Consider the following 110,983-nt stretch of genomic DNA (forward strand, 5'->3'; position numbering starts at 1 on the left):
AACCACGAGGAGGCGGCAGAGTGGGTCGATCGTCTCCGCACCTGGACTTTAGACAATTTCACAATCGACGGCGGGTCTTTTGCCCGCGACGACGTGAAGTAGGCCAAATTTCAAGGACTCCTGCTCTAGCGAGTCTATGGTCAAAGCATGCCGCACGCACAGTCAAAGCGCACGCCAATTGACCCTGCTTGCCGCGCCGAAATTGCTATAAGCCTCCAGAAGTTGATAGAGGCAGCGCAGGAGGGTGATTGCCGCCTGGGTGGCGGGTCCTGCAGTCGATTCTCGCGCTGAAGCACATCGAAAAGCGCCCTTGGTCTCGCGTCGATTTGTCTATGGCGCTCAAGAATCAGTGTTCTATGGCCTCTTGGCTGGACTTGACCACGCGCGAGCTGCCGCGGACATTTTGGCGTCAGGGCGAAGCAATTTTGCACTTGCCACTCTGGTGCGTGGTTCGCTGGAATCTTATGCGCGCGCATGGTGGATCATTTCCGCCGACGACGCAAGAGATTTAGTGTCACGATGGCTTGCCGCCCATTCGCAGGAACTGCGAGATTCACTCAAGCGCAGTCCGGATAGCAAACTATCCGACCTGGACGGCAACGTCAGACCATTGCAAGAAGTCCTCAATGAGTACGAGATGGACCTGACTGAACTTTGGGGCTCCGTTCGAAAACGCCCTGGGTACACCGAGATGGCAGCGACGATGGCGGAAGTTTATGCCAGAACCTCGGGCGCGCTCGATACTCGGAACTCTCGGCAATTGCCCATGGCGAGGCTTTGGGTATTCACACGTTTATGTATGAGCGAGCGGGTAGAGCAGGAGTAATGCTTCCCGTTGACTTCGTACACGAACGAGCTTTCGAGATATATGCGCTAGTTTCTTTCACTACACTTACCTTTTACGAAAACTGGGGTTTCTCGCCCAATGCTCGGTGGGGGTCGAGCGTTGCTCGATGCCAATGAAGTTCAAGCTCGATTGAGCTAGTTCCGCATGCGCGTCCTATACAAGCGTGAGCTGCAGCGACCAGTCGGTCGGTTTGTCAACGGCTCGTCCGTCGTGGTCGGTGAAGACGTAGAAGTAGAAGGTGGAGAGCCGCTTGTCGTTGTTGCCCGACAGGGCGCCAGCTGCGTAGAGGCGGGTCGCCCATTGCTCCCCTACGACGGCTTGCGCCTGGAGCGGTGTACTCGTCGGGTTCGAGGATCTCCGAGTTGCCGACGAGGAGGTTGAGGCCCTTCACGGACACGCTGACCAGGGAGAGTGTCGGGTCGGCGCCGGAGTCCGGTTCGAGTTCCGCGGCGGGTCCGCGGTCCAAGAGGACGGAGACCTCGGCGCGCCGGTTGGTCAGGGATCGTCCCCTTAGGCGTGGGAGTTGTCGTGCGCGCGCGTGCGAGCTCGTGCAGCTGGGCGTCGGTGAGCCCGGGCCGTGAGGTGATCCGCTCGCCGGCGTCGGTGAAGAGGGTGCGTTGCATGAGGCGGATGTCGCGCTCGTGCTTGTTGACGATCTTGCGGACGAGTGGCGAGACCATGCCCGGAGTTTAGAGGGAGGAAGACAGCCCTCGGCCCGTCGTGGGACGCTGACGGTATGACCGCTCCCCGCACTCCTCTGGCGCGAACCGCTCTGATCGCGAACGGCATGGTGTGGTTCGGGGCGTCGGTGATGTTCTTCGCGATCGCCGGCGAGCAGACATACGCGGCGTTCACCGGCGAGTGGTTCAACGTCCTCGGCTGGGCACTGATCCTGGCCGTGGCGGTCGGTCTCGCGGTCGTGGGTGTGATCGAGAACCGGAGACATTCGAGCGGGGAAGACGTACAAGCGACGTCCTCGCCGCTGATCACCGCTCGAGCGCGGGTGGCCGTTTCACGCGCGTGACCGGGGGGTCGAGGGGCTTCCTCGTGCGGGCCGGCCCGTTCCGGGTCGACCCGCACACGCTTTCAGAGGGCGAGCGTGTGGAGCATGAGCACGGTGGAGCCGATGGGGGTTCCGAAGTCGGTGTAGTCCTGGGTCGCGCGGCGGTTGCTGATGAGGTCGAGGGCGACCAACTCCTCCTCGGATTCGTCGGTCATCGGGTCGGGGTCGTCGTCCCACGCTCGGAGCACGGTCCGGTCTGCGTCGAGGACTCGCCAGAGTCCCCAGACTCGGGCGATGGGGCCGGTCGTCCTCGTACTTGAAGACGAGAGCGGTCGCGGTGGCCAGCCGTGCGCGGCCGCGGCGACGATGAGCGCTCGCGCGGCGGCGGCGGTTGCGGCCTGGTCGCCGGAGGCGGTGGGCGGGGTCGACGGCGGCTTGCGCGTCGCGCAGCGCCGGGGTGTGTCCCCACACGTCGACGTCGACGGTGGGAGTCGTGGTGGTGGTCATGGTGGGCCTTTCTGCAAAGTCGAGGCGGGAGGGCGGGGACCGGCGGTTGCCGGTCCCGCGGAGCGGGCTAGCTGAGGCCCGCGGCGTCGGCTGCGGTGGTGTCGCCGGTGACGACCTGCTCGACCGGGGAGAGCGTGTAGCCCCAGGCCGCGAGCTGGCGGAAGTGAGCGGCGGCGCGCTCGTCGCCGCGGCGCCACGACTCCTTGCTCGTGTTCGCCTCCTCGCCTCCGAGAACGACGGCCAGCGCGACGAGGCGGGCCTTCGCGGGGTTCGCCTCGACCAGTGCGCCGAGAGCGTCGGCGTGGAAGCCGAGGGCTGCGTGATCCCGAGGAGGGTGTGCGCGAGCGTGTTGCCGTTGCTCATTCCGGAGGACACCGAGAAGCGGTGCACGGTGAGGCCCAGGGCGATCACCCGGTCCGCGTCCTTCGGGAGGTTCTTGCGGGAGAGGAACGAGGCGATCCACTCGCGGCGCACCGTCTCGGCCGCGTTCCACGCCTTGTTGCAGGAGATGAGGATGCGACGCTCGGCCTTCTGCTCGTCGAGTCCGGTCCGGCGGTGTTTCCGCCCTCCTTGCGGAAGCCCGCGGCGCGGGGGTCGGAGAGGTAGTAGCTGACATCGGCGCTCTTGCCGGTGAACACGACCCGGACGTAGGCGGCGCGTCCCTCGACGTTCTCGATGTCGGCGGCGTCCACGCGGGAGCCGTCCTCCTTGCGGAGGTCGCGGATGCTGGTGTGGCTGGTGTCGCCGTAGTAGACCTCGCTGTCGAGGATCGCGAACCCGCGGGCGGTCAGCTCGGCCTCCGCGGCGGCCTTGACCTGTGCGCGGGCTCGCTCGTCGCGGGCGCGCTGCGCGGTGTGGACGAACTGGGCGGGATCGGTGGTCGCGACCTTGATCAGCTGTCCGCGGGTCTGCTCGTCCTCCTCGAACTCCAACAGCACCGCGGCCTGATCCAGAGTCAGCTCGTGCTCATGGAGAACGGATGCGACCGTCGCGGACTCCGCGACGGCCAGGCCCTTCTTCACGGTCGCGGTCTTGGTACCCGTGCGCTTGGCGATCGACGCGGCGGACACGCCCTCGAAGGAGAGTTGCGCCCACGCGGCGGTGCGGTCCGCGGTCGAGAGTTCGGCGCGCTGGTCGTTCTCGATGATCTGCTGCACGATCCGGTCGGCGGTCGTCTCGTCGCCCTCCACGACGTACACGGGGATGCTGGCGACTCCGGCCTCACGGGCGGCGAGGGTGCGGCGCTGTCCGGCGCGGACGATGACGTTCCCGTGCTCGTCCCGGCGGGCGAGAACAGGGGGTGATGACGCCGTTCTCACGGATGTTCGCGATGAACTCGGGTGTGACCGGGGCGCTGGTGCGCACGTTCGCCTCAATAATGAGGTCCGCGGGTGCGACGTGCTGCATGGTCCCGGTTCCGGTGGTGATAGTCACGATGGTTTCTCCTCAATCGGTGTGCGACCATGAAGGTGACGAGTCCCGTGGTTCTAGTCCAACTACGGGGCTTTTGTCGTCTTCCTGATCGTTTTTCTTTGCCTCTCCGGCGGGATGAAACCAATTGAGTGGAGCCGGCGGAGTGACGGCTCTCTCGGGCGAAATAAGGGAGCGTGCGACCGCGTCCGAGAGGACGGCACGCAGCCGGCGGAGCGAGATAGGTTGGAAACCGCGAGAGGTGAAGAAAAACCTGGAATCGCGCCGCGCAGCGGCTCCCGCTGCGGCGCTCCGTCGCCGCTGCGCGAGCGGAAGCTCGCTGCCCCCGGAGGGGAACACCGGGGAGCGGGGGTCGCCCCACGCGGCCGGCCCGAAGGCCGGTCCCGCCCCGCTGGGTCAGAGCCAGCTCTCCGACCAGCCCTCGGGCGGGACGACGGCGTGCGCCTCGCCGGTCCAGTGGACGTAGTAGAGCGTGCTGCTGTAGTCGATCCCCGCGGTCACGTCCATCCGGCGGTTCTCGACGTCCGGCTCCGCACTGCTCCAACGGGTCGAGACATCCACGGCGCGAAGCTCTCCCCGTCGCTGACGAGCCGGGCGCAGACGGGGCAACGGAGTGCCTGGTAGGTCTCGCCGTCATCGGTCACGGTCTCGACCGTGAGGACCGGGGCCGCGGCCCATACCTGCTGGTGCAGGCTCTCGATCGTGGCAAGCATCGCGCTCCGCGTTCGCGGCGGGGCTGAGGAACGCGATCAGCGCGGCCGCGTGGTCGGTGCCGTCATCTATGACGGGGAACCCGCCTGGGGTGCCCTGCCCGGGCAGGGTGAGGGTGTTGCGGACGTGCGCGAGGATCTCGGCGTCCGTGGCGGCGGCGTCCTCGTCGGACTCGTCGCGGCGCGTAGTGAGGATGAGGTCGAGCTGGGCCGAGGTGGCGCGGCCGGTGTCGGTGCGGATCATGGTCTGTTCCTCTCAGCGGGTGACGGTCTAGGCGTGACGGCGGATCGCGGCGCGGCGGCGTACATGACGCACACGCGGAACGAGCCGCTGGTGAAGCCGTGCAGCTCGTCGGAGTGCCACGCCTCCCACGTCCCCGAGGGGCGGCGGGTGACGAGCACGGACGGCGTGGTCTTCGGGTCGGTGCCCTCGACGCGGACGCTGACCGCGCGAGTGTTCGCGAGGGTGAGGTAGGTCTCTGCCGTGGTCTGCGGAACGGTGCTGGTCTGCATGGTGTGGGTGCTCCCTCTGGCTGATCGTTTTTCTTTGCCTCTCCGGCGGGGAAAACCGTTTGAGTGGAGGCGGCGCAGTGACGCCGCTATCGGGCGAAATAAGCCCGCAGGGCGCGTCCGATAGCGGTGGCACGGAGCCGATGGAGCGAAATAGGTTGAAACCGCGGAGAGGTGAAGAAACGCGGAGAATGGGCCGCATCGCGGCCTCCGATTCGCGGTGCTCCGTCGCCGCTGCGCGTGCGGAGTCGCGCCCCGAACGGGATGCCGGGGAGTGTGAGGGGGTCGCCCCTCACGGGCCGGCGGCGCCGGCCCCCGCTCGAGCGGCCGGTGTCGGCGTCGGGTGCGACGAGGGAGCATGTGGGAGCTGGCACACCGGACGCGCGCGGAATCGGCATCGACGGTGGTGCGCAGCAGCGCGGCGACGAGCTCCGCGGCGATCGCGGAAGTGCGCGCGGCGATCCCGGAGGATCACGTCATTTTGTACGTGCTCCGGGTCGACGGCGGATCGGAGTAGGGACTACTCCGCTGCGGTGCGCGCGGCGCTCTCGCGCTCGGTCGCGACGCGGAGGATCCTGCGCTGCACCGGCACCTGGACCACCAGCAGTGCGACGTAGGCGACGGTCGCGAAGATGCGGCCGGGAAGCCAGTTGGTGCCGTCGACCCACATGGAGGCGATCAGGAAGCCGAGGCCGACCTCGAAGGTGACATAGACGCGCACGAAGTCGCGCGCGGACTTCCGGTTCTGGATCGGCAGGTGCCGGTTCGGGATGCGCGCCAGCAGCACGGCGCCGGTGATGAAGAGGGCAGGGGCCATCACAACGAGGACGTTGGGGAGGAGGGAGTCGTACACCATCGCTTCTCTCGATCTACTCGGCCGCGGGAGCGGCGCTGCGGCGCGGGGTGCGCTGCGCGGCCGTCGTGACGACGGCGGTCGCGCGGGTGAGGTTGGGGCCGATCGCGTCGGCCTCGATCACTCGGCCGGTGCGGCGGTTCTCTCCCTCACCCCAGGCGACAGTGTGCTCGTAACCTACGACAATCACGCCGTCGCCCTTGTGGGAGGAGGCGAGCACGTGCTCGCCCAGCTCGAACTTCGCTTCCACGAAGTGCGTCGTCGGGGCCTCGTCGCGGTCCACTCCTCCGCGGAACTCGCCGGTGTTCTCGATCACGCGCAGCTTCACGATCTGCACGCGGCCCGCCTGCACGGCCTCGGGGTCGGTGGCGAGGTTCCCGGTGATCGTCCTGGTGCTCATCTGTCGTCTCCTGCTCGTGCGGTTCGTGGGTCGTCCCGTCGACGTCGGCGGGATCTCGTTCGCGGCGTCGGCCGCGGGGGTGTCGGTGGGGGCGCCTCGATGCCCCAGGACGCGAGCGTCGCGTCGGGAGGCCTCGACGGGCGGCTCGGACAGCGCCCTGCGCTGTTCGAGCTCGGCGCGCGTGACGGCGACGCTCGGGAGACGCCGCCGTCGCCGTAGGCGAGGCGGTGGTACCGATCGGCCTCGTTCTCCAACCAGTCGACCTCGCCCTTGACGGTCTGCGCGCCCGGCGAGGTACCCGGCCCGGTAGTCGTCGCCGGTGACGTCCGGGCCGGTCACGCTGCGTGCTTCGACGAGGTCGGGGCGGAAGCCCGACCAGTGGTCCTCGTCGCTCGCGACGACCACCGGGGCGGCGGAGTAGCCCAGCTCCTCGGTGATGTACGCGAGCGCGGCGGGGTTCGTCGTGATGTCGACGGTCGTGTACTCGATGCCCTTCTTCTCGAGCACCCGGTAGGTCATGGTGCACTGCACGCACGACGGCTTCGAGTAGACGGTCAGAGCCACGGGCCCTCCTTCGTCCAGTAGTCCGCGTGGGCGTCCACCTCGTCGAGGTCACCCTGCGTGGAGTGAATCAAGAGCCACCAGTCGACGGCCGCATTATGACCGGCCTTCTCGAGCATCTGAGCGATTACGGTCACCTTCGCGCAGGAGAGGGTCGGCGCGATCGCCCTCGCGACGTCCACGCTTGCGAGCTGCGGCGTAAGCGTCAGCGGCGGCGAGGAACGTGGCGACCGCTTCGCTGTAGCCAGCATCGGCAGCGAGGTACGTCGTGACGGCTTCGGTGTTGTCCGGCTCGTTCATCGCTGGATTCCTTCCGGGGTGTGGGCGTCGCCCTCGTCGTCATCGGTCGCGTGCTCCGCGATCCACAGGTCCGCGGCCTCGTCTCGTCCGAATGCTCGCAGGAGTCCGGCCAGCGCGTCGACCTCCGCGCAGTTGAGGCGCGGGGCCACGTCGACGGCGGTGTCTCCGCTGAACACGGATGCGAACTCTGCCATCGCGTCGAGGAGGGTCGGCTCCTGGGGCGGGTGCGGTGCTGATCGTGTCGGTCATCGTGGGTTCCTTCTCGGTGGTGGTGGGCGGGTCAGTGCTGCTCGGAGCGGTAAGGGTGTCCACGAACATGACGCCCTCGGGGCCGGGAATCGTGGCGGTGTGAGCGAGCGCCCACCCGTTGCGTGCCATGCCCGAGAGGTCGACGTCGCGCTCCGCGATCCGGCGCAACTGGCTTTGCATCCCGTCTTCGTTCGCGGCCGGGACGAAGGTGCTGACGGTGGTGATCTGCTGCATGTTCCTTCTCTTCCTCATCGTTTTTTGCCGTGATTCTCAATCAGGTTTGTCAAGCCAGCGGGGGTGGTCTGGCTCGGTCGTTCTTCCTCTCTCCCAGCGTTTTTTGCCTGGAAGGCACGTGGAGTGCCGAGCAGGGTCGGAGGTGGGAGCGCAACCCGGAGGGCGGAGGAGGAGAGGTTGTCGGCGCGATGTGAGGGAGCGCAGCGACCGCGTGTCGAGAACCTCGGAGGAGCCGGCCGCGCAGCGGCCGCGCGACGCCGGAGGCCCGTATGCTGCCGAAGGCTTCCAGGCAAAATGCGCGCAGCGCACAGCACCGCGTCGACCGGAGGTCGGCGTCCATGTCAGTGCCCGCATCCGGAGATCGTCTGCGCACCAGGGACGTGCTGCTCGATCGGGGTGCACGTGCGCTGTCTCTGTATGCAGCGCGAACCGCTGAGAAGCCGCATATCTCCGCGGAGCAGGCCGGTTCCGCCGCGCCACCGGTGCGAGCATGACCGTAGGAGGCCGGGATGCGTGACGCGGTGATGGTCGTCGAAGACGACGTCGAGATGGGCGAGCTCATCGGCGGGGTCTCACCGGCGACGGCTACGACGTCGCCCTGTTCTCGAACGGGGTCGACGCGCTGAACGCGGCGCGCGACGCGGACTACGCCGCCGCGGTTCTCGACGTGATGCTCCCCGGAATGAGCGGCTTCGAAACGCCGGCACCTGCGCGGCCGGTGCCACTCTCCCGGTGATCATGCTCACCGCCCGAGACGCCCTGCAGGACCGCGCGTGCTCGACGCAGGCGCCGCCGACGACTACCTCGCCAAGCCGTTCCACTTCGAGGAGCTCTCCGCTGCCTACGAGCCATGATCCGCAGAGAGCACCTCACGAATCGCGCGCCGGTCATGATCGGGAACCTGCGCATGGACCTGCACGCCCACTCCGCGACGATCGACGGCGCCGTCCTGCCGCTGAGTCCAAAGGAGTTCGGAGTCCTCCGCGCGCTCGCGGCGCGTGCCGGGGACTTCGTGCCGCGGAGGAGATCCTGCTCGAGGTGTGGGGGTCGGCGGACTTCGTGGACCACAACATCGCGGAGCAGTACGTCAGCTACCTCCGCCGCAAGCTGGCCGCGGGCGGCGCGTCGGTCCAGATCCTCACCCGTCGGGGTGCGGGCTACCGGCTCGGGGTGAAGCCGTGAGCTGGCGGTCCCTGTCGATCCGGGTGCGGATCACGGTGTCGAGCCTGCTGGTCGCGATGCTGTTCTTCGGGATCGTCGCGATCGTCGTGCGTGAGCAGCTCGATCACATCCTCGATGCCTCCACCATCGAGCTGGTCCGCTCGGGTGCATCGCAGGCGCTGATCGAGGAGAGCCGCGACACCGCCGAGGCCGTCGTCGGCGGCGTCAGCACCACCCTGCTGATCGCCCTCGCGATCCTCTTCGTCGCGTTCGCCGCCACCTCCTGGCTCCCTGGTCGGCCTCGCCCTGCGCCCCGTCGGCCGCATGCGCGCCATCGCCGACCGGCTACGCCACGGCCGCTCCACCGAGCTGTTCCCCGTCGGACCGGCCCGCGACGGGCTCTCCGACCTCGCCGCGACCCTGAACGCGCTGATCGAGGATCTGCGGGAGTCCGCGGACCGGGAGCGACGGCTCGTCGCCGACGCGAGTCACGAGCTGCGCACCGCTCGCCGCCCTCCGCACCCGCCTCGAGCTCGCCGAGCGGGTCCGCGACGATCCAGCGGCGCTCTACGCCGACGTCGTCGACGCCCGCCGCTCGATCGACCGCCTCCAGTCCTTGACCGACGGGCTGCTGATCCTGTCGAGGATCGACGCCGGCACCGTCACCGGCGACGCCTCCTCGGCGGCCCTGCGCGAGGAGGTCGCCTACAGCGTCGACCGCGCCCGGATGCTCGCTCGCGACCGGGATCTCGCGATCGACTTCGTCGCCCCCGCCTCGATCGCCACAGCCCGCTACCTGGCCCCTGACCGACTTCGGCCGGATCCTGGACAACCTGCTCGCCAACGCCGTCACCGCCACCCCGGACGGCGGCAGCGTCACCGCGACCCTCGTCGAGCGCGCCGACGAGATCGTCCCTCTCCGTCGACGACGACGGCCCAGGCGTCCCCGACGCGTTCCTCGCCATCGCGACCGACCGCTTCACCCGCCCGGACGCCGCCCGCTCCCGCGAGGGCGGTGCCGGCCTGGGCCTCGCGATCGTCGCCGGGCTCAGCCGAGCCGCCGGCGGAACGTTCACGATCCGCAACCTCGTACCGAGCGGGCTCGGCGTGGAGGTCCGCCTCCCCGTGACGCCGCCCGACCAGACCTCTCGCAAGGAGAACCGATGATCGACCCCAATCCCTCCTCGACGGCGCCGGACCCTGGGCGATCGCCCTGGTCTGCCTGATCGCGTTCGTCGAGACGGGCCTGCTGATCGGGTTCTTCCTCCCCGGCGACACCCTCCTTTCCACCGGTGTCTTCGTCGCGACCGGTGTGGTCTCCCTCCCGGTGCCGGTCGTGATCCTGATGGTCGCCGGGTCCGCCTTCCTCGGCGATCAGCTGGGGTTCGTCATCGGCCGCGAGACCGGCCCGCGGATCTTCGAGCGCAAGGACAGCGGCCTGTTCAGCCGCTCGAGCGTCGCCCGCACCCAGTCGTTCTTCGACCGCTTCGGCGGATGGGCGGTCACCATCGCCCGCTTCGTCCCGGTCGTGCGCACCTTCGCCCCCGTCGCCGCCGGCGTCGGAAGGATGCACTACGCGCACTTCGTCGGCTTCAACGCCCTCGGGGCGGCCGTCTGGTCCACCGGCGTCATCCTGCTCGGCTTCTTCCTCGCCCGGATCCCCGGCGTCGCGGACTTCGTCGGGAAGTACATCGACATCGTCCTCGTCGGCATCGTCGTTCTCAGCCTCGCCGGCATCGCCCTCACCTACTGGCGGCAGAGGAACCGTGCCCGCCGCGACGCCGCCTGACCGCGGACGTCAGACGGTCGGCGCCGGGACGGCCGCGCGCGGTCGACGGCCGGCCGCGATCACGGCGACCAGCAGCAGGAACACCGCCAGGGCCGTCAGAGTGACGGGTCCCGTACCCAGCCCGAGCCTGCTGCGGCGCACCGGATCCGCGAGCCAGTCGCAGACCGACGCCCCGAGCGGCCGGGTGACGACGTAGGCGGACCAGAACGCGAGGACCGCGTTCCTCCCCGTGAACCGGTGCGCGAGGGCCGGCACCGCGATGATCGCCGCGAACAGGACGGCGGAGGGCAGGTAGCCGAACCCGAGGGTCGTCGCGGTCAGGTCACCGGCGGCCGTGCCGAGTGCGAACGTCCCGGAGACGGCGAGCCAGTAGAAAAGGGCCCGGCGCGGTGTCGTGATCGAGTGGATCGACAGCGTCCGCTCCACCCGCCACCACACGGCGAAGACCGCGGCGAGAGCCGCCGCGAACCCGAGAGTGGAGACGAGGTAGGGGACGTCGGCGACCACGTGCAGCACGTCGGCGGCCATCGTGCCGAAGACGCTCACCATCAGCACGGCCAGCCAGTAGACCCAGGGGATGTACCGGCGGACCGCGAACTGCAGGGCGAGGGCCGCGAGAAACGCGAGCTCGGTCAGGCCGACCACGATCACCGGGTCGAACGCGGTCGCGAGGAAGTCCGACGCCGTCTCGCCCATCCCGGTGGTCAGCACCTTGAGGATCCAGAACAGCGCCGTCGCCTCGGGCACCGTGGAGGCGCCGTAGCGGCCGGCGAGAACACTGCCGCGAGGTCGAAGGGCGGTGTTCGGCGCGGGGCGGCGAGGTGCGTCATCCCGTCATGCTCGAGGAGCCTGCGGTGCCGGATGCTGGGGTGTTCGCCGGGGTCGTTGAAGATGCACACAGCGGCCCGGTTTCCGGCCGAGCACGGCCGTCGCGATCCCTACTCTCGGAAGCGCTCGCGGGAACCCTCGCGACTCCTCCCCGACCAGAACGGACTCGATGGACATCTTCCAGGCGATCATCCTCGGCGTCATCGAGGGGCTGACCGAGTTCCTCCCGGTCTCCAGCACCGGGCACCTCACCATCGCCGAGAAGCTGATGGGCCTGAAGGTCGACGACGTCGGGGTGACCGCGTTCACCGCGATCATCCAGATCGGCGCGATCGCCGCCGTGCTCCTGTACTTCCGGAAGGACATCGCCGAGCTCGCTGTCGCGTGGTTCGTCGGGCTGCGGCACTCCCGCAGCGCAAGCGGACGAACTACCGGATCGCCTGGTACGTGATCCTCGGATCGATCCCGATCGGGATCATCGGGTTCCTCGGCAAGGACCTCATCAGCGGCGGCCTGCGCAATTTGTGGGTGGTCGTCGCCGCGTTGCTCGGCTGGAGCGTCGTGATGCTCGTCGCCGAACGCGTCGGCGCCCAGGCCAAGGATCGCCGCGCGATCACCCGGAAGGACGCGGTCATCATCGGCCTCGTGCAGTGCATCGCGCTGATCCCCGGCGTCTCTCGCTCCGGAGCGACCATCAGTGGAGGCCTGTTCCGCGGGCTCGATCGAGTGACCGCGACGAAGTTCGCGTTTTACCTCTCCATCCCCGCGCTCACCGCCGCCGGAGCCTACGAAGCGGCGACCGCCGCGTCCGAGGTCAGCGCGAGCGTCGGCTGGATCCCCACGCTCGTCGCCACCGTCGTCTCCTTCGTGGTCGCGTACGCGTCGATCGCGTGGCTGCTGCGCTTCGTCGCGGGCCACGGCTTCGGCGTCTTCGTCGCGTACCGCGTCGCCCTCGCCCTCGTCCTGTCCGGGCTGCTGCTAACCGGGACGATCGCGGCCAGCTGACCCGATTGCCCGGCGGGGGTCCTACCGGACACACTGGACGGCGACGCCCGCTACCTCGTCCGCCACCCTTGCGAAAGGCTGTCCTGTGCAGTGGAATCTCGAAGTCGTGCCCGTCAGCGTCGGGGACGTCGACCGGGCGAAAGCGTTCTACGCCGACCAGGTCGGGTTCCACCTCGACCTCGACGTGCGGATCAGCGACGAGATGCGCATCGTGCAGCTCACCCCGCCCGGCTCGCACAGCAGCATCCAGCTCAAGGCAGGCTCCACCCGCCTGGAAGGGCTGCAGCTCGTCGTCGACGACATCGACGCAGCCCGTGCCGAACTCGCCGAGCGCGGCGTGGACGTCAGCCCGGTGTCGTATCTCGAGGACGGGGTCCGGCTCGAGGGCCGCGGCGGGGAGTGGAACTCGTTCGTCTTCTTCACCGACCCCGACGGCAACACCTGGGTCATTCAGGAACGCCCATCGACCAGCTGACTCCGGCGGTCGTGGTCGCGGCGGTCGCGATCTGCGCGGCAGTCTCCGTGGCCGTACTCCGCGCGTTCGGGGTCGTCTCGTTCGCGCGGCCGGCGCTGGCGATCCTCCGTGGGGCTGTTCAGCTCGGGGTGCTCGCGGTGATCCTCTCGGGAGTCGTCGCGGACATCCGCTGGGTCCTGCTCTTCCTGGTCGTCATGTTCGGTGCCGCGGTGCTCACCGCGGCCGGCCGCCTCGGACGCTCCCGGCGCACGGTCCTCGCCGTCACCGCGGCGATGGCGGCCGGCGTCGCGCTCAGCGCCGGGATCGTCTTCGGTCTCGGGGCCGTCCTGTTCACTGGCCGCTACGTCCTCGCGGTCGGCGGGATCCTCCTCGGCGGCGCGATGACCGTCGCCACCGTCACCGGCCGAGCGCTGGCCGCGACGCTCGCCGACCGCTGGGACCAGGTCGAGGGCTGGCTGGCTCTCGGCGCCCGGCCGCGGCAGGCCACGATCGGCCTGGCGCGGGAAGCGGCCTGGACCGGGCTCGTCCCGCTGACCGACCAGACGAGGACCACCGGTCTCGTCGTCCTGCCCGGTGCGTTCATCGGCGCCGTCTTCGGCGGACTCTCGCCCGTCGCGGCGGGGATCTTCCAGATCGTCGTGCTCGCGGGCCTGATCGCCTCCGGGTCGATCGTGGCCGTCGTCCTCCTGACGATCCTCCGCGGCGAGGTGGTGAAGCCTCAGCCCTGACGGTTCGTCAGCCGAGGGCCCGCCGTCGGGCGCTCCGGCGCCAGAGGGGCGGCGGTGACGACACGCGCTCGATGTGCAGCTGGACCGCGAGCGGCGCCTAGACGATCAGCGCCACTCCCGCGCCCAGGAGCAGCCCGCCGACGGTGTCGGAGATCCAGTGCGCACCGAGATAGGTGCGGCTGAGCATCATCGCCACCGTGTACACGGCGCCGGCGATGCGGACCCACCACAGCGGGAACACGATCGCGAGGACCACCGCGGTCGTCGCGGCGTTCGCGCTGTGGCTGGAGGGGAACGAGCCGAAGTCGGCGTTCACGAGGATCTCCAGCGGCCGCGGACGCCCGACCGCGTTCTTGAGCACCTGCACCAGCAGCCCGCTCAGCGGCGCGGCGATCGCGAAGTACGCCGCCGCCCACCGACCCCGCCAGATCAGCAGCGCAGCGAACACGACGAGCGGGACCACGATCGTGCCGACGATCCCGCCGCCGAGGCTGTTCATCACCAGCGACGGCACCAGCCAGAACGTCGACCGGTGCTCGACGACCTCGTTCATCCACGCGGTGTCGAACCCGAACGGCTTGTCGTGCTCCCGATAGAAGACCAGCGCGGCCAGGAGTCCCGTGAGCAGCACCGCGAGGCCCGCCGAGATCAGGCGGCCAGCGCCGCGCCGCCCGATACGCGATCGCACCGTCTGTCGCGGGTTCCGGTTCGGCATCAGTGTCGTCCTCGTCTCTCGACGCGGGCGCGTCGAAGGACTCCACGCTACGAACGCCCGGCCTGTGGCGGCGGAGGATTTCCCCGCATCCGTTGTGAAACCACAGAGCCTCAGCTGCTCCGCTCGGTGCCGACCTGATCGCGGTCGGGGAGCTCCGGGGTCGTTGTGAGCAAACACAACACAGCAGGGCGCATCCCGAGCCGCCGCCCCCGTCCCGGCTGGGACTCTGCGGGCATGGACACTTCAACGACGACGACCCGCTTCCCGGTGCACCGGCTGCTCAGCAAGGTCCCCGAGGTCACCATCTGGTTCTGGATCATCAAGATCCTCTGCACCACCGTCGGGGAGAGCTTCGCCGACTGGATCAACATGGTCCTCGGCGTCGGCCTCATCGCGACCGCCGTGATCTTCATCATCGTCACCGCAGGCGTCCTCGCGATCCAGATGCGGCTGCGTCGCTACGTGCCCGCCGCGTACTGGCTGACCGTAGTCGTCATGAGCGTCACCGGCACCCTGCTCACCGACATCCTCACCGACCAGCTCGGCGTGCCCCTCTGGGCCAGCGCCCTCGTCTTCTCGGTCCTGCTCGCGATCGTGTTCGGCGTCTGGTTCTCGAAGGAGCGCACCCTCTCCATCCACAGCATCGACACCACCCCGCGCGAGGCGTTCTACTGGCTCACCGTCCTCGTCACCTTCGCGCTCGGCACCGCGCTCGGCGACTGGACCCTCGAGCTCACCGGCTGGGGTCCCGGCGTCTCGATCCTCCTGCCCCTCGCCCTGATCGCGATCGTCACCGGACTCTGGCGCTACGGAGCGAACCCCGTCCTCGCGTTCTGGATCGCCTACATCCTGACTCGCCCCCTCGGCGCCAACATCGGCGACTGGCTCGGCCTCTCCCCCGACGAGCAGGGCCTCGGCCTCGGCACCTTCGTCACCAGCATCGTCTTCCTTCTCGCGATCCTCGCCACCGTCGTGTACCTCTCCTCAGCAAGGCCGACGTCGACAAGGGCGCGCCGGAGCACCACAACCCACCCATCGCGCGAGAGCGCCGCTCGCTCGTGGCGCTGGCGATCCTCGCCGTCGCCGTCGTCGGACTGCTCGCCTTCACGAACAGCCAGCCGCACACCACTCCGGCACCGGAAGGCGCGGCCCCGGCCTGCGACACGTCGGGAACACCGTCCGCAGCCGACGCAGAGGCGTCGGTGCAGGCGGACTTCCCGGCCGCCGACGTGCAGAACTTCCAGACGATCTCCGCCGACACCCTCGCCCTCGTCACCAGCGGCGACCAGTCCGGCGCGAAAGCTCGCGCCGCCGACCTCGAGACCGCCTGGGACGACGCGGAGCCCGCACTCAGCGCCGCGAACTGCCAGACCTGGACCTACGTCGACCAGCAGATCGACCCCGTCCTCTCCTCCGTCCGCTCCGGCAGCCCCGACCCGGCCGCCGAGAAGACGAGCATCCAAGACCTGCTGACCACCCTCACCGGACGCTGACCCATGACCACCTGCAGCACCACAGCGCGACCCTTCTTCCGAAAGCGAGACGCGCAATGACCGACTGGCAGATCAACGGCCTCCCCTCCACCCCCTCCTCGTCCACTTCGTCGTCGTCCCACTTCCCCTCGCCGCCCTGATGCTCATCCTCGGCAGCGTCTGGCCGGCCGCCCGCCGACGCCTGGGCGTGATCACTCCGATCACCGCCCTCGTCGCCCTTCTCGGAGTCCCGCTCGCCACCCAGGCCGGCGAAGCGCTCGAACGGCAGGTCGACCCCTCCGCAGCACCCTCGAACGCCACGCCGAGCTCGGCGATCACCTGCTGCCCTGGGCCGCCGGACTGTTCGTCCTCTGCGTCGCGCACTGGCTCTGGTTCCGCGCCCGCGGGAAGAACTCCGCCGCCACGAGCGGACGGAGCGCTCGGTCAGTCCCTCGCTGATCCTCGCCGCTCTCGCGATCGTCGTCGCAGTGGGAGCGACTGCGAACGTCATCCAGATCGGCGACACCGGAGCTCACGCCGTCTGGTCTACGTCCGAGGACGGCTCGACAGCTCCCGCATCCGGGAAGTGAGCAGCGCGAGACGACGATGACGTCACTGCCGAGCGAAGACCAGTGCGCCATCAGTCCGAAGCTCTCCCGCTCAGCGGGTCGAGGAAGGCGCGCCAGTCCGTGCCGGTGCGAGACGCGGGACGAGGCGGACGGAAGGACGACCATGCCGACGAGCTCCACGAGGGTCTGGGTGACGACGACGACCGGTGCGAGCGCGAGCGACGCGGGCAGCGCGAGCGCGAGCGGCAGGACGACGAGGGAGTTGCGGGTCGCTCCGCTGAACACGAGCGCACGCGCCGCGGAGTACTTCGAGACGGAAGAGGCGGGCGACACCCAGACCGGCGGCGATCATGACGACGAGGAACCCCGCGTAGATCGGGACGAGGACGAGCAGCTGTCCCGAGGCCGCGCCGACGGCGCCGGCCTGGGAGGCGACGACGACGAACAGGGTCCCCATCATCAGCGGCACCATGAGGCCGAGCATCGTCAACTCGATGACCCGGCCCGCCCGGTGCCGGCGGCCGAGGGCCTGCACGAGAGCGGCCGCGGTGAGCGGCACGACGATCAGCAGCAGGAACGCGCGCGCGAACGGGCCTACCTCGACAACGGCGACGCCCTCCGGCCCGAGGAAGAGCAGCAGGTACAGCGGCAGGAGCAGGATCTGCGCGAGCATCAGCAGCGGCGCCGCGGCGAGCAGCCGATCGGACGCGCCTCCGGCGAGGCCGGCGAAGACGATCACGTAGTCGATGCACGGCGTCAGCAGCACCAACAGCACCCCGAACAGCAGCGAAGGAGTGTCCGCTACGAACCGGGACAGGCCGTAGGCGACGACGGGCACGACGACGAAGTTCACGACCCCGACCGCGGCGAGGAATCGGCCGTCGCGCAGTGACCGGCCGATCGCGGCGAACGGGACGCCGAGGAACGTGGCGAACAGCAGCAGCGCGAGCACCGGCTCGATCGCGACCTCCAGACGGTGCGCGGCGGGCAGCAGCAGCCCGAGCGCGGCGCCGGCAGCGATCGCGGCGAGGTAGAGGGCGATCTGGCGGTGCTCGAGCCAGGCGACGAGCGCGCTCACGACAGCAGACCGGGAAGAAGGAGGGGCACGGGGTGCAACGGTAAACGTTCGAGCCGCGCGAAGGTCAAGCGGGGCCGGGAGCCGTAGGGTCTGGGTGTGCGGATCTCGGACGTCAGCAAGCGCAGCGGCGTCTCCGCGACGGCGCTGCGGTACTACGAGTCCATCGGACTCATCACCCCCGGCCGCAGCAGCAACGGGTACCGCGACTACGACGCGGACGTGCTCGCACGCCTGGACCTCATCGAGTCCAGCAAGGAACTCGGCCTCCCGCTCGAGGACATCGGCCGGCACCTGCGTGCCCTCGAAACCACCTCCTGTACGGACGTCCGCGACGGCCTGCGCCCGCTGCTCGCGGAGCGGGTGCGGCAACTGGACGAGAAGCGGGCGAGGCTCGACGAGCTGCGCCGTCGCCTGAATCGCGCGGACCACGATCTCGCCGCGTGCCCTGACCGGGACGAGCGCTGTCCCGCCGAGTGCATCTTCCGCGCCCGCTAGCGACGCGCCTCATCCGCCGGATCCAGCCCGTAGCGTCAGCGACGCGGAATCGGCAGGGCCTGCTGGTGAGGGGATGTAGCTGGTCTGGTCGCGGAAGATCGCCCAGATGACGTTGATGCGGCGCCGGGCGAGGGCGATCAGCGCCTGCTTGTGCGACTTGCCCTCTCGTCGTTTCCGTTCGTAGAACGAGCGCGAGACCGGGCAGTTCCTCGAGGCGATGAACGCCGCTTGAAAGCAGGCGTTCAACAGCCGCCGGTCGTAGCGCCGTGGCCGGTGGTGGTTGCCGGAGATCTTCTCGGAATCACGCGGTACCGGAGCGAGGCCCGCGAGCTGGCGAGCCGGTCGGGCGTCTCGAACGCGGCGAGGTCAGTGCCGGTCGCGGCGAGGAAATCCGCGGCGAGCCTGCGCCCGAAGCCCGGAATCGACACCAGCAGATCCGCGGACCTGCTGTCCTGCAGAACGGCTTCGATCTCCGCATCGAGCTCCGCGACCTCGTCGCGGATGCGGAGCAGATCACGCGCGGAGCGGCTCACCAGCCGAGCCGCTGCCCCTCCCCACGACGACCGACGCCTGCTCGTGAGCAGCGTCGACCGCCGTCTTCGCCACGGCCGCGGACTTCCAGCAGCCCTGCCCCTTCAACCATGACGCTCAGCCGGCCGCCCATCCGCCTGATGGCGGAGGGTGTCGCGTATCGGGTGAGCAGCACCAGAGGTCCCCTGGTCGTCGCGTAGTTGAACGCTCCCTCGAGTGACGGGAAGTAGTGGGCCAGGATGGCGCGCAGCCGGTTCACTGCGCGGGTACGGTCGTGCACCAGATCCTCCCGACGCGCCGAGAGCAGGCGCAACTCCGTCGTGACCTCATCGGCCTGACGCATCAGCGTCACGTCTCGCCGGGTCCTGGCCTGGTCGGCGATGATCACCGCGTCCTTCGCGTCCGTCTTCGCCTCGCCACGGTAGGCACCCGAGGCGTGGTGCACGACGCGGCCCGAGATGTAGAACAGCGGCTGCGCGTGCGAGCTGAGGAGCGTTTGCAGCAGCCCCGTCCCGCCATGGTTGAGGTCCGTCGCCCAGGCGACATCGGTACCGCCCGGCAGGGACGCGACGTCGCCCATCAGGGTCAGGATCGACGCTTCGCGGTTCTTGAACCGTTGCGAGAGCAGCTTTGTTCCGTTGCCATCGATGACGACGCAGTGGTGTTCGGTCTTGCCGGCATCGATACCGGCCCAGAGTTGGGGCACGCAGGGTCCTTCCGTCGAGGGGTGCGGTGCGCCGTGAACGACCTTGCCGGCATGTCCTTACGGGGCGATCTGGTCGCGTTTCTCAATGAGCGGTCCTGCCGTTGCGTGGTCCCGGGCGGCTGATCACGGCGTGCCATCAGGGCGGCTGAAGGCGGTCAGCCATACCCGAGACCCCTGGCGCGTTCCGGAGCCTACAACTGCCCCGAATCCACGGAAATAACGGTAAGGAAGGCGGTTCTCCGCCTTAGCAACCGGAGGGCGCAGTGCAACCCGGAGGGCGGCGGGTGGAGAGAGTTTCGGCGCGAAATAGGGAGCGCAGCGACCGCGTGCCGAAAGTCTCGGAGGAGCCGGTGGCGCAGCCACTTGAACGGAGCCCGTAGGTAGCTACGACCGCAGCGAAGCGGAGGGAGCCGCCGAAGGCTTCACGGCAAAAAGCGTGGAGCCCACCGGGCGACACTAGGGCGGCCGGCGCAGCCGGGCGGGCCTGCGGCGGCGCTCCGTCGCCGCTGCGCGAGTGCAGCTCGCGCCCCGGAACGGGGACGCCGGGAAGTGTGAGGGGCGCCCCTCACGGCTACCTACCCAGGTAGGTAGGTAGCCCAATCCCGTCCAGCTCGCCGCGGCCGATTCCTGAGCTGCCTCCTCGGCTGCGGCCTGGCGGGCGGCGTCGACTTCGATAGCGGTGCGGTGCCCCTGGACGTCGGCGTAGGCGACTTTGTAGGGGCGGGTCCCGTCGTTCCAGTCGAGGGCGACGGTCACGCTCTTGGGGTTCACGCGGGTCACGACGTGCCAGCCGAACCGGTGCTTGATCGCGTCGCCCTTGGCGATCGTCTCGCGGCTGTGGATCGTGACCTGTCCCGCAGCGGCCTGCGCCTCGCGGACGTCCGACCAGTAGTCGCGCTGGTCTTCGAGCTGCGCGCGCTGGGTGAGCAGTCGCTCCCGGTAGGCGCCGGTCGCGGGGGCGGTCGTCTCGATGTAGCCACCGCCGAAGTTGTGGGAGCTGCCCTCGATCTTCCGCGTGTAACCGCGAATCTCGGTGTCGAGGCGGTCGATGCGGCGGGCGACCATTCCGGGGCGTAGCGGTGTTCGGTGGTGTGGGCGGCGACGTCGGCGCGGGCGCGGGCGCGGGTGGCCTCGCGGTCGGCCTCGACGCTGCGGCCCATCGCGTTGTGGGCCTTCTCGATCGCGTTGCCGGTGCCGCGTCTCGGAGTGGTGGCCGATCTTGATCGGCTCGCCACCCTCGGGGAGTCGGTCGAATGCGCGGCGCGCGGCCGCGTCGGCGGTGTCGGCGTCCGCGGCCCGCCGGTCGGCCTTCGCGTCGAGCGCGTCGACGCGGGCCGCCTGGCGCTCGAGGGTCGCCGCCTCCGCCTCCGCGGTCGGGCGGAATGCCCTTCGGCCTCGATGGTGACCTCGTGTCCGGCGTCGCGCAGGGCGGTCGCGGCGCGGTTGATGGTCCACCACTTCGGGAGGCGGTCGCGGGACTGCGGGACGTACCAGGCGCCGATGGAGCGGCCCCAGCGCCAGCCGGTCGCCTTGAGGATCTCGGCGGTGCCGTCGCCGCGGCTGGTGCCCTCGATGAGGGTTCCGGCTTCGGGGGTGTGGGTGATGGTGAGCATGTCGGTTCTCCTTCTCGGTTCGGGGGGAGTCAGTCGTTGTCGCGGTAGTCGGCGGGCGTCTCGCTGCGGTCGTGCAGCGCGTAGGCGGCCGGGTACAGGTCGAGCGCTCGCGCGACGTCGACCGGCACGACGACGTAGGCGCCGGAGGCCATGTAGCCGACGCGATCCGCGGGCAGGGCCTCGACGGGCTCGAAGTGCTGCAACGTCACCCCGGGAAGCCCCGCGCGGCCCTCGCGGGTGACCAGGTGCACGGCCGGGGTCTGCTCGGTCACCGGGTCACGGCCACCGGCGCCGACGATGACCACCTGACGGGCGGTCCGGCTGATCCCGTCCGCCTCGGGTCCGTGGTACTCGCTCGTGATGACTTCGGTACGGGTGCCGCGCTGCTCACTCATGGTGTCTCCCCTGGCTGATCGCTTTTCTTTGCCTCTCCGGCGGGGAAAACCGTTTGAGTGGAGGCGGCGGAGTGACGCCGATCACGAGCGATGTGAGGAGCGCAGCGACCGCGTTCGGGATCGGTGGCACGCAGCCGGTGGAGCGAAATAGGTTGAAACCGCGGAGAGGTGAAGAAAACGCAGGGGAATGGGCCGCGCAGCGGCCTCCTCCCCGGCATCGCCGGTGCCGCGTCTAGCGGCCCCCGGAACGGTAGAGGAAGAGGGCGATCTGCTGACGGGCGCCGCCGGCAGTGGGTCTAGCGGCTTCGGTCGCCGCGGTCCGGCGCCTGCGCCGGCGACGTGGGGAAGCTGCGGGTGACGGTCGCTCGTGCTTGCGCGAGGGTCGTGTCGATCAGGGTTCTCCGAACGCGGTGCGCGATTTGTCGACGTCGAGCGTGCGCGGTTGTCCTTCGGCGGGGAGTGCTGTAGCGGCGGTAGCGCATGACGGTCGGTCCGGTTTCGGCCAGCCGCTCGGCGGCGACCTCGGGGAGGGATCGGCCGTCAGGGCCGGCGTAGACGCCGCGGGCGTACTCGCTGGGCACCCATCGGCCGCCGAGCCCGTCGGCCCCGTCGAGGGCGCGTTCGTAGGACTGCTGCCAACGGCCGGCAATCCGCGACTCCGACAGCTCGAACGGGACCTCCACGTCGATGACCTCGACGCTGTAGCCGACGGACCCGAGTCGCTGCCCCAGCTCGACGGCCTTCTCGGGCGAGGAGAGCACGGTGTCGATCACGACGTTCAGCCCGTCCTGCACCGCTTCGTTGCGGACGCGGATCGCGAGCTGGGAGGACTCCTCGTGCACGAGGGAGGCCAGCTCGAGCGGGAAGAACCGCTCCCCCGCAGCCTCGGCGGCGCGGACCTCGGGCGGCACTGATCGCGCGGGCGTAGCCGCCGTCCTTGATCGCCTCGGTGAGCAGGGCCCGCTTGAACTCGTCCGCGTCGACGGTGATCCACGCGCCGCGGTCGGCGCCGAGCACATCCGCGAGGACGGTCGACTTCCCGGCCCCCGGCGGGCCAGCGAGGATGATCGCCTTCCGCTCTGCACGGACGTCAGGGAACTCATCGCGGTAGGAGGCGACCAGGCGGTCGCAGCTGCCGGCGCGCGGCGCGCGGGCGGTCCACGCCGTCAGGGTCGCGGACGAACCAGTCTCGGCTGTTGACCGTCGCCCGCTCGCTGGCAGGGCCCAGCGGGCCGCCGGCCTGAGCCCACTCACGCACCGTCTCGCGGTGCGCGGCGATCGCTGACGAGTCCTCGCCCGTCACCGACCTTGCTCGCTGTAGCGGGTGAGGATCTCGTCGTACATCTCCGCGTCGATCAGGTGCTCACCGAACGCGCGCCCGACGTCCTCGAACTCCCCCGCGTCCGCGGTCGTCCAGTCGAAGCCGTCGCTGGGCGAGCCGGGCCGGTAAGACCAGCGGCCGAGCTCATCGATGGTCTGGCTCGCGCGTCAGCTCGCCCGCGTCGTAGCGCTGGGCGATCTCGTACGTGGTGGCGCCGGAGAACCCGGGGCGCACGTCCGGCACGGCGGCCGCGGACTTCAAGGCGCTGTTGACGGAGGGCTGGGAGATACCGATCAGGCGCGCGAGCTGCGTCCTGTGTCGTGTCCTGCGCGGCGCGGCGCAGCTCCCGGAGGTACGACACTCTCGTCACGACCTGACGGCTGCGCAGCCGGCGAACGGTATCCCCATCGGGCGTCTGTGCGATCGACATGGCAACCACCTCCTATAGATCATTCTATCGAAGGGCCATCCTGGTCAGTAGAGATGCCCAAGCGGAGGACCTGCTCAAGGGTGGCTGCCATGGACGACTTCCCGCTGAGTCTCGTTGCTTACAGACCAACGGACTTCCGAATTTCCGCCTCCGACCCGCCCGCGATCTGATCGCTTTTCTCCGAGAAGAAGATCGATCGCTACTCGGATGAGAGTGTTCTCCGTTATTCGCTCGGTCCCGGCAGGCCTGGTTCGCGTGAGTCGACGCGCGTGCGCAGTCAGTGCGGTGTACTGATCGTCTCGAACTCGCCTCCTTCCTGGCGAAGGATCGGTAGCCAGCTTCCTCCACTGGATCCCGCCGAGCCGCCGGAGCGGCGTCCCCCGTCCGACTTGTCTTGGACGCTGGGGCGGGTTCCACCGCCTTCTGGCGCTGCCACGGGCAGGGTAGGAGACGAATTCGCCTGAGCTGGCGTGGACAGCATTGCGCTGAGGTCCTGACGGGCCATTAGGAGCTCCTCGGGGTCGAGTGCGCCCAGATGGAGGTGAGCTCCAGGGCGACCGCGTTGTAGTCGTAAATCGCGTTGGCGGTTTGTCTGGTGTCTGGGTACTGCGTCACAACGTCTCCGGTGAGCGGTGAATCGCTGATCGATTTGTACTGTCGTATGTGCTGCTTGAAGCGAGGGAGCTTGAGGCTTACGTCCACGAGATTGACCCAGTCTTCGAGGAGGTTCGGTACACGCATGTCCACCTTGCCGAGCAAGACTCGATAAGGAATGTCTCGCGGCTCGATGAGCTTGCTGATCGTGTTGCGCGTCGGATCGACAGCAAGCGCTTCTGGAACCATCGGCACGATCGCGAAGTCGGAGACGTCGAGAACGGCTCCGAGGATTGCCGTATCAGTCAGGTTCCCTGGCGTATCCACGAACACCACGTCATACGGCAGCTCCCGCAGCCGTACGAGCGTGTTGGGGTCGGTGTTCTCCGCGAAGTCGAAGGGCAGCCGCTCCCCGCCCGAGCCGCCCACATGGTCGTCGACTGTTGGGGGTCGACGTCGACCACGAGGACTCGCGCATTCTTAGCGGCGACAGCCGCAAGGTTCATCAAACTCGTCGTCTTTCCGACCCCGCCCTTCTGATCGGCCAGGGACACGATGCGCATAGATGCTCCTCATCACTTCCGTAGTTACAGACTACCAAAGTTCGGTTGAAGCTCACAAACATCGGAAGTCTGTCACTTACGAAGTGTGGTTGGCCGTTGCCCTCGACGACCCAAGCCGCTCCTGTTCGTCCTCCGAGCGGGGCTGGCGTATCGACGGATGCTTACGGAGCAGATCTCTTCTAGCGCTCGAGTTCGGCTCGTTCCACCAGGGCCAGGTGGTGCGCCGGAGTCCTCCGCCGCCATCGCCAGCAGCTTCGGCCCGTCGTCTACGTATACGATCTACAGAACTCCGAAGTCTGTAACTCTGTATATGTGCCCTCGTCGGTCTTCTTTGTTGCGCTGCGCCCCCGTCTCGCGACGTGACCCACGTAGTTCGTAACTCTGGTACTTACAGACATCGTGGTCCGACAAGCTACAAACTTGCACAGACTCCGTAGTTCTGAGCCTTCCAGAGTGTGGTTGGCCGTTGCCCTCGACGATCCAAGCCGCACCTGGTCGTCCTCCGAGCGGGGCTGGCGTATCGACGGATGCTTACGGAGCAGATCTCTTCTAGCGCTCGAGTTCGGCTCGTTCCACCAGGGCCAGGTGGTGCGCCGGAGTCCTCCGCCGCCATCGCCAGCAGCTTCGGCCCGTCGTCTACGTATACGATCTACAGAACTCCGAAGTCTGTAACTCTGTATATGTGCCCTCGTCGGTCCTTCTTGTCGCATTGCGCTCCCGTCTTGGGACGTGACCTACGAAGTTCGTGGCTCTGGTACATACAGATTTCGTGGTCCCGACGAGCTACAAACCTACAGACTCCGTAGTTCTGGACCTTCGAGAGTTCGGAACTCATACCGCAATCTGGTTGACGTCTCCGCATGCCTGCAGCTGCGGTCAGTGCGCGAATGCCGTCGCCAGTTCGCCCCAGTGGGTTGTGGAGCGTGGGAGAGTGCGCCGCGCTTCATCGTCCAGACGGGTCCCTTGCGGATCCCGGCGAGTCCGAGGCCGACGGCGGAGCGGCCGTGGCGCTTGGTCACGGCGTCGATGGTGGCGCCGAGGCCCTTGGTGTCGAAGGCGGCATCGAAGACGTCGAGGAAGGCGTGGGAGTTCTTGGGAGAGGTTGGTGAGGATGACGCCGGCCTCGGACGTACCGCGCTCTTCGCGCAACCGCGGCCGCAGCGTGCCGATCGCGGCCTTGAGCGGATCGTTACCGGGTCGTCGGTAGGGACAGGGAAGCCGGCGAGGCCGCCTGCGGACTCGTAGGGCGTCCGCGAACGGCGACGTCGACGCGAACACGCTCATCGTCTTCGTGACCGACTCCTGCGCACGGAGGCGGTGCGCGGCGCGCTGGGCGTAGACGGAGAGCACCTGCTCCATGTCTCGCGATCGTCGTCACGGGGGTGGCGAAGGAGCGGGAGAAGATCAGCTGGTCGCGTACGGTGCGGGCGGCTTCTAGGGGGATGCAGTCGATGCCGCGCAGCTCGTAGACGGAGCGCTGCAGGACGACGGAGAACTTCTTCCGGATGAGCGCGGGGTCCGCGCCGCGGAGGTCGCGGATCGTGTTGATGTTTAGTTCCGCGAGGCGCTTCCCGGTGCGGCCGGCGACGCCCCACAACTCGGTGACGTGCTGGGAGGCCATGAGCGCGTCGAGCTGCTCGGGGGTGTACCAGTCGGTGTCGCAGACCCCGCCGAGGCGCGGGTGCTTCTTCGCGCCGCCCTTGTTGACGAACTTCGCGAGGGTCTTGCTGGGTCCGAAGCCCACGCAGACGGGCAGGCCAACATTTCGAGCGACGGCAGCGGCGCATGGCGCGGCCGATCTTGGCTCGCTCGGCAACGTTGCCGTCCACGCCGAGGAAGGATTCGTCGATGGAGTACACCTCCTGCCAGGCGGAGTAGCGGCCGAGGAGTTCCATGATCGCGGGCGGAGAGCTCGCCGTAGAGCTCGTAGTTGCTGGAGCGGGCGATGACTTCGGGGAGGCGTCCGGAGCGGATGAGGGGTTCGATCTTGAACCAGGGGGTGCCGTTCTCGATGCCGAGTTGCTTGGCCTCGTCGGAGCGGGCGACCACGCAGCCGTCGTTGTTGGAGAGGACGACGACGGGCCGGCGCTGTAGCTTGGGGTCGAAGAGTCGCTCGCAGGAGACGTAGAACGAGTTCACGTCGACCAAGCCGATGCGCCGCTCAGAGCGCACGATGCAGGTGGTGCAGGCAGACGGTGACGACGCCCCACACCTGAAGGTTGCTGAGCTCCGGGACGTGGATCGGCGGGTATTCGGGGTTCTCGGCGCGCAAGGTCACGCCGCTGGGGGAGAGCTCGAGGCGTTTGACGGTCAGTTCGCCGTCGAGGATCGCGACGACGACGTTGCCGTGCTTGGGGGTGAGGGAGCGGTCGACGACGAAGCTCGTCGCCGTCGCTGATTCCGGCGCCGATCATGCTCTCGCCGGAAACGCGGACGATGAACGTGGAGGTCTTGTCGCGGATCAGGTGGTCGTTGAGGTCGAGGGAGCCGTCGAAGTAGTCCTTGCGCGGGGAGGGGAACCCGGCCGCGACTGCTTCGCCGGCGACGAGGAATGCAAGCGTCACGGTGTCCAGTGAGGGATCGATATCCGCTCCACGATCGTCACGCTCATCGAAACACCTCCGCACCATTCGAACATGTGTTCGATATCGGTCGAGTGTAGGTCGGAGGGTCCGACAATGCCCCCGTGCTCGGTGGTTCTGCGGACGGCGGGGAGTGGTCGGGCGCGTCGATGCCGATCGAGCTCCGTCGATTCCGCGGTTAGGCGGCGACGGAGGACCACCAGAGGGAGCCGGGGGCGAGCATGCCGGTGCGTCCCCAGTGAAGGGCTTCGCGGTATCGCCGCGGCCGGCGGCGTCGCGGGGTAGGAGCGGTCACACACGTTCCCCAGCGGAGGAGTCCTCGAAGAGGGGGCGGCTGGTGACGTGTGGGCGTCGAGGGCGTTCCCTTGGTGCGGAGGAGCGGTGGGCGAGTTCGGCTTGCCACCAGGCCCAGACTTCGCGTTCGATGCCGTAGCGGTAGGCGCGGTCCTCGAGCAGGCCGTCGATGCCGAGGGCTCGGGCTGCGGTGGTGCGCAAGTCGCGAAGGGATCGTCTCCACCCCGTCGATGTGCTTTAACGACGAGTCGGGTGGCTGCGCAGGCGAGAAAGGCTCGTGGCGGCGGTGCGGGCGGTCACCCCGAGCATGCGGGCGGTGCTGTCGACGGTGACGGATGCTTCGCGTCTCAGCAGCGCGTAGACCTTCCCGGCGAGGTGTCCAAGACCTGAGCGGGTGAAGAGATCGTGGCGTGCATCGGTGAGTTCCTTCTCAAGCAGGTCAAGGAAGACCGCGCGCTCGGAGCAAGACCTGGCCGGGGGCGGGGGTTATTAACTGGTTGTGTCCGGATTGTGCTCGGGCTTGTGGAAAAGGTGCCGGTCAAGCGCCATTCGCTCGCGTTGCTTCCTTCGGCACGTCGCGACGAGCTGGACGTAGCCGTCTTCGCGGAGCGTCCGGAGGGCGCTGGCGGCTGGTGTGGCCGAGGCCGGAGAAGCAGTGCGAGATCTCGACGGAGGCGGCGACGGTGCGCTTGCCGGTGTGGAGGGTGAGGTAGGCCAGGGCGGTGAGGATCGTCCGCTCGGACGCGGCGCGCTCGGTGCGACCCCACCGGCCCGGATGCACGCGGAATCGTTCGAGAAGGTCGCTGACGGCCGCGACGATGCCCTCGAGCTCCGTCAGATCGCGAGGCTCACGCGGGGAGGGCAGCACGGCGTGCAGAGCCGCAAACTGCTGCGCCTTCTCCCACTGTCGCTCGAGCCGCTCTGCCGCTTCTTCACGGGAGCGGGGTCGGCGCCCGCCACGGCCAGTGTTCTTGGTCCGGTAGTGCCCATGCCGGGCGCCGTGCGAGCTGCATGCTCGACTTCGGGCAGTGTCCAGCCAGCGTGTGCGGCGGAGAGCAGGCACATGAAGGCCGTCCATGACGGATTTGCTCCACCGCCGACAGCCGCCATGCGCGCGGCGCCCGCAGCGCTGAGACCGCGCTGGGGGCGCTGCTTCGCGTCCGCTGCAGTGGAAGCAAGCGCGAGTGAGCGGACAGGGGAGCTCATTGCTTCCAGAGCTTCCGTCACCTCAACGAGCGAGGCCGAAGACACGACGGCTTCCAGCAGATCCTCGGCGCGTCCGCGCAGCAGCGTCGATGCGCTGCCGTCGCGATGGGGGGAGAGGGGTGGCCGTGCAGCGCCGGTGCGTGGGTTGCGCAGCATGCCGTGGTCCAGTGTTCGGTAGTTCGCTCGAGCAGCAACGGCCAGTCGGGCGATGAGTTCAGCGGATGCGCCGCTTTGAAGGCCGACTCCAGATGTGGCGTCCTCCCGTTCCGGAGGACTGGCAGACGATGTGCGGGACGTTGTGGGCGTGCAGCACTGCGGAAAGCGCGTCGCAGTCGTCGACGGCCTGCTCCATGAGGTCGGGGTCGACGCCGTGCGAGTCCTTGCCGTCGAAGTCGAAGCAGAGCAGTCGGAAGATGCCAGCGTCGTCGGCGAGGTAGATCGCCCAGGGGGTGCTCGGACCGACGGCAGAGACGAGGTACGCCGACGGATACGCGTTCTCGTTCAGGCCTCGTAGGCGTCGCGGCGCATGACCCGGACGGTGTCGCGCGGGCTCAGCTGACGTGACAGCGACCAGGCGTCAACGGTGGTCGTCGACGAGCCGCGACGGCTCGCTGAAAGATTCATCGTTGAATCTCTCAGCCCGTCGTGTAATCTTTCGGGCATAGAGAAGCCTCCCGTGAGGGTGGTGACTTTGATTAGCTCTCGGACCCGTTGCTTTGGTCGGTGTCGGGGTACGAGCTACAGAAACTTGGCGAGGCCCGCTTCGGCGGGCCTCCTTCGTTTAAGCGGCGGGGATCGGCAGCTCCTCTGCTTGGGGTCGCGGTGCTGCGACGCGGGGAGCGCACCGTTCATCTGAACGAGCTCACGCAGGAAAGTGTCGAGGTAGTACGCCACTGAGACTCCACTTGCCTCGGCGGCCGCCTTGACTTCTTCGCGTACGTCTGGAGTGACGCGCGCCTGAAGCAGCACGGTGGGAGCATTGTCTGCTCGCTTTGCACGACCCTTGATTGCGCTCATGGGAGCAGTCTTCCGAGCGAATGCATGCATTGCCGGGACGTGTACCGGCGTGTCTGTGAACCGCCAGGCCGAAGCTCGGCGGCAGCAGGGCGGTTGGAAGGGCGCCCGAGCAGAGTCGGATGACAGTGCCGCGACACGCCGACAAACGAAGGCCGGCGTTGCTCGGCCTGGGGGCGTAGGTATGATGCTGGACATGGAGAAGCCTCCGTGAGGGCTGGTGACTTTGGATGGATCGAACCTCTAGGTCGGCAAACTGTGAGGGTTCGAACCACGTAACTTAGATCGGCCCGCCGCGTCACGCGGCGGGCCGCTTTCTATTAAGCAGCGGAAATATGCGCCTCCTGGTCAATGTCGAACGTGGGCGCCAAGGACGGGCAGGTGCCCAGTGGAGTCGCGGAGCTGCTGCAGCAAAAGCTCGAAGTACAGCGAGCGAGATACGCCCGAGGCCTTCGCAGCGCCGTCGACGTCGTCCTTGAGGACGGGTGGCATCTGAACCTCGACGGGCACGGTGACGGCGCCGTTGCGCGCGCGTCGCTTCTGCTTGATCGGTGCCATGCGGCCAGCGTGGTCGAGTTAATCCCGGATTGTGCGCGCCACGCCGTGTCGATCGTCGATCAATCCCGGGATTATGGCGAGCAAGGGTGCGCGGCCTCCGGTCGGGGTTCGAGCGATGGGGCAACGCGCGTTCTGGCATCATCCGGCAGCCGATGTCTCACTCCTCGAACGCCGGATACCAGCTCCAGCGCACTGTTGCGTTCACCGACTGGACCCTGGAGCAGTGCCGAGATCCCTCTGATCACCTGTTTACCGCTGTCCTCGTGGTTCGTCTCCAGGAGGTCGGGCCGCGAGGGTTCGTTAGGTGTCATCTCGACCACGCCCTCCTCATGCTCCACTTTTCCCGCCGGACTAACGTAGTCGATACTACCTGCGGTTCGTTAATAGCTTGGTTGGCCGGCTCGAACTCTTGCTGCAACCGCGTTGGAGACGGCTGCCATGTGACGCGCGCCGTTCGAGGCGACCAAGTTGGTGAGGTAGGCGACGACGAGTCGGCGGTCGGGTCGGCCATGCGACGCAGACGTTTGACCCGCTGTGGCCAAAGGCTCGCGGACTAACGACTGATCCGAGGGGCGGGAAGGGGCTGGGCGTGCGGCCGCCGAGCTGGAAGCCGTGCGCCGAGAGGATCGGGGTGCGGGCGAAGCCGTCCGACGTCAGCGACGGTCGAACTGGCAGCGGTGGCCTGAGACAGGATCTCCGGTGAGATGACCCGTGCTCGGTGCGGTTTCGGCCGCCGTTGAGCAGCATCTCGTAGAAGCGCGCAGCATCTCTCGCGGTCGTGGACATACCCGCGCTGGGAATCACGGCCGCACGGACGGCCCGGCTGTTCAATGCTGCCGTTGCCAGCGGAACAGTGCTGCGGATAGGAACGCAGCGGGAGAGGTCGCTCTCGCCGACGCCGAGCATCGTGTTCGTGGCGCCGAGCGGCTCGAGCAGCGTCTCGGTCATCACGCGCTTGAGCGGTTCCCCCGTGACGCGCTGGATCACCTCGCCCAAGATGTGGCCGTAGGTGAAGACCTGGTAAGCGGGCACGGCGCCCGGGGCCGTCTTGAGTCGGGCGTTCTCGATGTTGCGGATCGAGCGCCGCCAGTTCGTCATGGCGAGCGCGTCGCCGAGGAGGCCTCGCGACGTCGAGAAGCCGGCTCTGTGGTGGAGCACCTGCCGGAGGGTGATCGCGCCCTTCCCGTGTCGAGCGAATTCGGGCCGTAGTAGGACACCGCCGCGTCGATGTCGAGGATCCCGTCGGCGGCGAGCTGGTGCACGAGGATGCTCAGATACGGCTTGCTGACCGACCACGACCGAAGAGATGGTCCGGCCCGTGCCCCTGGGAGTGGTCGAGTAGCACTTCGCCGTCGCGAAGAACGACGAGCTGCGCGGAACCGCCGCGTTGTCCGAACGAGGTTCACGACAGCAGCTAGCGAGTCGTTCACGCGTCCTCCTCCGCCGGCTCCCGATGCCACGTTCCGGCCGGTACCCGTGGGAAGTGTTGAAACTAACAGTCGCTACCGACACAGGACTACCGTGGACGACATGGCAGCGAGAACTGGCAACGGCGCGTCCGAGTACTCAATGCGCGCGTCCACGCGGCGATCAAGGCCCTGATGGGCAAGGCAGGTCTGTCCAATGTGGACTTCGCCGCCCGGACTGAGATGACGCTGACCTACTTCTACGCGCGGATGCGCGGTGACGCGATGTTCGACACCAACGACCTCGAGCGCATCGCCCGAGTGCTCGGCGTCAAGGTCGCGGACATCTTCACGATCGCCGACGAGTTCGGCTCGCCAGCCGAGGACGTCGACGAGGTGGTCGTGCTCACCAACGGTGCCGAGTTCGCGAGACGCTTGAGCGTTCTCCTGCCGGCTGGCACGAGTTCAAGGATGACGTCGCGGGACCCTGCTGCGCGAGTCTCCGAGATGTTGGGCGCGAATTCGCGATTCGGCGTGACGCGCAGCGAGCTCGCCCTGCCTGGCGTCGCACTTCGAAGTCCCGGAAGCGTTTTTGACCGAGCTGACCACGTCTGAGGACACCGCCATGATCGAGGCCGATCTCGAACTGCGCCGAGCGCTCGCGTCCAAAGGAGTCGAGACGTTGGCCGCACGCTCGCTCGGAGGGAGCCTGTCGCCGGCCGCCATTCGCGGTATCGCCGCGTCGATTCGAGCGCTACGCGAGTAGCTACTGCGATCTGGGAGGAGAATTGTGCAAGACCCATGGCTCGTGACTAACGAGATCCGCCGTACCGCTGAGCGTGCCTTCGCTGAGATCTTCACCGGGGATGACGCAGGCGAGCTGTCAACCGAGGAAGCGGTCATCCGTCGCGCCGAGGAAGTCCTCGGCGCCGAGATCGAGGTGTACCAGGGCGGGGACGCGTCCTGGGAGAACTACCTCGCGCTGACGCTGACCGTCTCCGATGACCTGCTGCTTCCCAGTAAGTACAAGATCCTCATTCGCAGCGACAAGAAGGCGTATTACCGCACCTTCAATGTGTTCCACGAGCTCGCGCACATCTTGCTCGGTCACCCGCCCAGCGAGGTGCAACTGCCCGACACGTTCGACTTCGCAGCCATGGGTGTCACGAGTGGCGACAGCACGGTGCGTCACGCGAAGCAGTTCGTGTTCGACGGGGAAGATGCCGCGCCGACGCGGCGCATCATCGAGGGAGAGGCGGAGGAGTTCGCCCGCTTGATGGTGTCGCTGGTGATGCACCCGCGCTACCGGTCAGGAGAGCGGAGGTTCGGCTAAGTGAGCCCGATCGAAGCGCTTCTTCTTCACCGCGACCTTCCTCGCCGTCACCGCCTACTTCCTGGGCTGGTTCGTTGCGATCCTCGCCCGCCGCCGTCCGCCCACACGACCGTGGGCGGCTGCCGGCTTCGGCTCGGTCGGTCTACTCGCGCTCGGCGCTTTCCCTGCTTTCCCGCTCGAGGACGTCGATCGATTACCGGGAGGAACAAACGGGTATTACTGCGTGATGGTCATTGCCGCGGGTACCGCGATGTGGCTGCTGGTGGAAGCGATCACCGATGTCGGCCATGTCCGCTGGCGCTCCGTCGTACTCCTCGTCGCCTGGGTCCTCGCCTACGGGATCGCGTTCGCAGCGATCGACCGGGGGCCGACCTCGCCCAAGTTCTCGCACGAGGAAGTCGGGCAGCTTCCGATGATCCTCCGTGGCGGCATCTACCTGCTCGGGCTCGTCGCCCTCTTCGTGCGGCTGATCGTGGCGGTGTCGACATACCCGCGGCGCGCCTACTGGCCCTTCACCGTCGGCGCCGCGCTCATCATCATTGCTGCAGCCAGCGAGCTTGCCGGCATGCTCGTCGCGCGCTACGTACCCGACTCGTCCGCGGTGACGGACGTCCTCTACCTCGTCTTCACTCCTGGGTTCTTCGGCGGAATCCTGCTCCTCATCGCCGGCCTTTGCAGCTTCCCACTGCGGCGAACCGTGCGGGACATCGCGGTGGACCTCTGCTCCCGCAACCTCGTCGCGATGCTGACGACGCGGGAGATCTCCGCTCCTCCGATGTCCTTCGTTCGAGAGGGAACGGATAGCGATGGCGAAGCTCGTCCGGCTGATGACGCTGCAAGTGCGGGTCACTGATGCGGTCATGGTCGGCGCAATGAAATTGAACACCAGCGAGAACGGAGTCGTCCGTCGCGCCGAGCGACTGATTGACGGGGAACTACGAGCAGCAGGCATGGGATGGAACGAATGAACAAGTTGATCGTCGGAGCAGCAGCAGCCGGAGGCGTCGCCGTCGCAGGAGTCATCGGTTCGGTAATCGCCGCCCGCCAAGTCGTGCTTCCGGTCGACCCGCCTCAGATCCCGATCCTGCACCAGGACGGGGAGACGATGACGCTGGCCGTCGACGGCAAGACCATCGCTCCCGGCATCCTCGGCATCTTCCGCACCGACCGAACCGGTCACGCGACCCTCAGTCGCCCGATCCACACCGACTCGGTGACGGGAGCGATCACCCGACGCATTGAGTCGACCTGGGGTGCGAGCTTCGCCGGCGAGAAGGCCGTCATCTGCGAGGGCGACGTCTTCGCCGGACCCGAAGCTGTCGACCCCGACTACGTGGAGGTCCTGATCCCGGACCTCTCGGCGACCGCCCCGCGTGGCAGATGGGCCCGGATGAGAACCCGGAGGGCACGTGGGCGATCCACGTGCACGGCATCCGCACCAAGAGAATCCACGCGCTGCGCAGCGTGCCGGCGATGACCGCCCTCGGATACACCTCTCCCTGGTCGTCTCCTTCCGCGGCGACGGCGACGGGCCGGCAGTGCCTCGCAGCGCTTCAATGCTGGGTCAGCGCGAGTGGGCCGACGTGGCCGCGGCGATCGACTACGCGGCCGCCCACGGCGCGCGCAAGATCGTCCTCATCGGATGGTCCCTCGGCGGCGGCGGCACTGCTCGCAGCGGAGCGCACGAGCCGCCGTGACCTGCTCTCAGGCCTCGTACTCATTGGGCCGGCACTGAACTGGAAGACGGCGATCGAGCAGGGAGCCGTCGAAATCGGCCTGCCCCGTCAGGTCGCAATCCTCGGCCTCGTCGGCCTGCGCAGCAAGCTCGCGAGCCGTCTCGTCGGCCTACCCGAGCCGGTCGACTTCGACGCCCTGGACTGGGTGCGCGAGCCTCGGGCCGCAGCTCTGGGCTGCCCGATCCTCTTGTTCCACTCGCCGGGTGACACGACCCTCCCGATGGACGTCTCTCAGCGGTTCGCGACGCTCAACGCACCCGCTGTGGAAGTAGTCGAGACGGCCGCGACCGCTCACAACACCGAGTACAACGTCGACCCCGAAGTCTTCGGACGCAACGATCGCCTCGATGGATTTCGCAGCACCAGTAACGACGGCGCTAGTCCTGCCGTACCGTTAACGCTATGGCAGTTCTTCCGGGCACATCGCGGAGAGGGCGCTCACCCGTCGACGCCAGCCGGACCGGCGGGGCGCGTTGCGCGGAACGGTGGTCCTCTGCCGTGCGCTTTTCCACCTCGGCAACAGCCACCCCGTCGAGTGCGCGTGCCGGTGCTGCGTCCTCAAGCGCGAGCCCGTCGCGGCGGAGGGGGACTCTGGACGTGCGCACTGGCCTGGTGCGTCACTACCCGGTGTCCGAGCTCGAGGACTATGTCTGCGACGCGATCTTGCGGGCGGTGGTGCTGGAGACGTACTGGTTCGGCCGGGATGTGATCGCGGCCGGCAACATGCTCCACGCCGCGGAGCGATTCGAAGATGTGGCGGTGACTACGCCGGACGGGGATCAGTTCGCCCTTGAAGGCTGGCTTGCAGCCGATGGCTTCGAACGTGCAGTTCGCGACCGGGCTGCGTGCGGTCGCGGATGCGGACGAAGCGCTTGCGCACCGCTGCGTCACACTTCTCGAACCCATTCCGGCGGGGACTGGGAACGCGTTCTGTCTCAGATAGCGACCGGCGGGTGCGAGAGGTCGGTCTGGCCCTTCTGGTAGGCCCGGCTGATCTCGTGCAGGCGGTCGATCGCTTCCCAGTCCACCCGATACGTCACAGTCTTGCGATGCCGCGCGCCGGGCGCCGGCCATCCGATGATCGCGCCCGCTTCTTCCAGCGGGTTCAGATAGCCGAACAGCGTCACCTTGTTCCGAGCCTCCGGCACCGCCCCGAGGATCTCGGCCACCGTCGCTCCATGCGTGCGCGCGGACTCCTGGGACAGGAAATGCAGGACGCGATTGCCGATCTCACCGGTCATCGCGCGCATGTGCATCACCTCCCGAGACGGCGGAGGGAGCGAAGTCGACACGGCTCCATTGTGGCGCATGAGCCGTTTCCTCCCGTCAGAGCCACGGCCAAGCACCGCCGGAGCAGTTTCGGTCCCGCCAATCTGTACGCTTCAATCCTAACAGCAGTAAGTATCACCCTTATAGTTGTCGAAGCGCCGACCGGATCCGTCGGCAGGCGTGACGAACCGAGGGGGGACACCATGAGGATGCTGAGCAAGGCAGTCCCGGCTGTCGCACTCGCTCTCGCCACAGCTGGATGCACCAGCCCCGACTCGGCGGCGACCTCGACGCCTGCCAGCTCTCCGTCCGGCGCTACCACCTTCGCGAGCGGGCAGCTTCGCCCACGTGAACCCACCGACAGAGAGCAGCCCGCACCTGACGCCGGCCCGCTCGACGTCGAGCCGACGCCGGAGGTGACCGCCGAGAGCGACACGATCACGATCGCCGTCGACGCGGTGACTGCGTTCTGCCGCCCGGTTCTCGATTACGAGAGGTGGATCGGTGAGCTCTACCCGTTTCTGACTCAGCATGCCGCTGTGGCCTACGAGACGGTCGACCCGGCGAACGTGCCGTGCACGGCGGTCGCCGATGGTGCGCGCGTGCGCGATGGGGACGGCGTGTATACGGTGCGCGTTCTCGTTCCGACCGACGCGGGCGAGTACTCCGTTTTCGTCCACCGCTCTGCGCAGACCGCCCCGTGGGGTGTCGAGCAGATCACGCCTCGGACATCGGAGTAGCCCGGTGCAGAAGGGGGACTGGGGGTGCTGGCGGCGGTCATGGTGCCGGTCGTTGCGATCGCGATGCTGCTGTGGGTGCTGTTCTTCGGCGGTGCCGCTGCAGCCGCATGCCTGCCCGGCGGGGGACCGATCAGCGTGGGTGCAATCCCGGCTGATGCTCGAGTCGGCGGCTACGGGCGCGACCAGCTCGTCAACGCTGCGCTGATCGTCAACGCTGGCGCTGCGAAGGGCTCGGCGCGGACGGGCAGACGCTCGGCGTGCAGACGGCGATTGGGGAGTCCTCGCTCGTGAACATCTCTACGGGGACGGTGCGATCAACCCGGACGGGTCGGTCGCTGACTCGATCGGTCTGTTCCAGCAGCAGTCGAGCTGGGGCACAGTCGAGCAACGCATGGACCCCACGACCGCGGCCGGCTTCTTCTACGACCGTCTCATGGCAGTCGAGGCGTGGCAATCGATGGAGCCTTCGATCGCGATCAACAAGGTGCAGCGCAACGCCAATCCGAACCACTACACGAAGTACCGGTCCGACGCCGTGGCGATCATGACCTACCTGAACAGCCTCGGCAGCAGCACGACCGCACCCTCGGCGAGCACCGCCCCAGTCGGCGTCTCGTCAACGCCGACCGGCACCGCACCCGCGACTCCCGCGCCGTTCGGTGGATGCGTCACCGTCTCCGGTGACGCGCAATCCCTCGCGGCTGGGCTCGTTGCGGCAATGGAGGAGGGTCGGCTGCGCCTACTCGAAGACCGCTACGCCCAGCAGATCCGCGAGATGGCCGCGGGGACCGCGAAGGAGAACTGCGGCATCGACGTGCGGATCCTCCAGGTAATCACGATCGCTCTGAACACGTTCGGGAAGGTCGGCGTCTCCGATCTCAACCGCCAGTGCACAGGCTCGCTCCCCGGCGCCGGCACCGGCTCCTCGCACTGGATGAACGGTGGCGGGAAGGCGGTCGACTTCTTCTCCTTCGACGACACCGCCACGACCGGGTGCGATCCGAACGCCTCAAGCTCCTCGACGTCCTCGACCCCCAGGTGCCGGCGGGATCGCGCGCCGGGCAGATCCAGTGCCGCTCGACCAGCTACAAGCACATCACCCAGTTCACGGATACGCCGAACCACCTGCACTTCGACGTCGCCTACGCCGACGGCCCCCTCACCACCGGATAACCGGTCTACTTCGGAGCCCTACCCGGCGGCACCGAACACCCCGCACCACCACCACACGAAACGGAGCACTTCATGTCCGCACTCGCTCTCACCACCGAGCTGATCACCGCCGCCGGCAGCCTCGGCGCCGTCGTCCCCGACCCAGGCCCCGAGGCATGCCCCCCGGGTTCGAGGCCTTCACCACAACCATGGGCTGGGCCGAGTGGTTGGCCTCGGCGTCGCCGTCGTCGGCCTGATCATCCTCGGCGTCACCATGACCGTCTCCGCCCGCCGCGGCGAAGGCGGAGAGATCGGCGGCTGGCTTGGCCGCCTCCTCCTCGGCGTGATCATCGTCCGCATCCTTCACCCTCGTCAGCTTCCTGATGGGTGCCTAGCGTCTGAAGGACATCGACCGCACCACCAATGAAAGGCATGACGTCATGAGCGACACGGAGCAGCGCAACCCGTTCACCAGTCGAGGATTCATCTTCGGAGCGATCATCGTCGGGATCCTCGTACTGGCCGGGATCCTGGTCGCCGTCACGCTGCTGCGCGGAGGCGACGGGCAAACACTCCCGCCGCCTCCGCGACGCCTAACCCTTCCGCCACAACCGAGATTGGGGCAGACGCTGCAAGCGTCTGCGACCTGCCCGGATACGAGGACACGAGTTCGCTGACCTCGCCGCCCACGGCGGAGTGGAGTATCGCTGGAACCGTCGCAGTTGCTAGTTCGACACCGCGGGACCGGGCGTAGTGGATGAGGGTTTCCGGTCCTGCTTCGCCCACACCGCGGAAGGAGCGCTGTTCTCCGCGATCAGCTTCGTCGCCATGTCTTCAGACGCTCGGACTGCCTCCTCGCGTCAGCGAGATGGTCGCCCCTGGTATTGGCCGTGATGCCGCAATCGCGGAAACCGACCCAGATGCTCCGATCTCCTCCTCCCGACTCCAGCTCGCCCGGCTACAACATCACCGCCTACACCGCCGACGAAGCAGTCATCGACCTCGCCTGGACCGTGACGACCAGCGGTGGCTCCCTCGTCAGCTACCCGATCGCTCTTTCGTGGAGCGAGGGCGACTGGAAGGTGCAGGTCGCTGACAACGGACAGCCTCGATTCTCTGCCTCGCCGCTCGACTCGCTCGGCGGCTACATACCTTGGAGTGGCATCTAGTGGCCACAGCACCCAATGCGGGCTGCCCACCTCTCGACCTCTTCTGCACCATCGGTGAAGGTGTTGGCGACGTAGTCTCCGCCGCCACCAACGACGCACTGCAGCAGTTCGTGAACAACATCCTGGAGGGCTACGGCAAAGCGATCGTGTCGCTCGGCACCCTGTGGGTGAATGTGCCCTCCCCGGTGACCGTGGTCGACCGGGAGGCGGCGTCTAACGGCGGCGGAACACCGCCTGTACCGGAGGCGTTCGAGACAATCCTCGGCTACGTGACGTGGGTCACCGCCGGTCTCGCTGTCATGTCTCTGATCGTCGCCGGCGTCATGATGTCCGCTCGACGCCGCTACGGAGACGGCGAAGCGCACCTCGGACGCATCGGCGTCATCCTCCTGGCCGTGATCATCCTCTCCTCCCGCCTCCGCTCTCGTGACCGGATTCCTGCCGCTGGCAATGCATTTGAACGAGTCCTCGAGCGTCGTCGGCTGGGTACAGGGGCAGCTCGAGTGGTACGCCGGCGGTCTCGCGATCCTCTCGATCCTCGTCGCCGCAGGCCGCATGATCTGGACTCAGCGCGCGGCCGAGTTGCGCACCCTCGCCCGGTCCGTGCTGACTCTGATCGCTGTGGCCGGAGCCGGGCTCGTCGTGATCCGCCTTGCCACTCAGGCGGGTGATGAGTTCTCCGTCTGGATCCTCAACCGTTCCACCGACTGTGACGTCACCAACGGCGAGAGCAACTGCTTCGGCACGAACGTCTTCGCGATGATCTCGCTGACCGCCACCTCGGGCATCGGCCTCATTGGCCTGTTCCTCCTCGGGATCCTCGCGGTCCTGATGACCTACATCCAGGTCGCGCTGATGATCTTCCGCGGCGCGATGCTCGTCGTCCTCGCGGGGATCTTCCCGATCGCCGCGGCTGCGACGAACACCGAGCTCGGGCAGCAGTGGTTCAAGAAGACGATGGCCTGGACCCTCGCGTTCATTCTCTACAAGCCCGCTGCAGCGATCGTCTACGCGATCGCGTTCCGGATGACCGGTACCGACCTGTTCAAGTCGGACGGGACAGGGCTCTTCCAGATCGTCACCGGCCTCGCGCTCATGCTCATCGCGCTCGTGGCTCTGCCCGCGCTGATGCGCTTCCTCGTTCCCGCCGTTTCCTCGGTCGGCGGCAGCGGGGAGGGGCGGGTCTGCTCCTGAGCGCCGCCGCGGTGAGCGGCGCTGGCGACATCGCTACCGGTGCGATCCGCTCCCGCGCCGGTAGCGACAGCGGGGGAGGTGGGGGAGCTCCAGGCGGTAGCGGCGGATTCGGTTCGGCGCCGACCGGCAGCAACGCCTCCGCGGGCAGCACGGGATCGCCCGCTTCGGCTTCCGCTCCTGGCGGCGCGAGCTCCCGCCGCCGGCGGGGAGCTGCAGTCGGCGGATCGGCCGGTGGCGCAGCGACATCGGCAGGTGGCGCTGCAGCAGGCGGCGGAGCTGCCGCGGTAGCGGCTGGCGGTCCTATCGGGATCGGCGTCATGGCGGCGAGCAAGGCTGCTGAGGGAGCGAAGCAAGCAGCGGGAGCGGTCCAGGCCGCGACAGAGGACGCCACCGGCGGCAGCAGGAGCGGGAACTGATGACCACCACGACTCCCACCCGCAGCGCTGAGGCGCCGCGGACCTACGGCAATTGGCGCCGCCCGGCAGACTGCGGGACTTGGCGGCCTCGGGCAGCTCGCCACCGGGGTGCTGTTTCTCGGCATCCTCTCCTCGATCATCGCGTCGATGTTCTCGGGACTTGGGGCCGCGCTGATCGTCGCAGCGATCTTCGGCGGGATCTTGCTGACGGTTTCGGTGAAGGACAAGCACGGGCAGAGCGCCCTCGGAAGGACGGTGAATCGCGTGAACTGGATGCGGACGAAGGCCAAGGGAGCGAACGTCTACCGTTCCGGCCCCGTGGGTCGGGCGAAGTGGGGCACGTTCCAGCTTCCCGGCCTGGCTGCGGCGTCGCAGCTCTCCGAGCACGAGGACTCGCACGGGCGCAGGTTCGCTCTCGTGCACGTCCCCTCGACCAAGCACTACACCGTCGTGATCGCCACGGAGCCGGACGGCGCCGCTCTGGTGGATCAGGAGCAGGTCAACAACCAGGTCGCGGAGTACGGCATCTGGCTCTCCAACCTCGGAGACGAGCCCGGCATCGAGGCCGCCTCCGTCACCGTCGAGACGGCCCCCGACACCGGTACGCGCCTGCGGTCGGAGGTCGAGGGGTCGATGGACCCGGACGCTCCGGAGTTCGCTCGAGCGATGCTCTCGGAGGTCGTGAGCAGCTACCCGGTCGGGTCGGCCACGATCCGCGCCTACGTCGCGATCACGTTCTCGTCCCTGTCTCGCATCGGCGAGAAGCGCCGTAACGCGAAGGAGGTCGCCGCCGACCTCGCCGCCCGCCTCCCCGGGCTGACGACGGGCCTCGCCGCGACCGGTGCGGGCGCTGCGCGGCCGCTCGGTGCTCAGGAGCTGTGCGAGGTGATCCGGGTCGCCTACGACCCCGCCGCGGCCGTCCTGATCGATGAGGCCCGCGCATCCGGTGACGTGCCCGAGCTGTCGTGGACCGACGTCGGCCCCGCGGCCGCGGAGTCTCGGTGGGACTCGTACCGGCACGACGGCGCCGTGTCGACGTCGTGGACGATGACCTCCCCCACCTCGCGGAGTCGTGCAGTCCGGGATCCTCGCCCGGCTGCTGGCTCCGCACCGCGACGTCGCCCGCAAGCGCGTCACCCTGCTCTACCGCCCCATCGACCCGGCCCGCGCCGCGGCCATCGTGGAGGCGGACCTGAACGCGGCGCAGTTCAACAGCTCCGGCGTCCACCAAGCCCACCGCCCGTTCGACCCTTTCCACCCGCTCCGCCCAGGCGACCGCGGCGGAAGAGGCGTCCGGTGCCGGCCTGCTCAACTTCGGGCTGATCGTCACCGCGACCACCACCGATCCCGTGCACGAGGCCGACGCCCGCGCGGCGATCGACTCGCTGACCGCTGCCGCGCGGCTGCGGGGTGCGTCCGGCGTTCGGGTCGCAGGACACCATGTTCGCCGCGGGCCTGCCGCTGGGGCTCGTGCTCCCGCGCCACCTCCGCCTGCCCACCGAAGTGAGGGAGTCCCTGTGAGCATCATCACCCGCCTCTTTCAGTCCAACAATGGCAGCGAGCCCGAGCCCGGAGAGGACGTCCTACCGGACGGTGTAGTCACCGCCGCGCACGGGAGAGACGACGGGTGAGGACCTGCCCGTCGACGGTCTTCCCTCCGGTGCTGTCTCCTCGTCCTCGCAGGCCGCGGACGCTACTGCGCGCGCCCTCGCGGCGAGCTGTGGGTGCGCAGAGCGAGGGTCCGGTGATGGCGGTCGCGCAGCGCGCCGACGCTGGCTCGTGAGCGCACCCGCCCGCGCACCAGGCGCCGGGAGGGGAAGAAGGTCGAGATCCCGCACGGTGGGAAGAAGACGGCCCAGGGGACCGCGTTGCGCCGTCCTCTGCGGCCGACAATCCGCGGGTGGCTCGGCCGCGGCGGCGGCGAAGCCGTCAACGTCACGGCCGCCGATGAGTTCCGCGGGACGACCGTGCAGGTGTGCGGGCTGTACCCGTTCTCGGTCGGGACGGGTACGCCAATGATCGGGGTGCCGCTGGGGAAAACCTCTCCACCGGCGCCTCCGTCTGCTGCGACCCGATCAGCTGGTTCCAGCGCGCGAACCTCATCAGCAACCCGTCGATGTTCGTGCTCAGGAAGCCTGGCCTGGGGAAGTCCTCGCTGACCCGCCGCATGGCCGCCGGCCTCGCCGGGTACGGCACGATCCCGCTCGTGTTGGGTGACTTGAAGCCGGATTATGTGGATCTGATCGAAGCCCTCGACGGGCAGGTGGTCCCTCTCGGCCGTGGCCGCGGCTACCTGAACATCCTCGATCCCGGCGAGGCGTCGGAGGCGGCGCAGCGCCTCCGCGACGAGGCCGACCGCTCACTCGAGCGGGCCGACGAGCTCGCGCACCAGGTCGACGCGCTCGGCGTCTCCGACGACACCGCGGCGATGATCGCGGAGGTCGGCCGGCTGCGCAAGCACGCCGCGAAGGTGCAGCGCCTGGCTCACCAGGTCCTCGCGGACGCCCACGGCCGCCGGCACACGATGGTCGCCGCACTCCTGACGATCCTCCGCTCCCAGCCGCCGACCGACCGCGAAGAGACGATCATCGACCGGGCTCTGAAGTACCTGGACGAGCACCACCAGGGAGTGCCGGTCCTCGCGGACCTGCTGCGCGTGATCCAGGAGGCGCCGGACGAGATTCGCCTGGGTCGCGTTGGACCGCGGCGACATCGAAAAGTACAAGGACGTCACCGAGAACCTCGAAGCCTCCCTCATCGGCCTCACCACCGGTGGACGCCTGGGCGAGGTGTTCCTCGAAGCAGACCACCACGCCGATGCGCCGGGACCGGCCCGTCGTCTACGACGTGTCCTCAATCGATGACTCCGAAGGCGACCTCCAGGCCGCGATCCTCCTCGCCTGCTGGTCCGCCGGATTCGGGACCGTCAACGTCGCGGCCGCCCTCGCGGACGCGGAGCTCGAACCGCAGCGGCACTACTTCGTGATCCTGGACGAGCTGTGGCGGGCGCTACGCGCGGGCAAGGGCATGGTCGATCGCGTCGATGCCCTCACCCGCCTGAACCGCGCGCGCGGCGTCGGCCTGGCGATGATCAGCCACACGATGTCCGACCTCCTCGCTCTCGCCTCCCAGGAGGACCAGATGAAGGCAAAGGGCTTCGTGGAGCGCTCCGGCATGGTCATCTGCGGCGGCCTCCCCGGCGCGGAGATGCCGCTGCTGACCTCGGCGGTGCCGATGTCGATCGCTGAACAGGGGATGCTCACCTCCTGGCAGGACCCACCCGCCTGGGACCCCGTGTCCGGGCACGAGTCCGAGCCTCCCGGCCGCGGCCGCTTCCTGATCAAGGTCGGCGGACGTCCCGGGATCCCGGTGCGCGTCGAGCTGACCGCGGCGGAGAAGGAGGTCAACGACACCAACAAGCTCTGGCACGCGACCTCCCGCGCCGGACGTGCGGCGGAGCCGCTCGCCCACCGATCCCGTGAACGTCGAGATCCTGCCGTGAGCGCGAGGCGACCGGACGCTACGCGGCCGGGATGGTCGGCCTCGCTGTGGTCGCTGCCCCAGCGCTCTGCTGCGCGAGCGTGCTGGTGAGCCGGCTATGACATGCCCGTCGACGCTTGCGTTCGAGGGCTACCTCTGGGCCTGCCAACGGGCAGTCCCGGGCGATCACCGGTTCCACACGACTGACCTGCCCTGCTTGTTCGCTGAGCGGGGCTGCGCGGTCCTCTCCTGGGGGACCTCGCACCAAGCATCCGCCGACGACCGCACGCCGCGGTGGACAGGCCCGATCTACACGGAGGAGTCCGCATGAGCGCCACCGCCAACAACCGCCGCCGCGAACCCGGCAAGGCAGGCAACGACGCCCTGGATGCTCGGCGCAGCCCTCACCGTGATCGCCGCGATCGGCATCGTCTGGGTGGCCGTCGCGGTCGGGTCGCAGCTCGACGGAGTGAACGAGGGCCTGCCCTCGGATCCGTTCGACATCATCTCGGGCCTGTTCCGCGGCCAAGTGGTGTGGTCCACGTCCGCGACGATGACCGCCGCGGCCGCCGTCGCCATCATCGTCCTCGTCGGCCTCTGGCTCGTGTGGATGCGCTCGCTCGGACGGGAAGAACCGCTCGAGCGTCGATCACGCCGCCCGCTACATGGCGACGCCGCGCGACCTCGCGTCGATGATGCGCAAGCAGGCACTCCAAGAAATCCGCCCGCCTGGGCGTGCCGGAGAATCCCGGCGTCCCGGTGGAGTCGGCTGCACCTGGGAAAGCAGATGCTCTACGCCTCGTTCGAGGACATGATGCTGCTGATCGCCGGCCCCCGCGTGGGCAAGTCGACCTCCCTCGTCATCCCCGCGATCATGGCCGCGCCCGGCGCCGTGGTCACGACGTCGAACAAGCGCGACGTGCTCGACGCGACCCGCGACGTCCGCGCCGCCAAGGGCCACGTGTGGGTCTTCGACCCCCAGCGCGTCGCGTTCGAGGACGCGACCTGGTGGTGGAACCCCTCTCCTACGTCACCGACGACACCAAAGCCGCGAAGCTCGCGACGCACTTCGCCTCCGGCACCCGGACGCTGAACGCGAAAACCGACGCCTACTTCGACGGCAAGGGCCAGAGAGCTGCTGTCCGACCTGCTGCTCGCGGCCGCGGCCGGCAACCGGCCGATCAGCGACGTGCTGCTCTGGCTGACCTCCGTCGAGGACGAGACACCCGTCGAGCTCCTGCACGACAACGGCTACCCGACGAACGCGCGAGCGGTCCGCGGCATCATGAACACCGCCGACAAGGCCCGCGACGGGATCTACTCGACCGCGCAGGGCATGGCCGTGTGCTTGAAGAGCGCCGCGACCGCCGACTGGGTGAACGCCCGCCCGAACGACACCCGTCCCCAGTTCGTCCCCGAGACGTTCGTCACGTCGACCCAGACGCTGTACTCGCTGTCGAAGGAAGGCGCCGGCACCGCCGGCCCCCTCGTCACCGCCCTGACCGCCGCGACGATCGAGGCCGCGGAGGAGCACGCGGCACGTTCCCGGGGCGGGCGCCTCGCGACGCCGCTCGTTGCCGTTCTCGATGAGGCCGCGAACGTCTGCCGGTGGAAGGACCTCCCCGACCTGTACTCCCACTACGGCTCGCGCGGGATCCCGATCATGGCCGTGTTCCAGTCCTGGTCCCAGGGCGTCGGCGTGTTCGGGAAGGAGGGCATGCTCAAGCTGTGGTCCGCGGCGAACGTGAAGCTGTACGCGGGCGGAGTCGCAGAAGACGAGTTCCTGCGCACCCTCTCCGAGCTGATCGGCACCTACGACAAAGAGACCACCTCCGCCAGCTACAACAAGGGCGTCCGCTCCACCACCTCGGCGCTACGGCGAGAGAAAATCCTCGAAGTCGCCGACCTCACCAGCATGGGCCGCGGACGCGCGATCATGCTCTCCTCCGGCGCCCGCGCCGCCCTCGTCGACACCGTGCCCTGGTACAACGGCCCCAAGGAGCAGGTCGCCGCGATCAACGCCTCCATCGCCGCCCACGACGCCAGCCAGCGGACCAGCGAACGCCGCACCCGTCTCGCCTGTCGTGACGGTCATGCCTCCCGCGCCAGGCTCAGCCTGCGGCGGACGTCGACGCAGACCAGGACGCGACTCTCCGCGGTGAGCAATGAGCGACGAGGACCTGTTCGATGTCGACACGGATGCGTTCTCGGCTCCGGTTCGACCCGTCAGCCTGCACCCCGTCGAGGTGGAGGACGTGGACGAGGAAGAGGGGCCGGCGACGTACTTCGGATCCGCCGACGAGTGGGTCCGCAAGTTCCTCCGACCCTCCTACCGGCGCCGGGTGACGGCCAAGGGCCAGGCCGCCGGCGACCGGTGGGCGGCCGAGTGGATGGAGCAGCGTCGAGGCGCTGACCCGCATCGAAGCCCTCTGGCGGATGTGGGAGGAGATTCGAACGAGCGCCGGGTCTTTGAGCGCCTACTGGATTAATCATCTGGATCCGCACATGCGAGTCCTACTCTCACCCAACGGCCCCTACGCGACGTCGACGGACGAGAACCGACCAGGCGACATGCTCCCTTACGCCGCCCCGCCGACCGGGATGTTCCCGCCGGACGCGCAGGGCTGAGGACAGCTTCCGAACGGTGTCTGATGTCTCGTCGTCATTCGTTCACGGGACGTCGTCGAGCAAACCGGGAATATACCCCCCGGGGGTATGTTGAACCCCTTGGACCGATACCGAGGAGCGCCGATGACCGAGCACGCCCACGACCACAGCACGCACACCGCCGCTGGCGCCACATCGTGGCGCATGGCCGCGACCGCGACCCTGCACTGCCTGACCGGATGCGCGATCGGTGAGGTCCTGGGCATGGTCATCGGCACGAGCCTCGGGCTGCACAACGCGGGCACTGTCGTACTTTCGATCGCCCTCGCGTTCGTCTTCGGCTACGCGCTTACCATGCGCGGTGTGCTGCGCGCCGGGGTGTCCTGGCGCGCGGCGGTCGGGATTGCCCTCGCCGCCGACACTGTCTCGATCGCGGTGATGGAGATCATGGACAACACCGCGATGCTCGCCATTCCCGGCGCGATGGACGCGGGGGTCACGAGCGGCCTGTTCTGGGGCTCTCTTATCGCCGCTCTCGCTCTGGCCTTCGTGGTCACGACGCCGGTCAACCGCTGGCTGATCAGCCGCGGCAAGGGCCACGCCGTCGTGCACCACCTCCACCACTGACCCGCCGACTCGGAGAACCATCGTGAAGACCACCCGCCCCGCCGCAGTTCCCCTCTCGTCCTCGAGGACCGCGGGCGCTGCCCTTCTGGTCATCGCGACCGCGCAGCTGATGCTCGTTCTCGATGACACGATCGCGAACATCGCCCTGCCCGCCATCCAGGCGGAGCTCACCATGCGCGCGAGCACCCTCCCCTGGGTGATCAACGCCTACATCCTCGCCTTCGGCGGACTGCTCCTGCTCGGCGGCAAGCTCGGAGACCTCGCCGGGAGGCGTCGCGTGCTGCGCATCGGACTGGTGCTGTTCACCGCCGCCTCCGTCGTCGCCGGACTCGCATGGAACCCGGAGGCGCTGATCATCGCGCGCGCCGTCCAGGGCATCGGGGCAGCGCTCGCAGCCCCCAACCTGCTCGCACTGATCACGACGACCTATCCCGCCGGCGCCCCACGGGACAAAGCCCTCGCGGTCTACGCGGCGATGTCGGGCATCGGGATCACGGGCGGCCTGCTGATCGGCGGAGTCCTCGCGAGCACCCTCGGCTGGCGATCCGTGTTCCTCATCAACCTCCCGATAGGACTCGCCGTCATCGCCGGCACCCGCACCCTCACGGAGAGCACCCGCGGCACCGGCCGCCTGGACCTGCTGGGAGCGATCACCGCGACCCTCGGCCTCGTGTCCCTGGTCTTCGGGATCACCCAGTCCGGAGAAAGCGGATGGGAGTCGCCGCTCACCCTCGGCGCCCTCGGTGTCGCCGTGATCACGCTCCTCGCCTTCGTCCTCCGTCAGCGGCAGGCTCGAGCGCCGATGCTCCCCCTGACGATCCTCACCGACCGCAACCGCGTCGGTTCTTATCTCGCCACCGTCATCATCGGCGGTGGACTGATGGGCGGCTTCTACCTCCTCACCTTGTACCTGCAGAAGGTCGCCGGCCTCGACCCCCTCCTGACCGGCCTCGCCTTCATCCCGTTCAGCATCGGCATCATCGCCGGCAGCGGCGTCGGTTCCGCGCTGGCCTCACGCGTCCCGTCCCGGCTCCTCGCCTCCGCGGGACTGCTCCTCGCCGCAAGTGGCTTCCTCTGGCTCTCGACCATCACTCCGGAGACCAAGTACCTCCTGCACATCGCCCCCGCGCTCCTGCTCACGTCATTCGGGCTCGGGAGCAGCTTCCTCGTCCTCACCCTGACCGCCGTGCGCGCCGTCCCGCACGAGGTCGTCGGCATCGCCTCCTCCCTCGTCAACACCGCACAGCAGGTCGGCGCCGCACTCGGCCTCGCCGCGCTCACCGCCACCGCCGTCGCCATCAGCGCCACCAGCGCCGACCCGACCAGCGGCACCGCCCTCAGCGTCGGCTACTCCGCCGCCTTCGTCGTCGCAGCAATCGCCGCCCTCGCCGCCGCCGCCCTCGTCGCACTCACCGTCACGAAGGAGACGACCGAGACCTCACCAGCACCCGTCGCGTAAGAGGCGCTGGACGTCGCAGGACGAGCCTGAACAGAACCCGACCTTCTCGCGCCTCGACCGGTGCCATTCGAGTCGTAGCAATCTCTGGTACCCGCGGCCAGGTCGAACGAGACACGCCGTCTGCATCGACTTCCGGGGGCTCCTTCCTTCCGTGTGAGCCGTGCCGCGTCACGACGATGCCGGGTTGGGCAGGTTCATTGTCAGGAGATGGGATCCGTCTTCGTCGAGCTCCGCTGTGAGCGTGCCGCCGAGCAGAGCTGCGCGTTCTTGCAGCCCGAGGAGACCATGGCGTGCGCTAGGGAGGGCGAGTAGCGGACGGGTGGGAGGTCCGGCATGGAGGGAGACGGTGAAGTGGTCCGCGGTGGTGTTCGACATGAGGTGACTTCAGCGCCGGTCGAGTGCTTCCGAGCGTTGGTCAGCCCTTCCTGAAGGAACCGGTAGACGGCTCGGTGCGCGGCGGGCGACAGGAAGGGGGAGGCGTGAGGCTTCCGTGGATGGTGAGATCGCTACTGGCGGCCAGTTCGGCGAGCTCGTTCGAGGAGGGTTCCTTCACTCGCTCTCCGGGCTGTCCTCCCGCCTCGCGGAGCACGCCGACCATCGTCCGCAGTTCTTCAACGGTTGCTGAGGCCAGTGAGCGGATCGTGGTGGCCGTGGCGCGTGCTGTGTGGTCCGGCGATGAGACCTGGAGTGCTCCTGCCTGGATGGCGATCAAAGTGACGTGGTGGGAGACGACATCGTGCATCTCACGCGCGAGAAGCGTCCTTTCGCGGGCGAGTGCGCTCTCGATGACGTGTGTCCGCTCCTGCTCCTGAAGCCGGGTCAGTTCGTCCACACGCTGCGCCAGGTCCTTCTTCGTGCGGATCAGAGTCCCGATGAGGACCGGCACGCCGATGTAGATGACCGCCCAGAGGACGGTGTTGATGACGAACTCCGGGTACTCCCAGATCTGCTCGGGGATGAACCACGCGGCGGAGACGAGGGCCACCGCCCCTCCGACGCGCCAGCTCCGTCCGTCGCGCATCGTAAGGACGGCCAAGCCGATGGCGACGGGGACGAAGGCTTCGCCCCAGATGAATCCCGGCAAGGACAGGAGGATCAGGGCGAGAGGATACCGACGCCGGAGAGGATCGCGGCCGCCGCAGTGATGCCCGAGGCGACGATCCACGGGGTGGCCCAGAACAGGAAGGGCAGCTGCGAGAGCACGCCGGCTGCTACGAGCAGGACATCGACGCCGTACCGGGCCGCGAGTCGCGTCTTCTTCACTCTCCGCGACGGTGCAGCGGTTCGGTCCGCACAGCGCCGCACGTTCGGAGGTTCGCTCACTGTTGCACCGTAGGCCATGCGGTACAGGTCGACGTTCGATCGGGTCGACGGCGTTCACATCGTCAGCATCCGTGAGAGTCGACTGCGTGCCTTCGCCGCCCGTCCTCCCCGAACGCCTGGGAAGGGACCCGCCCGGCGTGCGAGACACGCGAGCGCTGATCTCACAGGCCGTCGCAGTCAGCGGCTGTTCGTCCTGCCGTTGACCACTTCGATTCGGACAGATGAACGGCGCGAGCGAATCAGGACGGGACAAGGCCAGCTCGAGCCGCGACGAGTGCAGCACGCACCCTGTTCGGTGCGCCGAGGGCAGTGAGCACAGCACTGACGTCGTCCTTCACCGCCCCCAGACTCATGGTCAAACTCTTCGCGATGGCACGGTTGGTCGAGCCCTCGGCCATGAGCCGCAGCACTTCGCGCTCGCGCGGTCGAAGCGACTCGACCCGAGCGCGAGCGTCGAAATCGACGGAGACCGCGGCAAGGCAAGCCCGCCCCACCCCGGAGCGAGCACCGTTCCGCCGCACGCCAGAACATGCACCATCGAGACGAGCGCCGCGGGATCGATGTTCTTGAGCAGGAAACCAGCCGCGCCGCCCATCAGCGCCGCTGAGAGCAGATCGTCGCGGTCGAAAGTCGTGAGCATCGCGACGATCGGAGGGTCGGGCTCTGCGCGCAGCGCGTGCAGAACCTGCAACCCATCGATGTCGCGCATCTGAACGTCCAGCAGCACCACATCAGGTTGGAACTCGCGGACCGCGGTGATTGCTGAGATGCCCGTGACGGCTCCGACCACCTCCACGCCCTCGCCTGCACCGAGGATCGAGTGAGAGTCCAGAGCGGACGAGGGCTTCGTCATCGACGATGAGCACGGATATCACTCGCTCATCATCTCGATTCGCGGCGGTGAAACATGGCGCTCCGCTGCAAAGTGGCCGACCGGCTGGAGATTCGTCATCCTTCGGGCGGAGAGGCAGCCAAAGGCACTAAACGGGCCGATGAGCGGCGGAAGTGGCAGGTCACCCGTCTGGGGTTGTTGGGTCCAGCAGTCGATCCTGCTGGCCGCGCCGAGCACGTTCGCTCGACAGTCAGGTGGCGGCTCCTTCCATGCCGACGGGGGATGCGCCGACACCTCCAGCACGTTTCACTCAGACCGGCGCGACAGGTGCGCGATTGCGCGAACGAGGAGTACACAGTGTTGAAATCGGTTCTGAACAAAGCGGTAGTCGCGCTAACGGCGGGGTGCGCGATTGTCGGCGCTCCGCTGGTACCCGCCTACGCGGTGCCATCGGTCGGGCTGGCAGCCTCGTCGATGTCGACACCTCACTCGCCCACGGCGAGTTCGGACGCGGATGAGGTCGTGGACATCCTCGCCTCCATCTCAACGAAGATTCCTGACTTGCAGGACGTTGACCCCGCCTCGGCTACGATCTCCCTAGAGCCGGGAAGTTCGTCGGGCGAGAGCACGCTGCTGCGCCGGGCCACCGAAGCGTCCGTCTCAGCCGCAGGGGAGAATCCGCTGACGGTCAACCTGCAGGCCGCTGAAGACGCGGTTGCAGTCAGCGTCTCCGAAACGGGCATCGAAGTCATCGATAACGGCGACGGCTCCCACACCGTGCCACTCAACCGCTCAGACGGATCGCTGCAGGTCGTGACAGTGATCGACTCCTCGACCGCCCCACGGAGGTACTCAGTCGATGTCGGCCTTCCCGAGAACGTCACCCTTACAGCAACGGAAGAAGGGGCGCTCGTAGCGATGGCCCCGGATGGGACGCTCGCCCTCGGCGTTGCCCCCGCATGGGCGTACGACGCCGTGGGCGTCGCCGTTCCCACCCGCTACACGGTAGAAGGATCGACCATCACTCAGATCGTGGAACACGACTCAAGTGAGTACCAGTATCCGATCACCGCCGACCCGTGGCTAGGACAGCGCCTCTTCTCCCCCATGACCGTCAACCGCAAGGGAGCCTTCCAGGGACGGCCGGTCTACTCTGGCCGACTGACGCCCTGGGGCGTCGCAATGGGACTCGGGAACGCCGGCTTCACCATCGTGGGTACCGCGGGATGGGAAGAGTTCGCCTCGTCCTGGTCAGCAGTGAGGAACAGTCGAAGTATGTACCAGCAGTACCAGTGCCACGCACTCTGGGGCCGCGCCATCATCGGCGCAGGCATCCACTGGGACCTCGAAGCGGTTCGCCCTGCCAACGCGAACTGGGCCAACGTTTTCAGCCACCAGTGCAACTGGTGAGCGCTGTGCCCGCCACCTCACTCCGCCGCAGGTCTCTCGCCCTTGTGGCAGCCGGATTTCTTGCCGGCGTGCTGATCACTGAGCGGTGTCGCCTGGACAGCAGATCGACTCATCGACAACGACCGCCGCGGCCTCACTCTGAACGACGTGATCCACGACGGAGTACCAGGATTCACAGGCGACTCGGTCCCAGTACCGACGCATGCGGCGACCGCCGAGGATGCGTCGAAGCGGTCACAGAGCGACGGCGTCTCCATTTATCGATTCGACACGCTCGACCACGCACGACAGGACGTCATCTACAGCGACGCAGACTTCTACCGATCTGACCGCTTCGTACTCGAGTTCGATGGAACTCTGACCGCTGAAAAGCGTTATCAGCTGCTGCAAGCAGTCGAAGGAGCATGGACAGGAAGTGATGACTGACACGGCTGGGAAGCCTTTGCGCGCGTCCTCCGCTGCACCCCTCGCGCTGGTGCCGCGCATCGACGGCGCCGATTCACGTCCGGAAACGGTCCCGACTTACTCGGCCGCCGGGGAAGGACCGGCGCCGGAGCACGATGCCGGCACGGGTACCGCGTCATCGCTGTCGATGCGGGGCACGGTTCCGGCCCAGTCGTTCATCGCGTCGAGCACGGGCCGCAGACCGTGACCGACAGGAGTCAGCTCGTACTCGACCCGCGGAGGGATCTCCGGGTAGGCGGTGCGCGTGACCAGCCCGTACGTCTCGAAGCGCCGCAACCGGTTGGTCAGGGTGTGTGCGCTCACTCCGGGCAGCGCCTTCATCAGGTCGCCGAACCGCATCGGGCCGTTCAGGAGCTCGCGGATGACGAGCGTGGCCCAGGGGCCGTCCAGGAGGGTGAGGAAGCGCGCTATCCCGCACTCGGGCCACTGATCAGCGGAGAACGACATCGAATCGACCCTTCCACCATTACTGCAGTTGACGTAACCGATGCAACATCTGCACTAATGCTCTCATGACCTACATCGTTCACGGAGCGACCGGTGCGCGGGGCGCTCCCGTCGCCGCCGCCCTCCTCCGCTCCGGCAAGACCGTCACCGCAGCCGTCCGCACCCCCGGTGCCTACATCTCCGGGCCGGCTGTCGCTGTCGACGCCTCCGACGTCGACAGCCTCGTCGCGGCCTACAGCGGTGCCGAGGGCGTCTTCATCCATCTGGCTCTGGGATCTCCGACGCAGCAGCTCGAGCACGCTCGGATGATCGCCGCGGCTGTCGACCGGGCCCGCCCCGCGCGAGTGGTCTTCTCGACCAGCGGCTACCCGCTCGGGGAGACGGACGACAGCCCGCACGGGGTCCTCGCGCGTGGGCTCGGCGCGACGGGCGTCCCGACCGCGGTCCTCGCGCCCCGCCTCTACCTGGAGAACCTCCTCCTCCCGCCGGTGATCGCCTCTGTCCGGGAGCAGGCCGTCCTCCCGTATCCGATCCGGGAGGACTTCCGCGTCGTCCTGGAGTTCGCACCTCGACGTCGCCGACGCTGCCGTGCGCTTGTTCGAGCGGAGCGACGTGGCCGGCGTCGTCGCCGTCGGCGCCCTGCCCGGACTCCTCGGCGAGGATCTCGCTGTCGGCTTCACCCGCTACTTCGGGAAGGACGTGACCTTCCACGCGCAGACCCCCGACGAGTTCGGCGCGATGACGATCCCCTTGTTCGGTGAGCAGGGGATGACTCCCGTGATCGACTCGTATCGCTGGCGCGCCACGCAGCCGGACGAACTGATCGAGGAGGCGCGCAGTGCGCAGGTCCTGCTGGACCTCTCGCCGCGCACGGTGGAGCAGTGGCTGCGGGACCTCGACGCCTGAGCAGTCGATCATGCGGTGACGGACGTCGCGGCGCTGCGGGGCGGCGTCGCGTCGTCCGGTGAGGCAGGGCCCGTTCACCCATGTCAGGCGGCATCACCGCGCCAGGACGCGGGGTGGCATCCCGTGACTCCACTTCGACTCGACGCCGGCGTCGTCGCCCCGCTGCTGGGGAATCGTCGAAGAACGTCCTCGGTGCTCGGCCTGCACCCTCGGTCGATACTCGGGCGGCTGCGCGACGTCGGGGCCGCCCCGGAGGAGGCCGCTCTCAGCGAGCAGGCCTCCCTCCGATGCGCCCGGTATCAGCGGCGCAACGCCGCATCGAGTGCGTCGCGGATGTCCTCCACGCGCTGGACTTCGAGCAGCTCGCCGTCGACGAGGATCGACGGCGTGCCCCGTACGCCGAGTTCTCGACCGGCGTCGAAGTCGTAGCGGACCCGCTGGAGGGTCGACGGGTCGGCCACGTCGGCGTCGTACTGCTCCATGTCGAGGTCGATCTCTCGGGCGAGCTCGCGGAAGAGCGCGGCCTGCGGTTCGCTGCTGCCGGCCCACTCGGGGTGGGTGTCGAACATCCGCTGGTAGAGGTCCTCGAACCGGTGCTGGCGTGCGGCCGCCTCGACGGCGACCGCGGAGGCCTCGCCGCTCGCGTGCGACGGGAGCGGGAAGTAGCGCACGGCGAACGTGACGCGACCCGCGTAGTCCTCCCGGAGCTCCTCGATGCCGGGATGCAGAGCCGCGCAGGACGGGCACTCGAAGTCGAGGAACTCGACGAGTGTGACCGCTCCGTTCCCGGCGTCGTCCAGGACGTGGCTGTTCGGGGCGAGGGCGGTCGTCGGTGCCTCGCTCGACGGCGAGAACGGGCGCAGGACTGCGAGTGCGACGACGAGTGCGACGACGGCGAGAAGGGCCGAGGAGGCGGCGAGGACGATCTTCGTACGGGTGCTCATGAGAGAGCCTCTCTGCTGGTGGGGCGTGCTGATGAGGGGGAGGACGGAGCGCGCAGTCTCATGGCGCGGACTCCGGGTCCGTCGGGGACAGTGCGCTGGGCGGTCCGGCGGGGGGTGCCGGCACGCTCGGCCGCTGCGAGCCCGTGCTGCGCGCCTCCAGGACGCCGAGTCGGTCGTTGTACTGCGAGAGCTCGGCTTCGCCGTCCCGGTCGGCGCGGCGGTCGTAGCGGCGAGCGGCGCGCTCATCGGAGCGCATCCACTGGGTGAGGACCACCAGAGCGATGAGCACCATCGGCAGCTCGCCGGCGCTCCAGGCGATGCCTCCGCCGACGCCCTGGTCGGCGAGGAGGGCGGTGGTGTCGGTGTAGTCCATCGCCGTCCACCAGTCCTCGCCGAGGACCGTGGTCTGGGACATGATCGCCAGGCCGAAGAAGGCGTGGAAGGCGAGCGTCGCGAGCATCACCAGGAGCCGGAGGACGTGGCCCGGCCGCGCGGGCCCGGGGTCGACTCCGATCAGGACCCAGAAGAAAAGGTAGCCGGTGGCCAGGAAGTGCACGGTCATGAGCACATGGCCCTGGTGGAAGAACATCGCCCACTCGAACCAGCCCGTGTAGTAGAAGGCCACGAGGCTCCCCGCGAACAGCACAGCGGCGACCGGGGCGGAGGAGAGGACGCACAGATAGCGGGAGTGCACCAGCGCGAGGACCCACTCCCGCAACCCTCTGCCGCCGTCGCCCCGCACGGGCAGGACGCGCAGCGCCGGGAGCACCGGACCGCCGAGGACGAGCAGCGGCGGGACGACCATCATCAGCAGCATGTGCTGGATCATGTGGGTGCTGAAGTGCACCTGCCCGTAGACGCCGGGACCGCCGCTCGTCGTCCACGCGAGCACCGCGCAGCCTGCAACCCAGGCGAGCGTTCGTCCGAGAGGCCAGCGCGTCGCCGCGTCGGCGGAGCCGATCGACGCCGACGAGGTAGAGCACCGTGCCAACGGCCGCGATCGCGAGCCAGACGGCGTCGATGTGCCACTGGGTGAGCATCCGCCCCGGAGTCGCTTCGGGCGGGTACGGGAATCCGAGCAGCCCGCGGCGGGCATCGCCGACGACGGGGTCCTGGGGCACGGGTGGGGCGCTGTTCGACAGTGCGACCGAGACGCCGATGGTGAGCGCCATGACGACCAGCTCGCCCACGGCGATGCTCGTGAAGGCCCGTCGGTCGGAGGGGTCCTCGCGCAGCCGGGGCAGCACCCGGAGGCGGTGCCACGCGCCCGCGCCGCCGAGCGCGAGCAGCGCCGCGGCCTTCCACCAGCAGCAGCTGCCCATACGGGGTCGCGAGATCCGCCGGGCCCTCCACGCGGAGCGACGCGCTTGACGAGTCCCGAGAACGCGACGGCGCCGAACGCCCAGCCCGCGAGGACGAGAGTAGCGCGACGCGACCACTCCGATCTCGGCTCCGACCGCTCGGCGCAGCAGAACAATCGCGACGAGCCCACCGGCCCAGGCGGTCACTCCGACCAGGTGCACGGCGACGCTGTTGACCGCGTTCGCGTGCTCGTCGGAGCCGGAGGCGTGCCCCGACAGAGCGAGCGGGAGCAGCGCGAGAACCGCCAGGGCGTTCGCGGCGGCCACCCAGGCGAGACGCCGGGCCAGCACCGTGATCAGCAGCACTGCCGTCGCCCAGCCGATCGAAGTGACGAGCGTCTGACCGAGTTCGAGCTCGGTGGCGTAGAAGAGGAACTGCGTCCGGAACCCCGGACTGTCCAGCGGCTGCCCGATCGCGTTCGCCGCAGTGAAGACCAGCACCGCGATCGCCGACGCGACCCAGGTGGCGGCCGCCCAGCGCGCCCAGCGCAGGGCCCGGTCCTGCGAGTACGAGACCACTCCGGGAGCGATGCGCTGACCGGGCAGGAGGAAGACCGCCGCGGTGAGCAGCCCGATGGTGAGCGTCGCGGCGATGTCGTGCACGGCTCGGGAGGCGGGCAGGCCCTGCCTGACGAGTTCGCCGGGGTCGATGAGCAGCGGCGGCTCGGCGGCTCGCGTCATCGTCAGTGCCAGCAGAGTGATCGTGACCGCGGCGGGGACCGCCAGCAGGAGGACCGTCTCGACCGGTGGGATCGTGACGGTGACGGGATGGGGTGCGGGAAAGTCGTCGGTGCTCGATGTGTGCGCCACAGGGGTGGCTCCCTTCGAGAGCGGTCCGCGAGGGCACCGCTCATCGGCTCCAGGGCGCCCGAGGGAGGACGCGCAGGAGTTCTCTCCGAAGACGCCGGCCGCACGAGCTCGGACGGCCCGATCACGCGGGCTGAAGGCACGGCGGTCGTGCACCGGTGCGGGGAGTCCGCTGCCCGGCGCGCGTCAGGGGTCAGGAGGCGGGAGGAGCCGGCGGACCGCGTCGAGGCGAGGTGTCGGGAGAAGCGCCCGCGGCGACCGGGAGGATGTCGCGCAGCTCGAACGCGCGGGCCGGCGCGGGCGCGGAGCGGGCACGGCGAGGAGGACGAGTGGCGCAAACCGTGTGGCCGCGTGCGCCGTCGTCTGGGCAATAGCGAGGAGCAGGGTCTCGCCCCGATGCAGGACGGCGATGGTCACGACCGCGGCGACGGCGTGGGAGAGCTGCATGGTCGCATGGCTCGCGGCAGCGGTGGCGATTCCGCTGACGTCGACGGTGGCGAGGTGCTGCGCGTGCCCGCCGATGCTCGCCGGTCCGGACGCTCCGAGCTGGAAGAGCGAGTGGAAGAGGAGCTGGCTCGCCCCGACCGAGAGCGACACGCGCAGCAGCGAGAGCCGACGGCCCGCGAAAGCCGTGCAGATCAGCACGGACATCACCAGCGGCGCGAGGACGCCGAGAGGACCGGGAGCGTCCCCGCCGCCGACGACGTGCGAGAACAGAGCGGTGAAGGTGGCCACCACCGCCGCTGCGAGACCCCGGAGGGTGCGCAGCTGACGGGAGGTAGACATCTGCTCAGTGTCGCAGACCGTCACGGGATCGACTTCGGGGACCGGCGACGTCCGGGCGCATGCTAGGCGCCTGGGACATTCCGGCGCTCACTCCGCTGATCGTTCAAGGGGCCGACTGCGGGGAGGGGTAGGGCTCGTCTGCTTCCGCTCCCGAAGTCGTATCACGGCGTGGTGATTGCCGCAGAGGAGGAGCAGTAGGCGCGACGGCCGCCGCGGCTCGTATCGATGTAGACGCGCGAGCAGGTGGGTCGATTGCAGACGCCCATTCTCTCCGCGTGCGATTCGACGGCGAAAACGGCCAGACCTCCGACGGTGAGCGCACGGATCTGCTCTACGATGCCCTCCTCCTCCGACACGAAGTGGAGGTGTGGTGGGAGATCGTCGTGCAGGGCGAGTTGAACCTGACTGACGCTGATCGTCAGCATCTCGTTGATCAGATGACACCGGGTGGGAACGTCACCTGCCTCGAACACGTCCTTCAGACGAACGGTCCACTCTCGGAGGACGTCGAGGTGTTGAGAAAGCCCGTCCAGCCGTACACGGGCACGATCAACGGCGACGAGAACGGAGCCGAGGTCCCAGAGATCGTCCTCAACGAGGTTCACCAGCTCCTCAGCAAGCCGAACTCCGATCATGTTGTCATGGTTGAACTGCATGAAGCCATGACAGCACACTGATTGTCGCTCGGCGAACGGAGCGCGGAACATCCGCAATCGCTTCGAATCCCCGCCGGAAGACGGAGCGTCATCGGATGAAACAGAACGGACTCTCGTCGGCGGCGATGCTTCTGTGGGGACTGCAGTTCTCCTTCCTGAATCCGGCGCTCGCGTTCCTTCTCGTGGACCTGTTCGACGCGGACGCACCTACCGTCGGAGGGGTCCTTGCCCTGTACAACCTCAGTGGAGTCGTCGGATCGCTCACCATCGCGAACATCGCGGACCGACGACGCGGGTACGTGGGGAGTGGTGATCAGCGGAGCTGCCGCGCTGGCGCTCGCGCTCGTACTGTTCTTCTCGACATCGTTGCTGGTGGTTGTGATTGCTCTCGTGCTGTTCGGCGGTCCGGCAGCGGGCGGTGTCCCTTTGCTGTTCGCGCACCTGCGGGCGGCGGGCGGACGGCCCGCGGACGTGGTGCGAGCACGCGCCCTCTTCTCGCTTGCCTGGGTGGCCGGCCCACCCTCGCCACGTTCGTGATCTCCGCCTTCGGTACCCGTGCCGAGCTCGGTGTGATCGCAGCGATAGCTTCACTGAACGTCGCCATCGGCATCCTGATGCTCCGGAGCAGGGTGACGTACGCCGATTCACCTGCGAGGGATCAGCGGCTTGGTGGCACGGACACGCGATCCGGAGCGGGGTCCGCCACTCGGAGCACCGTTGTCGTCACGGTCGTGGCGTTCGTGTTTCTCCAGGCAGGCAACCATGCCGCCGTCACGTCGATGACCCTGTTCACGACACGCTCCCTCGGGCTCGGCATCGAGTGGGCCGGTGTCGCGCTGGGCGTCTCCGCCGCCCTCGAGATCGGTGCTCTGCTGCTGGTCGCACGTCTGACCGAGCGCTTCTCGAGCACGGTGCTCGTTGTGCAGGGCTGCATCGTAGGAGTCGTGTACTTCGCTTGCATGACCTTCCTCGTCTCGAGGTCCGGTCGAGCTCATCGCCGCACAGGTACTGAATGCGTGGTTCTTCGCCTCGCTCGAGGGGGTCGGCTTGAATCTCTTCCAGCAGATCATCGAACGTCCCGGGATCGCCTCGAGCCTGTTCACGAACACCGTGCAGCTCGGAGGCGTCGCCGCTGGACCCCTCATCGCGATCGCCGGAGCGAGTGCTCTCGGCTACCGCGAGTCTTCGCCGCCGCCGGAGTTCTGACGCTGGTCGGCGCGACTCTGACCGGGGTCACAGCGCTCCGGTCGCAGCGGCGCCGATCCCAAGTACAGGGTGAAGAACCGAACGGACCGGGCTAGCACGGAGCCTTGCTCGGGAAGCATCGCAGTCCGGGCGGAGCAGCTACCCTGTCGTCTCGGAGTCTCCATTGCCGGCGCTTTCCGTGCGGAATTCCCGCGGGTCGATCAGTTCCGTTCGAGGCCGAGGAGCTCGCATCCAGATGCTGAGGTGCCAGTCCTGGTCGTTGGCGAGCGGATCTGCTGCGTTTCCGGCGCGTCCATCGACGGAGCTGGGCATGACGAACGCGCATGTTGCGGAGCCGTCGGCGTTGTAGTTGAGCATGTTTGCCCGCAGGATCGTGCCGGCGAGTTCGTCGGTTCGCTCGCTGCGCAAGGGCGCCGGCAGTCGAAGCAGGACAGTTGCCGTCAAGGCGCTCCAGTAGTGCGGGAAGATGTCTCCCCACAGCTGGTCCGAGCCGAACCAGTAGCCGTCCCAGTGCCGGATCCCGATGCCGTTCAGCCGCACGTGGGGTTGGGGGCCACCGAATGCGAGCAGCCACGGCAGTCGCTCTTCGATGGCTGCGAGGAACTCGGTTTCACCGGTGATGGTGAAGGCATCGATCAGCAGATTGATCAGCGGAGCGACCATCGACTGCTCGTAGCTCACCTCGTGACCTGGAAGGTCGACGCCCATCGCGATGAACGCTCGCGCGCTGGCGACCAGAGCGGTTCGAAGAGTTTGTGCCCGCGCTCCGAGGTTCGCGTCGTCGAGGCTGCGAGCGATCGCGGTGCAGGTCTCGGAGAACTGGATGGAGAAGGTGGCGACTTCCTCCGAGCTCGAAGCGCGCTCGATGATGCGAGCCGCGAGATCCAGGTCACTGCGGTCGCCGAGGAAGTGGTATCGGTCGTGGAAGAACTGCGCCAGCCATGGTGCGTCGTACAGACGCGGCCCGGAGTGCTGGAGACTGAGAGCCCCGTCTGGGGAGCGGCCGTCGCATCGAGCAGGTGTGCCTGCGCGAGCTGCGCCCAGCCGTCCAGGGCAGAGGCAACCTCATGGTCGTAGGGGACCCAGCCAGCCATGGCGGCGAGTTGGATCAGGACCGGCATGCCGATCCGCTCGGAGCCGTCGGACCAGTCGGACCAGCCGTTCGTCGACTGGGTGAGCTTGTTCCGCGAGTGTCGACCGGAACAAAGGCGTGAGCGAGGAGTCCTGGCCGCTCGGGCGTGGTCTGGTGATCGAGGATGTACTCGATGCGGCGCCGAGCAACGTCGGCCAACGGTAGATGGAACGCGATCTCGGTGCGCATCCCGCCGACCTCGATGTCGATCGGGCCGTGCGAACTGGAAGTGATCTCGTACCCTCCGTCGACAGCGGTGACGGAGGCGGAGACACCGTCGGGGATGACGGGCGCTCTGTCGGTGCGCAGTGCGATCGTCGTGCCCACTTCGGCGGAGTAGGCGGCGAAGTGCACCGGGGGCCGCGACCGCTTCCATGAACTGTTCGATGTTGTGGAACCAGGCGATGTCCCATGACAACGCGTAACTCTCGCCCGGGGCGAGCACGATCTCGGGTTGGCCTCCGAAGGCGGTGGGGTTGCGGGTGAAGTCCGTCGCTTGGAGAACGAGGTGTCCGCGAGCGTTGGAGAGGGTGTTCTTGTTCCGGGACTCGACGGAGTAGCTCCGCAGCTCACCCTGTCGCAGGATCACACCCAGCAAGCGGCCTGTTCTGACATCGGCTGCGCGAGGGCCGAGGCTGTACTGCCGCCGGTGAAGAGGTGGGCGTGAACGGCGCGGTCCAGAGAGGCTCGAGCGCCCTGGTAGAGGTCCGCGAACGGCGTCTGAACCCCCAAGCCGGTGATGCGAAGCTCGTCCGGTCCGTCGTTGTGGAACTGGAAGTGCTCGGTGATGATCGGCCCGAAAGAGCGGGTCACCGTCGACGAACGCCGTCCAGGGGAGCGTGGTCAGAGCTCGATCCGGTTTCGTCCACCTCGATTCCCCAGCAGCGTTCCACCGAGCGGATCCTCGGTTCGTGATGAGGTGTCCGGATCCCCACTGATGTTCGAGCGAGTGCCAGAAGACGTCTTTCTGCTCGAGCAGGTACAGCCGCTCGGGCGAGGTGAGGTCCCGGAACGCAGCGGTGCTCCGGTGGTGATGTCGACGTCCACCTCGCCGGCGCCGAAGGCCCGAGTCTCGGTCGAGCCGACGTCGGCGGTCGAGGGCAGAACGTAGCGCGCGTCGATGACGAGCTCGTTCGGGTCGGTGACGATGTCGGTCACGGTGTTGTCCTTCTGGCTCGGAGGCGGTGACGGCTGAGCATTACTTGACGGCTCCGCCGGTGACACCTGCTGCGACGTAGCGCTGGGCGACGATGAGCAGCACGATCGCGGGGATGGAGGCGAGTACGGCGGTCGCCATGACGGAGCTCCAATCGGAGACGTAGGAGCCGATGTACTGATAGAGCCCGAGCGTCACTGGGCGTACGGCGTCGGTTGTTGTCAGGGTGAGGGCGAACGGGAAGTCCCCCCAGGTGAAGAGGAAGGTGAACAGTGCCGCGGTGATCAGAGCGTTGCGGCTCATCGGCAGGACGATCGAGACGAAGGTGCGGATCTGGCCTGCACCGTCGACCCGGGCGGCTTCGATGACCGATGTGGGGATGCTGCCCATGAAGGCACGCATGATCAGGATCCCGAAGGGGATTCCGGCGGTGGAATCAGCGAGGATCAGGCCCGGGATCGAATTGAGTAGGCCGACGTTGTTGTACGCGGTGTACAAGGCGTTCGGGAGCACGATGCCTGGCACCATCTGGCTGATCAGGATCGCGAAGAGGAACACTCCGAGGCCGGGGATTTTGAACTGGGCGAGCGCGTAGCAGCGGGGGTGGCGATCAGCAGGCTGAAGACCACACTGCCGAGCGCGATGATCAGGCTCGTGAGCAGGTGACCGCCCTGCTCGCTGATGGCGTTGACGTAGCCGCTGAGGTCGGGGTTCGTGGGGAACCAGGGCGACCCGACGGCGCGGCCACCGGGTTGCAGGGAGACGTTCACCATCCAGTAGATGGGGAACAGCATCACGGACAGGATCGCTACTCCGGCGATGGTGGATGACCATCCGGTGCGTGCGCGCCGGGGCGGGTGCGTCGGGGTTGCAGCGTGCTGACGGGCGCGGCAGCAGGGTCAGGGTCTGGGTCATCACCGCTCATTCGTCGATCGCACGCCGGTTGGCGCGCAGATAGATGACCGCGAAGATCAGGGAGATCACGATCAGGATGTTGCCGATGGCGGCGCCTTGGCCGAATGCGAACTGTTGGAACGACTCCTGATACGCCTGGGTGGCGAGGGTCTGAGTCGAGTTGGCGGGCCCGCCCTTGGTGAGGCCGAGGATGATGTCGAGCGCCTTCAGGGTGTAGACGACGCCGAGAACGAGCACGACGGTGACGACAGGCCGCAGCAGCGGCCACGTCACGTTGCGGAATGCCTTCCAGCCGGTCGCGCCGTCGAGCGCCGCCGCTTCGTACAGCTCCTCCGGGATGTCCTGCAGACCGCTGTAGAGGATCGTGACGTTGAACGGGATCCCGATCCAGATGTTCACTCCGATCACCGCGACGAGGGCGAGGGTGGTGTCGGTCAGCCAGCCCGGATGCGCGTCGGTGAAGAAGAGGGTGCTGAGAGCCTGATTGAGTGCGCCGGAATCCTGGTCGAGGATCCACTTCCAGATCGCGCTGGACACGATCAGCGGAATCAACCACGGCAGCAGCAGCAGCGACCGCAGCAGCCCACTGAGGGGGAATCTGCGGCGGAAGAACACGGCGATCGCCATGCCGATCACGAACTGCCCGGCGATGGAGACGACCGTGAACACGGCGGTGTTCACCACGGTCCGGCCGAAGATGGACGACTGGATGACGGCGGCGTAGTTGTCGAAGCCGACCCAGGGTGCGACTCCGGTGTAGAACGTCTTCGCGGAGTAGTCCTGGAAGCCCATGATCACGTTCTGCACGACCGGGTAGCCGAAGAAAAGGATCAGGTACGCGCCCGCGGAACGAGGAAGGCGATCTGGACGAGGCGTTCGCGGCCGCGGCCGGAACCGAGCACTCGTCGCCGGTCAGCGATCCGGGTCGCTGCAGAGGAGGTGAGGGTCGTCATGGGATCTCATTCGGGTCGGCAGTGGAGAAGAGAGAAGCGGATCGGGCGGCACGCATGAGCGTGCCGCCCGATCGCGGTCAGCCCTTGTCCGCCTGCTGCAGTGCCTCGAGCGGGGCGGCACCGCCTGTCAATGCGATCTGGATCGCGGTGTAGATCTTCTGAGAAGCTGCGGGGTACTCGGCGCCGAGCTCCGCGGTGCGCGAGCGCAGTCCGGGAACCTGATCGGCGAACCCTGCATCTTCGGCTGGTCCACTGCGAACTGCGCCGCGACGCTGAGCTTGGTCGGCACGGTGTCGCGTTCTGTCGCCAGGTACTCCTGGTTCTCATCCGAGCCGATGCATTCGACGACCTTCGCCGCGTCGGCCATCTGAGCGCCGTTCCCGGTCTGCGGCACAGTCCACGTCTCACCTCCCAGAGGGGATTCGACTGCGGCGCCAGCGGTCGGGACGGGGATCGGGAGCGACCTCGTAGCTGATTCCTGCCTCGTCCAGGAGGGGGAACTGCCACGGCCCGTTGATCATCATCGCCGCCTTGCCCGCGATGAACTGATCGTTGGCGTCCGACTGGGACCAGTTCAGCACCGACTTTGATGCGGATCCGCTGTTCACCAGATCGGTCCAGAGCTGTAGCGCATCGGCTGTGCTCTGGGTTGCGACATCGGACTCGTCGCCGCCGTTGGACCACATGAAGGGCAGGAACTGGAAGGTTCCTTCTTCCGTGGCTGCGGCGGAGAATGCCATGCCGTAGGTGTCGCCCTGTGTGAGCGCGGCAGCGTGGTCTTCAGCTCGTCCCAGGTCGTTGGTGCCGTGAGGCCGGCGTCGTCGAGGAGGTCCTTGTTGTAGAAGAGCGCGATCGTGTTCGCGACGGGCTGGATGCGTAGCAGCTCGCCGTCGTAGCTGGACGCTTCGACGACCCCCGGCGCATACCCGTCGGCAGTGATGTCGAAGTCGCTGAGGGGCGCGAGCGCTCGGAGTCGGCGATCTGAGCGAGGTCGCCGTTATCGAGCATCAGCACGTCCGGCATCGTCTTGGACGACGCCTGCTGCAAGACCTTCGCGATGTAGCCGTCGTAGGGAACGACCTGCTGAGTGATCGTGACACCCGTCGACGCTTCGCAGGAGGTGAAGACCTGGTCGTAGACCTCCGAGTCATGGGGGGACCCATCGGGGCGTTCGACGGTGATTGTTCCGGATGCCTCGGTACTGCTGGGGCCACCGGCACTGCACGACGGATCGCGAGCGTCACCGAGACTGAGGCTGCGGTGAGCGCGCCCAGACGCAGCTCACATCGCTCTTCTTTGAGCCATTGTTGAACCTTCCGGAGGGTGCAACGCGCGAGAGCGATGCACTGTCGATACGTATCGACTCGATACGCATCGAAAGTTAGCACAAGCCCATGACGAGCGCCACGTTCCGCTACGGAGCGCGTGCGGCTAGAGACAGGGTCGTCGTAGCGCGGCGCGTCGGGCGAGGCATTACGAGCTGGACCATCGCGGGAGTAGGGGGCCCTCGAGCTGTGCGAAAAGCATCTTCAGGGCAAGACGTGAGACATCGCGGGGTTCGGGGGACACGTTGGTGACGTCGGTGCTGAACGACTCCGCGGCCGCGTCTGTACACAGTCCCACGAGGGAAAGATCGGTCCCGAAGACTGAGGCCGCGCAACATGGTCAGCTGTATCAGCCACCCGATGACCTGCGGTGTTCGGGCGATCAGGCCAAGCCGCGCTTCGTGAGCGCCTGAGAACGTCGTCTCCGATCGTCTCGATACCTCGCCACCCTGCGACCGGCGGTCGCACGATCCGCAACGCGATGCCGGCATGATGCGCGGCCTCGCTCGCTCCTCGTTCGAAGTCGTTGATGAAGCGAAGACCTGCGTGGGCCACTTCCGGTGGCTCCCCGATCACCACGATCTGTTCGTGCCCGGTGGAGACGAGCTCCTCGACGGCGAGACGGCCTGCGCAAATCGCGTCCATGTCGACAGCGGCCAACCCATGCGCTTCGTTCGGGATCCCGATCATGACAACCGGAATAGGCAACGCTGCAGCAGACTCAACACGTTCGTCCTCTGCCCTGATGTCCATGAGGATGACCAGCGTCGCAGATACGCCGCCCCGCCAGTCGGGCCAGCCCGCGTGGGCCCTCATCCGCCGTGACCAGGATGACGTCGTAGTCGTGCTGCCGAGCGACTCCGGTGATCGTCTCAATGAACGGCAGCACACCAGCCATGTCCGTCGTATCGGAGAAGGACACCACGAGCCCGATGACGTTCGTTCGGCTGCCGGCGAGAGCCCGGGCTCCAGCATTCGGGTGGTAGGTGAGCTCGTCGATCGCCGCCTGCACGCGGGCCCGCGTCTTCTCCGAGATCGTTCGCTTACCACTCATGACGTACGACACGGTGCTCTGCGACACTCCGGCAAGCGCGGCGACGTCTTTGCTTGTGGGCATCATCCAGTCCCCCTCCAAGATGCGGCCCTTGCAGCTTGAGCGGCTGCCCGAGGAGATTGTGTGAGCTGCATCGATTCTCAATCTATGGGAAGCCCTCGGGTGATCCGACAGCCTGCACCTCTTCCTCGACGCCGCCCAGCACGGCCTCGCTCGCGCGCCTGCGGCCCGAACGTCCTGCCGAAAGACGCGCTCTGGCTCGGAGCGCACCGGATCGAGTCGTTCTCGGCTGACCAGCACGCGGAGGCTCCGCGACGCGCCTCGCTGACTGCTGCGAGCGAGGACCAGCAGACGAACCGAAATGGTGCCCGGCCGCCGGCGCAGAACGGCCTGCGGCCAGCGGCTGCCGCTGTGAGGGTCTGGTCTCAGGCGATCAGGCAGCGCAAAGCTGACCGTCGGCTCGTCTCTCACCTGCTCGCTGTCTCCTCGGCGGACATCGAGAGGTGATTCGCGTGGCCACCGGGTGTCCGCCGGCCTCAGGTCGTGATCGCGCTCGTCAAGAATTCGTCGAGAAGCTCAGCCCATCCCGCCGTATCCGCCGAGTCTCGGGAAACGGACCCACGGAGAAGAGCTCTGCAATGGACCGGAGTGAGCTCGACCTCGGGCTTCGGGGTAGCACGGAGCAGATGGCGCTGCAGGCTCAGGCGGAGCCGGCGCGCGACGGAGCGCCCGTCGAGGTCCGTCACGCTATCGGGGGGGCGGACCCTGCGGCGGCCGGCGCCGACGCTTACCGGCACACAGCGCGCACTTCGGCGTCGAGGACCAGGACCGAGTCGAGTCGCTGGTCGGTCTCGCCGGAGCGCGCCGAGTTGGCGCGGCCCGGCGGGGCGCTCCACCATGGCGTTCTTGACCGACGCGGCGCCGGAGTCGGGGCTGCGCCGCCGCCATATCGCTCCGTCCGCATGGCTCACGAGCTCGTCGCGGTGATCTGGATCGTCGACGACGAGACGCTCACCGAGGTCGACTTCTCAGTGTTCGCCCCGGCCGTCGACGACATGCGGACTGTCCTCGCGCGCCGCGCGATGACCTTCGACGACGGCCTCCAGCGGGTCGAGGCGCAGGTGCTCGCGCTGCTCTCCGATCGCTTTGACGACAGGATCGACGCGACCGAGGAGATCCGCTGCCGGCGACGAGCGCACCGTGGCGATCGAGGAGGCTCAACGCCTGGCCGCCGAGAAGGCGATCACCATGCCGCGGGTCGAGGGCGCGGAGAGGGTCATCGCCTCGAAGGATATCTCGGGATCGACGACACACTCGATGGATCTGGTCGCTTCCGCTTCGGACTGCGTGCGGTTCGGCTAGGAGCCGAGCGCGGCGCCCGCGACGGCCGACGACCCCAGATCACTCTTCGGCAGGGCGGTGCCCGCCGCGACGGCGTCGGTCCAGGCGTCGGTGGTGGCGACGGCCGCGAAGTTCGAGTTCAGCAGGGCGAGCAGCGTGGTGTGCACGGTTTCGGCGTCGACGGAGCCGGCTGCGTTCGAGATCGCGATGGCGCCGGTCGCGTCCGACAGGACCTCGGCGGCGAGTCCGTGGGTCTCGGCCTCGGCGGCCGAGGCGAGGATGCAGTTGTTGGTCATGTAGCCGACCAGGGTGATGGTGTCGACGTCGTGCTCGCGCAGCCGGGGCAGCAGGTCGGTGCCGGCGAAGACCGTGCCGAAGCGCTTGGTGATCGACGTCCAGTCGTCCGTGCGGCGGCGCTCGATCTCGGGGTGCAGTTCGAAGCCCTCTGTGCCGGGGGCGAAGACGGGGGCGCCCTCTCCCGCGCTGTGCCGGAAGGCGGCGATCGGGAGGCCGGCGGCGGTCGCGGCGTCGATTGCGGCGGCGATCCGGGGGAGGGAGGAGGCGTGCGGGGGGAAGCGGATCTCGAGCGGTCCGGCGAAGTACTCCTGCTGGACGTCGACGAGGATCAGGGCGCGTCGGGGTGCGGTCATGGTGTCGTCTCCTGGGTGTGTGGGGTGGTGCTCCGATCCTGACGGTGGGTGCTCGGCGGGACCAGTGGCACACCGGCACCCCTACGATGGATCCGGGCCAAACGGAGGAGGTGCCTGTGCGGATCGCGATTCACGCCGTCGACGGCGTCACGATGTCTCCACCTCTCGGTGCCGCAGATGGTCTTTGACGAGGTCCGGCGACTCCGGGATCGCGGACTGGGAGACGGTGCTCTTCGCCGACCGGCCCGGCTCGATCCGCACGGCCGAGGGCTACCGGATCGACGGTGTCGAGGGTCCGGAGGCGGCCGGAACCGCCGATCTCGTGGTGATCCCCTCCTGGATCGACGACGGACGCGCGCCCGGCGCGGACCTCGCCCGCGTGCTCCTGGAGGCGCACGGCCGCGGCGCGCGGATCGCGGGCCTCTGCCTCGGCGCGCTCGTCCTGGCCGACGTCGGTCTGCTCGACGGCCGTGCGGCGGTGACGCACTGGCAGGCGGCGGCGGGGATGGCGGCGCGCCATCCGTCGATCGCGGTTGACGCCACTGCCCTGTACCTGGATCTGGGCGACGTCCTGACCTCCGCGGGCACCGCGTCCGGCTTGGACGCCTGCCTGCACGTGGTCCGCGGCGCGCTGGGCGCGGAGGCGGCGAACCGGGTCGCGCGCAGCCTCGTCGTCGCGCCGCACCGCGAGGGCGGGCAGGCGCAGTACATCGAGCGGCCCCTCCCCGCCGAGCCCGCGGACGACCGCATCGCGCGCGCCTCCGCGTGGGCCCTGGCGCACCTCGAGGAGGAGCTGGGCGTGGACCGGCTGGCGGCGGCGGCGCTGATGAGCCGGCGCTCCTTCGTGCGGGCGTTCCGCGCGGCGACCGGGACCACTCCGGCCGCGTGGGTGCGCTCGCGGCGCTTGGACGAGGCGCGCCGGATGCTCGAGACGACCGATCTGCCGATCGACCGGATCGCCGCGGACTGCGGCTTCGGGAACCCGGTCACCCTGCGTCAGAACTTCGCCCAGGCGTTCGGCAGCACGCCCTCCGGGTACCGGCGCCGCTTCGGCACGCAGGGTCCGTGACTGGTGAGGCGGCACGGCCGGTTGAAAGTGATGCCGCTCAAATTGACAGAATCACGGATATCAACCGTTCACTTCTGCGATGGAACGAAGAAGCGGGGTCCATCGCAGCGTCTCCGCGATGGACCCCGCGCACCACCGCGACGCGGATACTCGATCTCGAGCGTCGTCCGCTGAGCAGGACGGGCAATCTCGGCCGCTGCACCTCGCCCGGCGAGGACGGGACGACCGCATCGGTCCCATAGGCCGCGCGCGTCAGCTTTCGAGATCGACGATGATGTCCTTCACCGTCTCGATGAACGCGGTGATGTCGTCGTCGGTCATGGCGAGCGAGAGGGACAGCTCACCTCGGGCGAGCGGGGAAGAAGCCGCGGTTGGCGAGCTCGAGCGGCGAAGGCTTGCGTCTTGTCGGAGTCGACCTTGTACCAGTAGTCGCGGTGGGTGGTGACGGTCTGCCCCGGCGCCTTGCAGTAGGCGTAGGCCAGGGAGGAGAACCCGCGACCGAAGATCGTGAACGGGCTGTTCCGGGCTGCCGACCAGGCGCTCAGTTCGGTGAGGATGCGGGCGGCCATGGTGTTGAGCCGCTTATAGGCGGCGACACTCAGAAGCGCGCATGCGGGCGAGGCCTGCGATGAGAGCGAGCCGGTGTCCGTGATGGGTGCCCGAGATCGCGACGGCCCCGGTCTCGAGCACGCTCATGATCTCCGCTCGCCCGCCGACCGCTCCCAGAGGCAGTCCGCCGCCGATGATCTTCCCCATGACGGTGAGGTCGGCGTCGATCCCGTAGACGCTCTGCAGGCCGTTGTAGGCCGCTCGGAGGTTGGCGGTCTCGTCGATCACCAGGACGATGCCGAGTTCGGCGGTGACCCGGCGGAGCATCTGCGCGAATTCGTCGGTGAGCATGACGTGTCCGCCGGCACCGGATTCGAGTTCGACGAAGACGCAGGCGAGATCGTCGGCGTTCTCGCGGAGGATCCGTTCCGTTCCGGCAAGGTCGTTCTGAGTCAGGACGACGACGAGGTCGACGGTCTGCTGAGGAACGCCGGCGTCGTCCCCGACCGGTCGGGGGTCGTGGTCGGGCCCGTACTCCGTGGCCTCGTGGGTGTGGACGGACACGCTCACCGGGTCGGTGAATCCGTGGTAGCCGCCTTCGAACTTCGCGATCTTGCTCCGGCCGGTGTAGGCGCGGGCGATGCGGGCTGCGGTCATCACCGATTCGGATGCCGAGCAGGAGAACTGCACCTTCTCGACGGAGGCGATCCGGTCGATCAGGAGTTCCGCGAGTTCTGCTTCCTCGGCGACGGGGTTGCCGAAGGAGGCGCCGTGGGGGATCGCGGCGATCAGGGCATCCGAGATGGCGGGATGCCCGTGGCCGAGGATGTTGACGGTGAAGTTGTTGTTGAAGTCGAGGAGTCGGTGTCCGTCGATCGTGTCGATGTAGGCACCGTTCCCGCTGCTGACGAACACGGCGTGGGGGCCGAAGTTGAAGGACGTGCGGCTGTGAGCCACCGGGGATGACGGTCTTGCCGTGCGCGGTGGCGCGTGCTGATTCGGCGAATCGTTCGGTGAACCTCGCGGTGGCGTTCTCCAGTGTGAGCATGGTGTTCCTTTCGTGAGCAGAGGGTGGGACGGGTCAGGCAGGGGTGGTGTCGAAGGTCAGTCCATTGGCCGAAGCGGAAGAGGGGGAACTCGGTGTCGAAAGGAACATCGGGGCGGCTGGACTTGACGGCTTGCATGCTCGACGGGAGGTCGAATGGCAGTCGCCCCTCGGCGACGCGTGGCCGAAGACCACGTCGAGCAGTGCCCGCGGGTCGGCGCCCCAGTTGCAGAGGATCGCCGCCGTGTCGTCCACGATCGGAGTGAGGATCGCTGGGCGGTCCAGGAAGATGTCGATCACCGTCGGGACCGCGGACGTGATCTGTCGCAGGTGGACAACGGTCTGTGCCGAGAAGTCGAGGGCCGGCGTGGGATAGTTCTCGAAGACCGTGAGGCCGTTGCTCGAGGGCGGTGATCCTCATGATCGCGAGGTCCGCCTCCTCGGGGAGTCGACGACATCGCCGTACAGCGAGGCGATGTCAGCGGGGATACCCTCGATCCAGATCTTGCATCCGGGCCGCGCGGGGAGGTGGGTGCTCCGTTCCGGCTCTCGTTCGTGAGCAGCGTCAGCGACGCGCGTTGAGCGGCCTCGCCTGCGGCGACGAAGTCCAGTGAGCCGACGTATGCGTCCAGCCGCCTCGACGTCGACGTAGGGCTGGTCGAAGAGCCCGAGCACGAACTTCTCGGTGAGCAGGCGTCGGGCCGATTGATCGAGTCGTTCCGGCGTCACTGCCGCCGCTGCTGACGAGTTCGACCAAGACCTCGGGGCACTTCTCCCCACCGAATTGGTCGACCCGGCTTCCAGCGCTTTGAGCATGCGCCCTCGCTGGTCGAGGTGCTCCACGCCCCAGGCGCGGGCCGGGAACGGTTCGCCGGCGACCTCGGAGTCGGTGAGGAGTCCCAGTCGGTGCAGACGATGCCCTCGAAGCCGTACCGCTCGCGCAGGAGCCCGGTGATGACGGATTTGTTGAATCCGAACCCGACTTCTTCGTGGTCGGTGCCGATGGGCATGCCGTAGTAGGGCATTACCTGGCCGACTCCCGCGGCGAAGGCGGCTTCGAACGGCCCGAGGTGCAGCTCGAACTGCCCGCCGGGGTAGACCTGCTCGCGGCCGTAGCCGAAGTGGGGGTCTTCGCCGTCGCGCTGCGGGCCACCTCCCGGGAAGTGCTTGATCATGGCCGAGACGGAGCCCGTGCCGAGCCGGTCGCCCTGGAGACCTGTGATGTAGGCGGCGCCGAGGCGAGAGGTCCAGCTCCACGTCCTCCCCGAAGGTGTCCAGCTGTCGCGCCCATCGGGGCTCTGTCGCCAGGTCTACCTGCGGGTGAAGGGCGACGCGGATGCCGACCGCGGTGTACTCCTGCCGGACGATGTCGCCGAATTGTCGGACGAGTTCCTCGTCGCGAGTGGCGGCGAGGCCGAGCGCTTCGAGCCAGACGGAGAAGCTCCCTGCCAGCAGGCCTGCGAGCGGGTTGTCGCTGTAGGAGTTGCGGGGGTCGCTCGAGATCGTGACGGGGATACCCAGACGGGTGGAGGCCGCGAGCTCCTGGATGCGGTTGTGCCAGGCGGCCATGTCTCGAGGGTCGCCACCGGTCAGAAGGTTGAAGTGCGACATCCGGTGATCGAGCACGAACGTGGAGTTGGAGGGCAGGTGGAACTCGGCGTCACCGTCGGAGAGCTGGCCGTGGTCGCCCATGCTGATCATGTCGTGGAAGAACAGACCTGCCTTCTCCTCGAGCGTCATCTGCGAGAGGAGGATGTCGACCCGCTCGGCGATCGGCAGTTCAGGGTCGCGGTAGCGGAAGTCGATGCTCGGGGTCGAGTCGTGCGTCAGATGTGGTGTTCGAGGTGAGGGGTCATCGCACGCCCTTGATGAGGTAGACCACGAACGCGCCGGCCAGGACGACGACGGCGCCGAAGAGGTAGAACACCGTGTACCCGCCGAGGGCGGTCGTCGCACCGATAGCGATGATGAACGGGGCGATCGCGGGAGCGATCGACTGGGGAAAGCGTTGGCGATGTTGAGGACGCCGAGATCTTTCGCCGTGTCTGCCGGGTTGGGGAGCACCTGAGTCGCCGGGGCGAGGGAGACGGCGAGGAACGCGCCGGCGCCGAGACCGATGAGGCCCTGTCCCGCGATGACGATCGGGACGGAGGTCGCCACGGCCATCAGGACGAGCCCGACCGCCATGATCACGCCCGCGACCGCGACGAACACTCGTCGGCGCCCGGTCTTGTCAGAGGCGACGCCGGCGAGTGCGCCGGAGATCGCTGTGGCGATTGTGGAGGCGAGATTGCAGAGCAGGACGATGCCGATGGCGTCGCTCTCCTGTAGCGAGAACCGTTCGCTGAGATACAGCGGTAGGAAGGTCGCCACGCCCGCGTACCCGAACATCACGAGGAAGGTCGTCAGCCAGGCGAGGGCGAAGTCGCGGTGCCGCACCGGGTTGAACACGAAGGACCCGAGGAATTCCCTGAGCCCGTAGCGTTCGCGCGGCGGCGCTTCGATCTTGCGGTCGTCGAGGACTACAACGAAGACGGCCGCAGAGACGAGCCCGACCAGCGCCGGTGCGAGGAACCGACCGACGTCGCCGGCGATGTAGTTGACCAGGAAGCTGCCTCCCAGGATCGCGACGGATGTCATCACGCCGATGATCCCCGACGCCAACCCGCGTCGAGTCGGCGCGACCTGGTCGGGAACTGTTGCGTTCGTGGCGGCGAAGAGCGCCATTGATCGCGGCTTGCGTCAGGCACCAGCCGACGAGCACGACCCAGACCTCGTCGGCGATGCCGATGAGGAGGCAGGAGAGCACGCCGACGAGCGCGCCGCCGATGATCCACGGGCGTCGTCGGCCCCAGCGTGTGGTCGTCCTGTCGGACAGCCGGCCTACGAGCGGATTAGCGACCAGTGCGAACAGGGAGCCGGCCGCCGGTCACGAGGCCGAGGCCGGCGACGGCGTCCTCCGGGGTGGCGGTGATGTGCTGCAGCTTGAAGGCCATCGAGACGAAGACCGGTGTCAGCAGCGCGAGGTACAGCCCGAAGGTGGCGAACCCGAGTGCGGGGTAGTACCCGTTCGTACTGCGGCAGGGGAGTCACCCGCGTCCTGCACGGACGAAGGCGGGGTGGGGGGTCTCGGCGTTGGCCGGCGACGTCTCTGTCATGAGGCTCTCTTTCCAGAGGATCCAGCGGTTGGTGGTGAGAGCCTAGAGTAAATCTGATCTTGTGGTAACTGAATTCTGATTAACTGGTATCTGGGGTGATGAGACGATTGCTCGGTGGCAGTCGCGAGTGGAGGGAGAGTCGCGAGCGCGCAGCGCGCGCGACAGAACGTCATCGACGCTGCACGAGGGAGTGTTCGCCAGACGTGGCGTGGTGCCGGTGTCGCTTCGTGATGTTGCTGCGGCCGCTGGGATCAGCCACCCGGGGCTGCTGCGTCACTTCGCGTCGAAAGCTCCACTTGTGGATGCTGTGATCGCACAACTCGATGACGAGGTGGGCTTTGCCCTGGACGCGGTAAACCCTGGCGAGCTGACCCTTTCGGCGGTTGCTCGGGTCACAGCAGGGGTGACATCCTTCGACCTTCTCGCCTCGATGCTGGCAACCGCTGACGGTCTCGAGGATGCGCGTGCGCGCCTGGACCGGCGCTTCCTCGACATCCGAGAACGTCTGGAGCGTCCGGATCGGATGGCTCCCCGGCAATCGCTCGACGAAGAGCTCGTCATGTGGACGGGGCTGCGACTGCTGGCCCAGTACCTCCCCGGCGAAATAGACGCAGCCGACCAGCTGGACGGGGCGGATGCAGGTCACCTAGGCCGGGGGCTCGAAGCGGAGGAGGAGGGCCGGCCGGTCATCACGCTGGCCGACATCGTCGATCGAGAGGAGGAGGGTACGCCAAGGGCAAGGAACGCCGCAGACAGATCCTCTCCGACGCGACGACCCGATTCGCTCGGTCCGGCTACCACAGCACCAGCCTGCGGGAGATTGCGGAGAGTGCCGGGGTCAGCCAATCGAGCTTGCTGTACCACTTCGAATCGAAGGAGCAACTCCTAACTGCCGTCCTCCGACGGCGCGACGAGATGCTCGCCGAACGAGGCCGCGCCGACGCAGACCCCGCCGCGGAACTAGCGAGCGTCGGCGATGACGCGCGGCTCGACGCCCACAATGAGCCAGGGCTCATCGAGCTGCACGCACGGGTCGCCTCAGAAGCGGCGGCGATCGAGCATCCCGCCCATGACTACCTCGCTCGCCGGTATCGGCGGACGATCGACTACTTCTCGCACCTCATCGACGTGGTGCAAAAAACGGAGCACCGGACCGCGCACTCATTTCTCCGCGCCGAGGCGCGATCCGGTTCATCGGCCTGTGGGAGGGGCTCCAGCTTCAGGCTCTCGACGACGGGGACTTCACCCACATCGGAAGCCACCTCGATGCGTTCCTTCATCAGCTGCTCGCTGGGTCAAGTGCCGGACCCACCGCACACCGCTCACGTGACTAGAGAAGAGTCGGTTGAGGGGCTAACGGAGAGCACTGTTCGTAGACCGCGCCAAGCACTGACATAATCTCAAGTGTTGGCTAGAATCTCTAGGTTGCGTTAGGGGGTTTGTCTGCGAGCGATGTGGCTAGGCGGCTATCGTTGGTCAGCCATTCGGCGAGATCTCGGTCGAGGGTGACCAGGGCGAGAATCCCGGCACGAGTCCTGTCCCAAGGCCGCGCTGAGCGACGTCGAGCCAGCGCAGGAGTAGGAACATTTCCGCTGTCGCTAGAGTCGCAAGGCCGGAGGCGGGGTGACCTGCCTCCCCACCCAGCGGCGCGTATGCTCCGCGATCGACTTCCGAAGGATCCGCCGTGCACCGCCCGCTCTCCTCGATCCGCCGGACGGCTTTCGCCCTCGTGGCCGGACTTTTCTTCGCCGCAAGTGCTGCTATCAGTACGCCTGTTGCTCCAGCAGCAGCCGCGCCGGTAGCACCGCCCGCGCTGACCACGGCCGACGCCGACGCCTGGCTCGACGGACTACTCCCGGCGGCGCTCGAGCGCGAGGGGATCGCCGGAGCAGTCGTCTCGATCGTCGGGAGGTGGCGCGGTCGTCACCGAGCGGGGCTTCGGCTGGGCGGACACCGGCGCGAGCGGTGGCGAGCCCGTGCCGGTCGATCCGAAGAGGACGCTCTTCCGCATCGGCTCGATCTCGAAGCTCATGACCGCGACGGTCGCGATGCAGCTCGTCGAGGACGGGCGGCTCGATCTCGACGATCCCGTGCAGGACCACCTAGACTTCCGCCTCCCGGTCGCGTTCGAGCGGCCGATCACCATGCGCCACCTTCTCAGCCACACGGCGGGATTCGAAGACCGTATCGCGGGAGTCATCGCGGGTCCGGGTGGCGACGCGACCCCGCTACGCGACTCCGTCGCGGTCGACCCGCCCGAGCAGATTTTCGAGCCGGGCACGGTGCCCTCGTACTCCAACTACTCGAACGGGCTCGCGGCCTACGTCGTCGAGCGGATCACCGGGCGGACGTTCGAGGACGTCGTCTCCAGCGAGGTGTTCGGACCGGCGGGCATGACGACCGCGACGCTCCGGCAGCCGCTGCCTGCCGACGCCGCGATCGCCAGTGGCTACCGCTCCGCGCAGTCCTCCGAGGAGGTCCCCTTCGAGATCGTCGCTCCGGCGCCGGCCGGAGCGATCTCGGCGACCGCCGCCGACATGAGCGCGTTCCTCCTCGCGCAGCTCGCCGACGACTCGCCGCTGCTGGGCCCGGACACCCTGGAGCGGATGCAGGAGCCCGCGCTCGACGAGTCCCTCGGTGGTCTGGTCGCAGGACCGCGGATGGCGCTCGGCTGGTTCGAGCAGGACCGTAACGGCCACCGCGTGCTCGGCCACGGCGGCGACCTTACGGCGTTCCACGCACAGCTCGACCTGCTTCCGGAGGACGGCGCCGGGATTTTCGTCTCGCTGAACAGCACGGGGCTCCGCCCGGACTCGACCGTCGCGATCCGCGACGCGCTGTCGCGCGGCTTCGTCGACCGATACTTCCCCGACGGCGGCTCGGCTCCCACCGCGACCTCCACCGCGGCGGAGCACGCCGACGCGATCGCGGGCACCTACCAGGTCTCGCGCCGGAGCGAGTCGACGTTCCTCCGCCTCTTCGCCGCCCTCTCGCCCGTCGAGGTCGCCCGTGCGGGTGGGAACGCCGTCACCGTCTCGGCGCTGACAGACACCTCAGGGACTCCGGTCGAGCTCGTCGAGGTCGAGCCATGGGTCTGGCAGGAGGTCGACGGCGCAGCGCCGCGTCGCCGTCGATCAGCAGGACGGGACGGTGACGGCGATCGGGTTGAACCCCGCGTTCGCCCTTCAGCCGATGTCGGCGCTGCGGGCCGCTCTACCCGGGATCGCCGGCCTCTCGGTCGTCGTGCTGCTGCTCGCGCTCCTCGCGATGCCCGTGCTCGCGCTAGTGCGCCGCGGCTGCGGTGTCCGCATCCAGCGGTCGCGGTCCGAGAGGATCGCAGGGGCGCTTGTCCTACTGAGCCTTGTCGCGCTACTCGCCGCGGGCGCGCTCTGGTCGGTCGTCGCCTCGGCACTGCTCTCCGACGGCGTCCCTCCCCTCCGCATTCATCCTCCGATCGGCGCAGGCTCTGACGGGTGTCGCGGTGCTCGGCGCGGTGCCGGCTCTCTTACTCGCCGTCGTCCGGCTACGCGCGGTCGGCGTATCACCCCGGCGCGGCCGGGCGGTTCTCGTTGCGGGGGGACACACGGTCCTCGCGGCCGCCTTCTCGCGGACTCGCCGTCACGGCCGTCGCCGGGGGGCTACTCTCGCCGAGCATCAGCTACTGACCGCCGTCCCACTCGTAGACATGTCCGCGAGCGGCACTTGTGCTCAGGAGCGGCTCCTCCCAGACTCGGAGGTCGGCGCCTTCCTCGCTACGGTCAGTGCCCCGAAGCGAGGAAGGACGCCTGCAGGCCGTACAGCCAACGAATGGACCGCCGTCATCGACGGCGAGCTGTTCTTAGCTGACATAATATCAATTATAGGAGAGCGTCTCCGAGCACCTACAAGTTGCAGCGTTTGGCCAACGGGCAACTGGCCATCCTGCACAGGCCACTGGGCAAGAGATTCTCCGCCAGCAGGACGAGCGCGAGTGTGAGAGCGACGTGGTTGGTCGTTTCGCCGATGACCTGCGCGCTGAGTTCCCGACGATGACGATGTTGTCGCGCTCGAGCACGCTTTACATGCGCTCCATCGCCGCCGGATTGGCTGATCATCGAAATGTGCCACAGCCCGTGGCACGCAAGTACGCAGGCAAAATCGAAGCCGCAAGCTCCCGCCCGAGGGACCCGGCGCCCCCTTCCGGCCGTCGCCGATAATGTACGTTATGTCAGTTGTTTGACCTCGACGACGACTGATGGCACCCGCTACACCCCTCTCCGTCTGCTCCGCCCGGGGCTGCTCGACCGCACGCACCTTCGCGCACGAGTCTCTCCCAGAGGTTGCGGAGACATGCTCTACGCCTTGAAGCGGATCCACCAATCGTCCACGTGCGTCAGATCTTTTCGCGAGACTTTGCCAGCTTCTGACGCTTGGCGACCGGTGCAACGCCTCTGCGGGAACGCAGCAGGGCCTCATCCGCCGAGTTTTCGCGGATGGCGAGGCGGCTAAGCATTCGTTGCTGGGCCTCGGCAGAACCAGTACAACCCGAGCTTCTCGCGAGCACGGGTGATCGCGGTGTAAAGAATGGCGTGTGAGATGTTCTCTTCGTTCGCGTCCGTAATGACGACCTTGACCGAGTCGTACTCCAGCCCCTGTGCCTTGTGAATCGAAACCGCGTATGCGATCTGAAATGGGACGAGCGTGACAGATGCGTCGTCATCGTCGTCTGTGTTTCCTCGCTGGGTGACGTCGAACTGGACGATCGAGTCCCCCTGCCAGCGGAGGTCGGTGTAGTGCACATCCGCTTCGGTGACTTCGCGGTCGATGTCAACGTCGAAGGTGATGCGGCCCGCTTCCTTCTGAACCCGGGTGATCTTCCCTAAGATTGTTAAAGGATTACGCTTCCGAAACGGGTGGTGTCGTGGAACAGGATCGGATCGCCCACCTTATAAATGGCGTCATCCCACTCGAATGCGGGATTCGGGTTGCTCGCCTGCAAGAAGCGGTTGACGTTGTTGATTCCGTAGAGACCGTCGTAGTTTAGACACAATACGATCTCGTCATCAGCGCGGCGCTCAAACAGGGAGTCACCCAACCGCGCGGCGAACTCGTTTTGCGAAATTGTCTCTTCAATCCGATCGTCAAGGTTTCGCACACGGTCCCAGAGGGTCAGTAGGGCCACATCGCTCGTTCGGAACGGCTTGGTGAGTTCGAACACAGACTCCTGCGGAATATACGAACGGATCGTCGTAAACCAGTTGCCGAACTCAATCGACTCGATCTGATACACGTCCCCGACCAGGACCAGCAGATCGAATGATGTGCTGTTAAGGACCTTCAGCAAGCTGGCGTTGCTGACCGTGCTGCACTCATCGATGACCAGAACGTCATAATGAATTGCGCCGCCACCGCGACTAACGTGCGCGCTAATGGTGCTAAAGTCGGAATTGCGCGCCGCCACCCGGTGTTTCAGGTTGTCGACGGCAGGATTGGTGTGTGCGAGGAACAGTTTGTCACTCTTTGAGAAGTAACGCGCGATGTGATTTACCATCGTCGACTTGCCTGTTCCAGCTGCACCATAAATGAGCGCGACCTTGGAACGGTCAAACAAGGCCGTAAGGGCGGCAGACTTCAGCGGATCGTCGAAATCGTTTGGGTTCGCGTTAATCCACGTGAGGACGTCCGTGCTGTGATCCTCCACTCCGCTCGCTGAGATGGCCTGGAGCTCCTTTATGATTGAAACCGTTCCCTCCTCGTAGCCAACCATGAAGACGTGGCCGCGGTCGTGCTCTAGCTGACGCGGGGCGTGCTTCTCCGTTTTGGGGAGCAACGAGTTATAGGTGTCAATCAGCAAGTCGATGTCGCCGAAGTCGGTCAGATCGTCGTCCGCTGTGTAGATGACGCCGTGCGTCTCAACATTCACCTGGATTCGGCGGGCGAGGAGTTCGTGCTCGCGACCTTTCCGGATTGAATGCATCAAGGAGGTCGGCAAAACGTGGGTTATGACCGGCGGGCGACGTGCACAATGGCATCGTGTCGAAGGGCTTGCTCTGGTTCTTGATGCGCAAATTTGAGAACCAGTTGTTTGGCGTGCCATCCCTTTGCGCCTTGATTACCTCATTCCTCATGCGAAGCAACAGGTAGCGAACCACCCGCGACCCCGGGGCGTCGCGCTGTATCAGCTGTCGCACGTGATCGAGCGCAGGGAAAGATCAACGGCACTCCGATAGTGCTTGCAAGCGCCCAGTCGCGCACCTGCTTATACGAAGCATCGGGGAGCTCGATGAGGTCGAGCAGGCTCGAGCGGGTGGTTGTGAGGTATTGCATGAGGTTGCTGTACTCCGGTTGCGACCTCGTCACCTTGCCCCTCAGTGGCTCGATCAGCGACCGGAAGTTGTCAAATTCGCATGGACGAATCGACACGTTCCACGACCGAATTATCGTGACCGGCATCGATCGGCCGAAGACTTCGACCGTCTTGGATTCCAATCCGAGACTGGCTGCGTATTTATCACTTATGTCGATGGTTGTAGGCGATCTTCCAGTCGAATTTACTGGTGCGATTGTGTGCAACAGAAAATGTCACCTCGTAGTAAATTCGATCCTGGACAAAAAATGGTCGCGAACTGTGGATGTAGTATCGGTCTGACTTGGGTTCTGGTGTGCCGAGCACGAATGCTTCGTCCACCTCTTTGGCGATCCTCTCGTGATACTCGCGCATCGCCGGATCAGTGTTGAGCGGGATTCTGAAGGTTTTGAAGTATTGAGACCTTCAGTTCCTTCTGACGCAAGGTCGCGCGTGCGCAGCAGGTACTCGTAGTACTTCAGCATCAACCGTTCGGACGGGTCTCGTTCCATCGTGTAGTGCGAAACGCTTGCTTGCAGTTGATCGTGGAATCGGACTAGGACACGAAACTTTGCCTGCGGCTTGACCACTGCACTCGCTGCACTCACCTTGTCATAGTGAAAGTCCGTGCTCGGATCCTTCTGTGACACCCATACGAGAAGGCCCTCGACCAAGTTGCGTAATTGACTGAGGATGTTTTGCGAGAGAAATCCGCGATCGCCTGTCCATGCGTCGATGTTTTGCGTGATCACGCTGTCTGCACTCAGCACTTGCTGTTGGACGGTCGCCATTGAGTCCCCCTCGGCGGCGTTGGCTCTTGCCTCGCCGGCCAGAATCGTACCAATCCTGAGTGACTGCGCTCGTCGAACTCGAGCAACACCCGCCACGCAGCTGAAGCGCTTCCTGGCTTCGCCGCGAAGCAGTGCATAGGAGGGTGTACGCCGGGTGCCGGACCTCCGTCTCCGAAATCTGAGCTGATAACCGTGATTATGTCAGTTCATTCACACGGACTCCGCTCAACGGGTTCCGAGGTGTGGTTTGCGACGAGCCTCGGATCCCGCCGGACTCCGCCTGCTAGGCGCCCGGTACGAGGCCGAGCTGCGTGAGGATGTCGAGCTCGTCGCTGCTTCCCCAGCGCTCGGCGAGCTTTCCGTCGAGGAATGTGCTGATCTGCATGCCGCGGATCTTCACGGACTCTTCCCGTCGGCGCGTGGCCCTGGAACACACCGGTTTGCGTCCCGGTCAGCGTGTAGGCGAACGCGACGCTATCGTCGTCCGCGACGAGCTTCTCGACCTCGAGTGCAATGTCGGGGAACGCGGTCCGCAGCTCGCCGAAGAACGCGGCGTATCCCTTCGGACCGGGTGCCTGGCCGGGCGCCGGCTCGTGGTTGACCGAGTCGGGCGCGACGAGTGCGTCGAACGCGTCGAACGCGGCGAAGTCGCCGGCGTTGACCGCCTCTCCGAAGGCCTGCTGGGAGGCGATGTTCTGCTCGCGAGTCATGTGCTGTCGCCTGTTCTGCACCGCTCGAAATAATTGAGATTCGGTCAGGTGCGGGATTGGCTGGCTGCGATACCGCCCTTCCTGACAAGATCCGGAACCACGAGGCGGTGGCCAACTCAGCTCAGACGCCGCCCATCCCCCGACGAGGATATCTGCGTCGACGCAGGTGCTGTCCGCCGCACGTCGATGCGCTGCACGCGGCCGCGGTGCCGCGGGCTCGCGGCGACGTTGACTCCGGCTGATTGGGCGATTCGGAGCGGGCGTCGCTGCACGGCGCGGTAGCGGCGTGTGAGCGTTCGAAGTTCGGTTGCGTCACGCGCACACCGATGACGCCGTCTTGATTTGCCACTTGTCGGTCAAGAGGAGCTTTTCCGGGCGGGGATGGCAACGATGACGGCTCCTGTGAGGAGGAGGGCTACCTCGATGGCTACGGCGCTCATGCCTCCAAGGTCGTAGGCGCGATTGACGGTGACGATGAGGAGTACTCCAATGACGGGGAGCGCGGAGAGCACGCGTTACCGCCGAGCTTGTGTGGGGGCGACGACCCGCTCAAAGACGAGGACCCCGGACGCTGCGATGGGCACTGCGACGAGGGCGCCGAGAACACCGCCGAGTGCGGCGCCGGCGAAGACGGAGATGATCACCAGGGATCCCGGAATGCTCATCGCGCGAGACATCACGCGCGGGGTGATCGACGTGGAGCTTCGAGTTGCGCGTAAACGAGAAGCACGATTCCGACGATCAGAGCGGCCGCCGGTGAGATGAAGAGCATCGACACGACGATCGCCGCGTACCGCGCCACGATCGCTGCCCACGACTGGGATGAGAGCGCCGATGAAGGCGACGAGCGCGAGGAGGAAGAGGAGCGGACGCGCCCGCAGGGCAGGGAGCTCGGCGAAGACGACGAGGGCGTTGAGGGCGGCGAGGCCGAGCTGGCCTGCGACGTAGCGGCCGACGGAGGAGGAAGATGTCATCGACGAGCTTGACGGTACGCGTGCTCGGCGTGAGGCGGGGATGGCTCGTGAGACCGAGGTGACGATGGTGGGAAGTGTTGCACTGAAGTAGAGCGTGAGGACGGTCACCGTCAGCACTCCGCTGACGCCGGTGAACAGCCCGCGTCCCACGGACAAGCAGCCCACCACCGATTGAAAGCAGCTGGTCCGGGTCGGCGAGGAATGTAGACGACCTGATCGATCAGCGGCGCGAGGTCGACGTTGAGGTCAGCGACAAGCGGGGAACTTGTGATGGCGGCTGTGATGGTGGGCAGTTCGTGCAGGCGGAATGAGTCGAACTGCTGCACGATCTCAGAGGTAAGCGCACCAAAGTGATTAGTCCAGCTGTGATCAGCAGCGTCGCGAGAACTGTGGCAAGAAGTGCGAGACCTCGACGTGCGCCCTTGGAAATCATCCATCGCATGACGGGTTCGATTGCGAGGGAAGAGGAACAGAGCAATTCCAGATGTAGACGAGTAGCTCGCTGAGGGTCGACAGTGCGCCGAGTACGAAAGCGCCTCCACCGACCCCGAGAGCTACGAGAAAGCCCCAGACGAGTGGTGACCGACCTCCGCGCGACGAAGCTTCGCGTGCGTGCGTCGCCGCGTTGCCGCAGGGGACGGCTGAAGTGATGGAGGCGACTCCCGGTCGCATGCGTCTGGTTGACTGCGTCCGAGTCGCGGTCGCCATGTGAGCCCTTTCGGTTGGCGGCCGAGGAAGCGCCGCCCGATCGGGCAGGATCGTTCCGTAGGAGAGGGTCGGAGACCGAGGAAGTAGTAGCCCTTGTACTGTGCAGCATCCGTTGCAGAGTGGGTCGGTGCATGGTCGCATTTCAGTGCCCCTTCGGTTCATTCGCAGACGCCACTCAGGGCGCTCGTGACCGTCGCCATTCACCTCCCTGCGAGCCCTGCTGGCGAACAAGCAGGATGCGTCGACGCATGGCGATGCTCTGCACGCGGCCGCGGTGCCGCCGGCTCGCATCGACGTTGACTCTGGCCGATCGGGTCCGACTCGGAGTAGCTGACGCCGAAAGGCGCGACGGCGACATGTGATGGGGGCTCGAAGCTCGGGTGCGTCACGCGCGCGCCGATCCTGCACCGTCCTAAGTGCCACGAGTAGACCCACGCACAGCTAAACCTCCCCCGAGGGCTCTCGCGAGGACCCATCGAAGCGGACGACGAGAATCCGCCGTGGTCGCCGGGGGCCGGCCCGGGTCGCTGGGGCGACTCTGTGGCCTTCCCTGGAAAGCCTCTGGCTGCCGGAATCGCCCTCATTCACCTGTGCGGCCGGCCGTTGATGCCCGACGACCGTCAGCTCTGCTCCCGATCGGTGGGGCCACGATCGACGGGGCATCACCTCGGTCTGCCGGGCGACTACTCTTTCGCGACCGTAAGTTCCCGCCAGAGCCAGACGCTCAGCTCCGCCGCACGCTCTCGGCGGGATCGGCCGCTTGAGCCACTGGCGGACGGCGCCGGTCCTTGGCTCCCGCGAGGTAGGCGGCGCGTCGTTTGCAGCTCCCGCGTGCTCTTGCCGTTCTCGCTGCTTCTTCGCGAGTCCCGCGCTGATGCCCTCGATGTACACCGACGTCGCCGCGTTCACCGCTCGCTGGGGAGCCGCCGGGTGACGAGCGCCTACATCGGTAGAAGTCGCGGTTTTCCTGGATGTGCGCGAGATATGAGCCGAATGCTGCACGAGACTGCGAGTTCAATCCCAGGGATCCGATGCGGTGCCTCCTCCTGCCGAGCTTCGGGGGCTCTGCGAGCGAGGCTCTCGACCGTCGAGGCGAGGAGGTCGTCGAGGTCTCGGTGGTGGAGGTAGAAGGTCCCCTCGATTCAGCGCCCAGTCCTCGCACAACGACGTGACCGTGACGGCCTCGGGATCGGTGCGCGCTGCGGCAAGGGCAGCGGCTTCGAAGGCCTCCCTCGATCGGCGGATTCGAGGATGGAGGCTCATTCGGCCATTCTCCTTCAGCATCCGGCTCCCAATGAGACAATGAGTCTCACGTAGGACGGTTGTCTATTTAGGGAGAGCGATGAAGCAGCACGGTGCTGGCAGGGTGAGGGTGTTCCTCACCCGGCGCAACGGGGAACTGGGGTCGAAGGGTGCTCGACGAGTTCCGGGAGCGGCAGGACCGGCTCGTGGTCGTGGCGCTCGTGCGTGCCCTCGGAGCAGGCGATCTCGCCGTGATTCGCGAGTACGAAGACATGCCCAACCTCCGAGGTCGTGTCCGGCGATCCGACCGTGAAGTACTCCACGGTCCGAGGCGATGCGTGCCGCGAAGCCGACTTCGTGCTGCATATCGGCGCAGTCGTGTCGCCCTGTCGCCGATGACCACCCCGAGCTCGCTCACCGGGTGAATGTCGGGAGCATGCGGAACATCATCCGCGCCGTCCGTGCTCAGCCCGATCCTGGGGGCGATCGGTGTCGTCGGGGTCGGCTCGGTCGCGCAGACCGGTGATCGGAACCCGCCTCACCACTGGAGCCGCATCGGAGATCCGCTTCGTGTGGCCCGCCACGACGAGTACGGCCAAGAGCAAGATCGTGGCCGAGAAGGAGCTCATCGATTCGGGTCTCCCGAAGTGGGCCTGGGTGCGCCAGGCGGGGATCTTCCACCCGGGCGTTCTCGAGATCCGTGACCCGATCATGACCCACTCCCCCTTCGCGGGCGTGATGGAGTGGGTGTCGGTCGAGGACGCCGCCCGGCTGATGATGGTGAACTTCTGCGAGCAGGACACGCCAGAGGAGTTCTGGGGAGTGGATCTACAACATCGGCGGCGGCGACGGCTGGCGCCTGACGAACTGGGAGCTGCAGCTCGCGATGACCGGTGCCCTCGGCGTCGCCGATGTGAAGAAGTGGTACGACTACGCAACTGGTTCGCGACACGGAATTTCCACGCGCTCTCCGGTACACCGATTCCGACCGGCTCGAGGCGCTCGTGCCCTTCCGCCGCGACTCCTTCGATGCCGCTCTGACGCGCGCGATCGACGCGAATCCGAGGGCTGCGTATCGCAGGCCGCCTGCCTGGCGGTGGTCTTCGTCAAGAACGTGGTGCTCAAGCCGCCTCACTCTCGAAGCCGCGCGGCACGATGAGCTTCATCCGGGACGGCGACGACGAGAAGATCGCCGCCTATTTCGGATCTCGCGAGGAATGGGAGCGCATCGGCGACTGGTCCACCTTCTGGGCCGCCTCGCCCGGATCGCGAGCCGTCCTACCTCGATCACGGCTACGACGAGAGCAAGCCTTCATCCGACTGGGCTGCGCTGGGACTACCTGGAAGCCGCCTCGTTCCGCGGTGGCGAGCTCGTCACCGCCGACGTGGAGCGCGGCGACATCGCGACCCCGCCGACGCTGGCGTTGCGCGCTGGGGCACGAGTTCCCCGGCAGTCCGCGGCTGATCCCGACCGCAGGACACTGGTGCCCGATCTGCGTGAAGGATGTGGGTGGATACCCCCACGCAAGCGCGCAGCAACCGCTTCCTCGGGCAGCTCGACCCGGTGGTCGACCGAGAATCGTCCGTCGCCGGATCTCCCGGAATCCTCACCGATCTCGGCAGCTCTCTAGCCCGCGCACTGGAGCGTAGTTGCCTTCCGAGCTCCTCCCCTCGCGAGTCATATGGAGGAGCAGGCCCTGCCGCTGCGACGAGAGCGGCGACGTGACGTTGAAGGAGGTTCGCGGACCGAAGGAGCGGGTCTCCCGGCAAGCTGATCCGCGCGAATCACGCCAGGGCCTCTAGCGGCACGCGCCCAACGGGCGCGGGGCGGCTGTCGAACGCGCCACCGGCGAGCCGCAGGACTGCACCTTCCTCCCGCGCCGGTAGCCCTGCATGTTCGGTGCCGTTCCAGACCGCCCTCGGGGAAACCGAAGACCTCCGGCGGCGTGGGGATGAGAATGCCCTTCCGCGCCTGCCCGGAGGTCTCGAGGAGTAGGAGGTGGTGAGGATCAAAGTCCCCGCGTCGAGCGCCTAGGCGATTCGGATCGATCCCGTCAGCGTGTGAGACGGATCCGGTCGTGATCGTGGAGTTCTGCCTCGTTGCGGTCTTGGCAGAGGTCTCGATGGTGGCGGGTCGGTAGAGGGGAGTGACGACCCCATAGATGCTGGCGAGGTTCAGGGCGGCGAGGCGGTCGAGCAGTGTCATGGCGTGCCTTTCTAGATGGAGGGAAGCTGGAGACGCCACCGGCTCTTAGATAGTATGGTAACCGAACGAACAAACAATGTCGAGTGGAGGAGGTCAGGTGGTTCCCCATGCTCTGTCCTCCTCGGCCGGCCTCGCGCTAGGTGAGATGCTGCGCCGAGGGGTCGTGACCCGACCCCAGTTGAGCCGGTGCTCTCGGGTTATCGAAACAGACCATCTCGCTCGCCATCGCTGAGCTGCAGCAACGCACCCTGGTTGAGGAGGTTCCGGCCGCCTCCCGGCGCCATAGGTCGGACGGCGATGAGCTACGCATTGCACAGCGGTGCGGGGTGGGTCGCCGGCGTGGACTTGGGGCCGACTCGCATTCGAGTCGTTGCTGGGCGCCTGGACTCGACCGTCATCGCGTCCCGCACGATCTTGAATCCTCGTCCAAATCCATCCAGGGGAATGGGCGGATGCTCTCTGATTTCGCCGCCGTGGCGCGCTGGCAGAGCTGGCTTCCCGCTGTTCCCGAGTCGGAAGGGGGGCTGCTGGGCCTCGGCTTGGCGGTGCCGCGGCCGATCGATGTCGTTCAAGGACGTGATCTCGTCCGGCTACTCGGATGTGGAGATCCCGGCGCCACTGGCGCCGATCACCGCGCCGGCCGCGATCTGGGTGGAGAACGACGTCAACTGCGCAGCTCTGGCCTTCGATGCCGCCGGCGGCGAGGGGATCTTCGGACCGATTCTGTACTTAAAGGTAGGCGCCGGCCTGGGGCCGCTGTGCTCGCCAACGGCTCACTCATTCGAGGAGCGCGCGGCCGGGCTGGTGAAGTGCGGCGGCTGCCCTTCGAAGTCCGCGGGATGGAACCAGCGTCGAGGACGCGCTGGGAGCGGCTCGGATCAGCTCGAGCGAGCTGGCCGCGCCCCAGGGGGACGTCGCCTTGCAGCTGGACGAGCTTTTCGTCGAGCGCGGCACGAGGCTCAGTTCCCCGCTGAAGCAGCTGTTCGAGCACATCGCAGAGGGCATTGCCGATCTTATCGACTTCCTCACTGCTGTCGCTCGGCCCGGACCGGGTCGTTCTCACGGGATCGAGCGGGGACCGCGCCCTCGTTCACGCCCTCGTCACCGAAGTACTTGTTCGACGCGGGAACACGGTGAACCCCGTCCGAGACGCGGCGCAAGATCAAGCGTCGGCTCTGGGCGGCCACGCTTGCCTCCTCGAAGGTGCTCGACGCCCTCCTGACACGTCCCTAGTGCCGACGAACATTGAACCGCGACCAAGAGTCCACGACGTCACCTTCACAGGAGGAGCTCGACATGCATCTCACGGAACAACTGGCAGCTGAACGCGACATCTCCCGTCGTCTCATCGAGTACGCGTACATCGTGGACGCCAAGGATTACGACCGACTGCGCGAGATCTTCTCCGACGACGTCGACCACCACTACGGACTGACCACCTCCCACGGCGTCGAGAGCCTGAGAAGAATGGTCGCCGGATACCTCGACCGGTGCGGACCGTGGGACGCAGCACCTCCTGGGCTCGACCACCATCGACGTGCTCGACGAGCACACCGCCACCTCTCGCTCCTACGTGCAAGCTCGCCACCGCGGTCGCGGCCTCGGGCGACGACACGTTTTCGACATCAGCGGAACCTACGTCGACAGATGGACTCGATCGGGCACCGACTGGCGGATCCGATGCACCGCCAGGCCGAGTGGCGAATCATGTCCGGAAGCGTGCGGGCCCTTGCTCGGCCGCCGCCGGCACGCCTCTCCTCCAGCGGCCCGCAGGGCACTGAACCCAGCAGCCAGCCCTCCGATGTGGCGCTCATCGCTTTCCGCGTCTCCACCGAGTGGGCGAGCCGAGCACCTCTCGTCTGGCGCACCAGTTGCTGCACGCCAGGTGCTAGGCGTCCCAACAGCGCCCCAGCGAGGTGGCGTTTGAACTGTACGGAGTGGAGCATCATGGCCAACTTTCCAAGCGACTTCCTCTGAGGGAGCTGCCACCGCTGGCCACCAGATCGAAGGAAACAACAACGTCCTCAACGACATCTGGGCGATGGAACACGTCGAAGGATCGCCGTTCCACGAGCCCTCCGGTGACGCCCGCGACAGCTACCACCGCTACGACGAGGACATCGACACCCTGCTCGCCGAAGCGGGCCTGAACAGCTACCGCTTCGGCATCGAGTGGTCCCGAATCCGAGCCCGAACGGGGAGTGTTCTCCCGTGCGGAGCTGGCAGGCACTACCAGCGTTTCCATGGTGCTCGCCTGCCGGAGCCGCGCGGTCGGTGCCCGTCGGCGACGCTGAACCACTTCGCGACGCCGATCTGGTTCGCGCGAGAGGGCGCCTGGAACCAGCCGGGTGCAGCCGATCTCTTCGAGCGGTACACCCGCTTTGTCGTGGACGGCCTGGGCGACCTCGTGCAGTGGTGGATCACCTTCAACGAGCCCAACGCGGGAGCTTGATGCTGCTCGCCACCGGGGAGATCTTCCTCTGGGCGCTGCCGCCGTTCGAGATCCCCGTCGAGCAGCAGGAGCCTCAGCGCACGCTTCGCGAAGCGCATCGGCCGGGGAGCCCGGCGTGGCCGTGATGGCGCTGCCGATCCTGGCACCGGGCGCCATTCAGAACGTTTTCGACGCGCACCGGCAAGCGAGGACCGCGATCCGCGAACTCGCTCCCCACGCGAAGGTCGGCTGGTCGCCCAACGTCGGCGACTACCAGGCGGTCGAGGGCGGAGAGACGCGACGCGACGCCGTGCTCGAGCAGGCGATCCACCCGTTCTGGGCGCAATCCGCCGACGACGACTTCATCGGCGTGCAGACCTACAGCCGCACCACCTTCGGACCCGACGGAGTGGCGCCTCCGGAGCCGCGGGAGGAGACGGACGCTCACGGGCTGGGAGTACTACCCGGAAGCACTCGGTCACACCGTCCGCGCCGAAGCCGCTGCCTTCACGGGGAAGCCGGTCCTGATCTCCGAGAACGGCATTGCCACCGACGACGACGATCTGCGCATCCGCTTCACGCAGACCGCCCCAGAAGAGAGTGCGGGACGCGATCGCCGAGGGGGTCGAGGTCGTCGGGCTATCCAGCACTGGACCCTTCTGGACAACTGGGAATGGCACAGCGGCTTCGCCATGACGTTCGGTCTGATCGCCGTCGACCCGAACACCTTCGAGCGCACGCCGAAGCCGAGCCTGGCCTGGCTCGGTGGCATCGCGAGAAGTCGGGGCGCCGGAGCCGGGCTCTCCCACGGATGCGGTCGCAACTCCGATCTGCGCTGGGGTGTAGCGGGGACCGGCACGATCTCGTGGACCGTGGTGGCCGATCTTGCGTCGATGGGCGCATCGATCACCACGGTCTACGGCCGCAGCCTCGACGAACGCCCCGGTTCGCGCAGGTCTTCAACATCGAGCACGCGACCGACGACTTCAATCGACTGCTGGGGTCCGATGAGGTTGACGTGATCTATCCCGCGACGCCCTTCGCGCTCCATCACGACATGGCCTGTGCCGCTATCGATGCGGGCAAGCACGTGCTCGTGGAGAAACCGATGGCGATGCGTCCCGAGCAGGTCGCCGGCTTGTTCCGGCGCGCCGATCGGCAGGGAACATTCCTCATGGAAGCCATGTGGATGGGATTCAACCCGACGTACGTCGCTCTTCTGCATGCGCTCGCGGAGGGGATCATCGGAGAACCGCGGAGTGTGCGGGCCGGTTTCGGGCTCCCGTTCCCCAACGACGGCGGAAGCAAGCTCGACCTGACTCGCAGCGGCGGAGCGCTTCTCGACCAGGGCATCTACCTCGGTGACATTGGCACTCGACGTCCTGGGTGCTACCCACCGCCCTTGCAGCCCGAGGCGACGTCCGCGACGACGGGCTCGACCTGGCACAGCACGCAACGCTCGAAGTTCTCCGGGGAGCAGGTTCGCGCACTGCGCGTCCTCGATCAGCGACTTCGTCGACCCTTCCGCGACGATCAGCGGCACGACCGGCTGGGTGCACATCCCCGCACCGTTCTGGACTGTCCCGTCCTACCGCATCCACGCCGGCGACCCAGCAGCCATGTTCACTCACCCTGAACTCGTGGAGTTCCCCGCCGACGGCAACGGCTACGGCCCCATGCTCGTCGCGGTCACCGACGCCATCCGAGCCGGCCTTCGCGAACACCCCGCTCACGACGCCTCAGCACGACCCTGGCAACCTTCACCACTCTCGACGCCATCCATCGCGCAGCCAGCACTGCCTCTGCGGGCTGACGAAGCCGCGAGGGATAGCCCGAGTCAGCTGAACGAAATCACCGTTCCCATCTGTGCAGCAACCGTTGTGCAGTGACTCCAGTCCCCCGGCGAAGCCATGGTGAGGCACCGTCCGTTGCGGAAGCGGACACCCGTTCAAGGAGGAACATTCATGTCAGATTTCACCGATGCAGCTCACGAGATCGGGCTCGAGGAGCGCAGCACCAGCCGCCGGCATCTCCCCCGCAGCGTCTCGGCAAGCTGATTCGTGCTCGCGCTGGCCATTCTCTGCATCGGCACCTACAGCGCGAGCGTCGGTATGGCGATCGTGGCGTGGCCGGTGACCGTCGCGGAACTCGAGCCCGATGACAAGGTGCTGTGGCTGAGCCTGCTCACCGGTCTCTACGCTCTGGTCAACATCGTCATCACGCCGCTCGCCGGCGCGCTGGGTGACCGGATCGACGTCGCGCCTGGGCATGCGCAAGCCGTTCATCGCCGCGGGGGTGCTGTTCGCTCTCGCCGGCCTGGTGGTCATGGATGCCTGAGCGCGTCGGTGGCACAGCTCCTGCTCGGCGCGGTCCTGCTGGGAATCGGCAACGCCGTCATCACCGGAGGCGCGGGCGCACTCGTTCCCGACCAGGTCCCCGAGCAGCACCGCGGACGTGTGCAGGGCATCATCATGGTCTGCATCGTCTCTAGCGGCGTGCTGGCCTCGATCTTCCTCCCGATGTTCCTCGGGAACCGCTTCCCGCTGTTCACCGCCCCCGGATACGTCGCGATCGTCGCTCTGGTCATGGTGCTGTTCATCCTCCGCGACCGTCGCCTCAGCCAGGCCGAGCGCGACGCGCAGCCCAAGCGCAACATCCTCTCCGAGTTCCAGATCAACCCGCGCAGCGTGCCCGACTACTTCGTGGGTCTGGATCGGCAAGGTCGTGGTCGTCCTGGGCACCGTGCTCACCTCGACCTACGGGGTGTACGTGCTGACCGAGATCAGCTCGGCGTCGGACCCGACGAACTGCCGGGACTGATCACCATCACCGGCCTCGTGGGCCTCGTGACCGCGATCCTCGGCGCCGGGCTCGGAAGCCAGATCAGCGACCGGCTCAAGATCCGCAAGTCCCTGGTCATCTACACGACCCTGTTCATCGCCGCTGGCGCGATCATTGTCGCGTTCTCCCTGAGCGCTGCTCCCGTCTACATGGTCGGTCTCGTCCTGCTGGGTCTGGGCTCGGGCGCGTACAGCCCGGTCGATGGCGCCCTCGTGATCGATGTCCTCCCCGGCGAGGGCCGCGAGTCCGGCCAAGTACATGTCCCTGATCGTCGTCGCCGACCAGCTCCCCTGGTCCTTCGGCCCGATCCTCGAGCTCGGGCATCTGCCGCGATCGAGCGGCGGCGGACCGCCGTCGGCGGCCTACTCCCTCGTCTATCTCGTTGGCGCCGTCATCGCAACCGTCGTAGGCGGTCTGTTCGTTCGGAAGGTGCGCGGCAGCATGTGACCGCCGCTCCGCCCCTCTCCCACGCCACATCACAGGAAGATCGCCAGACCCTGATGCCTCACCCCCGACGCACCGCACGCACTCCAGGTAGAAACGGGCGGCGATGCCCTTCCCATCTCGTCGCCGGAACCGGAACCGTCCTGGCAGCTCCCACCCGGATGGCGCCGTCAGGACGCCTTCGAGCTCCAAGCCCGCGTCGGTGATGAGCTGCTGACCTGGGCGCAACGAAGCCCGGAGCGTCGCTTCATCACGTGGCCGTGGCTGCGCTCACCAGCGGCGAGAGAGCGTCCAATGGCGGGTGCGCGTCGAGCACGCCGGCGCCACCTCCGCCTGGTCGAAATGGCTGGCCTTCGAAGCGGGCCTGTTCGACGTCGACTGCGACCAGCGCCTGGATTTCCCAGCCCCACAGCAACGATCATCCGCTCGGCGCTCGCCCCGCGACCGCGTTCTCCACCACCTTCGACATCAGCGAGCTACCGGTGAAGGCTCGCCTGTACGCCACGGCCCTCGGACTCTACGAAGCCGTCCTGAATGGTCGGCGCGTAGGGTCCGTGGAGCTCGCGCCGGGCGAAAGCCAGTCCTACGACAAGACGCTCTACGCGCAGGCGTACGACGTGACACCGCTGCTCCAGCAAGGCCGCGAACAGCCTCCGAGCTCAGGCTGGAGCGACGGCTGGTATCGGGGTCGAGCCGGTGCCTTCCGTCATCAGGCTGCTTGCGGGCGAGCAGACGGCGGTGCGAGCCGAGCTGCACATCGACTCAGGCGCGGGACCGGTCGTCGCGGCCGCCACGTCGACCCACTGGGACGTCGCGGAGACGGAGATCGTCGCAGCTGACCTGATGGACGGTCAGATCACTGACTGGCTCACACCACTCAGTCACTCTCGGACAAGCGGTGACGGGTCCCGTTGCGCCGCCGGTGTCCTGGTCGCCCGCGCCGCCGGTACGAGTGATTGAAGAACGCTCCCCCGTGATGATCGACCGGCGCTCGGCGGACGGCTCCATCGTCGACTTCGGCCAGAACGTGTCGGGCCGGATGGTCCTGCGCGACCTCGGCCCGGCAGGGACTCGAACGGTCATCGATTACGGTGAACACCTCGACGTCAACGGCGACCTGACACTCCACCCACCTCGACACTCCCGCACCGGATGGGACCGTCGTCCCCTTCGTGCAGCGGGACGAGGTGATCTCCGACGGCCAGCCGGGCGGGGTGTTCGAGCCCCGCCACACCATTCACGGTTTCCGCTACGCCCGCCTCCAGCGGGACGGCAGCGACATCGACCTCGACGAGGCCGACGTGACCCTGCAGGTGCTGCACACCGACTTCACCCCCGTCGGCGCCTTCAACTGCAGCGATCCGGATCTGACAGCTCTCTACAGCGTGGCCGAGTGGAGCTTCCGCGGGGAACGCGGTCGACCTCCCCACGGACTGCCCCACCCGGGAGCGGGCCGGGTGGACCGGCGACTACCAGATCTTCCTGCCCACGGCCGTGCGCCTTTCTTCGATGTCGCGGGCTTCAGCCGCAAGTGGCTGCAGTCGGTCCGGGACGATCAACTCGCCGACGGCCGCATCGTCAACATGTCTCCCGACAACGCCCGACTCGGCGCTGTGCCCGACGCCATGACGGACATGGCCACCGGATCGGCCGGCTGGGGCGATGCCGTCGTCCTCGTGCCCTGGGAGCTCTACCGGACCCGCGGTGACCGGGCCGCGCGACTCACTCAGAACTGGGCGGCCATGGTGAAGTGGGTGCAGCTCGCTCTGACCTCCGCTGCCGAAAAGCGCCACCCTTCCCGGGTCGAAAGGTCGGCAACGCCGCCTCCGCCCGAACAGTACATCTGGGACGGAACCTTCCACTTCGGTGAATGGCTCGGACCCACCCTGAACGCGGACGGCACCCCGGGACCGAAGCCATCGCCTGACCCGATGGCGCGGGCCATGGCGGACAAGGGCGAAGTGGGCACCGCGTACCTGTACCGGTCACTATCGGTCCTGGCGCAGGTCGCCCGCGTTCTCGGCAAAACCGAGGAAGCGGACTCTTTCGCGAACACGGCCGAGCGAGTACGAGGCGCATGGCAGCAGGGAGTTCCTGGATGAGAACGGGTCGAGTCTCGGCCGGCACTCAGGCCGGCTACGTCCGATCGCTTTGGCGTTCGGTCTGCTCCTCGAAGAGCTCCGCGCGCAGGCCGCGGACCACCTCGTCTCCCTGGTGCGAGAGGCCGACGACCACCTCACGACCGGATTCCCGTCCACCGCGGACCTCCTCCCCGTCCTCGCCGACACTGGCCACTCGGAAATCGCGCACGCGCTGCTGCTCCAGCGAACGACACCCTCATGGCTCGGGATGCTCGACCGGGGCGCGACCACGATCTGGGAGGAATGGGGGAAGAGCACGTCGACCAGCGACTGGAGTCGCCTCCGCATCCCTGAACCATCACAGCAAGGGCGCCGTCGTCCGATGCACTCCAGACGCACACCCTGGGTCTTCGTCAGCACGCCACCTCGATCGCCTGGGAGTCCTTCATCGTCGATCCCGTCATCCCTGCACACCTCACGTGGGCGGAAGGCCACTTCGACGGACCGCAGGGACGAATCGAGGGATGGCGGTGGGAAGACGGACGCGGGGCAGCAGCATCGAAGTAACGGTCCCGGCAGGATCCACCGCCCAGCTTCGGTGGAACGGATCGGAACGGATTCTCGGACCCGGCCTTCGCTACAGTTCTGCAACGCCACGACCGTCTGGCGTCTGGGGCGAGCGGTCAGACGGTCGTGGGTATGGCAGGAAGCGGCGACGACACACCGAGTAGCCATTGTGCAAGTTCCGCGGGTTCGCGTTCCGGCGACTCCGTCTGCAACCAATGCAGAATGCCTCCCACGAGCCCGCCCGCCGAGGAACCAAGCCCGAGCCTGGGTGTGCTCGTCGTCACCGTGAAGCAGGATCAACTCGGCGGCGACCCCGGATGGCCTCCTCCAAGACGGTATGAATGACACGCGCGCTTCCCGTGGGTCCGGGCGCCCATCGGCGTACAACGCCCAATGCTCGACAATCTGTTCCAGGTAGGCCGCGAGAATCGCGGCGCGGACTCATCGAGCTGATCGCCGGTGCCTCCGAGCCGTGTGGCAGACCATCGGTCGGTGCTCTCATCGGCGAGCGACCTCAGGGTGTCGTCGACTAGACCATCGATGGTGGCGAAGTGCCGGTAGAACGCGGCCCTGTCGATGCCGACCTTCTCGCAGACCGCGGACACGGTCAGCTGCTCGAGATCCTCATCCGCGATCTCGAGCATGGCGAGCTCGGAGCTTGAGCCGCGATCTGACGCAACGCGGGTCTGTGTTCTCCATGCTCATCCTCGGTGTCGCGGACTTCGATGGCACGGCCGTCGCCGCGGCGCTGCGGTCAGCAACCACCTCGAGTAGGGCCAGCGCGAAAGCTGAGGGCGCTTTGGACCCGCATTGCATCCGTATCGAGATCGACGTCGTTGAGAGGCTTCACACCCAGACGGTTGGCCAACGACATGCAGCGCGTCCATATGGAGAACACGCGCAATCCTGCCGTTGAATCGGGCGCCGGATACGGGGAGACCGCCCTCCTCGCTCCGCGGCCAGGCCCTCCGCGGCCTTCATCTTGGCATTCTTCCTGCTGTCTGCGTCTTCGGGATTCACTGAGTCAAAGGATTCTTCGAGGGATGCCCCACCGGTGAACACGGGATCGCTCACCAGTCGAACGCTGGCTGAAGTAGTAGTCATTCCTGATGCGGATCTCCAGGAAGCGACGAGGGGCGCAGCACCCGCTCCAAGCCGTCAAGGAACACGGCCAGCTCGAAGTCGAACTGCCAGGTCGCCGTAGCCAGCGGAACCGGCGTCACCCATCGCCTCGCAGCCGCAGAGAATGCGCGTCCAGGCGCCGCGCTCAGCACGGTGCGCAAGATCGCCGGCTGAGGGTGCGCACCTTCTCGGCGCTCGACGATCGAATCGCGCGCCAATGACATAGCGATGTTCGCCAGCATCAGCATCGCTTTGCCCACCGACCCCCGGTCGAAACCCGACTCGAGCAGCTTCTCGACCAGTAGTTCAGCGGGCTCGAGAATCTCCAGGCCGCCAGCGGCGTCGTAATTGAAGTGCGCCACGAACGAGCCGGTTGCCACCAGAGCGTCGCGGAGAGCTCGCGCATAGGCGGTGCAGCCAGCACCAATCCTGCTCCCGCGGGAGCGCGAAGGTCGAGAACTGCACCGCGAAGGCGTCGGCGGCGACGAGCGCGAGGAGGCCCTCACGATGCTTCACGTGGTAGTTGACCGCCGAGCGGTCTACACCGAGTCGGTCCGCCACAGCTTGCATGGTCAGCATCGCGGGTTCGAGCCCTCTTGCGACTTCGATGATCTGGGTCGACGTGATGCCGGCGCTCGTCCCGCGGCCTCGGCGGGAGCGGGAGATCTTCCGCGCAGTGTCCGTCATCGAGACCTCCGATTGACAAGGGGCGCGGTCCATCCTACACATTTCACGGACGTGAACAGTTATTCACGGGCGAGAATTCGAAGTGTGACTCCGACCTGATCATCGTGCGGCTCTCAACGACGGGGAGTATCCCGATGACACTTCACAACAACGACTCGACGAGCGGCGCGGTCGACGGCCTCGCGTCTGCCGAGCCTCCTGTAGTCTCCCCGGAACACGCGGATCGGTCGCTGGGCGGCTCCGCGGCCCATCTCAGAAAGGCCCTGGCTCTGGGTGGTGTACCCGCTCGCCCTGATTGGCATCGGTTCGGTGTGGGGCTCGGTGATCGGTGTGCTGATCGGGCGTCAGATCGCCGAGCTGGTGACCGATCCGCGTGCCGCCGGCGCGCTGGGTGGCATTCTGGGCGTCGCCTCGATCGTGGCGCTCGTCGCGCAGCCGATCATGGGCCGACTCTCCGACATGACCCGCACCCCGTTCCTGGGACGCCGGAACATCTGGGTCCTCTTGGGCCTGGCGAACCTCGCGCTCCTGGGGCTGGACGCTCAGAGCACGAACTTCGTCATGCGCCGGAGCCTAGCAGGCTCTCGCATGGTTCCGCTGAGTGGACTCCAGGCCGCCCTCACAGCGGTCCTCCCGGAGCGCGTCCACTCGCCCGTCGCGGAACCATGTCGGGCATCGTCGGCACGACCAGCGTGGTGGGGCCGTTGCCGGGTCGCCTCGGTGGCCTCGCGCCGACGGTCTTCGTGGGCTACCTGCAGTTGCGGGTGCTGCTCTTCGTCACGGCGCTCTTCGCCTTCACCACCAAGGACGTCGCCCCACCCGTGCAGGCGGAGCGCCTCGGCCGCGCCGAGCGCAACGTGCTCAACAAGCTCCCGGGCCTGCGCGCCAATCCTGACTTCTGGCTCGCGTTCCTCGGCCGGTTCCTGATGATCTTCGGTTATTACCTCATCAGCGGCTTCAATCTCTACCTTCTGCGCGACTACATCGAGATCGGCGGCCAGGGCATCGAGGCGGCCTCGCAGATGATCGTCGCCGTGAGCGGCATGGCAGCGCTGTTTACCCTCGTCTTCGCGATCATTGGCGGAGTGCTCTCGGACAAGTTCGGCCTCCGGATCTTCGTCGTGCTCTCGGTCTGATGTTCGTTCCCGCCTGCCTCGTCTTCATCATTGCGCCGACCCTCACCGGCTTCTTCGTCGCGCAGGGAATCCTCGGCGCCGCGTTCGGCATGTACACCGCCGTCGACCAGGTGCTCATCACCGAAGTGCTCCTGGAACAACCAGAACGCCGCGCACGAGACCTCGGCCTGATCAACATCGCGAACTCCGGGCCGCAAGTCATCGCGCCCGGGCTCGCCGGAGGGATCATTGCCGCGACCGGCAACTACTCGATCCTCTTCATGGTCACCGGTGTCGTCGTGATCCTCGCCGCCATCAGCGTGCGCTTCATCCCGCTCGGTGCCCTGAGCACCTCCTCCCCCGATCCCTCCAGAACCACGCAAAGGCGACAACATGACGACCACGAGCTTCCACGACGGTTGGTCTTTCCGAAGGAAGGCCAACATGTTCTCCGAACTCGGCGGGGCCGATACAGGCGAGTGGACCGCGATCGCTCTCCCCGACGCAATGATCGCAGAGGCCCGGCGAGACGACCTCGCCGACGGCGCGACCAACGATCATTTCCCACCCACGCGTATCGAGGATACCGCCGTACCGTGGCGGTGCCGAGCGAGCAGGAGAACCTGATCTCCCTCGACGAGACCGAAGCCGATAACCACCGCCACGCAGCCGTTTACGTGAACGGCACCCTCGCCGGGCACCGCGCCGGTGGTTACGCCGGAGTTCGAGGTGCGCATCGATCCCTACCTCCGATTCGGCGCCGAGGGCGAGATCGTCGTCGAGTGCCGCGCCGGCAAGGACGCGCCGAAGTGGTGACTCGGGGGCAAGGCATCTACCGGCTATTGCACCTCGTCAACGAAACGCCACTGCATGTGCGTCGGATGCTGTTGACCCTCTCTGTCGACTCTGACCTGGCCGTCGTGGAGATCGCCACCCTCGTCCGCAACGACAGCACGGTCACCGCTCACGCGAAGGTTGCCTGACCACCTCGTCCGGCGAGCTCCAGAGGCAGCGACCTCCCGCTGGTGCCGGTGACGGTCCTCCCGGCGAGGAAACCGTGGTGCGCCAGCGCCTGTTCCTCGCCGATCCGCAGTTGTGGTCGGCCGAGACTCCGCACCTTTATGAGGCGACGACTGAGCTCACCCGAGACGGTCAGGGCGACGGTGACGCGGAGTCCACCACGTTCAGGGTGCGCACGGTCCGGGTCGATCCCCGTAAGGGACTGCGCGTGAACGGCGCTCAGGTGAAGCTGCGGGGCGCGTGCACGGTGCACCACGACGGTGGAGTGCTCGGATCAACCGCGTTCGCCGACGCCGAGGAGCGGCGGATCCGGATCTAAAGGAAGCCGGGTTCAACGCGATCCGCAGTGCGCACAACCCGGCGGGCGACCGGGCCATGATCGACGCGGACGCCTCGGGATGTACGTCATGGACGAGGCGTTCGACATGTGGACGATCGGCCAAGACCGACGAGGACTACTCCTCCGACTTCCCCACTTGGTGGGGCGCGACCTCGAAGCGATGGTCGCGAAGGATGTCGACAGCCCGAGCGTAATACTGTACTCCATTGGCAACGAAGATCCCCGAGAACTGGAAGTCCGCTTCGGCGGGGAAATCAGCCGGAAACTCGCCGAGAAAATCCGCAGCCTCGACAGCACGCGACTGGTCACGAACGGGATCAACGGCTTCGTCTCGATCCTCGACGAGGAGTTCTCGCCGGAATGCGCGCGCAGGGCGCGGGAGACCAGGCCGGCGGCGTGAACCCCGATGATGCGCAACTCGGCGACATGATGAACGGCATCGCCGTTTCAAACTCCGTCACGACGCGGACGGAGGAGTCGCAAGGCGGTCCTCGATGTGGCGGGGATGAACTACGCCGAAGGCACTTCGGCCTCGACCGTACGCTCTTCCCCGACCGCATCACCGTCGGCACCGAGTCGTTCCCTACCCGCATCGCGGCGATTTGGGAGCAGGTCCTCGCGCATCCGAATGTGATCGGCGACTTCACCTGGTCGGTTGGGACTACCTCGGCGAGGCCGGGATCGGCGGGACCGACTACATCGACGACTCCGTCGACGTTCAGCCCGCCGTGGCACGCGCCTATCGGCTCATCAACCTCGGGCGACATCGACATCACCGGGCACCGCCGCCCCGCCTCCTTTTACCGCGAGATCGTCTTCGGACTGCGCTCCGACCCCATCGCCGTCCAGCGGCCGGAGCACCACGGCAAGGCGATCGCGTTCGCAACTCCGTGGGCCTGGTCGGACACGGTCTCGAGTTGGAGCTGGCGCGGGCACGAAGGTCGTGCTGTGCGCGTCGAGGTGGCCGACGCCGACGAGGCGGTCCTCGAACTCGACGGACGCGAGATCGGTCGCGCTGCCATGGGAACCGAGAACGCCTTCCGCGCCGATTTCGAAACCACCTACAAGCCCGGAACTCTGGTGGCAATCGCCCGGAAAAGGCGGCGTAGAGATCAGCGCCACACTCCTGACCAGCGCGATTGCCGGCACCCGCATCGCCCTCGCGGTCGAGCAGGGCGTGGCTCCTGCAGCATCGAGCGGCTCGCTTTCATCACTCTGAGCCTCGTCGACGATGCGGAATTGCCGCTCACCGGCGAAGACGTCCTCCTGCAGCTCGGTGCAGGGACCGGCCGTCCTCCTGGGCTTCGGTAGCGCACAGCCCAAGACCGAAGAGACCTTCGCCTTGCAGAGCACACCACCTTTGATGGCCGCGCCTTCTCGTCCTGCAGCTCACTGGAGATGCAGAAGTGCTCGTTACGGCAAGGTGCGACGGGCTTGAAGCGGTCACGACCGTCATCGCGACGTAGGCCTTCACGAGGCACACCGGGGAGCGCGAGCTTCTCGCGCGTGCTGCATAACTCATTCGGCCGGGTCGCGGCAACTTCGATGCACGTGTGGGACCAGGCCGTCTCGCGGGCTCTCCCTCACGAATCGGCACAAAGAACTCGCAGGATCTGAGCCCGAATGCCCGCGTTGCCGTTCTCCCTGCAAGTGGCAGGGCCTCTGATGCACAGCAACTCGCCACAGGCCAGCAGGTGTAGCGGATCGGTTGCTGCTGCCCGTCGAACTAGAGGGACCGTGAGGAGCCGCGGAGTGAGTCTCAGGAATGACGTCGCGGCCCTCGATCGAACGCGAACAGTTGGGTCCGCGAGTACTTGCCAGGGCAACTTCAGATCTACGGACGTCGGCCAATTCTTCAGCGACCTTCGATGTGATCGGCAGTATTGTGCCGCCCGGCGGGTGTCGGCGCGGTCAGGCCGGCCGGCCGACCGCGCTCCGGAGGCGGAGCTACCGCGTGGCGGGATCGGATGTGCTGCGGCTCTCGAGGGTGGGTGAGGCGAGAGGAGCGCGTAGTGCAGCACTTCCGGTGGAATCTGCTCGGTCAGTTCGCCGGCGTGTCCGCCGGCGCCTTCCGGCGCTTGTCGCCCGAAGAGTCCGCGTCGGAGACCGTGGGTAGCTCCGGCTCGAAGAGCATTCGCGGCGGTCTCTGCAGTGACTCCCCCATCGACGCCCACAGAGTGCTCTTGTGCCAGGTACTCGGCCACCGCGTCGAGGGCCGAGTGGTCGAGCGTGTGGCCTGCTGGCCCGGAGGCGTCAGCATGACCAGCAGGCCGTCGATCAGCGAAGGGGCGGTCTGCAACTGCCTTTCGGGACGACGGCGATCCAGACCTCCTCGGCCATTGCTCCGGCGGATGCGATCTCGAAGGCGCTCAGTCCTTCTTCGGGTTCCTGGATGGTGATCCGGCCGAGGCCTCCGGGCAGACGCAGCAGCCAATCGAGGACGTCGTCGACCATCAGGTGCACGTCGAGCCGCACTCCGGGTATCGCGGTGATGGCGACGATTGTGTCGACGCTCACGGACGGGCGGTCTCCGAAGCGGCCTTCGATGATGTCGGCGTGGACCCAGAGACCGCGGGCGGTGAGCGCCTCGCGCGCCGCGGCCTCTCGGAGGGCGTCGGGGACGGCGAGGAGGGGGCTGCCCCGCCAAGGGTCGCGTCGTGGTCGTTGATCGTAGCGATGAGATCCTCGTCGAGCTGCATGGTTTCAGCCGGCCGTCGAAGCGGGTCGGCGTCGGCCCAGGCCATCTCGCGTAGCTGCGTGGGATCGATCGCGTCGCGGTCGAAGACGGCTCCGTCGCAGTGCCCGTTGCGGAAGACGGTGATGGTGTCGGCGAGTCCGGTCAGCTCTTCCTCTTCGCTGGAGACGACGATGACGGCGACGCCCTTCTCCCGGGCGAGTGTGCGGATGATGCCGTAGATCTCGCGCTTGGCTCCGATGTCGACGTTGGTGGGCTCGTCAAAGGAGGAGAAGTCGGGGGCCTGCAGGGTCGCTCGGGCGAACAGGGCTTTCTGCTGGTTACCGCCGGAGAGTGAAGTGATGGGGTTCTCGACGTCGCCGCGGATGGTCACTTGATCGAACACGCTCTGGCTGAGCCCTTGAGTGCCGCGGTTCAGGATCCGGCCTTGCCGTAGCGGCCACGGGAAGGACGACGTTCTCGATCGAGGTCATCTGGGGGATGAAGCCGTCGAACTTCCGCTCCTCCAGAGAGGAAAGCGACGCCCTTGGCGATCGCCTGTCCGGGCCGGCAGGCGCGTAGCGCGATGCGTCGAGGGTGATCGTTCCGCCGCCGATGGGTTCGGCGCCGTAGACGGTCTTGAGAAGGGCGACCGGAGCCGATGAGGCCATAGATGCCGAGGATCTCGCCTGCGCGGACGGACAGAGTGATGCCGGTGAGCCCGTTGCCGTAGAAGGTCGTCCACCTCGAGGACAGGTTTCCCGAAGTGCTCCAGGCGCTCCTTCTCCGACATCACGGCTTGCTCGTCGTCGAAGGGTGCCCCGTCGATCATGGCGAGGTCTGCGCTCGAGGTGCTGTGCTCGCCGACGATGGCAGTGACGACGGCGTCCCGGTCGACGGTGTCGGTGTCTCCGTCCAGGACGATGCGGCCGCCGGAGAGGCCGACGACGTGGTTGGCGACGGCGAAGACCTCGTCGAGCTTGTGGTCGACCAGGAGGATGCCGATGCCCTGTTCAGAAGCGAGTTTGCGGATGATGTCGAGGAGGTTGTCGACCTGGTCCTGCTCAAGTGCGGTCGTCGGTTCATCCAGGAGCAGGTACTTCGCGTTGCGGTTGATGGCCCGAACGACTTCAAGGAGCTGACGCTGCGCGACGAGCAGCCCGTGCGACGAGTCCGTGCCGCGGGCCAGGATGCCGTACTGCTGGCAGAGTTCGATCAGCTCGTGCGTTCATCGCGCGGCGGCTGAGGAGCGGGCCGGACATTTTCTCGGTGCCGAGGAAGAGGTTCTCGGCGACGGTCAGCTCATCGACCAGGCTGAGCTCCTGGTAAACACAGGCGATACCGGCTCGGCTGGCATCCTTCGGGGAGGTGAAGGGGGTGGAGTCGCCGTCGACGGTAATGGAGCCGGTGTCGGGCACCTCGGCGCCGGAGAGTGCCCTGAGGAGGGTCGACTTCCCGGCGCCGTTGTGACCGATGAGAGCGACCACCTGACCGGGGCGGATCGTGAGATCCACGTAGTCAACGCCTTCGGGTAGGACCGTAGGACTTCAATGCCGGTGACGACGAAGGCCGTCTGGTACGCTCATGGGTGGTCGCTCTCTGTCTTCGATGACGGATATCGGTCGGGCAGGGTCAGCCGACTTCGCCGGCGCCGGGGGTCTGACCGGTGGTGAAGACCTTCAGGGGCTCGAGCACCTCCTGGTCGACGCTCTGCTACGCCAGGAACTTCTGGAGGTTGTCGAGCGTGATCTCGGCGTAGCGGGCGGGCTCCTGAGCGGCGCATCCGGCGATGCGTCTCGGTGAGGGGCTCGTCGGCGGCGCAGAAGGCGTAGACCTTGATGGAGTCCGACTTGCCCTGCTGGGCGATCGCCTGCAGCGCTCCGACGGCGTGCGGGCCGGCGTCGGCGAAGATGACGTTGATGTCGAGGTTGCCCTGCAGCATGTCGCCGGTGACCTGGAGGCTGACGTTGGGGGAGAGTCGGTCGATCTTGCCGTTGACGGTCTGCACGACCTTCGCGTTGGGGTTCGCGCTGATCGCGTCGGTGAAGCCCTGGTCGCGCTGGTTGGTGGGGATCTGGTCGGGGTTGCCGATGATGCCCGCGATGATGGTGGCGTCCTCGCCGAGGTCTGCGAGCACGCCGCCATCCTGAGTGCCGCCGGCGACCTGGTAGGCGCCGACGTACTGGACGAAGCTCTGTTCTGGGTGGTGAAGAGGTCGTCGAAGGAGATGATCACGTTCACCGTGAACACGGGGATTCCTGCTGCGTTCAGCGCCTTGACGCTGGCGCTCCCGGACCAGGAGTTGACGGGGTTGAGTGCGACAGCGCAGACGCCCTGCTGGATGAAGCTGTCGATCTGGGAAAACTGGCTGGAGTCGCTGTCGTTGGCGATCGCGACCTTGACGTCGTAGCCGAGCTCTTCGCCGTGGGACAGGCTGTCCTGCATGGCGACGTAGTGCAGGTTGACCGTGTTGGGCAGGGCGACGCCGATGGTGAGCTTGTCGGTGCTGCAGTTCTCGGGGAGCAGCTCGCGCCGTCCGATCCGCCTGCGGCAGCGAGGGCGTCGGTGGCGGGATTCGAGCAGGCCACCAGGCTGAGGGCGAGCATGCCGGTCGCTGCGAGGGCGAGGGCGGGTGCGGGTCTTCATCGATCTTCCTTTTCTTCTGACGTGTCGTGTGGGAGTGGGGTCGTCGGAGGGTCAGCCGCGGGTCGCGGTGCCCGCTGTGTAGGGGCTGGAGACGGTGGGGGAGGGAGGAGGTCGGGGCTGCGGTGTGCCGCCGGCTTTGCGGAGGATCGGCTTGCCGCTGCGGTAGCGGCGGTAGGTGTCGAACGAGACGCCGGCGAGGATGATCAGTCCGATGACGAGGACGCAGTAGCTCTGGACGTTGAGGACGTTCATGCCGTTGCTGACGACCGCGATGAGGACGGCGCCGATCATGGCGCCGGCGATCGTGCCGACTCCGCCGAAGCGAGATGCCGCCGACGACCGCGGCGGCGATCGAGGTAGAAGAGCTCGTTGCCGGTTCCGGTGGCGGGGAAGCCGACCATGAGGCGCGAGGTGGCGATCAGGCCGCCCATGCCTCCGCAGAAAGCCGCTGATGGCGTAGACCAGCACGGTCGTTCGAGCCACGTTCACGCCGGAGAGGCGCTGCCGGCCTTGTTGCCGCCCCATGGCGTAGATGTGCACGCCGGGGCGGGTGAGGCGCAGGAACAAGCCGGCGACGATAGCGGCGAGCAGAAACGGCACTGGCAGGGGCAGTCCCGCGATGCGGCCCTGACCGATCCAGGAGAAGCCGGCATCGCGGACGGAGACCGAGTTCGCTCCGGTGACGATCAGCGGGATGGCGAGGGCGACTCCTGGGTGAAGGTCGCGATGAACGCCGGGATGCGCGTAGTGCACCAGGAGTCCGTTCACGACGCCGAGCAGGGTGCCGCAGCCGACCGCGAGGACTGCGGCCACGACCCAGGGGAGGCCGCCCTGCATGAAGGGGAGCCGCTTCGACGCCGGTCATGGCCGCATTCGCCCCGGTGGAGAGGTCGATGCCGCCGGTGAGCAGGACGAAGGTCTGTCCAAGGGCGAGGAACGCGATGACCGTGCCGTTGACGAGCAGGACCAGTCCGTTGTCGAGAGTGCGGAAGGACGGCGACAGCGCGCTGAGGGCGGCGATCACCACGACGAGGACGGCGAAGATGCCTGCTTCCTCAGGGATGCGGCGGCGTTCATGGGAACCTCTCTGTTCAGTGCGTCGACGTCTTCAGGACGGCGGAGGAGGGCGGCGGTGTGCCGCAGTGAAGGAGCTGGGGATCAGGGGAGGGCGAGGGGGTGGAACAGGCGCCGGCAAGGAGTCGCGCTGACCTACAGCGCCGCCCGGGTGGGAAGCGAACGCTCTCCCACGAGTACAGCATGCGCATCAGGACCGAGGCCGGGGCATCGAGCCACGCGCCGTATGCGGTCGACCCCATGGCGATGACAGAGCCGGGTCGGCCTCATCGGGGGTTCGCAGCACCACTGTGATGTCGGCGGCCTCGGCGAGGACCGAGGTGGAAGCGCTCGTGAGCGCGACCACGGTCGCCCCGATCGTGCGCACGCGGTCGACGAGATCGTTCACTTCGGCGCTGGATCCACCTTTGGACAGGGCGATCACCACGTCGTCCGCCGACACGGCGCCCAGGGAGCCGTGAAGAGCCTCGGTGGGGTGGAGGAAGAACGCGGGAGTACCCGTGACGGAGAACAGGTGGGCGGCTCGTCGAGCGATGAAGCCCGAGGTGCCGACGCCGGTCACGGTGACGCGTCCCGCGCTGTCCCCGATCGCCGAGGCGGTGAGGACAGGTTCTCGTCGATCTGATCGGCAATGGATCGGACGGCGTCGCTCTCTGCTTGCACCAGGACGCGAGCGGCCTCGATGACCGATGAGATCGCTTCGGTCATGATCGCGGCCTTCCTTCCTCATGATTCGGTGGGGCCAACGGCTCCAGCGGCGTGAATAGTATTGGAACCCGTCCGCACATCCGTCAGCAAGGCCGCTCGACCCAGGCTGCGCTCGTGTGAGCAGGAGCCGCGCAGGCGGCGCAGAGAAGGGTGGCCGAGATGAGCACCAGTGCAGGAACAGGCATGCTCGCCGCGACCGTCGCACGCCGTTACTACATGGACGGCGAGTCCAAGTCGAAGATCGCGGACGAACTCGGCATCTCCCGCTTCAAAGTCGCGCGAGAAGTTTGCTCGAGCTCAGCCTCAAGAGGGGGATCGTCCGGATCACGATCACCGCACCCATCGCCTACAACGTCGAGCTGTCCGAACTCGTCCGGAAGAGGTTCGGCCTGCGCCAGGTGATCGTGGTGGACACGCCCGACGACGAGCACGATCCCGGACAGTCCGCCACCCGAGGATCGGCGCCGCCGCAGCAGGCCTCCTCTCCGGAACTCGTCACCGAGGACGACGTCCTGGGCATCGGCTGGGGCCGCACGATGAGTGCGGTGGCCAACGAGCTGCACTCCATCGCCGCCTGCCCCGTCGTCCAGCTCGGCGGGATGATGGGCTCCGTCCGTGAGAACTCCCTCGAGCTGGTGAGGCGCATCAGCGATGTGGGAGGCGGGCGCTATCCCTGTTCGTTCCTCTCGTCGCTCACGGCCGCGGCGACGGCGAGTGGGCTGCGGGCCAGCCCGCCGTCCAGGTGGTATGGCGGCAGTTCGACTCCATCACGATCGCGGCCGTCGCCGTCGGCTCTTGGGAGCCGGCCGACTCGCAGCTGCGCGAAGGCCTCGAACAGCGGGAACGGGAACGACACGAAGAAAGGCATGCTCGCCGAGATCGTCGCCACCCTGCTCCGCAAGGACAGACATCATCACCGATCTCGACGACCGCGCTCTCGCTTTTTGCCGACCTCGAGCACCTCAAGAGGTGCCCACAGCTCATCCTCGTCGCCGGCGGCATGAAGAAGGCACAGGCCATCCGAGCATGCCTGAACGCCTCCCTCGGGACCGTCCTCGTCACGGATCGATCGCTGGCACGCGCACTCCTGAACACGGCTTAGACCTCGATGCTCGTTCACATGCCGCTCACGCGGGCGGGAGCATTGACGAGTGAGCGCTCAGTACCTGTAATGGAGAAGCGGTCGTGCTGTGCAGCCTGCTTCGCGGCCGCCGCGCTTCCGACGCCCGCCTCCGGTAGCGATGTGGACCTACCGCGTCCGCGCTGAACGGAAGAAGACCGTGCCTCTCATCGCCGGCGTCGATTCCTCGACGCAATCCACGGAGTCGTGCTCTGCGACGCCGACGACGGCCGCGTCGTCGGTACTCGCTCCCTCGCCGCATCCCCGACCTTCCCGCCACTGAGCGAGCAGGATCCGGAGAGCTGGTGGACAGCACTGACTCTCGCGATGTCAGCCGCGCTCGACTCCGCACACGCTGCCTCCGGCCGCGATGTCGCCGCCATCAGCGTCGCGGCTCAATGCCACGGGCTCATCGCCCTCGACGCCGACGACACGGTCATCCGACGCGCGAAACTGTGGAACGACACGACCTCCTCGCCCGAGATGGAGGAGCTGCGAGCAGCGATCAGCGCCGAGGAATGGGCTGCTCGCCTGGTTCGGTGCCGACGGCGGCTTTCACCGTCCTCCAGAAGCTCCTCTGGCTGCTTTCGGCACGAACCTCAGAACGCTGCGCCTGCGGACGGTGCTGCTCCCCCATGACTGGCTGACCTGGCGACTCACCGGCGACAAGGTTACCGATCGATCCGAGGCCAGCGGAACCGGATACTTCGACGCGGCAACGGGTCGCTACGACGAAGGGATCCTCGAACTCATTGACGCCGACCGCGAGTGGCGAGCCAGCGCTGCCTCGCGTGCACGGCCCCCAGCAGGCAACGGGGACCCTGACAAGCGCCGCAGCGGCGGTGCTAGGGCTCCACCCGGGCATCGTCGTAGGACCAGGAGCCGGAGACCAGCACGCGAGCGCCCTCGGGAGTCGGCTCCGGCGACGTCGCCTACTCGTTCGGCACGTCCGGAGTGGTCTTCACGAGCACGGAGACTCCGTCCACGACCCCACCGGCATCGTGGACGGAGTGGCTGCGCGGCGGGCGGGTTCCTCCTGTCGTCGACGTTGAACGCGGCTCCAGTGACCGACACCTTCGGCCGGCTCTTCGGCGTAGACCACGCGGAGTTCTCCAGGCTCGCTCTCGCCGCCGACATCGGCGGCACGCCCTCCTTCGCCGCCTACCTCGACGAGGAGAGGAAGCCGAATCTGCCGGAGATGTGATCCTCTCCGGGATCACGTCCTCCACGTCTCGAGAGCAGATCGCCCGAGCCGCGGTGGAAGGAGTTGTCTTCGGACTGGTCAGGAAAGCGCGCGCTGACCGCCCTCGGCGTATCCACCGACGGGATCACCATCGCAACCGGCGGAGGCGCTCGATCTCCACGCGCTTACCTTCAGGTCCTCGCCGATGCCACGGGCCGCTTCCGTGCACACGTCTCCCTCCGTCGAATCCGTCGCCGTCGGGGCCCGCCATGCAGGCGAGCGCTTGCTCGACGGGTCGGCCCCTTGCGACGATCGTCGAGCGGCTGGGCGCCGACGCCCGTCCGCGTTCTCCGACCCTCAGCACGTCGCCGAGACGCAGGACAGCTTCGACCGCTACCTCGTCACCGCCTCATGGCGAGGCGGTGACCGGTCGCCGACCACGAGCACACCCTGGGTCACGGTACGAGCGGAGCACCAGCAGGTCTTCGACGCCATCGACGAGAACGCCTTCTCCGTCTTCAGCCGCACGCTGCTCGAGCTCGCCGCGTCGGTGGTTCTTCCGCGGACAAGGCCGATCCGGACTCGTTGCGCAGATGGCCGCGATGCGGTTCATGCACCTCGGGTTAGACGCTCGCATGGTCGGAGAACCCACCGCACCTGCCCCTCCGCGAGGGCGACGGGCTGGTCGTCATCTCTAGCTCAGGGACGACACCGGTCTCCCTCGCCTACGCGGGGATCGCCCGAGCACAGGGAGCGAGTGGTCGCCGTCGTCGCAGCACGACTGGAGAGTCCCTGGCCGCGCTCGCGGATGTCGTTCTTCCGGTGACGCTGCCCGCTGCGCAGCGGTTTGCCGGAAGCCTCTTCGAGCTTGAGCGTCGCTCATCGCCGCTTCGACTCGCTGATCCTGGCAGCGGTCGACGGGGGACCGAGGACCGTGCGCGACGGCCATGCAGGAAGCGGCGCACCGACCTGCAATGGCGTCGACTCCTCAGAGGGGTGCTGGTCTAGGTGACCGTGCCATCGCGAATATCACCTTCCGAGCCACTTAAGAAGGCGCCGGCCAGCAGGAGGCGAGGTGTCCTCGGGAGGTGAAGGAGGCGGCGTTGTGGCCGAGCGCGTCGTAGAAAAGTGCGACCGCCGTCGGGGCGCTCGACGCGCGCGATCCGGGTGATCTCGCCTTTCGTAGTGGTGGGTGGCGAGGATCTGCGCGGCCAGGGGCTACCTCAAGCAGGGAGTAGCGCTCGTCCTCGACATCGAAGTCGGTGACCTGCTCGATCACGGGATGCGGCACGGTGGCGAGCCGGATCCGGAGCGGGCGGGCCCGAAGTGCGGATGCATCGAGGTACCCCTTCTCCGGCGGCCTCCGAGAAGGGCCGGCCATTCCGGCGCGTCGACGAAGGTGGTCGAGCTGACATGGATCCCGAGGACCGGCATCGTGGAGCGCTCGATGAGCGCGAGCGCCGACCTGCACCTTCCAGGTTCGGCGTAGGGCGTGCCATCCCGAGGGAGACCCGCGTTGACGACGAGCAGGTCGGGCATCGCCTTGATCGGCCGCTCGCGAGATCCGAGAGCGCTTCGTCGACTTCACCGCGGACGTCGACTCGATGGCCGCGCGCTTGTGAGCTCCGGCGCGGACAACGCCCCCGTCGTCTCGGTGAAGCGGATGCCGAGAGGTCGCTGTATCTGCCCTCGCCGGTCAGGAGGAGCGTCGTCACGAGGAGATTCCGCTCGCTGCGCTCACCACGCCGGCGGTCGACGCCACAGGAACCCCTGATGCGTCCGACTCGTCGGCGGGGTCTGCACGGAAGTCGGAAATCGCAGAAGTCAGCGGTGAAGGTCGCGTCGGCGAGGTCGACGACGTCGAGGCCGGCGAACGCTCCGGTGAAGCGCAGGCGTGGGCCGTGGTCGTCGGAGAGGAAGGTGATGTCCACGGCCTCCCCGATGCGAGTGGGCGTCGTGTGCACCGGCCCCGCCAACGGGATCGCGAGGGGTCCGTCGAGGTCGGCGCGGAGGGTGACCCGGCCCGGTCTCCGGGAGTGCGCGGACAGCGAGGACGGTCTGCCCGTCCGGGTCGCGTCGAGGGTGAGGACGAGGGCGCGGTGGCCTCGTCGGCTTCCCACTGCTGACCGCGCTGCGGCTCCCCGTCGGGTTCCCGCCGGGTGATGTGCA

Annotated in this window: 118 protein-coding genes and 27 pseudogenes (1 of these 145 cut by a window edge); 66 read left to right on the plus strand and 79 right to left on the minus strand. The window is 67.3% G+C overall.

The features are described 5' to 3' along the window. Positions 1–1,040: 1,040 nt before the first annotated feature. Positions 1,041–1,244, minus strand: a complete 204-nt coding sequence (locus tag AC0CII_RS24515) for a hypothetical protein (RefSeq protein ID WP_465231155.1) — start codon at positions 1,242–1,244, stop codon at positions 1,041–1,043. Positions 1,245–1,655: 411 nt separating this feature from the next. Here AC0CII_RS24515 and AC0CII_RS24520 point away from each other — a divergent pair, with 411 nt between their 5' ends. Beyond that, the gene (locus AC0CII_RS24520) at positions 1,656–1,871 is read left to right on the plus strand and encodes a hypothetical protein (protein WP_465231156.1); all 216 of its coding nucleotides are present in this window, start codon (positions 1,656–1,658) and stop codon (positions 1,869–1,871) included. 62 nt (positions 1,872–1,933) lie between these two features. On the opposite strand, the gene AC0CII_RS24525 is transcribed toward AC0CII_RS24520, so the two are convergent. The 6 genes from AC0CII_RS24525 to AC0CII_RS24550 form a co-directional block, all read right to left on the minus strand. After that, positions 1,934–2,065, minus strand: a complete 132-nt coding sequence (locus tag AC0CII_RS24525; RefSeq protein ID WP_465231157.1) for a hypothetical protein — start codon at positions 2,063–2,065, stop codon at positions 1,934–1,936. Between the two features lie 359 nt (positions 2,066–2,424). Continuing rightward, positions 2,425–2,820: a hypothetical protein gene (locus tag AC0CII_RS24530; RefSeq protein WP_465231158.1), complete on the minus strand. Its 396-nt coding sequence runs from the start codon at positions 2,818–2,820 to the stop codon at positions 2,425–2,427. Continuing rightward, positions 2,765–3,676, minus strand: coding sequence for a ParB/RepB/Spo0J family partition protein (locus AC0CII_RS24535; protein WP_465231159.1), 912 nt, complete (start codon positions 3,674–3,676; stop codon positions 2,765–2,767). The genes AC0CII_RS24530 and AC0CII_RS24535 overlap by 56 nt, the downstream gene beginning before the upstream one ends. A 508-nt stretch (positions 3,677–4,184) precedes the next feature. Continuing rightward, positions 4,185–4,349: a hypothetical protein gene (locus tag AC0CII_RS24540; protein WP_465231160.1), complete on the minus strand. Its 165-nt coding sequence runs from the start codon at positions 4,347–4,349 to the stop codon at positions 4,185–4,187. Positions 4,350–4,421: 72 nt separating this feature from the next. Then, the gene (locus AC0CII_RS24545) at positions 4,422–4,742 is read right to left on the minus strand and encodes a hypothetical protein (protein WP_465231161.1); all 321 of its coding nucleotides are present in this window, start codon (positions 4,740–4,742) and stop codon (positions 4,422–4,424) included. Continuing rightward, positions 4,739–5,011: a hypothetical protein gene (locus tag AC0CII_RS24550; protein ID WP_465231162.1), complete on the minus strand. Its 273-nt coding sequence runs from the start codon at positions 5,009–5,011 to the stop codon at positions 4,739–4,741. The genes AC0CII_RS24545 and AC0CII_RS24550 overlap by 4 nt, the downstream gene beginning before the upstream one ends. Before the next feature lie 355 nt (positions 5,012–5,366). Between AC0CII_RS24550 and AC0CII_RS24555 the strand changes: the two genes are divergently transcribed. Further along, on the plus strand, positions 5,367–5,525 hold the full coding sequence (locus AC0CII_RS24555; protein ID WP_465228282.1) for a hypothetical protein: 159 nt from the start codon (positions 5,367–5,369) through the stop codon (positions 5,523–5,525). A 3-nt stretch (positions 5,526–5,528) separates the two neighbouring features. Here AC0CII_RS24555 and AC0CII_RS24560 read toward each other — a convergent pair whose 3' ends face one another. The 4 genes and pseudogenes from AC0CII_RS24560 to AC0CII_RS24575 form a co-directional block, all read right to left on the minus strand. Further along, positions 5,529–5,864 carry a hypothetical protein gene (locus AC0CII_RS24560; protein ID WP_465228281.1) on the minus strand — a complete coding sequence of 112 codons (336 nt, stop codon included), beginning with the start codon at positions 5,862–5,864 and terminating at the stop codon, positions 5,529–5,531. A 745-nt stretch (positions 5,865–6,609) separates the two neighbouring features. Further along, positions 6,610–6,825, minus strand: a pseudogene (gene nrdH, locus AC0CII_RS24565) (glutaredoxin-like protein NrdH); the annotation flags it as partial. Further along, entirely contained in the window at positions 6,816–6,959 is a 144-nt protein-coding gene (locus tag AC0CII_RS24570; protein WP_465231163.1) for a hypothetical protein, read from the minus strand. The gene AC0CII_RS24570 and the pseudogene nrdH, both read right to left, overlap by 10 nt. A gap of 159 nt (positions 6,960–7,118) precedes the next feature. Next, positions 7,119–7,316: a hypothetical protein gene (locus AC0CII_RS24575; RefSeq protein WP_465231164.1), complete on the minus strand. Its 198-nt coding sequence runs from the start codon at positions 7,314–7,316 to the stop codon at positions 7,119–7,121. A gap of 1,027 nt (positions 7,317–8,343) precedes the next feature. Between AC0CII_RS24575 and AC0CII_RS24580 the strand changes: the two genes are divergently transcribed. From AC0CII_RS24580 to AC0CII_RS24595, 4 genes are all read left to right on the plus strand, one after another. Continuing rightward, positions 8,344–8,787, plus strand: a complete 444-nt coding sequence (locus AC0CII_RS24580; RefSeq protein ID WP_465231165.1) for a winged helix-turn-helix domain-containing protein — start codon at positions 8,344–8,346, stop codon at positions 8,785–8,787. Beyond that, positions 8,784–9,386, plus strand: a complete 603-nt coding sequence (locus AC0CII_RS24585; protein WP_465231166.1) for a hypothetical protein — start codon at positions 8,784–8,786, stop codon at positions 9,384–9,386. Before AC0CII_RS24580 ends, AC0CII_RS24585 begins: the two co-directional genes overlap by 4 nt. Before the next feature lie 343 nt (positions 9,387–9,729). After that, complete coding sequence (locus AC0CII_RS24590) at positions 9,730–9,933, plus strand: ATP-binding protein (protein ID WP_465231322.1); 204 nt, start codon at positions 9,730–9,732, stop codon at positions 9,931–9,933. An 85-nt stretch (positions 9,934–10,018) separates the two neighbouring features. Next, entirely contained in the window at positions 10,019–10,555 is a 537-nt protein-coding gene (locus AC0CII_RS24595) for a DedA family protein (protein WP_465231323.1), read from the plus strand. A gap of 9 nt (positions 10,556–10,564) precedes the next feature. On the opposite strand, the gene AC0CII_RS24600 is transcribed toward AC0CII_RS24595, so the two are convergent. After that, on the minus strand, positions 10,565–11,302 hold the full coding sequence (locus tag AC0CII_RS24600; protein ID WP_465231167.1) for a COG4705 family protein: 738 nt from the start codon (positions 11,300–11,302) through the stop codon (positions 10,565–10,567). 250 nt (positions 11,303–11,552) lie between these two features. On the opposite strand from AC0CII_RS24600, the gene AC0CII_RS24605 reads away from it, so the two are divergent. The 4 genes from AC0CII_RS24605 (at position 11,553) to AC0CII_RS24620 (ending at position 13,591) form a co-directional block, all read left to right on the plus strand. Then, on the plus strand, positions 11,553–11,834 hold the full coding sequence (locus AC0CII_RS24605) for an undecaprenyl-diphosphate phosphatase (RefSeq protein WP_465231168.1): 282 nt from the start codon (positions 11,553–11,555) through the stop codon (positions 11,832–11,834). Next, positions 11,831–12,388 carry an undecaprenyl-diphosphate phosphatase gene (locus AC0CII_RS24610; protein ID WP_465231169.1) on the plus strand — a complete coding sequence of 186 codons (558 nt, stop codon included), beginning with the start codon at positions 11,831–11,833 and terminating at the stop codon, positions 12,386–12,388. Before AC0CII_RS24605 ends, AC0CII_RS24610 begins: the two co-directional genes overlap by 4 nt. Positions 12,389–12,494: 106 nt before the next feature. Beyond that, positions 12,495–12,863 (plus strand): VOC family protein, encoded by a 369-nt coding sequence (locus tag AC0CII_RS24615; RefSeq protein ID WP_465228271.1) that lies wholly within the window; start codon positions 12,495–12,497, stop codon positions 12,861–12,863. 11 nt (positions 12,864–12,874) lie between these two features. Continuing rightward, a complete protein-coding gene (locus AC0CII_RS24620) occupies positions 12,875–13,591 on the plus strand; it encodes an ABC transporter permease (protein ID WP_465231170.1) in 717 nt (238 codons plus the stop codon). 97 nt (positions 13,592–13,688) lie between these two features. Here AC0CII_RS24620 and AC0CII_RS24625 read toward each other — a convergent pair whose 3' ends face one another. Further along, positions 13,689–14,306, minus strand: coding sequence for a phosphatase PAP2 family protein (locus AC0CII_RS24625; RefSeq protein WP_465231171.1), 618 nt, complete (start codon positions 14,304–14,306; stop codon positions 13,689–13,691). Between the two features lie 165 nt (positions 14,307–14,471). On the opposite strand from AC0CII_RS24625, the gene AC0CII_RS24630 reads away from it, so the two are divergent. Further along, positions 14,472–15,779: a COG4705 family protein gene (locus AC0CII_RS24630; protein ID WP_465231172.1), complete on the plus strand. Its 1,308-nt coding sequence runs from the start codon at positions 14,472–14,474 to the stop codon at positions 15,777–15,779. A 159-nt stretch (positions 15,780–15,938) separates the two neighbouring features. Then, complete coding sequence (locus tag AC0CII_RS24635) at positions 15,939–16,388, plus strand: hypothetical protein (RefSeq protein ID WP_465231173.1); 450 nt, start codon at positions 15,939–15,941, stop codon at positions 16,386–16,388. Between the two features lie 50 nt (positions 16,389–16,438). Here the strand turns inward: AC0CII_RS24635 and AC0CII_RS24640 are convergent. Beyond that, positions 16,439–17,425 (minus strand): annotated as a pseudogene (locus tag AC0CII_RS24640) (bile acid:sodium symporter). 96 nt (positions 17,426–17,521) lie between these two features. On the opposite strand from AC0CII_RS24640, the gene AC0CII_RS24645 reads away from it, so the two are divergent. After that, entirely contained in the window at positions 17,522–17,920 is a 399-nt protein-coding gene (locus AC0CII_RS24645; RefSeq protein WP_465231174.1) for a MerR family transcriptional regulator, read from the plus strand. A 9-nt stretch (positions 17,921–17,929) separates the two neighbouring features. On the opposite strand, the pseudogene AC0CII_RS24650 reads toward AC0CII_RS24645, so the two are convergent. The 17 genes and pseudogenes from AC0CII_RS24650 to AC0CII_RS24730 all read right to left on the minus strand — a co-directional run bounded on the left by AC0CII_RS24650 (position 17,930) and on the right by AC0CII_RS24730 (position 31,157). Then, positions 17,930–19,157 (minus strand): annotated as a pseudogene (locus AC0CII_RS24650) (IS110 family RNA-guided transposase). 456 nt (positions 19,158–19,613) lie between these two features. Next, the gene (locus AC0CII_RS24655) at positions 19,614–20,615 is read right to left on the minus strand and encodes a DUF3560 domain-containing protein (RefSeq protein WP_465231175.1); all 1,002 of its coding nucleotides are present in this window, start codon (positions 20,613–20,615) and stop codon (positions 19,614–19,616) included. A 184-nt stretch (positions 20,616–20,799) separates the two neighbouring features. Beyond that, positions 20,800–21,165: a hypothetical protein gene (locus AC0CII_RS24660; RefSeq protein ID WP_465231176.1), complete on the minus strand. Its 366-nt coding sequence runs from the start codon at positions 21,163–21,165 to the stop codon at positions 20,800–20,802. A 296-nt stretch (positions 21,166–21,461) separates the two neighbouring features. After that, on the minus strand, positions 21,462–22,268 hold the full coding sequence (locus AC0CII_RS24665) for a zeta toxin family protein (protein ID WP_465231177.1): 807 nt from the start codon (positions 22,266–22,268) through the stop codon (positions 21,462–21,464). Further along, positions 22,183–22,419, minus strand: a pseudogene (locus tag AC0CII_RS24670) (hypothetical protein); the annotation flags it as partial. The gene AC0CII_RS24665 and the pseudogene AC0CII_RS24670, both read right to left, overlap by 86 nt. 1,001 nt (positions 22,420–23,420) lie before the next feature. Then, a complete protein-coding gene (locus tag AC0CII_RS24675; RefSeq protein WP_465228318.1) occupies positions 23,421–23,939 on the minus strand; it encodes a P-loop NTPase family protein in 519 nt (172 codons plus the stop codon). A 44-nt stretch (positions 23,940–23,983) separates the two neighbouring features. Continuing rightward, a pseudogene (locus AC0CII_RS24680) lies at positions 23,984–24,073 on the minus strand (ParA family protein); the annotation flags it as partial. 791 nt (positions 24,074–24,864) lie between these two features. Beyond that, positions 24,865–25,092, minus strand: coding sequence for a hypothetical protein (locus AC0CII_RS24685; protein ID WP_465231178.1), 228 nt, complete (start codon positions 25,090–25,092; stop codon positions 24,865–24,867). Positions 25,093–25,222: 130 nt separating this feature from the next. Then, a pseudogene (locus tag AC0CII_RS24690) lies at positions 25,223–25,432 on the minus strand (DinB/UmuC family translesion DNA polymerase); the annotation flags it as partial. A gap of 192 nt (positions 25,433–25,624) precedes the next feature. After that, positions 25,625–26,245, minus strand: coding sequence for a Y-family DNA polymerase (locus AC0CII_RS24695; RefSeq protein ID WP_465231179.1), 621 nt, complete (start codon positions 26,243–26,245; stop codon positions 25,625–25,627). Beyond that, a pseudogene (locus AC0CII_RS24700) lies at positions 26,235–26,658 on the minus strand (LexA family protein). The gene AC0CII_RS24695 and the pseudogene AC0CII_RS24700 overlap by 11 nt, the downstream one beginning before the upstream one ends. A gap of 288 nt (positions 26,659–26,946) precedes the next feature. After that, positions 26,947–27,150: a hypothetical protein gene (locus AC0CII_RS24705; protein ID WP_465231180.1), complete on the minus strand. Its 204-nt coding sequence runs from the start codon at positions 27,148–27,150 to the stop codon at positions 26,947–26,949. A gap of 337 nt (positions 27,151–27,487) precedes the next feature. Further along, a complete protein-coding gene (locus AC0CII_RS24710; RefSeq protein ID WP_465231181.1) occupies positions 27,488–27,730 on the minus strand; it encodes a hypothetical protein in 243 nt (80 codons plus the stop codon). A gap of 639 nt (positions 27,731–28,369) precedes the next feature. Beyond that, positions 28,370–28,507 (minus strand): hypothetical protein, encoded by a 138-nt coding sequence (locus AC0CII_RS24715; RefSeq protein WP_465231182.1) that lies wholly within the window; start codon positions 28,505–28,507, stop codon positions 28,370–28,372. 1,010 nt (positions 28,508–29,517) lie between these two features. Next, positions 29,518–29,661 carry a hypothetical protein gene (locus AC0CII_RS24720; protein ID WP_465231183.1) on the minus strand — a complete coding sequence of 48 codons (144 nt, stop codon included), beginning with the start codon at positions 29,659–29,661 and terminating at the stop codon, positions 29,518–29,520. A gap of 432 nt (positions 29,662–30,093) precedes the next feature. After that, positions 30,094–30,885: a serine hydrolase domain-containing protein gene (locus AC0CII_RS24725; protein ID WP_465231184.1), complete on the minus strand. Its 792-nt coding sequence runs from the start codon at positions 30,883–30,885 to the stop codon at positions 30,094–30,096. Continuing rightward, entirely contained in the window at positions 30,822–31,157 is a 336-nt protein-coding gene (locus AC0CII_RS24730; protein WP_465231185.1) for a hypothetical protein, read from the minus strand. Before AC0CII_RS24730 ends, AC0CII_RS24725 begins: the two co-directional genes overlap by 64 nt. 171 nt (positions 31,158–31,328) lie before the next feature. Here AC0CII_RS24730 and AC0CII_RS24735 point away from each other — a divergent pair, with 171 nt between their 5' ends. The 6 genes from AC0CII_RS24735 to AC0CII_RS24760 all read left to right on the plus strand — a co-directional run bounded on the left by AC0CII_RS24735 (position 31,329) and on the right by AC0CII_RS24760 (position 34,163). Next, positions 31,329–31,748, plus strand: coding sequence for a hypothetical protein (locus tag AC0CII_RS24735; RefSeq protein ID WP_465231186.1), 420 nt, complete (start codon positions 31,329–31,331; stop codon positions 31,746–31,748). 10 nt (positions 31,749–31,758) lie between these two features. Then, complete coding sequence (locus AC0CII_RS24740) at positions 31,759–31,899, plus strand: hypothetical protein (RefSeq protein WP_465231187.1); 141 nt, start codon at positions 31,759–31,761, stop codon at positions 31,897–31,899. Positions 31,900–31,941: 42 nt separating this feature from the next. Then, positions 31,942–32,466, plus strand: coding sequence for a hypothetical protein (locus AC0CII_RS24745; protein ID WP_465231188.1), 525 nt, complete (start codon positions 31,942–31,944; stop codon positions 32,464–32,466). Positions 32,467–32,689: 223 nt separating this feature from the next. Then, positions 32,690–33,319 (plus strand): hypothetical protein, encoded by a 630-nt coding sequence (locus AC0CII_RS24750; protein ID WP_465231189.1) that lies wholly within the window; start codon positions 32,690–32,692, stop codon positions 33,317–33,319. A gap of 252 nt (positions 33,320–33,571) precedes the next feature. Continuing rightward, positions 33,572–33,943 (plus strand): hypothetical protein, encoded by a 372-nt coding sequence (locus tag AC0CII_RS24755; RefSeq protein ID WP_465231190.1) that lies wholly within the window; start codon positions 33,572–33,574, stop codon positions 33,941–33,943. A gap of 61 nt (positions 33,944–34,004) precedes the next feature. Continuing rightward, on the plus strand, positions 34,005–34,163 hold the full coding sequence (locus AC0CII_RS24760) for a hypothetical protein (protein ID WP_465231191.1): 159 nt from the start codon (positions 34,005–34,007) through the stop codon (positions 34,161–34,163). Positions 34,164–35,137: 974 nt separating this feature from the next. Here AC0CII_RS24760 and AC0CII_RS24765 read toward each other — a convergent pair. Then, positions 35,138–35,452, minus strand: a complete 315-nt coding sequence (locus AC0CII_RS24765) for a hypothetical protein (RefSeq protein ID WP_465231192.1) — start codon at positions 35,450–35,452, stop codon at positions 35,138–35,140. 435 nt (positions 35,453–35,887) lie between these two features. On the opposite strand from AC0CII_RS24765, the gene AC0CII_RS24770 reads away from it, so the two are divergent. The 3 genes from AC0CII_RS24770 to AC0CII_RS24780 all read left to right on the plus strand — a co-directional run bounded on the left by AC0CII_RS24770 (position 35,888) and on the right by AC0CII_RS24780 (position 37,487). Further along, a complete protein-coding gene (locus tag AC0CII_RS24770) occupies positions 35,888–36,211 on the plus strand; it encodes a hypothetical protein (RefSeq protein WP_465231193.1) in 324 nt (107 codons plus the stop codon). Between the two features lie 39 nt (positions 36,212–36,250). Then, positions 36,251–36,502 (plus strand): hypothetical protein, encoded by a 252-nt coding sequence (locus AC0CII_RS24775; protein ID WP_465231194.1) that lies wholly within the window; start codon positions 36,251–36,253, stop codon positions 36,500–36,502. A 100-nt stretch (positions 36,503–36,602) separates the two neighbouring features. Then, positions 36,603–37,487 (plus strand): hypothetical protein, encoded by an 885-nt coding sequence (locus tag AC0CII_RS24780; RefSeq protein ID WP_465231195.1) that lies wholly within the window; start codon positions 36,603–36,605, stop codon positions 37,485–37,487. Here the strand turns inward: AC0CII_RS24780 and AC0CII_RS24785 are convergent, their stop codons facing one another. Then, on the minus strand, positions 37,488–37,730 hold the full coding sequence (locus AC0CII_RS24785) for a hypothetical protein (protein WP_465231196.1): 243 nt from the start codon (positions 37,728–37,730) through the stop codon (positions 37,488–37,490). Between the two features lie 380 nt (positions 37,731–38,110). Here AC0CII_RS24785 and AC0CII_RS24790 point away from each other — a divergent pair. The 4 genes and pseudogenes from AC0CII_RS24790 to AC0CII_RS24805 form a co-directional block, all read left to right on the plus strand. Beyond that, positions 38,111–38,257 (plus strand): annotated as a pseudogene (locus AC0CII_RS24790) (DUF8175 domain-containg protein); the annotation flags it as partial. Between the two features lie 26 nt (positions 38,258–38,283). Then, positions 38,284–38,532, plus strand: a complete 249-nt coding sequence (locus AC0CII_RS24795; RefSeq protein ID WP_465231197.1) for a DUF8175 domain-containg protein — start codon at positions 38,284–38,286, stop codon at positions 38,530–38,532. Positions 38,533–38,958: 426 nt separating this feature from the next. Next, positions 38,959–39,726 carry a hypothetical protein gene (locus AC0CII_RS24800; RefSeq protein ID WP_465231198.1) on the plus strand — a complete coding sequence of 256 codons (768 nt, stop codon included), beginning with the start codon at positions 38,959–38,961 and terminating at the stop codon, positions 39,724–39,726. A gap of 524 nt (positions 39,727–40,250) precedes the next feature. Further along, positions 40,251–41,465 (plus strand): SCO6880 family protein, encoded by a 1,215-nt coding sequence (locus tag AC0CII_RS24805; RefSeq protein WP_465231199.1) that lies wholly within the window; start codon positions 40,251–40,253, stop codon positions 41,463–41,465. A gap of 370 nt (positions 41,466–41,835) precedes the next feature. On the opposite strand, the gene AC0CII_RS24810 is transcribed toward AC0CII_RS24805, so the two are convergent. Then, entirely contained in the window at positions 41,836–42,081 is a 246-nt protein-coding gene (locus AC0CII_RS24810) for a hypothetical protein (RefSeq protein ID WP_465231337.1), read from the minus strand. Here AC0CII_RS24810 and AC0CII_RS24815 point away from each other — a divergent pair. From AC0CII_RS24815 to AC0CII_RS24840, 6 genes and pseudogenes are all read left to right on the plus strand, one after another. Further along, positions 42,035–43,733: pseudogene (locus tag AC0CII_RS24815) on the plus strand (ATP/GTP-binding protein). The gene AC0CII_RS24810 and the pseudogene AC0CII_RS24815 overlap by 47 nt on opposite strands. 277 nt (positions 43,734–44,010) lie before the next feature. Continuing rightward, positions 44,011–44,715 carry a type IV secretory system conjugative DNA transfer family protein gene (locus tag AC0CII_RS24820; RefSeq protein WP_465231200.1) on the plus strand — a complete coding sequence of 235 codons (705 nt, stop codon included), beginning with the start codon at positions 44,011–44,013 and terminating at the stop codon, positions 44,713–44,715. Positions 44,716–44,811: 96 nt separating this feature from the next. After that, positions 44,812–46,035, plus strand: coding sequence for a type IV secretory system conjugative DNA transfer family protein (locus AC0CII_RS24825; RefSeq protein WP_465231201.1), 1,224 nt, complete (start codon positions 44,812–44,814; stop codon positions 46,033–46,035). A gap of 23 nt (positions 46,036–46,058) precedes the next feature. Beyond that, positions 46,059–46,250, plus strand: coding sequence for a DUF4913 domain-containing protein (locus AC0CII_RS24830; protein WP_465231202.1), 192 nt, complete (start codon positions 46,059–46,061; stop codon positions 46,248–46,250). A 123-nt stretch (positions 46,251–46,373) separates the two neighbouring features. Then, positions 46,374–46,856, plus strand: coding sequence for a DUF4396 domain-containing protein (locus tag AC0CII_RS24835; RefSeq protein WP_465228248.1), 483 nt, complete (start codon positions 46,374–46,376; stop codon positions 46,854–46,856). A 22-nt stretch (positions 46,857–46,878) separates the two neighbouring features. After that, on the plus strand, positions 46,879–48,315 hold the full coding sequence (locus tag AC0CII_RS24840; protein WP_465228247.1) for an MFS transporter: 1,437 nt from the start codon (positions 46,879–46,881) through the stop codon (positions 48,313–48,315). A gap of 415 nt (positions 48,316–48,730) precedes the next feature. On the opposite strand, the gene AC0CII_RS24845 is transcribed toward AC0CII_RS24840, so the two are convergent. The 4 genes from AC0CII_RS24845 to AC0CII_RS24860 form a co-directional block, all read right to left on the minus strand. Further along, positions 48,731–49,399 (minus strand): sensor histidine kinase, encoded by a 669-nt coding sequence (locus tag AC0CII_RS24845; RefSeq protein ID WP_465231203.1) that lies wholly within the window; start codon positions 49,397–49,399, stop codon positions 48,731–48,733. Positions 49,400–49,410: 11 nt separating this feature from the next. Continuing rightward, a complete protein-coding gene (locus AC0CII_RS24850) occupies positions 49,411–49,578 on the minus strand; it encodes a hypothetical protein (RefSeq protein WP_465231204.1) in 168 nt (55 codons plus the stop codon). 299 nt (positions 49,579–49,877) lie between these two features. Further along, positions 49,878–50,036, minus strand: coding sequence for a LuxR C-terminal-related transcriptional regulator (locus AC0CII_RS24855; protein WP_465231205.1), 159 nt, complete (start codon positions 50,034–50,036; stop codon positions 49,878–49,880). Continuing rightward, positions 49,994–50,428 carry a response regulator gene (locus AC0CII_RS24860; protein WP_465231206.1) on the minus strand — a complete coding sequence of 145 codons (435 nt, stop codon included), beginning with the start codon at positions 50,426–50,428 and terminating at the stop codon, positions 49,994–49,996. The genes AC0CII_RS24855 and AC0CII_RS24860 overlap by 43 nt, the downstream gene beginning before the upstream one ends. Positions 50,429–50,992: 564 nt before the next feature. Between AC0CII_RS24860 and AC0CII_RS24865 the strand changes: the two genes are divergently transcribed. Together AC0CII_RS24865 and AC0CII_RS24870 are read left to right on the plus strand one after the other, a co-directional pair. After that, entirely contained in the window at positions 50,993–51,880 is an 888-nt protein-coding gene (locus AC0CII_RS24865) for a DUF2599 domain-containing protein (protein WP_465231207.1), read from the plus strand. Positions 51,881–52,027: 147 nt separating this feature from the next. Further along, positions 52,028–52,306 carry a hypothetical protein gene (locus tag AC0CII_RS24870; RefSeq protein ID WP_465231208.1) on the plus strand — a complete coding sequence of 93 codons (279 nt, stop codon included), beginning with the start codon at positions 52,028–52,030 and terminating at the stop codon, positions 52,304–52,306. 96 nt (positions 52,307–52,402) lie between these two features. Here AC0CII_RS24870 and AC0CII_RS24875 read toward each other — a convergent pair whose 3' ends face one another. Continuing rightward, positions 52,403–52,792 (minus strand): winged helix-turn-helix transcriptional regulator, encoded by a 390-nt coding sequence (locus AC0CII_RS24875; RefSeq protein WP_465228242.1) that lies wholly within the window; start codon positions 52,790–52,792, stop codon positions 52,403–52,405. A 65-nt stretch (positions 52,793–52,857) separates the two neighbouring features. Between AC0CII_RS24875 and AC0CII_RS24880 the strand changes: the two genes are divergently transcribed. After that, entirely contained in the window at positions 52,858–53,553 is a 696-nt protein-coding gene (locus AC0CII_RS24880) for an SDR family oxidoreductase (RefSeq protein WP_465231209.1), read from the plus strand. Further along, complete coding sequence (locus AC0CII_RS24885) at positions 53,492–53,698, plus strand: hypothetical protein (protein WP_465231210.1); 207 nt, start codon at positions 53,492–53,494, stop codon at positions 53,696–53,698. The genes AC0CII_RS24880 and AC0CII_RS24885 overlap by 62 nt, the downstream gene beginning before the upstream one ends. 299 nt (positions 53,699–53,997) lie before the next feature. Here the strand turns inward: AC0CII_RS24885 and AC0CII_RS24890 are convergent, their stop codons facing one another. The 5 genes and pseudogenes from AC0CII_RS24890 to AC0CII_RS24910 all read right to left on the minus strand — a co-directional run bounded on the left by AC0CII_RS24890 (position 53,998) and on the right by AC0CII_RS24910 (position 58,252). After that, a complete protein-coding gene (locus tag AC0CII_RS24890; protein ID WP_465228240.1) occupies positions 53,998–54,642 on the minus strand; it encodes a DsbA family protein in 645 nt (214 codons plus the stop codon). 58 nt (positions 54,643–54,700) lie between these two features. After that, on the minus strand, positions 54,701–54,916 hold the full coding sequence (locus tag AC0CII_RS24895) for a hypothetical protein (RefSeq protein ID WP_465231338.1): 216 nt from the start codon (positions 54,914–54,916) through the stop codon (positions 54,701–54,703). 33 nt (positions 54,917–54,949) lie between these two features. Next, a pseudogene (locus AC0CII_RS24900) lies at positions 54,950–55,738 on the minus strand (cytochrome c oxidase assembly protein); the annotation flags it as partial. 1,258 nt (positions 55,739–56,996) lie between these two features. After that, positions 56,997–57,620 carry a hypothetical protein gene (locus AC0CII_RS24905; protein WP_465231211.1) on the minus strand — a complete coding sequence of 208 codons (624 nt, stop codon included), beginning with the start codon at positions 57,618–57,620 and terminating at the stop codon, positions 56,997–56,999. A 137-nt stretch (positions 57,621–57,757) separates the two neighbouring features. Further along, entirely contained in the window at positions 57,758–58,252 is a 495-nt protein-coding gene (locus AC0CII_RS24910; protein WP_465231212.1) for a CGNR zinc finger domain-containing protein, read from the minus strand. A 306-nt stretch (positions 58,253–58,558) separates the two neighbouring features. Here AC0CII_RS24910 and AC0CII_RS24915 point away from each other — a divergent pair, with 306 nt between their 5' ends. Together AC0CII_RS24915 and AC0CII_RS24920 are read left to right on the plus strand one after the other, a co-directional pair. Further along, entirely contained in the window at positions 58,559–58,789 is a 231-nt protein-coding gene (locus tag AC0CII_RS24915; protein WP_465231213.1) for a hypothetical protein, read from the plus strand. A gap of 510 nt (positions 58,790–59,299) precedes the next feature. After that, positions 59,300–59,458, plus strand: a complete 159-nt coding sequence (locus AC0CII_RS24920) for a hypothetical protein (protein ID WP_465231214.1) — start codon at positions 59,300–59,302, stop codon at positions 59,456–59,458. A gap of 138 nt (positions 59,459–59,596) precedes the next feature. Here the strand turns inward: AC0CII_RS24920 and AC0CII_RS24925 are convergent, their stop codons facing one another. From AC0CII_RS24925 to AC0CII_RS24965, 9 genes and pseudogenes are all read right to left on the minus strand, one after another. Next, positions 59,597–60,139, minus strand: coding sequence for a hypothetical protein (locus tag AC0CII_RS24925; RefSeq protein ID WP_465231215.1), 543 nt, complete (start codon positions 60,137–60,139; stop codon positions 59,597–59,599). Positions 60,140–60,566: 427 nt separating this feature from the next. Continuing rightward, complete coding sequence (locus AC0CII_RS24930) at positions 60,567–60,944, minus strand: hypothetical protein (protein WP_465231216.1); 378 nt, start codon at positions 60,942–60,944, stop codon at positions 60,567–60,569. 231 nt (positions 60,945–61,175) lie between these two features. Next, on the minus strand, positions 61,176–61,403 hold the full coding sequence (locus tag AC0CII_RS24935) for a hypothetical protein (protein ID WP_465231217.1): 228 nt from the start codon (positions 61,401–61,403) through the stop codon (positions 61,176–61,178). A 30-nt stretch (positions 61,404–61,433) separates the two neighbouring features. Further along, positions 61,434–61,748: a hypothetical protein gene (locus AC0CII_RS24940; protein WP_465231218.1), complete on the minus strand. Its 315-nt coding sequence runs from the start codon at positions 61,746–61,748 to the stop codon at positions 61,434–61,436. Positions 61,749–61,788: 40 nt separating this feature from the next. After that, positions 61,789–62,540: pseudogene (locus AC0CII_RS24945) on the minus strand (carbohydrate ABC transporter permease). A gap of 127 nt (positions 62,541–62,667) precedes the next feature. Next, positions 62,668–63,614: pseudogene (locus tag AC0CII_RS24950) on the minus strand (carbohydrate ABC transporter permease). Positions 63,615–64,018: 404 nt separating this feature from the next. Beyond that, positions 64,019–64,554, minus strand: a pseudogene (locus AC0CII_RS24955) (ABC transporter substrate-binding protein). Positions 64,555–65,660: 1,106 nt separating this feature from the next. Then, complete coding sequence (locus tag AC0CII_RS24960) at positions 65,661–66,059, minus strand: LacI family DNA-binding transcriptional regulator (protein WP_465231219.1); 399 nt, start codon at positions 66,057–66,059, stop codon at positions 65,661–65,663. Between the two features lie 962 nt (positions 66,060–67,021). Further along, the gene (locus AC0CII_RS24965) at positions 67,022–67,192 is read right to left on the minus strand and encodes a hypothetical protein (protein WP_465231220.1); all 171 of its coding nucleotides are present in this window, start codon (positions 67,190–67,192) and stop codon (positions 67,022–67,024) included. 1 nt (position 67,193) lies between these two features. On the opposite strand from AC0CII_RS24965, the gene AC0CII_RS24970 reads away from it, so the two are divergent. Further along, the gene (locus AC0CII_RS24970) at positions 67,194–67,355 is read left to right on the plus strand and encodes a hypothetical protein (RefSeq protein WP_465228229.1); all 162 of its coding nucleotides are present in this window, start codon (positions 67,194–67,196) and stop codon (positions 67,353–67,355) included. On the opposite strand, the gene AC0CII_RS24975 is transcribed toward AC0CII_RS24970, so the two are convergent. Beyond that, entirely contained in the window at positions 67,352–67,984 is a 633-nt protein-coding gene (locus AC0CII_RS24975) for an isochorismatase family protein (RefSeq protein WP_465231221.1), read from the minus strand. The two genes, AC0CII_RS24970 and AC0CII_RS24975, sit on opposite strands and share 4 nt — an antisense overlap. Positions 67,985–68,210: 226 nt before the next feature. Here AC0CII_RS24975 and AC0CII_RS24980 point away from each other — a divergent pair, with 226 nt between their 5' ends. Next, positions 68,211–69,053 (plus strand): GlxA family transcriptional regulator, encoded by an 843-nt coding sequence (locus AC0CII_RS24980; protein ID WP_465231222.1) that lies wholly within the window; start codon positions 68,211–68,213, stop codon positions 69,051–69,053. Between the two features lie 317 nt (positions 69,054–69,370). Here AC0CII_RS24980 and AC0CII_RS24985 read toward each other — a convergent pair whose 3' ends face one another. The 6 genes and pseudogenes from AC0CII_RS24985 to AC0CII_RS25010 all read right to left on the minus strand — a co-directional run. Continuing rightward, the gene (locus AC0CII_RS24985) at positions 69,371–69,622 is read right to left on the minus strand and encodes a hypothetical protein (protein ID WP_465231223.1); all 252 of its coding nucleotides are present in this window, start codon (positions 69,620–69,622) and stop codon (positions 69,371–69,373) included. Between the two features lie 13 nt (positions 69,623–69,635). Further along, on the minus strand, positions 69,636–70,559 hold the full coding sequence (locus tag AC0CII_RS24990) for an aminotransferase class III-fold pyridoxal phosphate-dependent enzyme (RefSeq protein WP_465231224.1): 924 nt from the start codon (positions 70,557–70,559) through the stop codon (positions 69,636–69,638). A 124-nt stretch (positions 70,560–70,683) separates the two neighbouring features. Then, positions 70,684–70,947, minus strand: coding sequence for a hypothetical protein (locus AC0CII_RS24995; protein WP_465231225.1), 264 nt, complete (start codon positions 70,945–70,947; stop codon positions 70,684–70,686). 425 nt (positions 70,948–71,372) lie between these two features. Next, entirely contained in the window at positions 71,373–71,870 is a 498-nt protein-coding gene (locus tag AC0CII_RS25000; RefSeq protein ID WP_465231324.1) for a glycoside hydrolase family 3 N-terminal domain-containing protein, read from the minus strand. Between the two features lie 85 nt (positions 71,871–71,955). Beyond that, a pseudogene (locus AC0CII_RS25005) lies at positions 71,956–73,374 on the minus strand (MFS transporter); the annotation flags it as partial. A gap of 73 nt (positions 73,375–73,447) precedes the next feature. Continuing rightward, a pseudogene (locus AC0CII_RS25010) lies at positions 73,448–73,561 on the minus strand (MFS transporter); the annotation flags it as partial. An 805-nt stretch (positions 73,562–74,366) separates the two neighbouring features. On the opposite strand from AC0CII_RS25010, the gene AC0CII_RS25015 reads away from it, so the two are divergent. Together AC0CII_RS25015 and AC0CII_RS25020 are read left to right on the plus strand one after the other, a co-directional pair. Further along, the gene (locus tag AC0CII_RS25015; protein ID WP_465231226.1) at positions 74,367–75,203 is read left to right on the plus strand and encodes a TetR/AcrR family transcriptional regulator; all 837 of its coding nucleotides are present in this window, start codon (positions 74,367–74,369) and stop codon (positions 75,201–75,203) included. A gap of 524 nt (positions 75,204–75,727) precedes the next feature. Further along, a pseudogene (locus tag AC0CII_RS25020) lies at positions 75,728–76,618 on the plus strand (serine hydrolase domain-containing protein); the annotation flags it as partial. 1,671 nt (positions 76,619–78,289) lie between these two features. Here AC0CII_RS25020 and AC0CII_RS25025 read toward each other — a convergent pair. The 5 genes and pseudogenes from AC0CII_RS25025 to AC0CII_RS25045 form a co-directional block, all read right to left on the minus strand. Then, positions 78,290–78,583: a C-terminal helicase domain-containing protein gene (locus tag AC0CII_RS25025; RefSeq protein WP_465231227.1), complete on the minus strand. Its 294-nt coding sequence runs from the start codon at positions 78,581–78,583 to the stop codon at positions 78,290–78,292. A gap of 89 nt (positions 78,584–78,672) precedes the next feature. After that, entirely contained in the window at positions 78,673–79,707 is a 1,035-nt protein-coding gene (locus tag AC0CII_RS25030; protein ID WP_465231228.1) for an AAA family ATPase, read from the minus strand. Between the two features lie 1,678 nt (positions 79,708–81,385). Continuing rightward, positions 81,386–81,631 (minus strand): annotated as a pseudogene (locus AC0CII_RS25035) (ester cyclase); the annotation flags it as partial. 356 nt (positions 81,632–81,987) lie between these two features. Continuing rightward, complete coding sequence (locus AC0CII_RS25040) at positions 81,988–82,143, minus strand: hypothetical protein (protein WP_465228220.1); 156 nt, start codon at positions 82,141–82,143, stop codon at positions 81,988–81,990. A gap of 3 nt (positions 82,144–82,146) precedes the next feature. Then, positions 82,147–82,755 carry an AI-2E family transporter gene (locus tag AC0CII_RS25045; RefSeq protein WP_465231325.1) on the minus strand — a complete coding sequence of 203 codons (609 nt, stop codon included), beginning with the start codon at positions 82,753–82,755 and terminating at the stop codon, positions 82,147–82,149. Positions 82,756–84,725: 1,970 nt separating this feature from the next. Between AC0CII_RS25045 and AC0CII_RS25050 the strand changes: the two genes are divergently transcribed. Together AC0CII_RS25050 and AC0CII_RS25055 are read left to right on the plus strand one after the other, a co-directional pair. Then, positions 84,726–84,980, plus strand: coding sequence for a hypothetical protein (locus AC0CII_RS25050; RefSeq protein ID WP_465231229.1), 255 nt, complete (start codon positions 84,726–84,728; stop codon positions 84,978–84,980). 97 nt (positions 84,981–85,077) lie between these two features. Then, a complete protein-coding gene (locus tag AC0CII_RS25055; protein WP_465231230.1) occupies positions 85,078–85,596 on the plus strand; it encodes a hypothetical protein in 519 nt (172 codons plus the stop codon). A 2,190-nt stretch (positions 85,597–87,786) separates the two neighbouring features. Here AC0CII_RS25055 and AC0CII_RS25060 read toward each other — a convergent pair. After that, the gene (locus AC0CII_RS25060) at positions 87,787–87,948 is read right to left on the minus strand and encodes a hypothetical protein (protein WP_465231231.1); all 162 of its coding nucleotides are present in this window, start codon (positions 87,946–87,948) and stop codon (positions 87,787–87,789) included. 109 nt (positions 87,949–88,057) lie between these two features. Here AC0CII_RS25060 and AC0CII_RS25065 point away from each other — a divergent pair. The 12 genes and pseudogenes from AC0CII_RS25065 to AC0CII_RS25120 all read left to right on the plus strand — a co-directional run. Continuing rightward, positions 88,058–88,189 (plus strand): annotated as a pseudogene (locus AC0CII_RS25065) (hypothetical protein); the annotation flags it as partial. 109 nt (positions 88,190–88,298) lie between these two features. After that, positions 88,299–88,688 (plus strand): nuclear transport factor 2 family protein, encoded by a 390-nt coding sequence (locus AC0CII_RS25070; protein WP_465231326.1) that lies wholly within the window; start codon positions 88,299–88,301, stop codon positions 88,686–88,688. Between the two features lie 63 nt (positions 88,689–88,751). Then, positions 88,752–89,213, plus strand: a pseudogene (locus AC0CII_RS25075) (family 1 glycosylhydrolase); the annotation flags it as partial. Then, entirely contained in the window at positions 89,210–89,338 is a 129-nt protein-coding gene (locus AC0CII_RS25080; protein ID WP_465231232.1) for a hypothetical protein, read from the plus strand. The pseudogene AC0CII_RS25075 and the gene AC0CII_RS25080, both read left to right, overlap by 4 nt. Positions 89,339–89,638: 300 nt before the next feature. Beyond that, a pseudogene (locus AC0CII_RS25085) lies at positions 89,639–89,968 on the plus strand (family 1 glycosylhydrolase); the annotation flags it as partial. An 89-nt stretch (positions 89,969–90,057) separates the two neighbouring features. After that, entirely contained in the window at positions 90,058–90,828 is a 771-nt protein-coding gene (locus tag AC0CII_RS25090; RefSeq protein ID WP_465231233.1) for a Gfo/Idh/MocA family protein, read from the plus strand. Between the two features lie 424 nt (positions 90,829–91,252). Then, entirely contained in the window at positions 91,253–92,683 is a 1,431-nt protein-coding gene (locus AC0CII_RS25095; RefSeq protein WP_465231234.1) for an MFS transporter, read from the plus strand. Between the two features lie 276 nt (positions 92,684–92,959). Continuing rightward, on the plus strand, positions 92,960–93,316 hold the full coding sequence (locus AC0CII_RS25100; protein ID WP_465231235.1) for an alpha-L-rhamnosidase N-terminal domain-containing protein: 357 nt from the start codon (positions 92,960–92,962) through the stop codon (positions 93,314–93,316). A 137-nt stretch (positions 93,317–93,453) separates the two neighbouring features. Beyond that, positions 93,454–93,588, plus strand: a pseudogene (locus AC0CII_RS25105) (family 78 glycoside hydrolase catalytic domain); the annotation flags it as partial. Positions 93,589–93,649: 61 nt separating this feature from the next. Beyond that, positions 93,650–94,579, plus strand: coding sequence for an alpha-L-rhamnosidase-related protein (locus tag AC0CII_RS25110; protein WP_465231236.1), 930 nt, complete (start codon positions 93,650–93,652; stop codon positions 94,577–94,579). A 43-nt stretch (positions 94,580–94,622) separates the two neighbouring features. Continuing rightward, positions 94,623–94,817: pseudogene (locus tag AC0CII_RS25115) on the plus strand (alpha-L-rhamnosidase-related protein); the annotation flags it as partial. Positions 94,818–94,987: 170 nt separating this feature from the next. Further along, entirely contained in the window at positions 94,988–95,125 is a 138-nt protein-coding gene (locus tag AC0CII_RS25120) for an alpha-L-rhamnosidase C-terminal domain-containing protein (RefSeq protein ID WP_465231327.1), read from the plus strand. A 296-nt stretch (positions 95,126–95,421) separates the two neighbouring features. Here the strand turns inward: AC0CII_RS25120 and AC0CII_RS25125 are convergent, their stop codons facing one another. Both AC0CII_RS25125 and AC0CII_RS25130 read right to left on the minus strand, forming a co-directional pair. Beyond that, positions 95,422–95,769: a TetR/AcrR family transcriptional regulator gene (locus AC0CII_RS25125; protein WP_465231237.1), complete on the minus strand. Its 348-nt coding sequence runs from the start codon at positions 95,767–95,769 to the stop codon at positions 95,422–95,424. A gap of 456 nt (positions 95,770–96,225) precedes the next feature. Beyond that, positions 96,226–96,627, minus strand: coding sequence for a hypothetical protein (locus AC0CII_RS25130; RefSeq protein WP_465231238.1), 402 nt, complete (start codon positions 96,625–96,627; stop codon positions 96,226–96,228). A gap of 972 nt (positions 96,628–97,599) precedes the next feature. Here AC0CII_RS25130 and AC0CII_RS25135 point away from each other — a divergent pair. The 5 genes from AC0CII_RS25135 (at position 97,600) to AC0CII_RS25155 (ending at position 100,720) form a co-directional block, all read left to right on the plus strand. Continuing rightward, on the plus strand, positions 97,600–98,070 hold the full coding sequence (locus tag AC0CII_RS25135; protein WP_465231239.1) for a hypothetical protein: 471 nt from the start codon (positions 97,600–97,602) through the stop codon (positions 98,068–98,070). Next, on the plus strand, positions 98,070–99,032 hold the full coding sequence (locus tag AC0CII_RS25140; protein WP_465231240.1) for an MFS transporter: 963 nt from the start codon (positions 98,070–98,072) through the stop codon (positions 99,030–99,032). The genes AC0CII_RS25135 and AC0CII_RS25140 overlap by 1 nt, the downstream gene beginning before the upstream one ends. A 74-nt stretch (positions 99,033–99,106) precedes the next feature. Beyond that, the gene (locus AC0CII_RS25145) at positions 99,107–99,388 is read left to right on the plus strand and encodes a hypothetical protein (protein WP_465231241.1); all 282 of its coding nucleotides are present in this window, start codon (positions 99,107–99,109) and stop codon (positions 99,386–99,388) included. Between the two features lie 88 nt (positions 99,389–99,476). Beyond that, positions 99,477–99,809 (plus strand): glycoside hydrolase family 2 TIM barrel-domain containing protein, encoded by a 333-nt coding sequence (locus AC0CII_RS25150; RefSeq protein ID WP_465231242.1) that lies wholly within the window; start codon positions 99,477–99,479, stop codon positions 99,807–99,809. Next, positions 99,770–100,720: a DUF4982 domain-containing protein gene (locus AC0CII_RS25155; RefSeq protein ID WP_465231243.1), complete on the plus strand. Its 951-nt coding sequence runs from the start codon at positions 99,770–99,772 to the stop codon at positions 100,718–100,720. Before AC0CII_RS25150 ends, AC0CII_RS25155 begins: the two co-directional genes overlap by 40 nt. 966 nt (positions 100,721–101,686) lie before the next feature. Here AC0CII_RS25155 and AC0CII_RS25160 read toward each other — a convergent pair. Together AC0CII_RS25160 and AC0CII_RS25165 are read right to left on the minus strand one after the other, a co-directional pair. Beyond that, on the minus strand, positions 101,687–101,959 hold the full coding sequence (locus tag AC0CII_RS25160; RefSeq protein WP_465231328.1) for a hypothetical protein: 273 nt from the start codon (positions 101,957–101,959) through the stop codon (positions 101,687–101,689). Then, on the minus strand, positions 101,923–102,477 hold the full coding sequence (locus tag AC0CII_RS25165) for a hypothetical protein (RefSeq protein ID WP_465231244.1): 555 nt from the start codon (positions 102,475–102,477) through the stop codon (positions 101,923–101,925). The genes AC0CII_RS25160 and AC0CII_RS25165 overlap by 37 nt, the downstream gene beginning before the upstream one ends. Positions 102,478–102,849: 372 nt before the next feature. Here AC0CII_RS25165 and AC0CII_RS25170 point away from each other — a divergent pair, with 372 nt between their 5' ends. Further along, positions 102,850–103,329 (plus strand): hypothetical protein, encoded by a 480-nt coding sequence (locus tag AC0CII_RS25170; protein WP_465231245.1) that lies wholly within the window; start codon positions 102,850–102,852, stop codon positions 103,327–103,329. Here the strand turns inward: AC0CII_RS25170 and AC0CII_RS25175 are convergent. The 5 genes and pseudogenes from AC0CII_RS25175 to AC0CII_RS25195 form a co-directional block, all read right to left on the minus strand. Beyond that, positions 103,214–103,591 (minus strand): annotated as a pseudogene (locus AC0CII_RS25175) (ATP-binding cassette domain-containing protein); the annotation flags it as partial. The gene AC0CII_RS25170 and the pseudogene AC0CII_RS25175 overlap by 116 nt on opposite strands. 74 nt (positions 103,592–103,665) lie before the next feature. After that, on the minus strand, positions 103,666–104,412 hold the full coding sequence (locus tag AC0CII_RS25180; RefSeq protein ID WP_465231329.1) for a substrate-binding domain-containing protein: 747 nt from the start codon (positions 104,410–104,412) through the stop codon (positions 103,666–103,668). Further along, a pseudogene (locus AC0CII_RS25185) lies at positions 104,373–104,729 on the minus strand (hypothetical protein); the annotation flags it as partial. The pseudogene AC0CII_RS25185 and the gene AC0CII_RS25180, both read right to left, overlap by 40 nt. A 51-nt stretch (positions 104,730–104,780) precedes the next feature. Further along, positions 104,781–105,566, minus strand: coding sequence for an ABC transporter permease (locus AC0CII_RS25190; RefSeq protein ID WP_465231246.1), 786 nt, complete (start codon positions 105,564–105,566; stop codon positions 104,781–104,783). A 427-nt stretch (positions 105,567–105,993) separates the two neighbouring features. Further along, on the minus strand, positions 105,994–106,533 hold the full coding sequence (locus tag AC0CII_RS25195; RefSeq protein ID WP_465231247.1) for an SIS domain-containing protein: 540 nt from the start codon (positions 106,531–106,533) through the stop codon (positions 105,994–105,996). A gap of 382 nt (positions 106,534–106,915) precedes the next feature. Here AC0CII_RS25195 and AC0CII_RS25200 point away from each other — a divergent pair. The 4 genes and pseudogenes from AC0CII_RS25200 to AC0CII_RS25215 all read left to right on the plus strand — a co-directional run bounded on the left by AC0CII_RS25200 (position 106,916) and on the right by AC0CII_RS25215 (position 108,835). Next, positions 106,916–107,613: pseudogene (locus AC0CII_RS25200) on the plus strand (sugar-binding domain-containing protein). A 225-nt stretch (positions 107,614–107,838) separates the two neighbouring features. Beyond that, positions 107,839–108,270, plus strand: a complete 432-nt coding sequence (locus AC0CII_RS25205; RefSeq protein ID WP_465231248.1) for an FGGY family carbohydrate kinase — start codon at positions 107,839–107,841, stop codon at positions 108,268–108,270. Further along, positions 108,254–108,385, plus strand: a pseudogene (locus AC0CII_RS25210) (FGGY family carbohydrate kinase); the annotation flags it as partial. The gene AC0CII_RS25205 and the pseudogene AC0CII_RS25210, both read left to right, overlap by 17 nt. A gap of 309 nt (positions 108,386–108,694) precedes the next feature. Beyond that, the gene (locus AC0CII_RS25215; RefSeq protein ID WP_465231339.1) at positions 108,695–108,835 is read left to right on the plus strand and encodes a hypothetical protein; all 141 of its coding nucleotides are present in this window, start codon (positions 108,695–108,697) and stop codon (positions 108,833–108,835) included. 372 nt (positions 108,836–109,207) lie between these two features. Here AC0CII_RS25215 and AC0CII_RS25220 read toward each other — a convergent pair whose 3' ends face one another. From AC0CII_RS25220 to AC0CII_RS25235, 4 genes and pseudogenes are all read right to left on the minus strand, one after another. Further along, positions 109,208–109,342 (minus strand): hypothetical protein, encoded by a 135-nt coding sequence (locus AC0CII_RS25220; RefSeq protein WP_465231249.1) that lies wholly within the window; start codon positions 109,340–109,342, stop codon positions 109,208–109,210. A gap of 517 nt (positions 109,343–109,859) precedes the next feature. Beyond that, the gene (locus tag AC0CII_RS25225) at positions 109,860–110,105 is read right to left on the minus strand and encodes a hypothetical protein (RefSeq protein ID WP_465231340.1); all 246 of its coding nucleotides are present in this window, start codon (positions 110,103–110,105) and stop codon (positions 109,860–109,862) included. Next, complete coding sequence (locus AC0CII_RS25230; protein ID WP_465231341.1) at positions 110,090–110,353, minus strand: hypothetical protein; 264 nt, start codon at positions 110,351–110,353, stop codon at positions 110,090–110,092. Before AC0CII_RS25230 ends, AC0CII_RS25225 begins: the two co-directional genes overlap by 16 nt. 281 nt (positions 110,354–110,634) lie before the next feature. Further along, a pseudogene (locus AC0CII_RS25235) lies at positions 110,635–110,983 on the minus strand (beta-xylosidase family glycoside hydrolase) (its annotated part continues 227 nt past the right edge of the window); the annotation flags it as partial.

This window comes from Rathayibacter sp. AC182 (genome assembly GCF_979253875.1).

Bases quoted from the DNA above. Each gene is read 5' to 3' on its own strand.
- AC0CII_RS25230 (WP_465231341.1), bottom strand. From the start codon at position 110,353: ATGCCCGACCTGCTCGTCGTCAACGCGGGTCTCCCTCGGGATGGCACG.
- AC0CII_RS24765 (WP_465231192.1), bottom strand. From the start codon at position 35,452: ATGCGCGCGATGACCGGTGAGATCGGCAATCGCGTCCTGCATTTCCTG.
- AC0CII_RS24580 (WP_465231165.1), top strand. From the start codon at position 8,344: ATGCTCACCGCCCGAGACGCCCTGCAGGACCGCGCGTGCTCGACGCAG.
- AC0CII_RS24720 (WP_465231183.1), bottom strand. From the start codon at position 29,661: ATGCCACCCGTCCTCAAGGACGACGTCGACGGCGCTGCGAAGGCCTCG.
- AC0CII_RS24660 (WP_465231176.1), bottom strand. From the start codon at position 21,165: ATGAGTGAGCAGCGCGGCACCCGTACCGAAGTCATCACGAGCGAGTAC.
- AC0CII_RS24525 (WP_465231157.1), bottom strand. From the start codon at position 2,065: ATGACCGACGAATCCGAGGAGGAGTTGGTCGCCCTCGACCTCATCAGC.
- AC0CII_RS24780 (WP_465231195.1), top strand. From the start codon at position 36,603: ATGGACCCCACGACCGCGGCCGGCTTCTTCTACGACCGTCTCATGGCA.
- AC0CII_RS24755 (WP_465231190.1), top strand. From the start codon at position 33,572: ATGACGCTGGCCGTCGACGGCAAGACCATCGCTCCCGGCATCCTCGGC.
- AC0CII_RS24735 (WP_465231186.1), top strand. From the start codon at position 31,329: ATGGGCAAGGCAGGTCTGTCCAATGTGGACTTCGCCGCCCGGACTGAG.
- AC0CII_RS25135 (WP_465231239.1), top strand. From the start codon at position 97,600: ATGTCGGGCATCGTCGGCACGACCAGCGTGGTGGGGCCGTTGCCGGGT.
- AC0CII_RS25150 (WP_465231242.1), top strand. From the start codon at position 99,477: ATGGACGAGGCGTTCGACATGTGGACGATCGGCCAAGACCGACGAGGA.
- AC0CII_RS24635 (WP_465231173.1), top strand. From the start codon at position 15,939: ATGCTCATCCTCGGCAGCGTCTGGCCGGCCGCCCGCCGACGCCTGGGC.
- AC0CII_RS25125 (WP_465231237.1), bottom strand. From the start codon at position 95,769: ATGCTCGAGATCGCGGATGAGGATCTCGAGCAGCTGACCGTGTCCGCG.
- AC0CII_RS24835 (WP_465228248.1), top strand. From the start codon at position 46,374: ATGACCGAGCACGCCCACGACCACAGCACGCACACCGCCGCTGGCGCC.
- AC0CII_RS24560 (WP_465228281.1), bottom strand. From the start codon at position 5,864: ATGGTGTACGACTCCCTCCTCCCCAACGTCCTCGTTGTGATGGCCCCT.
- AC0CII_RS25190 (WP_465231246.1), bottom strand. From the start codon at position 105,566: ATGCAGGGCGGCCTCCCCTGGGTCGTGGCCGCAGTCCTCGCGGTCGGC.
- AC0CII_RS24550 (WP_465231162.1), bottom strand. From the start codon at position 5,011: ATGCAGACCAGCACCGTTCCGCAGACCACGGCAGAGACCTACCTCACC.
- AC0CII_RS24555 (WP_465228282.1), top strand. From the start codon at position 5,367: ATGTGGGAGCTGGCACACCGGACGCGCGCGGAATCGGCATCGACGGTG.
- AC0CII_RS24605 (WP_465231168.1), top strand. From the start codon at position 11,553: ATGGACATCTTCCAGGCGATCATCCTCGGCGTCATCGAGGGGCTGACC.
- AC0CII_RS24880 (WP_465231209.1), top strand. From the start codon at position 52,858: ATGACCTACATCGTTCACGGAGCGACCGGTGCGCGGGGCGCTCCCGTC.
- AC0CII_RS24665 (WP_465231177.1), bottom strand. From the start codon at position 22,268: ATGAGTTCCCTGACGTCCGTGCAGAGCGGAAGGCGATCATCCTCGCTG.
- AC0CII_RS24740 (WP_465231187.1), top strand. From the start codon at position 31,759: ATGATCGAGGCCGATCTCGAACTGCGCCGAGCGCTCGCGTCCAAAGGA.
- AC0CII_RS24855 (WP_465231205.1), bottom strand. From the start codon at position 50,036: ATGGCCGAGGGCTCGACCAACCGTGCCATCGCGAAGAGTTTGACCATG.
- AC0CII_RS24910 (WP_465231212.1), bottom strand. From the start codon at position 58,252: ATGCAGTTCAACCATGACAACATGATCGGAGTTCGGCTTGCTGAGGAG.
- AC0CII_RS24830 (WP_465231202.1), top strand. From the start codon at position 46,059: ATGTGGGAGGAGATTCGAACGAGCGCCGGGTCTTTGAGCGCCTACTGG.
- AC0CII_RS24960 (WP_465231219.1), bottom strand. From the start codon at position 66,059: ATGATGCCCACAAGCAAAGACGTCGCCGCGCTTGCCGGAGTGTCGCAG.
- AC0CII_RS24545 (WP_465231161.1), bottom strand. From the start codon at position 4,742: ATGATCCGCACCGACACCGGCCGCGCCACCTCGGCCCAGCTCGACCTC.
- AC0CII_RS24625 (WP_465231171.1), bottom strand. From the start codon at position 14,306: ATGCCGAACCGGAACCCGCGACAGACGGTGCGATCGCGTATCGGGCGG.
- AC0CII_RS25155 (WP_465231243.1), top strand. From the start codon at position 99,770: ATGCGCGCGCAGGGCGCGGGAGACCAGGCCGGCGGCGTGAACCCCGAT.
- AC0CII_RS24985 (WP_465231223.1), bottom strand. From the start codon at position 69,622: ATGGCCGCCCGCATCCTCACCGAACTGAGCGCCTGGTCGGCAGCCCGG.
- AC0CII_RS24795 (WP_465231197.1), top strand. From the start codon at position 38,284: ATGCTCCGATCTCCTCCTCCCGACTCCAGCTCGCCCGGCTACAACATC.
- AC0CII_RS24575 (WP_465231164.1), bottom strand. From the start codon at position 7,316: ATGGCAGAGTTCGCATCCGTGTTCAGCGGAGACACCGCCGTCGACGTG.
- AC0CII_RS25195 (WP_465231247.1), bottom strand. From the start codon at position 106,533: ATGAGGAAGGAAGGCCGCGATCATGACCGAAGCGATCTCATCGGTCAT.
- AC0CII_RS24775 (WP_465231194.1), top strand. From the start codon at position 36,251: ATGGTGCCGGTCGTTGCGATCGCGATGCTGCTGTGGGTGCTGTTCTTC.
- AC0CII_RS24975 (WP_465231221.1), bottom strand. From the start codon at position 67,984: ATGACCGCACCCCGACGCGCCCTGATCCTCGTCGACGTCCAGCAGGAG.
- AC0CII_RS24715 (WP_465231182.1), bottom strand. From the start codon at position 28,507: ATGGAGCAGGCCGTCGACGACTGCGACGCGCTTTCCGCAGTGCTGCAC.
- AC0CII_RS24890 (WP_465228240.1), bottom strand. From the start codon at position 54,642: ATGAGCACCCGTACGAAGATCGTCCTCGCCGCCTCCTCGGCCCTTCTC.
- AC0CII_RS24875 (WP_465228242.1), bottom strand. From the start codon at position 52,792: ATGTCGTTCTCCGCTGATCAGTGGCCCGAGTGCGGGATAGCGCGCTTC.
- AC0CII_RS24820 (WP_465231200.1), top strand. From the start codon at position 44,011: ATGCTCGGCGCAGCCCTCACCGTGATCGCCGCGATCGGCATCGTCTGG.
- AC0CII_RS25140 (WP_465231240.1), top strand. From the start codon at position 98,070: ATGTTCGTTCCCGCCTGCCTCGTCTTCATCATTGCGCCGACCCTCACC.